General features: G+C 60.4%; 99 protein-coding genes and 2 tRNA genes (2 of these 101 only partly in view). 78 read left to right on the top strand and 23 right to left on the bottom strand.

Features of this window, described 5'->3' with window-relative positions; genetic code table 11:
* Nucleotides 1–1,075 carry the 3' portion of a dihydropyrimidinase gene (hydA, locus tag DW112_RS01230; RefSeq protein WP_118328177.1) on the top strand. The gene continues 293 nt to the left of window position 1, outside the view, so the window shows 1,075 of its 1,368 coding nt (coding positions 294–1,368); its start codon lies off the left edge, out of view; it ends in the stop codon at nucleotides 1,073–1,075.
* Nucleotides 1,076–1,120: 45 nt separating this feature from the next.
* Here the strand turns inward: hydA and yqeC are convergent, their stop codons facing one another.
* Nucleotides 1,121–1,858 carry a selenium cofactor biosynthesis protein YqeC gene (yqeC, locus tag DW112_RS01225; RefSeq protein ID WP_118328176.1) on the bottom strand — a complete coding sequence of 246 codons (738 nt, stop codon included), beginning with the start codon at nucleotides 1,856–1,858 and terminating at the stop codon, nucleotides 1,121–1,123.
* Between the two features lie 102 nt (nucleotides 1,859–1,960).
* Here yqeC and yqeB point away from each other — a divergent pair, with 102 nt between their 5' ends.
* The 23 genes from yqeB (at nucleotide 1,961) to DW112_RS01110 (ending at nucleotide 16,562) form a co-directional block, all read left to right on the top strand.
* A complete protein-coding gene (yqeB, locus tag DW112_RS01220; protein WP_118328175.1) occupies nucleotides 1,961–2,755 on the top strand; it encodes a selenium-dependent molybdenum cofactor biosynthesis protein YqeB in 795 nt (264 codons plus the stop codon).
* Between the two features lie 9 nt (nucleotides 2,756–2,764).
* On the top strand, nucleotides 2,765–3,808 hold the full coding sequence (locus tag DW112_RS01215) for an XdhC family protein (protein ID WP_118328174.1): 1,044 nt from the start codon (nucleotides 2,765–2,767) through the stop codon (nucleotides 3,806–3,808).
* Between the two features lie 325 nt (nucleotides 3,809–4,133).
* Nucleotides 4,134–4,691 (top strand): 50S ribosomal protein L5, encoded by a 558-nt coding sequence (gene rplE / locus DW112_RS01210; RefSeq protein WP_006235260.1) that lies wholly within the window; start codon nucleotides 4,134–4,136, stop codon nucleotides 4,689–4,691.
* Between the two features lie 79 nt (nucleotides 4,692–4,770).
* Nucleotides 4,771–4,956 (top strand): type Z 30S ribosomal protein S14, encoded by a 186-nt coding sequence (locus tag DW112_RS01205; protein WP_022094280.1) that lies wholly within the window; start codon nucleotides 4,771–4,773, stop codon nucleotides 4,954–4,956.
* A gap of 119 nt (nucleotides 4,957–5,075) precedes the next feature.
* A complete protein-coding gene (gene rpsH, locus DW112_RS01200) occupies nucleotides 5,076–5,474 on the top strand; it encodes a 30S ribosomal protein S8 (protein ID WP_006235262.1) in 399 nt (132 codons plus the stop codon).
* Nucleotides 5,475–5,507: 33 nt separating this feature from the next.
* The gene (gene rplF / locus DW112_RS01195; protein ID WP_006235263.1) at nucleotides 5,508–6,044 is read left to right on the top strand and encodes a 50S ribosomal protein L6; all 537 of its coding nucleotides are present in this window, start codon (nucleotides 5,508–5,510) and stop codon (nucleotides 6,042–6,044) included.
* Between the two features lie 75 nt (nucleotides 6,045–6,119).
* Nucleotides 6,120–6,488 (top strand): 50S ribosomal protein L18, encoded by a 369-nt coding sequence (rplR, locus tag DW112_RS01190; protein ID WP_006235264.1) that lies wholly within the window; start codon nucleotides 6,120–6,122, stop codon nucleotides 6,486–6,488.
* Between the two features lie 14 nt (nucleotides 6,489–6,502).
* Nucleotides 6,503–7,027 carry a 30S ribosomal protein S5 gene (rpsE, locus tag DW112_RS01185; protein WP_055252236.1) on the top strand — a complete coding sequence of 175 codons (525 nt, stop codon included), beginning with the start codon at nucleotides 6,503–6,505 and terminating at the stop codon, nucleotides 7,025–7,027.
* Between the two features lie 2 nt (nucleotides 7,028–7,029).
* Complete coding sequence (gene rpmD / locus DW112_RS01180) at nucleotides 7,030–7,212, top strand: 50S ribosomal protein L30 (RefSeq protein ID WP_006235266.1); 183 nt, start codon at nucleotides 7,030–7,032, stop codon at nucleotides 7,210–7,212.
* A 3-nt stretch (nucleotides 7,213–7,215) separates the two neighbouring features.
* Nucleotides 7,216–7,665, top strand: a complete 450-nt coding sequence (gene rplO / locus DW112_RS01175) for a 50S ribosomal protein L15 (RefSeq protein ID WP_006235267.1) — start codon at nucleotides 7,216–7,218, stop codon at nucleotides 7,663–7,665.
* Complete coding sequence (secY, locus tag DW112_RS01170; RefSeq protein ID WP_035137447.1) at nucleotides 7,659–8,945, top strand: preprotein translocase subunit SecY; 1,287 nt, start codon at nucleotides 7,659–7,661, stop codon at nucleotides 8,943–8,945. The genes rplO and secY overlap by 7 nt, the downstream gene beginning before the upstream one ends.
* Before the next feature lie 18 nt (nucleotides 8,946–8,963).
* The gene (locus DW112_RS01165; RefSeq protein WP_006235269.1) at nucleotides 8,964–9,590 is read left to right on the top strand and encodes an adenylate kinase; all 627 of its coding nucleotides are present in this window, start codon (nucleotides 8,964–8,966) and stop codon (nucleotides 9,588–9,590) included.
* Nucleotides 9,587–10,375 carry a type I methionyl aminopeptidase gene (gene map / locus DW112_RS01160; protein ID WP_006235270.1) on the top strand — a complete coding sequence of 263 codons (789 nt, stop codon included), beginning with the start codon at nucleotides 9,587–9,589 and terminating at the stop codon, nucleotides 10,373–10,375. The genes DW112_RS01165 and map overlap by 4 nt, the downstream gene beginning before the upstream one ends.
* 104 nt (nucleotides 10,376–10,479) lie before the next feature.
* A complete protein-coding gene (gene infA / locus DW112_RS01155; RefSeq protein ID WP_035137443.1) occupies nucleotides 10,480–10,698 on the top strand; it encodes a translation initiation factor IF-1 in 219 nt (72 codons plus the stop codon).
* Nucleotides 10,699–10,848: 150 nt separating this feature from the next.
* Nucleotides 10,849–10,962: a 50S ribosomal protein L36 gene (gene rpmJ / locus DW112_RS01150; RefSeq protein WP_006363204.1), complete on the top strand. Its 114-nt coding sequence runs from the start codon at nucleotides 10,849–10,851 to the stop codon at nucleotides 10,960–10,962.
* Between the two features lie 14 nt (nucleotides 10,963–10,976).
* The gene (gene rpsM / locus DW112_RS01145) at nucleotides 10,977–11,351 is read left to right on the top strand and encodes a 30S ribosomal protein S13 (RefSeq protein ID WP_022094275.1); all 375 of its coding nucleotides are present in this window, start codon (nucleotides 10,977–10,979) and stop codon (nucleotides 11,349–11,351) included.
* Between the two features lie 14 nt (nucleotides 11,352–11,365).
* A complete protein-coding gene (rpsK, locus tag DW112_RS01140) occupies nucleotides 11,366–11,770 on the top strand; it encodes a 30S ribosomal protein S11 (protein WP_006235274.1) in 405 nt (134 codons plus the stop codon).
* A gap of 19 nt (nucleotides 11,771–11,789) precedes the next feature.
* The gene (gene rpsD, locus DW112_RS01135; RefSeq protein WP_006235275.1) at nucleotides 11,790–12,386 is read left to right on the top strand and encodes a 30S ribosomal protein S4; all 597 of its coding nucleotides are present in this window, start codon (nucleotides 11,790–11,792) and stop codon (nucleotides 12,384–12,386) included.
* 32 nt (nucleotides 12,387–12,418) lie between these two features.
* Entirely contained in the window at nucleotides 12,419–13,360 is a 942-nt protein-coding gene (locus DW112_RS01130; RefSeq protein WP_006235276.1) for a DNA-directed RNA polymerase subunit alpha, read from the top strand.
* A 30-nt stretch (nucleotides 13,361–13,390) separates the two neighbouring features.
* Nucleotides 13,391–13,873 carry a 50S ribosomal protein L17 gene (rplQ, locus tag DW112_RS01125; protein ID WP_089573564.1) on the top strand — a complete coding sequence of 161 codons (483 nt, stop codon included), beginning with the start codon at nucleotides 13,391–13,393 and terminating at the stop codon, nucleotides 13,871–13,873.
* Nucleotides 13,874–13,965: 92 nt separating this feature from the next.
* Complete coding sequence (gene truA, locus DW112_RS01120; RefSeq protein WP_118328173.1) at nucleotides 13,966–14,790, top strand: tRNA pseudouridine(38-40) synthase TruA; 825 nt, start codon at nucleotides 13,966–13,968, stop codon at nucleotides 14,788–14,790.
* A gap of 161 nt (nucleotides 14,791–14,951) precedes the next feature.
* On the top strand, nucleotides 14,952–15,992 hold the full coding sequence (locus DW112_RS01115) for a glycosyltransferase (protein ID WP_158571715.1): 1,041 nt from the start codon (nucleotides 14,952–14,954) through the stop codon (nucleotides 15,990–15,992).
* A 132-nt stretch (nucleotides 15,993–16,124) separates the two neighbouring features.
* Nucleotides 16,125–16,562, top strand: a complete 438-nt coding sequence (locus DW112_RS01110; RefSeq protein WP_006235280.1) for an arginine repressor — start codon at nucleotides 16,125–16,127, stop codon at nucleotides 16,560–16,562.
* A gap of 184 nt (nucleotides 16,563–16,746) precedes the next feature.
* On the opposite strand, the gene DW112_RS01105 is transcribed toward DW112_RS01110, so the two are convergent.
* A complete protein-coding gene (locus tag DW112_RS01105) occupies nucleotides 16,747–18,951 on the bottom strand; it encodes a transglycosylase domain-containing protein (RefSeq protein ID WP_118328171.1) in 2,205 nt (734 codons plus the stop codon).
* A 162-nt stretch (nucleotides 18,952–19,113) separates the two neighbouring features.
* Here DW112_RS01105 and DW112_RS01100 point away from each other — a divergent pair, with 162 nt between their 5' ends.
* The 4 genes from DW112_RS01100 to DW112_RS01080 all read left to right on the top strand — a co-directional run bounded on the left by DW112_RS01100 (nucleotide 19,114) and on the right by DW112_RS01080 (nucleotide 25,540).
* Complete coding sequence (locus DW112_RS01100) at nucleotides 19,114–21,090, top strand: U32 family peptidase (RefSeq protein ID WP_158571714.1); 1,977 nt, start codon at nucleotides 19,114–19,116, stop codon at nucleotides 21,088–21,090.
* A gap of 97 nt (nucleotides 21,091–21,187) precedes the next feature.
* On the top strand, nucleotides 21,188–22,399 hold the full coding sequence (gene tyrS / locus DW112_RS01095) for a tyrosine--tRNA ligase (RefSeq protein ID WP_117806271.1): 1,212 nt from the start codon (nucleotides 21,188–21,190) through the stop codon (nucleotides 22,397–22,399).
* A 354-nt stretch (nucleotides 22,400–22,753) separates the two neighbouring features.
* The gene (locus DW112_RS01085; protein WP_117775824.1) at nucleotides 22,754–24,574 is read left to right on the top strand and encodes an adenine deaminase; all 1,821 of its coding nucleotides are present in this window, start codon (nucleotides 22,754–22,756) and stop codon (nucleotides 24,572–24,574) included.
* 171 nt (nucleotides 24,575–24,745) lie between these two features.
* Entirely contained in the window at nucleotides 24,746–25,540 is a 795-nt protein-coding gene (locus DW112_RS01080; RefSeq protein WP_117638124.1) for a Cof-type HAD-IIB family hydrolase, read from the top strand.
* Nucleotides 25,541–25,658: 118 nt separating this feature from the next.
* Here the strand turns inward: DW112_RS01080 and DW112_RS01075 are convergent, their stop codons facing one another.
* From DW112_RS01075 to DW112_RS01050, 6 genes are all read right to left on the bottom strand, one after another.
* Nucleotides 25,659–26,501, bottom strand: a complete 843-nt coding sequence (locus DW112_RS01075; protein ID WP_118328169.1) for a Cof-type HAD-IIB family hydrolase — start codon at nucleotides 26,499–26,501, stop codon at nucleotides 25,659–25,661.
* 86 nt (nucleotides 26,502–26,587) lie between these two features.
* A complete protein-coding gene (locus DW112_RS01070; protein WP_117757069.1) occupies nucleotides 26,588–28,006 on the bottom strand; it encodes a citrate synthase in 1,419 nt (472 codons plus the stop codon).
* A 78-nt stretch (nucleotides 28,007–28,084) separates the two neighbouring features.
* Nucleotides 28,085–28,372, bottom strand: coding sequence for an ACT domain-containing protein (locus DW112_RS01065; protein WP_006235289.1), 288 nt, complete (start codon nucleotides 28,370–28,372; stop codon nucleotides 28,085–28,087).
* A gap of 397 nt (nucleotides 28,373–28,769) precedes the next feature.
* Nucleotides 28,770–29,477: a site-specific integrase gene (locus DW112_RS01060; protein WP_255360342.1), complete on the bottom strand. Its 708-nt coding sequence runs from the start codon at nucleotides 29,475–29,477 to the stop codon at nucleotides 28,770–28,772.
* 18 nt (nucleotides 29,478–29,495) lie between these two features.
* Nucleotides 29,496–29,747 carry a helix-turn-helix transcriptional regulator gene (locus tag DW112_RS01055; RefSeq protein WP_006235292.1) on the bottom strand — a complete coding sequence of 84 codons (252 nt, stop codon included), beginning with the start codon at nucleotides 29,745–29,747 and terminating at the stop codon, nucleotides 29,496–29,498.
* A gap of 9 nt (nucleotides 29,748–29,756) precedes the next feature.
* Nucleotides 29,757–30,269, bottom strand: coding sequence for a DUF2975 domain-containing protein (locus tag DW112_RS01050; protein WP_006235293.1), 513 nt, complete (start codon nucleotides 30,267–30,269; stop codon nucleotides 29,757–29,759).
* Nucleotides 30,270–30,821: 552 nt separating this feature from the next.
* Between DW112_RS01050 and DW112_RS01040 the strand changes: the two genes are divergently transcribed.
* From DW112_RS01040 to DW112_RS00965, 16 genes are all read left to right on the top strand, one after another.
* Entirely contained in the window at nucleotides 30,822–33,044 is a 2,223-nt protein-coding gene (locus DW112_RS01040) for a hypothetical protein (RefSeq protein WP_118328168.1), read from the top strand.
* 5 nt (nucleotides 33,045–33,049) lie between these two features.
* Complete coding sequence (locus DW112_RS01035) at nucleotides 33,050–33,790, top strand: ATP-binding cassette domain-containing protein (protein ID WP_117769450.1); 741 nt, start codon at nucleotides 33,050–33,052, stop codon at nucleotides 33,788–33,790.
* A 276-nt stretch (nucleotides 33,791–34,066) separates the two neighbouring features.
* Complete coding sequence (locus DW112_RS01030) at nucleotides 34,067–35,755, top strand: ABC transporter ATP-binding protein (protein ID WP_158571713.1); 1,689 nt, start codon at nucleotides 34,067–34,069, stop codon at nucleotides 35,753–35,755.
* A 1-nt stretch (nucleotide 35,756) separates the two neighbouring features.
* On the top strand, nucleotides 35,757–36,101 hold the full coding sequence (locus DW112_RS01025; RefSeq protein WP_118266514.1) for a hypothetical protein: 345 nt from the start codon (nucleotides 35,757–35,759) through the stop codon (nucleotides 36,099–36,101).
* A gap of 366 nt (nucleotides 36,102–36,467) precedes the next feature.
* Complete coding sequence (gene rpmE / locus DW112_RS01020) at nucleotides 36,468–36,893, top strand: 50S ribosomal protein L31 (RefSeq protein WP_006235303.1); 426 nt, start codon at nucleotides 36,468–36,470, stop codon at nucleotides 36,891–36,893.
* Between the two features lie 307 nt (nucleotides 36,894–37,200).
* Nucleotides 37,201–40,008, top strand: a complete 2,808-nt coding sequence (secA, locus tag DW112_RS01015) for a preprotein translocase subunit SecA (RefSeq protein WP_118328166.1) — start codon at nucleotides 37,201–37,203, stop codon at nucleotides 40,006–40,008.
* Nucleotides 40,008–41,156 (top strand): peptide chain release factor 2, encoded by a 1,149-nt coding sequence (gene prfB / locus DW112_RS01010; protein ID WP_117583026.1) that lies wholly within the window; start codon nucleotides 40,008–40,010, stop codon nucleotides 41,154–41,156. Before secA ends, prfB begins: the two co-directional genes overlap by 1 nt.
* A 130-nt stretch (nucleotides 41,157–41,286) precedes the next feature.
* The gene (locus tag DW112_RS01005; RefSeq protein WP_117583025.1) at nucleotides 41,287–42,177 is read left to right on the top strand and encodes a YitT family protein; all 891 of its coding nucleotides are present in this window, start codon (nucleotides 41,287–41,289) and stop codon (nucleotides 42,175–42,177) included.
* Between the two features lie 208 nt (nucleotides 42,178–42,385).
* Nucleotides 42,386–43,216: a transketolase gene (locus DW112_RS01000; protein WP_099432020.1), complete on the top strand. Its 831-nt coding sequence runs from the start codon at nucleotides 42,386–42,388 to the stop codon at nucleotides 43,214–43,216.
* A gap of 1 nt (nucleotide 43,217) precedes the next feature.
* Complete coding sequence (locus DW112_RS00995; protein WP_006235309.1) at nucleotides 43,218–44,159, top strand: transketolase family protein; 942 nt, start codon at nucleotides 43,218–43,220, stop codon at nucleotides 44,157–44,159.
* A gap of 450 nt (nucleotides 44,160–44,609) precedes the next feature.
* Nucleotides 44,610–45,830: a cell division ATP-binding protein FtsE gene (gene ftsE / locus DW112_RS00990; RefSeq protein WP_118328165.1), complete on the top strand. Its 1,221-nt coding sequence runs from the start codon at nucleotides 44,610–44,612 to the stop codon at nucleotides 45,828–45,830.
* Nucleotides 45,817–46,737 (top strand): permease-like cell division protein FtsX, encoded by a 921-nt coding sequence (gene ftsX, locus DW112_RS00985; protein WP_089572231.1) that lies wholly within the window; start codon nucleotides 45,817–45,819, stop codon nucleotides 46,735–46,737. The genes ftsE and ftsX overlap by 14 nt, the downstream gene beginning before the upstream one ends.
* A gap of 135 nt (nucleotides 46,738–46,872) precedes the next feature.
* Nucleotides 46,873–49,008 (top strand): ribonuclease R family protein, encoded by a 2,136-nt coding sequence (locus tag DW112_RS00980; protein WP_118328164.1) that lies wholly within the window; start codon nucleotides 46,873–46,875, stop codon nucleotides 49,006–49,008.
* 177 nt (nucleotides 49,009–49,185) lie between these two features.
* Nucleotides 49,186–49,791 carry a recombinase family protein gene (locus DW112_RS00975; RefSeq protein ID WP_118328163.1) on the top strand — a complete coding sequence of 202 codons (606 nt, stop codon included), beginning with the start codon at nucleotides 49,186–49,188 and terminating at the stop codon, nucleotides 49,789–49,791.
* Nucleotides 49,792–49,895: 104 nt separating this feature from the next.
* Nucleotides 49,896–50,477, top strand: coding sequence for a VanZ family protein (locus DW112_RS00970; protein WP_158571712.1), 582 nt, complete (start codon nucleotides 49,896–49,898; stop codon nucleotides 50,475–50,477).
* 122 nt (nucleotides 50,478–50,599) lie between these two features.
* Entirely contained in the window at nucleotides 50,600–50,959 is a 360-nt protein-coding gene (locus DW112_RS00965) for an arsenate reductase family protein (protein WP_117583016.1), read from the top strand.
* 72 nt (nucleotides 50,960–51,031) lie between these two features.
* On the opposite strand, the gene DW112_RS00960 is transcribed toward DW112_RS00965, so the two are convergent.
* Nucleotides 51,032–51,442 (bottom strand): hypothetical protein, encoded by a 411-nt coding sequence (locus tag DW112_RS00960; protein WP_118328161.1) that lies wholly within the window; start codon nucleotides 51,440–51,442, stop codon nucleotides 51,032–51,034.
* Between the two features lie 265 nt (nucleotides 51,443–51,707).
* Here DW112_RS00960 and DW112_RS00955 point away from each other — a divergent pair.
* From DW112_RS00955 to DW112_RS00930, 6 genes are all read left to right on the top strand, one after another.
* Nucleotides 51,708–51,781: transfer RNA gene (locus tag DW112_RS00955), tRNA-Gln, on the top strand.
* 17 nt (nucleotides 51,782–51,798) lie between these two features.
* Nucleotides 51,799–51,875 (top strand) — tRNA-Glu (locus tag DW112_RS00950).
* A gap of 97 nt (nucleotides 51,876–51,972) precedes the next feature.
* The gene (locus tag DW112_RS00945) at nucleotides 51,973–52,890 is read left to right on the top strand and encodes a hypothetical protein (protein ID WP_117564212.1); all 918 of its coding nucleotides are present in this window, start codon (nucleotides 51,973–51,975) and stop codon (nucleotides 52,888–52,890) included.
* The gene (smpB, locus tag DW112_RS00940) at nucleotides 52,880–53,350 is read left to right on the top strand and encodes an SsrA-binding protein SmpB (RefSeq protein WP_006235325.1); all 471 of its coding nucleotides are present in this window, start codon (nucleotides 52,880–52,882) and stop codon (nucleotides 53,348–53,350) included. Before DW112_RS00945 ends, smpB begins: the two co-directional genes overlap by 11 nt.
* A gap of 153 nt (nucleotides 53,351–53,503) precedes the next feature.
* A complete protein-coding gene (locus DW112_RS00935; protein ID WP_118270210.1) occupies nucleotides 53,504–54,007 on the top strand; it encodes a flavin reductase family protein in 504 nt (167 codons plus the stop codon).
* Between the two features lie 89 nt (nucleotides 54,008–54,096).
* Nucleotides 54,097–54,240: a rubredoxin-like domain-containing protein gene (locus DW112_RS00930; protein ID WP_117638060.1), complete on the top strand. Its 144-nt coding sequence runs from the start codon at nucleotides 54,097–54,099 to the stop codon at nucleotides 54,238–54,240.
* A gap of 309 nt (nucleotides 54,241–54,549) precedes the next feature.
* Here DW112_RS00930 and DW112_RS00925 read toward each other — a convergent pair whose 3' ends face one another.
* Together DW112_RS00925 and gpmA are read right to left on the bottom strand one after the other, a co-directional pair.
* Nucleotides 54,550–55,806: an Nramp family divalent metal transporter gene (locus tag DW112_RS00925; RefSeq protein ID WP_118328160.1), complete on the bottom strand. Its 1,257-nt coding sequence runs from the start codon at nucleotides 55,804–55,806 to the stop codon at nucleotides 54,550–54,552.
* A gap of 75 nt (nucleotides 55,807–55,881) precedes the next feature.
* Complete coding sequence (gene gpmA / locus DW112_RS00920) at nucleotides 55,882–56,628, bottom strand: 2,3-diphosphoglycerate-dependent phosphoglycerate mutase (protein WP_199585301.1); 747 nt, start codon at nucleotides 56,626–56,628, stop codon at nucleotides 55,882–55,884.
* Nucleotides 56,629–57,194: 566 nt separating this feature from the next.
* Between gpmA and gltB the strand changes: the two genes are divergently transcribed.
* From gltB to DW112_RS00895, 5 genes are all read left to right on the top strand, one after another.
* Nucleotides 57,195–61,892 (top strand): glutamate synthase large subunit, encoded by a 4,698-nt coding sequence (gene gltB / locus DW112_RS00915; RefSeq protein ID WP_118328158.1) that lies wholly within the window; start codon nucleotides 57,195–57,197, stop codon nucleotides 61,890–61,892.
* A 5-nt stretch (nucleotides 61,893–61,897) separates the two neighbouring features.
* Entirely contained in the window at nucleotides 61,898–63,379 is a 1,482-nt protein-coding gene (locus DW112_RS00910) for a glutamate synthase subunit beta (RefSeq protein ID WP_118328157.1), read from the top strand.
* 424 nt (nucleotides 63,380–63,803) lie between these two features.
* Nucleotides 63,804–64,511 (top strand): hypothetical protein, encoded by a 708-nt coding sequence (locus DW112_RS00905; protein WP_117797457.1) that lies wholly within the window; start codon nucleotides 63,804–63,806, stop codon nucleotides 64,509–64,511.
* A 198-nt stretch (nucleotides 64,512–64,709) separates the two neighbouring features.
* Nucleotides 64,710–65,786 (top strand): hypothetical protein, encoded by a 1,077-nt coding sequence (locus DW112_RS00900; protein ID WP_147351822.1) that lies wholly within the window; start codon nucleotides 64,710–64,712, stop codon nucleotides 65,784–65,786.
* Nucleotides 65,787–66,082: 296 nt separating this feature from the next.
* Nucleotides 66,083–67,453 (top strand): amidohydrolase family protein, encoded by a 1,371-nt coding sequence (locus DW112_RS00895; RefSeq protein ID WP_233545832.1) that lies wholly within the window; start codon nucleotides 66,083–66,085, stop codon nucleotides 67,451–67,453.
* Between the two features lie 132 nt (nucleotides 67,454–67,585).
* Here DW112_RS00895 and DW112_RS00890 read toward each other — a convergent pair whose 3' ends face one another.
* The 4 genes from DW112_RS00890 to DW112_RS00875 form a co-directional block, all read right to left on the bottom strand.
* Nucleotides 67,586–68,059: a hypothetical protein gene (locus DW112_RS00890; protein ID WP_117817218.1), complete on the bottom strand. Its 474-nt coding sequence runs from the start codon at nucleotides 68,057–68,059 to the stop codon at nucleotides 67,586–67,588.
* A gap of 146 nt (nucleotides 68,060–68,205) precedes the next feature.
* Nucleotides 68,206–68,478: a metal-sensing transcriptional repressor gene (locus DW112_RS00885; protein ID WP_006235337.1), complete on the bottom strand. Its 273-nt coding sequence runs from the start codon at nucleotides 68,476–68,478 to the stop codon at nucleotides 68,206–68,208.
* A gap of 38 nt (nucleotides 68,479–68,516) precedes the next feature.
* Nucleotides 68,517–68,738 carry a heavy-metal-associated domain-containing protein gene (locus DW112_RS00880; protein ID WP_006235338.1) on the bottom strand — a complete coding sequence of 74 codons (222 nt, stop codon included), beginning with the start codon at nucleotides 68,736–68,738 and terminating at the stop codon, nucleotides 68,517–68,519.
* 152 nt (nucleotides 68,739–68,890) lie between these two features.
* Nucleotides 68,891–71,233, bottom strand: a complete 2,343-nt coding sequence (locus DW112_RS00875; RefSeq protein ID WP_118328154.1) for a cation-translocating P-type ATPase — start codon at nucleotides 71,231–71,233, stop codon at nucleotides 68,891–68,893.
* A gap of 551 nt (nucleotides 71,234–71,784) precedes the next feature.
* Here DW112_RS00875 and DW112_RS00870 point away from each other — a divergent pair.
* The 11 genes from DW112_RS00870 (at nucleotide 71,785) to DW112_RS00820 (ending at nucleotide 87,282) form a co-directional block, all read left to right on the top strand.
* A complete protein-coding gene (locus tag DW112_RS00870; protein WP_118328153.1) occupies nucleotides 71,785–74,049 on the top strand; it encodes a DEAD/DEAH box helicase in 2,265 nt (754 codons plus the stop codon).
* Nucleotides 74,050–75,050: 1,001 nt separating this feature from the next.
* Complete coding sequence (locus DW112_RS00865; RefSeq protein ID WP_158549076.1) at nucleotides 75,051–75,563, top strand: PTS glucose transporter subunit IIA; 513 nt, start codon at nucleotides 75,051–75,053, stop codon at nucleotides 75,561–75,563.
* Between the two features lie 18 nt (nucleotides 75,564–75,581).
* On the top strand, nucleotides 75,582–76,436 hold the full coding sequence (locus DW112_RS00860; RefSeq protein WP_117862088.1) for a PRD domain-containing protein: 855 nt from the start codon (nucleotides 75,582–75,584) through the stop codon (nucleotides 76,434–76,436).
* A 99-nt stretch (nucleotides 76,437–76,535) separates the two neighbouring features.
* Entirely contained in the window at nucleotides 76,536–78,152 is a 1,617-nt protein-coding gene (locus DW112_RS00855) for a PTS transporter subunit EIIC (RefSeq protein WP_118328152.1), read from the top strand.
* Between the two features lie 3 nt (nucleotides 78,153–78,155).
* Complete coding sequence (locus tag DW112_RS00850; protein WP_118328151.1) at nucleotides 78,156–79,538, top strand: 6-phospho-alpha-glucosidase; 1,383 nt, start codon at nucleotides 78,156–78,158, stop codon at nucleotides 79,536–79,538.
* A 256-nt stretch (nucleotides 79,539–79,794) separates the two neighbouring features.
* A complete protein-coding gene (locus tag DW112_RS00845) occupies nucleotides 79,795–81,627 on the top strand; it encodes an NAD(P)-binding protein (protein WP_118328150.1) in 1,833 nt (610 codons plus the stop codon).
* Nucleotides 81,628–81,677: 50 nt separating this feature from the next.
* Entirely contained in the window at nucleotides 81,678–83,432 is a 1,755-nt protein-coding gene (locus tag DW112_RS00840; protein WP_118328297.1) for a [FeFe] hydrogenase, group A, read from the top strand.
* Between the two features lie 2 nt (nucleotides 83,433–83,434).
* Nucleotides 83,435–84,490 (top strand): ABC transporter substrate-binding protein, encoded by a 1,056-nt coding sequence (locus DW112_RS00835; RefSeq protein ID WP_118328149.1) that lies wholly within the window; start codon nucleotides 83,435–83,437, stop codon nucleotides 84,488–84,490.
* Nucleotides 84,491–84,493: 3 nt separating this feature from the next.
* Nucleotides 84,494–85,870 carry an ATP-binding cassette domain-containing protein gene (locus DW112_RS00830; RefSeq protein WP_147351821.1) on the top strand — a complete coding sequence of 459 codons (1,377 nt, stop codon included), beginning with the start codon at nucleotides 84,494–84,496 and terminating at the stop codon, nucleotides 85,868–85,870.
* Nucleotides 85,871–86,086: 216 nt separating this feature from the next.
* The gene (locus DW112_RS00825; protein WP_118328147.1) at nucleotides 86,087–86,287 is read left to right on the top strand and encodes a hypothetical protein; all 201 of its coding nucleotides are present in this window, start codon (nucleotides 86,087–86,089) and stop codon (nucleotides 86,285–86,287) included.
* 83 nt (nucleotides 86,288–86,370) lie between these two features.
* Nucleotides 86,371–87,282 carry a CPBP family intramembrane glutamic endopeptidase gene (locus DW112_RS00820; RefSeq protein ID WP_158571711.1) on the top strand — a complete coding sequence of 304 codons (912 nt, stop codon included), beginning with the start codon at nucleotides 86,371–86,373 and terminating at the stop codon, nucleotides 87,280–87,282.
* Here DW112_RS00820 and DW112_RS00815 read toward each other — a convergent pair.
* Nucleotides 87,279–89,414: a YgiQ family radical SAM protein gene (locus tag DW112_RS00815; protein WP_233545830.1), complete on the bottom strand. Its 2,136-nt coding sequence runs from the start codon at nucleotides 89,412–89,414 to the stop codon at nucleotides 87,279–87,281. The two genes, DW112_RS00820 and DW112_RS00815, sit on opposite strands and share 4 nt — an antisense overlap.
* A gap of 253 nt (nucleotides 89,415–89,667) precedes the next feature.
* Between DW112_RS00815 and DW112_RS00810 the strand changes: the two genes are divergently transcribed.
* Nucleotides 89,668–90,387, top strand: coding sequence for a YoaK family protein (locus DW112_RS00810; RefSeq protein WP_118328144.1), 720 nt, complete (start codon nucleotides 89,668–89,670; stop codon nucleotides 90,385–90,387).
* Between the two features lie 110 nt (nucleotides 90,388–90,497).
* The gene (locus DW112_RS00805; protein WP_118328143.1) at nucleotides 90,498–92,102 is read left to right on the top strand and encodes an ATP-binding cassette domain-containing protein; all 1,605 of its coding nucleotides are present in this window, start codon (nucleotides 90,498–90,500) and stop codon (nucleotides 92,100–92,102) included.
* A 34-nt stretch (nucleotides 92,103–92,136) separates the two neighbouring features.
* On the opposite strand, the gene DW112_RS00800 is transcribed toward DW112_RS00805, so the two are convergent.
* The 3 genes from DW112_RS00800 to DW112_RS00785 form a co-directional block, all read right to left on the bottom strand.
* On the bottom strand, nucleotides 92,137–92,673 hold the full coding sequence (locus tag DW112_RS00800; protein WP_147327468.1) for a hypothetical protein: 537 nt from the start codon (nucleotides 92,671–92,673) through the stop codon (nucleotides 92,137–92,139).
* 451 nt (nucleotides 92,674–93,124) lie between these two features.
* A complete protein-coding gene (locus tag DW112_RS00790; RefSeq protein ID WP_118328141.1) occupies nucleotides 93,125–94,138 on the bottom strand; it encodes a hypothetical protein in 1,014 nt (337 codons plus the stop codon).
* A 5-nt stretch (nucleotides 94,139–94,143) separates the two neighbouring features.
* Nucleotides 94,144–95,571: a radical SAM protein gene (locus DW112_RS00785; protein ID WP_158571710.1), complete on the bottom strand. Its 1,428-nt coding sequence runs from the start codon at nucleotides 95,569–95,571 to the stop codon at nucleotides 94,144–94,146.
* Nucleotides 95,572–95,891: 320 nt separating this feature from the next.
* Here DW112_RS00785 and fucO point away from each other — a divergent pair, with 320 nt between their 5' ends.
* Nucleotides 95,892–97,058 (top strand): lactaldehyde reductase, encoded by a 1,167-nt coding sequence (gene fucO, locus DW112_RS00780; RefSeq protein ID WP_117634860.1) that lies wholly within the window; start codon nucleotides 95,892–95,894, stop codon nucleotides 97,056–97,058.
* A 106-nt stretch (nucleotides 97,059–97,164) separates the two neighbouring features.
* Here the strand turns inward: fucO and DW112_RS00775 are convergent, their stop codons facing one another.
* Nucleotides 97,165–98,454 carry an IS110 family transposase gene (locus DW112_RS00775; protein WP_158571709.1) on the bottom strand — a complete coding sequence of 430 codons (1,290 nt, stop codon included), beginning with the start codon at nucleotides 98,452–98,454 and terminating at the stop codon, nucleotides 97,165–97,167.
* Between the two features lie 517 nt (nucleotides 98,455–98,971).
* Here DW112_RS00775 and DW112_RS00770 point away from each other — a divergent pair.
* Both DW112_RS00770 and DW112_RS00765 read left to right on the top strand, forming a co-directional pair.
* Entirely contained in the window at nucleotides 98,972–99,991 is a 1,020-nt protein-coding gene (locus DW112_RS00770) for a M42 family metallopeptidase (protein WP_117797877.1), read from the top strand.
* Between the two features lie 138 nt (nucleotides 99,992–100,129).
* Complete coding sequence (locus DW112_RS00765) at nucleotides 100,130–101,503, top strand: DNA-binding protein (protein WP_147351820.1); 1,374 nt, start codon at nucleotides 100,130–100,132, stop codon at nucleotides 101,501–101,503.
* 8 nt (nucleotides 101,504–101,511) lie between these two features.
* Here DW112_RS00765 and mnmA read toward each other — a convergent pair whose 3' ends face one another.
* Nucleotides 101,512–102,612, bottom strand: a complete 1,101-nt coding sequence (mnmA, locus tag DW112_RS00760; protein WP_199585291.1) for a tRNA 2-thiouridine(34) synthase MnmA — start codon at nucleotides 102,610–102,612, stop codon at nucleotides 101,512–101,514.
* A gap of 181 nt (nucleotides 102,613–102,793) precedes the next feature.
* Nucleotides 102,794–103,732, bottom strand: coding sequence for a cysteine synthase A (gene cysK / locus DW112_RS00755; RefSeq protein WP_118328137.1), 939 nt, complete (start codon nucleotides 103,730–103,732; stop codon nucleotides 102,794–102,796).
* Nucleotides 103,733–103,984: 252 nt separating this feature from the next.
* Between cysK and DW112_RS00750 the strand changes: the two genes are divergently transcribed.
* Nucleotides 103,985–104,413, top strand: a complete 429-nt coding sequence (locus tag DW112_RS00750) for an Rrf2 family transcriptional regulator (RefSeq protein ID WP_117637349.1) — start codon at nucleotides 103,985–103,987, stop codon at nucleotides 104,411–104,413.
* A 137-nt stretch (nucleotides 104,414–104,550) separates the two neighbouring features.
* Here the strand turns inward: DW112_RS00750 and DW112_RS00745 are convergent, their stop codons facing one another.
* Nucleotides 104,551–104,916, bottom strand: coding sequence for a phage holin family protein (locus DW112_RS00745; RefSeq protein ID WP_117583967.1), 366 nt, complete (start codon nucleotides 104,914–104,916; stop codon nucleotides 104,551–104,553).
* Between the two features lie 323 nt (nucleotides 104,917–105,239).
* On the opposite strand from DW112_RS00745, the gene DW112_RS00740 reads away from it, so the two are divergent.
* From DW112_RS00740 to DW112_RS00715, 6 genes are all read left to right on the top strand, one after another.
* Nucleotides 105,240–105,539 (top strand): YerC/YecD family TrpR-related protein, encoded by a 300-nt coding sequence (locus DW112_RS00740; RefSeq protein ID WP_022094855.1) that lies wholly within the window; start codon nucleotides 105,240–105,242, stop codon nucleotides 105,537–105,539.
* Nucleotides 105,540–105,724: 185 nt separating this feature from the next.
* The gene (locus DW112_RS00735) at nucleotides 105,725–108,841 is read left to right on the top strand and encodes a PD-(D/E)XK nuclease family protein (protein ID WP_118328136.1); all 3,117 of its coding nucleotides are present in this window, start codon (nucleotides 105,725–105,727) and stop codon (nucleotides 108,839–108,841) included.
* 3 nt (nucleotides 108,842–108,844) lie between these two features.
* Entirely contained in the window at nucleotides 108,845–112,468 is a 3,624-nt protein-coding gene (locus tag DW112_RS00730; RefSeq protein ID WP_118328135.1) for a UvrD-helicase domain-containing protein, read from the top strand.
* A 194-nt stretch (nucleotides 112,469–112,662) separates the two neighbouring features.
* The gene (locus tag DW112_RS00725; protein ID WP_117764931.1) at nucleotides 112,663–112,821 is read left to right on the top strand and encodes a DUF3284 domain-containing protein; all 159 of its coding nucleotides are present in this window, start codon (nucleotides 112,663–112,665) and stop codon (nucleotides 112,819–112,821) included.
* 86 nt (nucleotides 112,822–112,907) lie between these two features.
* Nucleotides 112,908–114,122 carry an MFS transporter gene (locus tag DW112_RS00720; RefSeq protein ID WP_117775793.1) on the top strand — a complete coding sequence of 405 codons (1,215 nt, stop codon included), beginning with the start codon at nucleotides 112,908–112,910 and terminating at the stop codon, nucleotides 114,120–114,122.
* A 483-nt stretch (nucleotides 114,123–114,605) separates the two neighbouring features.
* Nucleotides 114,606–115,343, top strand: partial view of a PRD domain-containing protein gene (locus tag DW112_RS00715; protein ID WP_117564499.1) — the 5' portion only. The gene runs 117 nt beyond the window's last position; only the first 738 of its 855 coding nucleotides appear in the window; the start codon lies at nucleotides 114,606–114,608; its stop codon lies beyond the right edge, outside the window.

Here is a 115,343-nt window from a genome sequence, read left to right as displayed (position 1 = left end):
CGTGACCATGCCCGATGCCTTGGCCGAGTGGCATCGCCGTGCCGACGGAACCTGCACGGCCAACTACGCTTTTCATATGGCACTCGCCGAGTGGAACGAGCGCAATCGCGCCGATCTTTCGGCCATGCGCGAGGCGGGCGTATCGTCATTCAAGACCTACTTTGCCTACGATCATCTGCGCCTGGACGATGCCGAGACGCTCGAGGTGCTCGAGGAGCTCAAGCGCCTGGGCGGTATCCTGTGCGTGCATTGCGAGAACGGTACGCTGGTGAATGAACTGCAGAAGCGCGTGTTTAAGCAGGGTATCCACGGGCCCGAGGGCCATGCGCTCAGCCGTCCGGATGTGTGCGAGGCCGAGGCAGTGAGCCGGCTGCTGTATCTGGCTCACTTGGCCGGGGATGCTCCGGTCAACGTGGTGCACCTTTCGACCAGGCTGGGGCTCGAGGCCATTCGCGCTGCCAAGGCGCGCGGGCAGAAGAATATTTATGTCGAGACCTGTCCTCAGTATCTGATGCTCGACGATACTTGCTACTTGGAGCAGGGCGAGGACGGCTTTGCGGGTGCCAAGTATGTGATGAGCCCGCCGCTGCGCCATGCCGGCGACCGTGCGGCCCTGCGCGAGGCGATTGTGGCCGGCGAGATCGATACCATCGCCACTGACCACTGCAGCTTTAATCTGCACGGGCAAAAGGACCGCGGGCGTGACGACTTCCGCGCGATTCCCAACGGCGGGCCCGGTGTGGAGCATCGCCCCGTTGCGATCGCTACGAGCTTTGAGGGACAGCTGGGTCCTGAGGATCTGTGCCGCTTGATGAGCGAGAACCCGGCGCGCGTCTTTGGCATGTATCCGCGCAAGGGCTGTCTTGCCGAGGGCTCCGATGCCGACGTGTGCGTGTGGGATCCCAAGGCGCGTTGGACAATTAGTGCCGCGACGCAGCATCAGGCTGTGGACTACACGCCGCTCGAGGGCTTTGAGGCACACGGCCGCGCCAAGGCCGTGTTTGTGAACGGCGTGCTGGCCGCGCGCGACGGCGAGCCCACCGGGGCCCAGCCCGGTCGCTACGTGCCCCGCTAACAGGAAGGCCGCCGGGGTAGCTAAAAGAGCCCCGTCCCAAATTAGCTACCCCTGGAGGCTGGTGGCGACGATGGGGCGGTCGAGAGCTGCCTCGAAGCGGTCGGCCATCGTGGGGTCGCTGAGCGTGTCGACTTGGTTGAGCATGATGCGCGCGGCGTCGAGCCCCAGCCCCTGCAGCTCGGCATTGAGCACCTGGGCGACGCGCTCGGGCGTGGCGATGTCGGTGAGCTCGCAGCCGCAACGTTCGCAAAAGAGCTCGGGGCGGTGGACGGCTTCGTTGATGGGCTTGCCGAGCCCCGAGGCGCCGACGACCCAGACAACGTTTGCCGTGGCGGCGGGAATTACCGGCTCCCAGGCGGCGTGGGCCTTGAGCGGGAGCCGCTTGCTGCCGTCCGCTTCAGCCAAGACGTAGCTAAAGCGCTGCGCCAGCTCGCCGAGCGGCTCGGCGGGGGCGGAGAGCTTGCCTGTCTCCGGGTCCAAGACGCCTGCCTGGCAGATGCTTCCGCGCGCAAGGCCCGCGCGGGCCTCGCAGGTGCAGCCTGGGGTGTGTAAGGCGCCCGGCTTCCAAGGCGCGGCGTCCAGGCGACGGCTCGACCCGTCCCATGGCACGCCGGCGACGGGAAACATATGCGTGGTGGTGCAGAGGAGCACGCGGCCGCCAGCGCGCATGAGCTCGAGACCCATCGTCTTGAGCAAGGTCGACTTGCCTCCGCTGCCGATAATCGCGGTAATGCCCGGCTCGATCCTGAGCGCCGAGGCAAGATTGCCGCTAACCGTTTCCATCTGTTCACCGCCGTATAATACTGTGATAATAAATAATCATCAGAGTAGCGGTCGAACCGCTTTTGCTCTGATCAAACCGTAGCACAGGGAGGTGCCCCGGGAATGCTCGTTTATGTTCGCGGCGCTGGCGATATCGCCACGGGCGTCGCCGCTCGCTTGGTGCGCTCCGGCGTGTCGGTCGTTATGGCCGATATCGCGGTCCCCACGTGCATCCGCCGCACAATCAGTTTTTGCGAGGCCATTCGCCTGGGCGAGGTCGAGGTCGAAGGCATTCACGCTCGCTTGGCACAGACGCCGGCTGAGGCGCTCGAGATTACCCAAGCGGGAGACGTCGCCGTTGTGGTGGACCCCCAGGCCAAGATGCTCGGCGAGCTGAAACCCTCTGCCGTGGTCGACGCGATTCTGGCCAAGCGCAACCTAGGTACCACGTGCGACATGGCGCCTGCCGTCATCGCCGTGGGGCCGGGCTTTACCGCGCCGGTTGACTGCGACGCCGTGGTCGAGACCATGCGCGGGCATTTCCTGGGCCGTGTCATTACCCAAGGTTCGCCCCAGCCCAACACGGGCGTGCCGGGCGTCATCGCCGGCTATGGCAAGGAGCGAGTCATCCACAGCCCCGCCGCCGGCGTGTTTCGGTCCGACCGCGCAATCGGCGACATCGTGAGCGCCGGAGACGTGATTGGCTACGCGGGCGATACGCCCATGTGCACGCAGATCGATGGCTGTCTGCGCGGGCTTTTGGCGAACGGCGTGCAGGTGACTGAGGGCTTTAAATGCGCCGATGTCGATCCGCGCGGCGATGCCAGCTATATCAACTACATTTCGGACAAAGCGACGTCGGTCGGCGGCGGCGTGCTCGAGGCACTCGCTATGCTCACCGATGTCTTTAGAGGATAGAAGGCGGCAATGGAAAAGCTCGATGTTGTGAATGCGGCGCTTGCCGCCCTGCGTGCTGGCGAGACGTGCGAGCTGGTGGTAGTGGCCGGTACGGCGGGGTCGTCCCCGCGCGGTGTGGGCGCATGGATGACTGTCTTTGCCGATGGCAGCCAAGCGGGCACTATCGGCGGCGGCAAGATTGAGCTCTTTGCGCTGGACGAGGCGCGCGAGCTGCTGGCCGGGGGTAAATCGCGTCTGGTCCGCTACACCATGGGCGGCGAGAACTCCGATACCGGCATGATTTGCGGCGGAGCCATCTGCCTGTGCTACCTGCATCTGGATGCGACCCAGGCACCGTTGTTCCAGTCGGTTGCCGACGTCTTGGCCTATCGGCGCATCGGCGACTTCGTCATCGACTTTGAACCGTTTATCGCAAGTGCGCATGAAGGCGACGTTGCCGAATACCATGGCGAGGAGTCGCGCCGCACCATAATGGGCTGCCCCGAGCTTTCGCTGGTGGAGGAGGGGAGTAAGGTCACCTACACCAACGCGGCCTCCGAGATTCCCGCGGCGCACATCGAGACGCTCTGCCCCGAGGGCCTGACCTATATCTTTGGCTGCGGCCACGTGGGTGCTGCGACGGCGCGGGTGCTCACGGCGGCGGGCTTTGCCGTCGTGGCTTGCGACGACCGCCCCGGCACACTGACCCCCGAATGGGTGCCCGGTGTCTACGACCGTCGTCTGGTCGACTACAAGAACCTGAGCAAGCAGTGCCCCATCGGCCCGCGTGACCTAGTGGTCGTCGCCACGGCGGGTCACAAGTCCGATATTGACGTGGTGATTCAGGCCATGCACGCCAAGCCCGCCTATCTGGGCTGTCTGGGTTCGCGCCGCAAGACGGCCTTTGTGCGCGCCCGCCTGGAGCAGGAGGGCTTTACGCAGGACCAGATCGACGAGCTGCACCTGCCGATCGGTGTCGCCATCGAGGCCGAGGACCCCGAGGAGATCGCCATCTCCATCGCTGCCGAGATGATCCACCTGCGCCGCACCAAGCTCGTCCCCCGCAAGCGCTAATCGCATCCCCATATATGAGTTGCGGTGAAATACGGACTGTTAAAGCCTGTTAAGCCGTCAAACGGTCCCTATTTCACCGCAACTGCCATTTTCCTCCGTCCCCTAGGGATCAATATGTGCGGGGGAGTTGTGGAGTTGTGCAGGCAGACGAGGTTTTTCTGGAAATACGCTCCCGATGCGCGTATAGTACCGATTGTTTTGTCGGCTCCTGCTGCGTCGAGTCCAAACCGCGAAATGCCATGAGCGGCGCGGATGCAGCCAGGAGGCACGAGGACAACCCATCGTGGCCACGCCCCGTGCTTAAAACCCCAAGAAGGAGTGAACAATGGCAGAAGAGAAGTATGTGCCGCGTCTGAAGACCAAGTACAACAACGAGGTCAAGCAGCAGCTTCAGGACAAGTTCCAGTACGAGAACGTCATGATGATCCCCAAGTTTGAGAAGATCGTCGTGAACATGGGTGTCGGCGAGGCCGCTACCGATTCCAAGGCCATCGACGGTGCCGTGCGCGACCTGCGCGCCATCACCGGCCAGCAGCCGATGATCACCCGTGCCCGCAAGTCCATCGCTACCTTCCGCCTGCGCGCTGGTATGCCGATCGGCTGCAAGGTTACCCTGCGTGGCGACCGTATGTGGGAGTTCTTCGATCGTCTGACCTCCGTCGCGATCCCCCGTATCCGCGACTTCCGCGGCATCTCCGCCAAGAGCTTCGACGGTCGTGGTAACTTCTCCATGGGCGTCACCGAGCAGCTCATCTTCCCCGAGATCGACTTCGACTCCGTCGATCACCAGCGTGGTATGGACATCACTTTCGTGACCACCGCCAACACCGATGAGGAGGCCAAGGCCCTTCTGGACGCCTTCGGTTTCCCGTTCAAGAAATAGGTTCACCTGCCCTATGAGCGCCGTTCCCAGAAGGGGGCGGCGCTTGGGGCGAACAATACTCTATGTGAGGAGGATATAAGTGGCTAAGACATCGATGATCGTCAAGTGCAATCGCAAGCAGAAGTTCTCTACTCGTGAGTACACGCGCTGCCAGCGCTGCGGCCGTCCGCACTCTGTGTACCGCAAGTTCGGCCTGTGCCGTGTCTGCTTCCGCGAGCTTGCACTCAAGGGCGAGCTTCCCGGCGTTAAGAAGGCCAGCTGGTAAGTCACTACCAGCGTTTCAAGCATCAGTTTGGAACAGGGAAAACGCGCTAAAAAGGCTTTGCCGTTAAGGGCGGCGAAGAACCAAGAGCACGTGTTCATCAAGAACGAAGGAGAATCTGTATGAACCTTACAGACCCGATCGCAGATATGCTTACGCGCATCCGTAACGCTAACTCTGTGAACAAGGCCACGGTCTCCATGCCGAGCAGCAAGAAACTCGTCGAGATCGCTCGTGTTCTGCACGAGGAGGGCTACATCGAGGGCTACGATGTCGAGGACACCGTTCCCCAGAAGACTCTGCACATCACGCTTAAGTATGGTCCCAAGAAGGCTAAGGTCATCAACGGCATCCGCCGCATTTCCAAGCCGGGCCTGCGTAAGTACACCGGCGTTGCCGACATGCCCCGCGTCCGCGGTGGCCTTGGTACCGCCATTATTTCCACCAGCCATGGCGTTATGACCGACCGCGATGCTCGCAAGCACAACGTCGGCGGCGAGATCATCGCTTACGTCTGGTAATTCGCTCGGTAGGTAGAAGGAAAGGAGATCACCGTGTCTCGTATCGGTAATAAGCCTGTCCAGATTCCCGCCGGAGTCGAAGTGGCAGTCAACGGCAACAACGTTGTCGTCAAGGGCCCCAAGGGCCAGCTCGAGCTCGATGTCTTTGAGAAGCTCGCTATCAACGTCGAGGACAACGTCCTCACCGTTTCCCGTCCCGACGACGAGCGTGAGACCCGTGCCCGTCACGGCCTCACCCGCGCCCTCATCCACAACATGGTTGTTGGCGTTTCCGAGGGCTTCGAGAAGAAGCTCGAGCTCGCCGGCGTCGGTTACCGCGTGCAGCAGAAGGGCAAGAACCTCGAGTTCTCCCTGGGCTTCTCGCACCCCGTGATCGTCGAGGCTCCCGAGGGCATCACCTTCGAGGTTCCCGACAACACCCACGTGAACGTCAAGGGTATCAACAAGCAGCAGGTCGGTCAGATCGCCGCTGAGATCCGCGGCCATCGTCCTCCCGAGCCTTACAAGGGCAAGGGTATCCACTACGTTGGCGAGCACATCCGCCGCAAGCTGGGTAAGGCCGCCAAGTAGTCGTAACCGACTCACTCGCATAAGACCAGCACCCCGTCAGGTGCTGGCAAGATCAACCTTTTTAGGAGTTTACGTATGAACAAGCATAAGGCGAAGCTGGAAGGCCTCAAGCGTCGTCAGCGTCGTGTTCGCGGCAAGGTCTCGGGTACCTCCGAGCGTCCGCGTCTTCGCGTGACCCGTACCAACGCCAACATCTATGCCCAGATCATCGACGACAGCAAGGGCTCCAGCCTGACGCTCGTCTCTGCCTCGACCCTCGAGGCCGAGTTCAAGGGCACCCACACCTCGAACAAGGAGGCTGCGGAGAAGGTCGGTCAGCTCGTTGGCAAGCGCGCCATCGAGGCCGGCATCACCAAGGTCGCCTTCGATCGCGGTGGCCGTATCTACCATGGCCGCGTCAAGGCCCTCGCCGACGGTGCTCGTGCCGCCGGTCTCGAGTTCTAGGAGGTATGTAGCACATGGCTCGTAATCAGAAGCAGCAGCGCGAGGCCTCCGAGTTCGAGGAGCGCGTCGTTTACATCAACCGCGTGTCGAAGACCGTCAAGGGTGGTCGTCGCATGAGCCTCGTCGCTCTCGTCGTCGTTGGCGACGGCAAGGGTAACGTCGGCGTTGGCATGGGCAAGTCCGCTGAGGTGCCCCTGGCCATCTCCAAGGCGTCTCTCGATGCCAAGAAGAACATGTTCCACGTGCCGGTGACCGAGCAGGGCACCATCCCGCACGAGGTTCTCGGCCACTTTGGTGCCGGCCGCATCATCATCAAGCCCGCTGTCGAGGGTACCGGCGTTATCGCCGGCGGCGCTGTGCGTCCCCTCTTTGAGCTTGCTGGCATCAAGAACGTCCTGTCCAAGTCCCTCGGTACCGACAACGGCCTCAACATCATCAAGGCTGCCGTCGAGGGCCTCAAGGAGCTCTCCAGCCCTGAGGACGTCGCGGCTCGCCGTGGCCTGACGGTCTCCGAGATGTTCGTCGGTAAGGAGAACTAAGCATGGCTGACACCATCAAGATCAAGCAGGTCCGCAGCACCAACGGTTGCAAGCAGGACCAGGTCCGTACTGTCCGTGCCCTCGGTCTCCACAGGATCCGCGAGGTTCGCGAGATTGCTGACAACGAGTCCGTCCGCGGCATGATCTTCAAGGTCAAGCACCTTGTCGAGATTGTAGAGGAGTAGCAAATGCAGCTTCACGATCTTACTCCCGCGCCCGGTTCCACCAAGAACCGTAAGCGCGTCGGCCGTGGCAATTCTTCGGGTCACGGCACCACTTCTGGCCGCGGCCAGAAGGGCCAGGGTTCCCGCTCTGGTGGCACCAAGGGTGCCGGCTTCGAGGGTGGCCAGACTCCGCTGGCTATGCGCCTGCCCAAGCTTCCGGGCTTCCGCAACCCCCGTCGTATCGAGTACACCGCTGTTAACGTTGAGCGTCTCGAGCGTAAGTTCGAGGACGGCGCTGTAATCGACGGTGCCGCTCTTAAGGCCGCTCGCATCACCAAGAGCGAGTTCGAGCCCGTCAAGGTGCTCGGCAATGGTGAGCTCACCAAGAAGTTCACGGTCAAGGTCGACAAGGTCAGCGCTTCTGCGCAGGCCAAGATCGAGGCCGCTGGCGGAAAGGTCGAGCTGCCGTGCTAAATGGTCTTAAGAATGCTTTCCGCATCAAAGAATTGCGCGAAAAGATTCTTTTTACCATAGCTATGCTCGTCGTGTACCGCATTGGTGCGCACGTTCCTGTGCCCGGCATTCCCTTCCAGGGGATGCTGGGCCTTTTCTCGACCGATAACAATTCGGTCGCCGCAGGTGCTATGGCCCTCCTGAATCTTTTCTCTGGCGGCGCGTTGAGCTATGTGTCGGTGTTTTCGCTGGGCATCATGCCTTACATCACCAGCTCGATCATCCTCCAGATGCTCCAGGCCGTCGTGCCTTCCCTGCATGAGCTTGCCCGCGAGGGCGAGGTCGGTCAGACCAAGATTACGCAGTATTCGCGTTACCTCACCCTGGCTCTGGCAATCCTCAACTCCGTGGGTTACCTCTTCCTCTTTAAGAGCTTCGGCATCAGCTTCAATGGCGCCGGCGCTCCCGAGATCATCTTCGACCTCATGATCGTCGGTACGCTCACCGCAGGCGCTATGCTGATCATGTGGATTGGTGAGCTCATCACCCAGCGCGGTATCGGCAATGGCATGTCGCTGATCATCTTTGCGAACATCATGGCCGGTCTGCCGCAGGCGATCTTCTCCAGCACCGAGGGCAATGCCGGTGGCATCATCACCATGGTGATCATCTGCGCCATCATCCTGCTGGTTATCCCGCTGATTGTTTTCCTTGAGCGCGGCCAGCGCCGCATCCCGGTCTCTTACGCCAAACGCGTCGTGGGCCGTCGCATGATGGGTGGCCAGACCACCTACCTGCCCATCAAGGTCAACACCGCGGGTGTCGTGCCGATCATCTTCGCTTCGGCGCTGCTGTACTTCCCGGCTCAGATTGCCGTGTTCTTCCCCGGCATCGGCTGGATTCAGGCAGTTGCCTCCGCGCTTTCGACCGGTTGGCTCAACTGGGTGCTTAACGTTGTCCTCATCGTGTTCTTCGCATACTTCTACACCTCCATGGTGTTCAACCCCGATGACACGGCCGATAACCTTAAGAAGCAGGGCGGCTTTATTCCGGGCGTGCGTCCGGGTAGGGCTACCGCGGCCTACATCAAGAACGCGCTCAACAAGATCACGCTTCCCAGCGCTGTCTTTTTGGCGCTCATCGCCATCGTGCCTTCGATCATCTTCTCCTTCACGGGTAACCATCTGATCCAGGCTTTTGGCGGAACGTCCATCCTCATCATGGTCGGCGTCGTGCTCGACACGGTCGATAAGCTCGAAGGCCAGATCAAGATGTATGATTACGATGGATTCTTTAAATAGGCTAGAGGAGGATTGCTCATGAACCTCGTATTGCTCGGAGCTCCGGGTGCCGGTAAGGGTACCGTCGCACAGGAGCTCGTCGCCGAGTTTGGCGTCGCCCACATTTCCACGGGCGACCTGCTGCGTGCTGCCGTCAAGGGCGGCACCGAGCTTGGTATTCAGGCTAAGAAGTACATGGACGCTGGCGAGCTCGTTCCCGACCAGCTCGTGATCGACCTTGTCAAGGAGCGCCTTGCCGCCGATGACGCCCAGCAGGGCTTCATTCTCGACGGCTTCCCGCGCAACACCGCCCAGGCTGTGACGCTCGATTCCGAGCTCTCCGCCATGGGTCGCGAGATCGATTGCGCCCTTCTGGTCGATGTGGCCCCTGAGGTCATTATCGATCGTCTGTCTTCGCGTCGCACCTGCCGCGCCTGCGGTTACACCGGCACTGCTGCCGATGCCACCTGCCCCAAGTGCGGTGGCGAGATGTATCAGCGCGACGACGACAAGCCCGAGACCATCAAGAACCGTCTCGACGTCTACGAGAAGTCCACGAGCCCGCTCGTCGACTACTATCGTGGCCAGGGTCTGCTCAAGTCGGTCAACGGTGACCAGGCTCGCGAGACCGTGTACGGGGATGTCAAAGAGGCTCTCGGTCTATGATCAAGATTAAGTCTGCAACGCAAATCGAGCAGATGAAGAAGGCAGGAGCGCTATCTAAGATGGCGCTCCGCCACGTTGGAGCCATGGTGCGCCCCGGCGTTTCGACTTTTGAGCTCGATCAGCTCGCGGAGCAGATTATCCGCATGCATGGCGGCACCCCTGCCTTTAAGGGTTACGGCGGGTTCCCGGGGACCATTTGCGCATCGATCAACGATGCCGTGGTCCACGGTATTCCCAACCCCGACATGATTCTGCGCGATGGCGATATCATCTCCATCGATACGGGAGCCGTTGTCGACGGTTGGGTCGGCGATAACGCATGGACGTTTTTCGTCGGCACCCCCACGCCCGAAGCCAAGGCTTTGTGCGAGGTCACGCGCGATTGCCTTAAGGCTGCCATCGAGCAGGCTGTTCCCGGTAACCATATCGGGGACGTCGGTTATGCCGTTCAGTCCCTTGCCGAGTCTCACGGTTACGGCGTGCTTCGTGATTATGTGGGTCATGGCATTGGCCGCGTGATGCACGAGGACCCCAACGTTCCTAACTATGGAAAGAAGGGGAGGGGCGTTCGCCTCCAGGCCGGCATGGTCATTGCCATCGAGCCGATGGTTACGATGGGTTCCAACCATGTGAGCACGGGCTCCGACGGTTGGATTGTTACGACCAACGACCACCTGCCCGCCGCGCACTACGAGAACACCGTCGCCATTACCAATGACGGTCCGGTGATTCTCACCACGGATGCCCAGGGTGCTTGGTGTTCGCTCCAAGGCGGAGAAATGTAACAAGTTCCACTTAGTTGTGGAGCCATTACGAAGTTATTACGATGCGTGCATACGTGTTGTAGAATACTCAATCGCTGTCGTTTTCTAGAGAAAGATGATTGCTTGTGAAGAAGGAAGACGCAATTGAGCTCGAGGGTACGGTAAAGGAACCGTTGCCCAATGCCATGTTTAAGGTTGAGCTCGAGAACGGTCATTCGGTTCTGTGCAACATTTCTGGCAAGATCCGAATGAATTACATCCGTATTCTCCCCGGTGACAGGGTTGTCGTGGAGCTTTCCCCGTACGACCTGACCCGCGGCCGCATCACCTATCGCTACAAATAGCGGCACGCATACACGCACTCCATTTCCGACTGCAGGCTTAGCTCAACCTACGGTCGGATTGTGTGTGAAGACCAGCCATAGTTTTAAACGCCTGCGGCTGGGCGAGTAGATAGTAGGGAAGTAGTTTGAGCGCTACCGAAAGGAAGAACGATGAAGGTACGTCCTTCGGTCAAGAAGATGTGCGATAAGTGCAAAATCATTAGGCGCCATGGCAAGGTCCTCGTCATTTGCGAGAACCCCCGTCATAAGCAGCGTCAGGGTTAAGAGAGGAGACTACGTTGGCCCGTATTAATGGTGTCGACCTCCCGCGTGAGAAGCGCGTTGAGATCGGTCTGACCTACATTTACGGCATCGGCCGCACCACTGCGACGAAGATCTGCGTCGAGTGCAACGTTAACGTGGATACGCGCGTTAAGGACCTCACCGAGGATGAGGTTAACGCCATCCGCGATTATATCGATAAGAACCAGATCATGGTTGAGGGCGACCTCCGCCGTGAGCGCAACCAGAACGTCAAGCGCCTTATGGACATCGGCTGCAACCGCGGCCTTCGTCACCGCAAGGGCCTCCCGGTCCGCGGCCAGCGCACCCACACTAACGCTCGTACCCGCAAGGGCCCGAAGCGTCAGATCGGTGCTAAGAAGAAGAAATAAGGAGCGCTAGATAGATGGCTACTGCTAAGAAGAACGTTCGCGCTGCCCGTCTGAAGCGCGCGGACCGTAAGAACATTTCCGTGGGCCAGGCTCACATTCGTTCTACGTTCAACAACACGATCGTTTCGATCACCGATCCCCAGGGCAACGTCATTTCCTGGAAGTCGGCTGGCCAGGTGGGCTTCAAGGGCTCCCGTAAGTCCACGCCGTTCGCTGCCCAGATGGCTGCCGAGGCTGCTGCCAAGCAGGCCATGGAGCACGGTATGAAGAAGGTTTCCGTCTTCGTCAAGGGCCCCGGCTCCGGTCGTGAGACCGCCATCCGCTCCCTCCAGGCTGCTGGCCTCGAGGTCTCGAGCATCCAGGACAAGACCCCCATTCCGCACAACGGCTGCCGCCCCAAGAAGCGTCGCCGCGTGTAACTGAAAGGATCGTATCAATATGGCAATCGACAGGACTCCTGTTCTTAAGCGCTGCCGTCAGCTCGGGATCGATCCCGCTGAGCTCGGTTACAGCAGCAAGAAGGAATCTATCCGTCAGCCCAAGCGCCGTCGCAAGGAATCTGAGTACGGCATGCAGCTGCGCGAGAAGCAGAAGGTCAAGTTCATCTATGGCGTTCTGGAGAAGCAGTTCCACGGCTACTTCAACAAGGCCCGCAAGATGAACGGCGTCACCGGTGAGAACCTCATGATCATCCTTGAGTCTCGCCTTGACAACGTCGTCTTCCGTCTTGGCTTTGCCCGCACCCGCAAAGAGGCTCGTCAGTCCGTCCGTCACGGTCACTTCACCGTGAACGGCAAGCGCGTGGACATCCCGTCCTACCGCGTCAAGGCCGGCGACGTCGTCGCTGTCGGCGAGAAGTTCCGTGACCTCCTCCCCATCAAGGAGGCCCTGATTTCCTCCGAGCGCTTTGAGGTCCCTGGCTGGCTCGAGGTCGATATCGAGAAGCTGTCTGGTAACGTGCTCGCTCTGCCGACGCGTGAGCAGATCAGCGGTGATATCAACGAGCAGCTCATCGTCGAGCTCTACTCTAAGTAGTCCATCCGGGCTGCTGAGGCTGGAGGTAATACATGTCAGAATTCATTAGGCCTCAGGTTCAGGTCGAAGAGATCAACGAGACGTCTGCTCGTGTCTCCGTCGAGCCGCTCGAGCGTGGCTACGGCGATACGCTGGGTAACTCCCTTCGCCGCGTACTTCTGTCCTCGCTCGAGGGTGCCGCCGTCGAGGCTATTCAGATCGATGGTGCACAGCACGAGTTCATGACCATCCCTAACATGGTCGAGGATGTCACCGACATCGTCCTGAATGTCAAGGGTCTTGTCTTCAGGGCTCTCGGCACGACCGACGAGGCGACCGCCACCATTTCTGTTGACGGCCCCTGCGAGGTCACCGGTGCGGACTTCTTTATTCCGTCCGAGTTTGAGCTGGTCAACCCCGAGCAGCACATCGCTACGCTTACCGAGGGTGGCCATCTCACCATGAGCATGCGCATCGGCTATGGCCGCGGCTATGTCTCTGGCGAGGCTAACAAGCGCGACAACGATCCCATCGGTGTGATCCACGTCGACTCGCTGTACTCGCCGGTGTCCCGTTGCGCCAAGCTCGTTGAGGCTTGCCGTGTCGGTCAGCACACCGACTACGACCGCCTTGTCCTCGAGATCGAGACCAACGGCTCCATCGCTCCGCGCGACGCCGTGGTCCAGGCTGCCAATATCATCAACCAGCATATGGCTGCCTTTATGAACCTTGCCGAGACCCCCGAGGTCGAGGAGGAGGCTTCGATCTTCGCTCCCGAGGTCACCAACGACAACGCCGAGCTGGACAAGCAGATCGAGGATCTGGACCTTTCCGTCCGTTCCTACAACTGCCTTAAGCGCGCCAGCATTCACTCGGTCCGTCAACTCGTTGAGTTCTCGGAGAACGATCTGCTCAACATCCGTAACTTCGGTGTTAAGTCGATCGAGGAAGTGAAGGACAAGCTTGAGTCCATGGGCCTGAGCCTGAAGGCTTAATGCTTCGCATATTTGAGGAGAAACTAGACCATGCGTCACAACGTTAAGAAGGGCCTGAAGCTCGGCACCGATGCGAGCCACACCAAGGCCATGAAGAAGAGCCTTGCTAAGGCCCTCTTCGAGAACGACCGCATCAAGACCACCGAGACCCGCGCTAAGGCGCTGCGTTCGGTCGTCGATCCGATCATCACTTGGGCCAAGAAGGGCGACCTGCACTCTCGTCGTCTGGCTATCGCCAAGCTCGGCGATAAGCAGCTCGTTGCCGAGATCTTCGACAAGGCTGCTCAGGGCATGTGGCAGGACCGCAACGGCGGTTACACCCGCATCATGAAGCTCGGTAACCGCAAGGGCGACAACGCTCCCATCGTTATCATGGAGCTCGTCACCGAGCCTTGCACGCCTAAGGCCAAGAAGGCTGCTCCGGCCCCCAAGAAGGCCGCTGCTCCCAAGAAGGTCGAGGCTGTCGAGGAGACCGCTGCCGAGGAGGCTCCTGCTGAGGAGACCGCTGAGTAGACATTCCGTCTGCATAGGCTATATTCGAGGGGTACGTTCGCGTACCCCTCTTTTTTTGTCGCGATACCGTTGCTTGTTTGTTGGGAGCGCCCATGACTGCGCCGTCTGATTTCAATTCGATTTCCGAGCTTGACGCCACGCTCGTATTTCGCGTGGCCTATGATGGCTCATCGTATAGCGGATTTGCCGAGCAGCCGGGACAGACGACGGTTGCGGGTGAGCTACGTCGAGCCATCGAGACGCTGCTTCGCCGCCCGATCGATCTGACGTGCGCGGGGCGTACCGATGCCGGCGTGCATGCCGTGGCTCAGTACATCAGCGTGCCCGTAACGGACGCTGAGCTCGCTTGTACGCGCCGTAGGTGGCTGCGGGCTATGGATGCCCTGCTGCCCAAAGATATCGCCATTAACGAGGTCTACAAGGCCCGTAAAGGCTTTTCTGCGCGTTTTGACGCGCGTTCCCGTACGTATACATACCGCATTGCCGATCGAGATGCGCGCCCTGTGCTGTCCCGCGGTGCCGTGTGGTGGCATCGCTATCCCTTGGATGTTGAGGCTATGTCTGCTGCCTGCCCCGCACTGCTGGGCGAGCAGGACTTTAAAAGCTTTTGCAAGGTCGCTTCGGCCGTTGGCAAGCCCACGCATCGCTGCGTGATGCGTGCCGAATTTGGCCATGAGGTTGCGTTTGGCGAGGACATCCTGACGTTCACCATCGAGGGCAATGCGTTTCTGCATTCGATGGTCCGTTCGATCGTGGGCACGCTTGTCGAGATTGGCATGCATCGCCGTGAACCCGAGTGGATGCGCGAGGTTATCGATGCTTGCGACCGCACCGCTGCGGGCCCCACAGCTCCTGCCTGCGGCCTTACGTTTATGGGCGTGGATTACGATCCCGTCGAGCTTGTCGTGCTCGACTAGGGTAGGGCTCGACGTGTCGTGCGTCGACACCTGTCATCTGTGGGCTGCGCGTGTGCAACATCTGTTCTTGGCGTGCAATGCAACCGGTGTCTCATTGCTTTTATTGCCGGGGTGTACCATGAACCACGGTTTGATTCATTGCTGTCGAGAGGACGGATAATTTGGTTCGACGTGGCTCGCATCCGCGACTTTCGGTGATCCTTGTGGTAGAAGGTTCGCCCAGCTATGCGATGCGTGCGCTCGAGAGTATCCAGAACCAAGACCTCTACGATTTGCAGATTGTCGTTGTTTGCCGCGATGCTGCGCCCGGTGTGCGCCATTCGCTTCAAGTTGCTGCCGACAGGGACATCCATATTGATTTGATTGACGTCGAGGACGCGAAGCGTGGCGCTTGTCTTCGCGCCGGTTTTGATGCCTCGCGCGGCTCTCAAATCATCGCCATGAACGCCGATGAGTGGTTTGCTCCGCAGGCCCTTTCCAAGATGGTCGATATCGCGTGCGATACTGCGGCAGACATTGTGCTCCCCTCGGTGTCGCTCGATCGATACGATGCGCACCGCGAGCGTCATTCGCGCGTCTTGGATGCTGCCTCTATTGCCATAGAAGACGAGTCTTCTATGGTGACTGGGCTGCCCCAGTTGATTTTAGGCGGCCTAGTCGCTCAGACCTCTGGCGTGATGTATAGCCGTCCGCTGTTTGAGGCATGCCTGTCGCGCGGCAAGGCGTACCGTACGGTTGAGTTTATGGCTTATGCGCTCTCGCAGGCACGATTCGTGTCCGGCTGCGGCGACGCTTGTTTCCACGCGGTGGCACCTAAGCTTACAGATGCCTTTGATCCCACCATGTATGCCAGGATATCCGATGACACTCGAGCGCTCGACGAGCTTGCGGACTCACTCTCGGAAGCAGATAGCGGTGGTCGGCTCAAGCTGGCAAGCCAAAAGTTCTACTTTGCCGGACTGGTCGCCTGCATCGAGAATTTGTGTCTGAGCCCGCATGGAGTGTCGTCAATCGAGCGTTCCGCCCGCATGCGTGATATGCTCGAGGCGCCTCGAACCCGTCAGATGGTCGCCGCGCTCAAGGACAACCATCGGGGACTCGGTCTGTTGTTTGGGCCGATCGCCAGCGCCAAGCCTGCGCGCTGCGTGATGTGTACGCATCTGGCAGCTTTTCTTAACCGGACGGGCGCAAAAACCGCCTAAACGGCTCATTTCGAAACAAATTTGCATAGAATTGTTTCGAAATGCGTTCTTATACACAAAAGCCTTCAAATAGCGTTAAACTATTCAATCACTGATTGATTGTCTCCGCCATCTTTTGGAGAGAGGGTTTGTATGGCTAAAAAACGCAATGGGCGCCAGGATGCCATTAGAGATATTGTGCGCAATAAGGACGTCCGCACGCAGCGCGTGCTGGTCGATGAGCTCCGCGCTATGGGCTTTGATTGCACGCAGGCGACTGTCTCTCGCGATATTGCCGATATGGGGCTGCGTAAGCTCCCTGAGGGCATCTATGTTCTGGCAGAGGACCTGCACCTGCAGCGTATGGTTTCCGAGCTCGTAACGGGCGTTCTGCGCACCGATAATCTGGTTATGATCAAGGCTCAGCCTGGCACGGCTTCCGGCATCGCCGCCGCTGTTGATGCGGCAGAGCTGCCCGATGTGCTTGGCTCGCTTGCCGGCAACGATACGATTTTGGTTATTGCCCAGACGGCCGAGGACGGCGAGCGTCTTGAGGCGCTGATCAATAAGTTGAGCAATTCTCGCAAGTAGGTGTGCGGGTCGTGCGCTCGGCATTGTGTGCGCTGACATAGTGGCTTGTAAGGGGCATCGACGTTGGTCGGTACCCCTTTTTGTTTGCCGGTATAAAGACCGCCCACCAGGTCGCTTCAAACTAAAAGGCCCCGAGCAGTTCAATAAGCTGCTCGGGGCCTTGTTGGCTTTAGTCGCGTACTTCTTAGCCGACCGTATCGTCAGGCGTGGGCGAGGGGTCGGGAGTGGGCGTAGGCGTAGGCGTAGGCGTAGGCGTGCCGCCATCGCCGCCGGTCGAACCACCAGTGGAGCCACCCGTCGAGCCACCGGTCGTACCGGTGCCGCCGGTGGTGTCGCCGCCCGTGGTCTCGGTGGTCGTGGTCGTCGTGGTAGTCGTTGTGGTGGTTTCCTCTTCCTCTTCGTCCTTGTCCTTGTCGTCGTTCTCCGACTTCTTGGTGTTGTTGGTGCCGTAGAACTTCCAGACGCTGTTGTTCTTGTAGGTGGGCGCCGTTCCGGTCGCAAACTCCTCGCGCTCGGTACCGGTCAGAACGGTGTTCATAAACCGCTTAAAGACAGGCAGGTTGGTGCTGTCGCCCAGCAGGTCCGTGCCGTACTTTTGGATGGGGATCTCGCCCGCGGAATAGCCGGTCCACAGGGCGCACGCCAGCTGCGGGGTATAGCCGCAGAACCACAGGTTGGTGGTGTTGTCGGTGGTGCCCGTCTTGCCGGCATAGGGCTGGTTGACACTCAGAGCGCCGGCAGCACCCGTACCGCTGCCCTTCATGACGCCGGACAGAACATCGGTGACCGCGGCGGCCTCGCCCTCGGTAAGCACCTGTGAGGGATTGTCGGTGTGCTGGTACAGCACCGAACCGGTACGAGAGTCAATCTCGGTGATGGCGATCGGCTGGCGATAGTAGCCGCCGTTGGCAAACGTCGCGTAGGCGGCGGCCATCTCGAGCGGCGAGATCGAGCCGGTGCCGAGGGTCATGACGGGAACGTCCTCGATGTTGTCCTTGGCGGGGTCGATGCCGAGCTTTTTGACGAGCGAGATGATCTTGCTGTTACCGACGGCTTCCGCCACCTGGATGTAGCCGGTGTTGGAGGAGTATGCCGTCGCCTGCTTAAGCGTGATGTTGCCATAGCTCTGGTTGGCGTAATTTTGGACCTCGGTCGTGGTGCCCTTGGCCTTGAGCGGCGAGTTGCAGTTGAGGGTGACGTTGGGGTTCATGCCGTTTTGGATGGCAGTTGCCAGCGTAAAGGCCTTAAAGGTGGAGCCGACGGGACGCTTGGCCGTGGCATGGTTTACGTGGTTCTCGTCGGCGTTGTAGTCGTAGCCGCCCACCATGCACTTGATGTAGCCGGTCTTGGGGTCGACGACGACCATGCCCATGTCCAGGCCGTCAAGCGAGAGCGTGTCGAGCTGCTCGCGGACGGCATTCTCTGCCACCTGCTGCATCGTGGGGTCGATGGTGGTCTTGACGGTCAGGCCGCCCTTAAAGAGCACGTCGGTCGAGAACTCCTGCTCCAGCAGCTGCTTGACGTAGGAGACAAAGTAGGGCTGCGAGTATACGTCGACGCCGCTGCCCGAGATTTCGGTCACATTGAGGGTGATGGGTTCGGCCTGTGCGGCATCGTGCTCCTCCTGGGTGATGTGGCCCAGGCGCAACATGTTGTCGAGGACCTTGTTGCGACGGGACAGCGCCAGGTCGGGGTTGACCGTGGGGTCGTACTGCGAGGGCGAGTTGGGAAGGCCGATCAACAGCGCGGCCTCGCTCAGGGTGAGGTCGGCGGCGCTCTTGGACAGATAGGTCTCGGCTGCGGCCTCGATGCCGTAGGCGCCATGGCCGTAATAGATGGTGTTGAGGTACATCATGAGGATCTCGTCTTTGGAGTACATGTCCTCCATCTTGATGGCGATGTAGGCCTCGCGCACCTTACGCTCAATGGTCGAGTCGAATTGCTCCTCCTGCAGGATGGTGTTGCGCACAAGCTGCTGGGTGATCGTCGAGGCGCCTTCGTGCCCGCCGCCGAGGGTTGCCACCGCAGCACGCGCGATACCCCACAGGTCGATACCGCCGTGCTCGTAGAAGCGCTCGTCCTCGACGTCAACGGTGCCCTGCAGCACGTAGGGGGAGACCTCGTCCTTGGTGATGGACTTGCGGTTTTGCGTGTAGAAGCTCGCGATCTTGTTGCCGTTGCAGTCGACGATCTCGGTGGGCTCGCTCACCAGATACGCGTTGGCGTCGGTGTAGTCGGGCAGATCGGACAGCCAGCGGTTGACGTTACCGACCATGCCGATGCCAAACGCCACGCCCGCAATCAGCAGAAAGCCCAAAAACGAGAGCAGGATTATGGGCAGGGCGTGCGTCTTTGAACGGCTGTGTCCCTGTCGTTGGCGAGGACCCATATATTGACCTCCAGGTATGTCGTGCCAGACGGTGGATGTGCCGTCGGGGCAGGATGGACATAAGTTATTACACGATAAACCAAACGGGGCGCGCGAGGCCTCGTGTATGCTGGAAGACGGCATTTTTCAGAGTGAATGCATACCTTGGTAAGGAGTTTGTCGATGGCGATTCGGACGATGGGGCCGAGCGGACAATACGAGACTGGATTGGATGCTGCCGGTGCGGCGCTGCCCGAGCTGCTGGCGCCGGCGGGCGGGCTCGACCAGATGCTTGCGGCCATCGCCGCGGGCGCCGATGCCATCTATGCGGGGTTGGGCGGCTTTAACGCCCGTGTGAGCGCCCATGGCTTTACGGATAACGAGTTTGCGCGCGGCTGCGCCGTGGCGCATGCCCATGGCGTGCGTGTGTACGTAACGCTCAACGTGTTCGTGTTTGACGATGAGTTGTCCGACGCGGTGGCGTTGGGAGCTCATGCACTGGAGCTGGGCGCCGATGCTCTGATTGTCGCCGATGCCGGGTTGGCCTGCGCGCTGCGCGCGGCGATTCCCGGGGTCGAGATTCACCTGTCCACGCAGGCGGGCGCTCATAGCGAGGGTGCCGTGCGGCTTGCCGCCGATGAGCTGGGGGTCGAGCGCGTGACGACGGCACGCGAGCTGACGGTCGACGAGATTGCGGCGCTATGTGCCACGGGCGTGCCCATCGAGGTATTCTGCCACGGTGCGATTTGCATCGGCTATTCGGGGGCGTGCGAGTTCTCGGCCCTGCGGCGTGGACGATCGGCGATGCGCGGCGACTGCACGCAGCCGTGCCGTCTGGCGTACGACCTAGTGGACGAGGCGGGGCAGAGTGTTGTTGCCGTCGAGGGAGACCGCCTGCTTTGTCCGCGTGACTATCTGGGTATCGCGCACCTGCCCGAGCTTGTTGCCGCCGGCGTGGCATCGCTCAAGATCGAGGGACGCATGAAGAATCCCGATTACGTATTCAACGTGGTGAGGGTGTGGCGTCGGGCACTCGATATGCTGTGCGACGGCGCGTGGGACTCCGGTGCCGTGGAAGAGCTTGAACGCGAGCTGGGAAGGTCGTTTAACCGTGGGTTTACCGATGCTTACCTGCGGGGTCGTTCGGGTGCCGAGCTCATGAGCTTTGAGCGCGCGATCAACCAGGGCGTGCGCGTGGGGCGCTTGGTCGCTGTGGGCCACGAAGAGGTGACCGTTGAGCTCGATGCCGCCGTGGCGGCGGGTGACACGCTCGAGATTCGGTTCTATCCGGGTGTCGACGCGCGTCCCGATGTGCCCAAGCGCTGGCCGCAGGTGCCCTGCCCGGTGGATGCCGCAGCGGGGAAGCGCGTCGTCGTGCATTGCAAGCGTAAGGTGGACGCGGGCTGCGAGGTCTATCTGATTCGCAGCGCCGGCGTGTTGGATCAGACGACGGCGGTGTTGGAGCGCATGCGGGCCGAGGCGGATGCGATTGCGCCCGTTGCGCGTGCCGTTGAGGTGCTGCCCTTTGAGGACGCTGCGGTGGATGGCGGCGCGTCGACGGAGTTGGCGGGGTCGGCGGGGCCGGTAAAGCGCGAGGATTTTGCTCGTATGGTCTTTGCCTGGGAGCTGATGGATGTGGGTCCGCGCGATGAGCGAGATCTGTCCGATACAACGGTGGTGCTCGACGAAGTGTGCCGCGCGGGCGACGCCGAGCGGACTCGGGCGCTTATGCAGCGTGCCGGGCGCGTCGTCTGCCGCAATCTGGGACAAGTGGCGATGGCCCGCGAGCTGGGCACAACGTTTGACGTGGCGGCGCCGGTGTTCTGTGCCAATCGGACCACGCTTACCTGGCTGCGCGGACTCGGTGCGGGGCGGGTGTGCTTGTCGGCCGAGTTGCTCGGCAATGATGCGGAGCGTGTTGCCGAGCTTGCCGCTTGCCCCGGTGTCTTGGGGCCTGTCGATGCCGACCGTCCCGAGATCATGGTGTGCGAGCACTGCTTGCTGACTGCCGAGGGCGCCTGCGCCACGGATGCAACGGGGCAGGTCCGTTGCCGTGACTGCTCGCGCCGTCAGCAGGCGCGCTTTTTGGTCGAACGTGACGGCACGCGTTTGCCGGTCGTTATCGACGCGTGCGGCAGGACGAGGATTTTCCTGTCGTAGGTGTTCGGCCGCGCTGTTTTGGTTATTATTAGTGGGTTTATGAACTTCCAGCACCGCCGTATCCGGTGAGGGTGCTATAGCAAAAGGAGGATACCCAATGCTGTCTGTTGACGAGCAAATGCGTATCATCACCTCGGGTGCAGCGCAGATCGTCCCCGAGGCCGACCTTCGCAAGAAGCTTGAGAAGGGCGAGCCCCTCAACATCAAGCTCGGCGTCGATCCCACCAGCCCCGACCTGCACCTGGGCCATGCCGTGCCCCTGCGCAAGATGCGTCAGTTCCAGGACCTGGGCCACAACGTCACCCTTATCATCGGCAACGGCACTGCGCTGATCGGCGACCCCTCGGGCAAGAACTCCACCCGCCCGCAGCTTTCGCAGGAGCAGATCGAGGCCAACGCCGAGACCTACGTGAGCCAGGCCATGAAGATCCTGGACCCCGAGAAGACCACCATCGTGCACAACGGCGACTGGATCCTTTCGATGGACCTGGCCGGCCTGCTGCAGGTGTGCTCCAAGTTCACCGTCGCCCGCATCCTCGAGCGCGACGACTTTACCAAGCGCTACCAGTCCCAGACGCCGATTGCCCTGCACGAGTTCCTGTACCCTGTGATGCAGGCCTTCGACTCCGTGCAGATCAAGGCCGACGTCGAGATGGGCGGCACCGACCAGCTCTTTAACCTGCTCGCCGGCCGCGAGCTCATGGAGAAGATGGGCATGGAACCGCAGATCGCGCTCACCATGCCGCTGCTCGAGGGCACCGACGGCGTCCGTAAGATGTCCAAGTCCTACGGTAACTACATCGGCCTGACCGATGCTCCCAAGGATATGTTCGGCAAGACCATGTCCATCCCCGACGAGATGATCGGCAAGTACTATCGTCTGGCCAGCTCGCTCGCCCCGGCCGAGGTCGACAAGATCGACGCCGCCTTGGCCGATGGTTCTGCCGACCCCTACGAGCTCAAGCGCGCATTGGGCCGCGACCTGTGCGACACCTACCACGGCGCCGGCGCCGGCGACGAGGCACAGGCCGAGTTCGACCGTGTGTTCAAGGAGGGCCAGCTTGCCGACTTCCCCGAGAAGCACGTTGAACTGACCGTCAACGACGAGGGCCAGATTTACCTCGCCGGCCTGCTCAAGGACCTGGGCCTTTCGGCCAGCGCCGGTCAGGCCCGCCGCGACATCGACGGCGGCGGCGTCAAGGTCAACGGCAAGGCTGTGGCTCCCAAGAGCTACAACATCGATCCGAGCGCCCTCAAACTGGGCGACACCCTCTCCGTGGGCAAGCGCAAGGGCTTCAAGCTGGTTTAGTTACGCGGTTTTACCAAACCGCGTAACCGGTTGACGCTGCAAACCCGCCAGAGCGGCAATCTGTCTTTCAACTTCGGCGGCATGACCAGAAGGTCAATGCCGCCTCGTTTCAAGGCACCTTGCTCGCTCTGGCGGGTTTTCGCTGTCGTTGCCAGAACATCGGGGTACTCATTGGGGACAGACATAAATGAGTAGTCGTAGGGGGACACTCCTTCTCATTGCGCGGGGTGGCGTGTGCCGTTAAGCGGAGGGGGGTGTATTCCCGACCCATCGTTTGGGCATACAATGGCTATTGGCTTGCTGCGGTGAAGGCCCGTCCGCCCCGCAGTTATTTCTACGGTTAAAGGAGTATGTATGTCCGTTGAGGTCATGAGGTCTGTGATCGACGCTGCCGAGGGCCGCGTGCCCGTCGACACGCTGTTTGCCAATGCGCAGATTGTCGACGTGTACGGTCAGCGCGTGGCGCCCGGTAGCGTTGCCGTCAAGGACGGCGTAATCGTCGGCGTGCTCTACAACGGGCGCGACGATGCCGCCGGTACCTATGAGGCTGCCGAGGTTATCGACTGCCAGGGTCGCTATCTCGCCCCCGGTTTTATCGACGGACATCTGCACATTGAGTCCTCGAACATCCGCCCCGCCGAGTATGCGCGCATGGCGGCGACGCGCGGTACCACCACCGCCATTGCCGACAGCCACGAGATTGCCAACGTGGCGGGCCTGGACGGTCTGCGCTTTATGATCGAGGACGGCCGCCGTACACCCATCTCCATCAAGTACATGATGCCTTCGTGCGTGCCCGCGCTGCCCGATGAGCAAGCGGGCGCTGTGATTACCGCCGCTGACATGCAGGCGTTTTTTGCCGAGCATCCGGGCGACGTTTTTGGCCTGGGCGAGATGATGAACCTGCCGGGTGTCTTTATGGCCGATCCTGAGACCTGTGCTCGCATCGATGCTGCCAACCAGACGCCGTCCAAGCAGGTCGACGGCCATGCGCCGCTCGTTGCCGGCAAGGACCTCAATGCCTATGCCGCGGCGGGCATTATCGCCGACCATGAGTCGACGATTCCCGAGGAGGCGCTCGACAAGCTGTCTCGTGGCATGTACGTGATGCTGCGCGAGGGCACCTGCAGCCATGACCTGGCCAACCTGTCGCCGATGCTGCTGGAGAATCCCGCGCGCGCCCGCCGCTGTTGCTTTGCGACTGACGACCGCGCCCCTTCCGATGCGCTTGCGACCGGCATGATCGACAATGCCTGTCGCGTGGCTATCGAGGCCGGTATCGACCCCGTGGTTGCCATCTCTATGGCGTCCCTCTCCACGGCCGAGGCGTTTGGCCTGGACCACGGTTGCCGCGACCCGCACGAGCTGCGTGGCGCCATCGCCCCGGGCAAGCGTGCCGACCTGCTGGTACTCAACGACCTGACGTTTGCCACGGCTCCGCATCGCGTATATGCCGCCGGTGCTCTGGTGGCGCAGGACGGCACCTTTGTGGGCGAGATCGCACCCGAGATGGCCGAGGTTGCGGCCCTTGCCGATGAGCTGCGTGCTTCCGTTAAGCTGCCGAAGCTATCGCTTGACGTGTTCGACTATGCCTTTAAGCCGGGCGAGGCCGTGATCGACGTGGTGCCGGGCAAGGCCATCACGGGCATGGCTCGTCCCGAGAATGCCGAGGGCCTGCGCCGCATTATGCTGATCGAGCGCCACGGCCGCGGCTTGTCACTGCAGGCCGAGGGGGCCGACGGTGATGGCCCTGCGGGCCTGGGTCTTGTTGGCAAGCACATTGGTCGCGGCTGGGTGCGTGGCTTTACCATTACGGGCGGTGCCATCGCCTCGACGATCGGCCACGACTCGCACAACGTGTGCGTGGTGGGCGACAACGCGGCCGATATGATGGCTGCCGTTGAGGCCGTGGGCCAGGGCGGCCACGTGCTGGTGCGTAACGGCGAGGTCGTGGCGCGCATTCCGCTGCCGCTCGGTGGCCTTATGAGCGAAGGCACGGCCGAGGACGTTGCCGCGCAGCACGACGACTTTATGGTCAAGGCACGCGCCATGGGTATTGAGCCGCCGCTCGACCCCATCATGGGCATCATCTTCCTGCCCCTGCCGGTTATCCCGACGCTCCGCATCCGCCCCGAGGGCATGTTCGACGTTACAACCTTCACCTACGCCGACTAGTCATCGGGGTGGCGTGTCGCCTGACGCCGCGACCGTGAGACCTCTGGCATGTGTGAGCTATTTGCCAGGTCCTTGTAACGTTTACGCCCGCGGAGTCTTATTTGAGCTCCCTTTGGGTACGTTGGAATCGGATACACGTTCGATTCCAACAAGCCCGAAGGGAGCTTTTCTATGTTTAAACTGATTGCATCCGATATGGACGGCACGCTGCTTGACGAAAACGGCCAGGTGCCTCCCGAGACCTACGAACTGATTCTGGCGCTACACGAGCATGGCGTGCATTTCGCCGCATCGTCAGGTCGTCGCTACGATCGCCTGTGCGAGTTCTTTGCGCCCGTTCGCGACAAGATGGACTTTGTCGCCGCTAACGGCGCCCAAGTCTACGCCGACGGTAAGATGGTAGACCGTGAGGTGTATTCGCACCTGGCGATTCGAAGGCTCGCCCAGGCCGTCGCGACGTTTCCCAATCTGCATCTTGCGCTCTTTGACCGTACCAAGTCCTTCCTGCTCGATGACGAGAGCAAGTTCGTGCGCGAGGTCGATAAGGACCTTCCCAATGCCGAGCGCATTTGGGAGCTGCCCGATCCCAGCGTAAATATCATCAAGGCGAGTATCTTTTGCGACGACAGTGCGGTTATGGACAGTGCGTACGTGCTACAGCGCGAACTTGGTCAGCTCTTTACTTTTGCGCCTTCGGGCAACGCGTGGATCGATGCCATGCAGCCTGGTGTGTCGAAGGCCTCGGGTATCGCGCAGCTCGCGGAGCATTACGGCATTGGTCGCGACGAGGTCATGGCGTTTGGCGACTCGATGAACGACTACGAGATCATTCGCTTTGTCGGCACGGGCTGCGCGATGGAAAACGCGCGCCCCGCGCTTAAGGCGGTGGCCGATCGCGTGGTGGGTTGCAACCGCGACCACGCCGTCCAGCAGGAGCTCCGTCGCGTGCTGGAGAGTCTCTCCTAATTCGGCAGATGGGGACGTTCCTTTTCTGCCGACAGTGGGGGACAGTCCTTGCAGCTTTTTGCGAAGAGTGTCCCCAGTGACTAGTCGTTTAAGAACGTCCCCAATGACTGACCAATGACTAGGCGAGGGCGGCCATGATGGTGCGGGCGACGCCGTCGTGGTCGTTGTCGTATTCGGTGATGGCGTCGGCGGCCTCGCGATCTTCGGGCTCGGCGTTGATCATGGCCATGCCATGGCCCGCTGCCTGCAGCATGGGGATGTCGTTGATGTTGTCGCCGAACGCCCAGGCGTCGGCGAGACGCTCGCCCAGATGCTCACACAGCCACGTGAGGGCCGTTCCCTTGGTGGCGCCTTCGCCCATAACCTCGATATTCATGGCGTACGAACGCGTGACCTCAATGCCTCCGAGCGTGTCGAGCGCCGCCGCGATGGCGTCGCGATCGGCGGGGTCGTGCCAGTACATAGCGATGCGTTCGAGCGTCTCGACCTCGTCGATTTTGCTGTCGATATTCATGTCGATCGGCGTTCGTGTGCGCTTGAGCGAAGCCGCGATGTGGGGGTCGCCGCCACAGAACTCATCCAGACGCCCGTATAGCGAGCGGGGGAGGAAGCACTGCCCATCCGCGAAGATATCGAAGGTCACATCGTGGCCGGCGGCAATGCGATGGATGCGGTGGGCAATGCCACGGTCGAGCGGACGGCTCAAGATGCACGTGGCGCGCGAGGCGTCGGTGGGCGTATCCTCGTCGAGCTGCCAGACGCTGGCGCCGTTGGCACAGACCGCGTAGTGCACGGCGGGATGGGCGAGAATGGGCTTAAAGATGCCCGACAGTGGACGTCCCGTGCAGGGAACAAACTCGATGCCACGACGTGCGAGCTCGTCGAGCATCGCCCAGGTGGCATCGCTCATTTGCTTATCGCTCGTCAGCAGCGTCCCATCCATATCGGAAAACACAATCATTTGATGCAACCCTTTCTACTGGCATAAAAAGCGTGGCCGAGGGCTTGGGTCCCTGGCCACGCTCGAGTTCTATAACGGTCCGCGTCCTAGCGGTCGGCGAGCGGCTTGTACTCCAGCGGCTCGATCACCGGACGATAGGCGGGGCGGATGATACGGTGCGCGCAGAAGAGCTCTTCCATACGGTGTGCCGACCAGCCGGCCATGCGGGCGACGGCGAATAGCGGCGTAAAGAGCGTTTCGGGCACGCCGAGCATCTTGTAGATAAAGCCCGTGTACAGGTCGATGTTGGCGCAGATGGGCTTGGTCATGCCGTGGTCGCGCATGACCTGGGGTGCCAGGCGCTCGATGCGCTCGATGAGCGCGAACTCATCGCCCAGGTTCTTCTTGGCGGCAAGTGTGCGCGCGTAACGACGGCAGACCTCGGCGCGCGGGTCGCTGAGCGTATAGACGGCGTGGCCCATGCCGTAGATGAGGCCCGTGCCGTCGAAGGCCTGCTTGTCGAGGATCTTGCCCAGGTAGGCCGCGACCTCGTCCTCGTCCTCCCAGTTGGAGACATGCGCGCGGATGTCCTCGTGCATAGACACGACCTTGGCATTGGCACCACCGTGGCGCGGGCCCTTGAGCGAGCCGATAGCCGCGGCGTAGGCGGAATACGGGTCGGTGGCCGAAGACGACAGCACGCGGCAAGCGAAGGTGGAGTTGTTGCCGCCGCCGTGCTCGGCATGCAGCATGAGCATAACGTCGAGCAGCATCGCCTCATCGCGGGTGAACGCCATGCCGCCGCGCAGGACCTGTAGGATGGTCTCGGCGGTGGAGAGACCGGGCGTGGGGTGCGGCACGTGAACCTCGGAGCCGCGAAGCTTGGCGACCGAGGCCATGTGTGCGAAGGCGGCGATGCGCGGGAGACGTGCGAGCATGGAAATGGCGACGTCGATTTCGTGCTCGGGCGTGATCACGTCTGGTTCGGCATCGAAGGCGTAGAGCAGCAGTACGGCGCGCTGGAGCACGTTCATGATGCTCGACGATACCGTGGTCATAGGGAACTCTTTAACGTACTCGTCGCTCAGATGTCTAAAGGCGCCCAGGCGCTCGCAAAAGCCGTCGAGCTCTTCCTTGTTGGGCAGCGAACCCGTGATAAGCAGATAGGCGACTTCCTCGTAGCCGTAGCGATTCTCGGCCTGGGCATTGTTGACCAGATCCTCGATGCTGTAGCCGCGAAGCGTGAGCTTGCCCTGATCGGGCACGACCTTTCCGTCGACCTTGTTGTAGCCGTGCACATCCGAGATACGAGTGAGGCCCGCGACCACGCCCGAGCCGTCGGCATTGCGCAGGCCGCGCTTGACATTGTGCTCTTCGAACAAGCCCTCGTCATAAGGGTCGGTCGGCAGGCCGTGGTAGAGGCTTTCGCTCTCAGACGAAATCTGGCGGCTTGCTTCGTAATCCAGAACCAGTCGGCTCAAGTGGTCATCGAAGCGGTAATAGATTTTCTTGGCGTCGTAGGCCATGTGCGCTCCTCTCCGGGCCGTGTGGGGGCGGCGTGCTTGAGTGCAGATGCGCCGGCCTGTTCCTGCACGGCCTGTTCGCTACAGGCGGTACATAAAGTTAAAGACGTCCTCGCGCTGGATGGACACGTTGACGCCCGAAAGCTCGCCGGCCTCGGCCAGGGCCTTCTGCAGCTCAGCGAAGTCGAGCTTGGACTCGGCGGTATCGGCCAGCATGGTCATGGTGAAGATGTCCTCGATAATGGACTGCGTGATGTCGCGGATGTCGACGTTGGCCTCGCCCAGGACACGGGTGACGCCGGCGACGATGCCGGGGCGGTTCTTGCCAAGGACGGTGATGACGATACGGGAGGACGAGATCTCGGCCATGGGAAACCCTTTCGCGTGGTTGCGGCGCGCGCGGGGCGCTCCGCTACGGTACAGTGCTCATCATTGTACCTGTCTGGCGCCAAAAGAGGTGCGCTTACAGCGGCGTTACACGTCTGCAACATGAGCGTAAGGGGGAAGGCCGTACGGGGAAGAGCCGTCTGGCGCGTGTCCGGCTCGTGTTGGGTTGATTTCCGATCTCAGCCGAACACATTGAGCGGACAGGCCGTTCCCGCAGTCAGCCGAACGCCTCCGACGGCTGATTCCGAACTGGAAGCGGAGGGCATCCCCGCCCTTCGGTAGGGGATACCGCTCCGCGGCGCATGCCGCGGGCGGCGCCCCTATCGGACCACCGTGACCTCAGTTGGGATGGGCCCAGCACTGCCGCGTACTCGGTGAGCTAGAGCCAACTGTTCGTCTTCACGTCGCGTATGGCGATATTTCGGTCGTCCGGCTCGGTGATGCCGTAGCCGAACGCCTGGAGCGTCTCGATGGACTCCTGGATCCTCTGTTGGAACATGGGACCCGGATCGACCCTCGGCCCGAGGTGCCCGCGCCAAAGGCACGGCGTGGCGCGCAGCATGTTATGGATTTTGGAGATGGGCTCGATGTCGGCGTAGACGTTGAGCGTCGCCATGGCGTCCTTGTGGCCGAGGATCGATTGGAGCGCCTTGATATCGCCGCCTTGGCGGATCCACTGCGTTGCGAACGTGTGGCGAAGGCCGTGGAACGTGATCAGCTCGTCGTTGGTGCCCATGAGGCCGTTGGTCTCCGAGAACGTCTTGAACGCCCTGCGGATATAGCTTGTCGTCGCGAAGGTCGCGCCCGGCTCCGACAGGATGTAGCAGTCCCCGATCTCGACCGCCCCGGTAAGGCCGCGCAAGCGCAGCTTTCCGCAGTCGATCTCGTGGGTCTCCTTCAGGAAGGGGAGTAGGCCGACCGGGTCGATGGGGATACCCCTGGCGTCATGGGTCTTGGTGTCCTTGATGAACGAACCCATTCCCTTCGCGTACGCCACCGAGTGTCTGATCGAGATCAGGCCCGTCTCGAAATCCACATCGCACCACCGAAGGCCGCAGACCTCGCCGATTCGCATTCCCGTGTGCAGGGCGAGTACGACCGCCCTCTAATCCTCGGCGGACCAATCGAGTCCGAACTCCTTTCGGGCATCCTCTTCGCTCATGACTTCGAGAAGGTCTCCGGGTTGGCAACGAAGGGCGAGGCATAGCTGCTCGAGTGTGTTGAAGCGAATGCCGCGAATATGCCCTTTTTTAATACGGGACAGGTTCACGGGCGTGGTTCCAATCCTTTCGGCAAGTTCGTTCGAGGAAATCTTTCGCTCGGCCATGATCTTGTCGAGGCGAACAATTACGGGCATGGCGTTTCCTTACGCAATCTCGTCGGAGTCGAGGTACAGCTCTCGGGCGTACAAGAAGAGCTGGGAAAGCATGAACAGGACGATGCCGAGAACCAGAGAGGTCCAATCGAATGATGAAGCGATCTCTTGGGCGCCGACGGCCCCCTCGCCGCCAAACATCGAAACGGAGGTTTTGAGTGAGCCGGCGTAGAGGCTGGTGGCAGCTTGAACAACGAAGAGAATGCCGAGCACCTTCAAGCATGTCGCAGACCCTTTCTTGAAGGGGTCTCCGCTCTTGATCGTCCACACGAGAACGGCGCTGAGGATGGTCGTAGCGATACCGATGACGGCAGGGACCAATGTCGAGATCGCAAGGGCTGGATACGCGGGGGAGTCTGCAATTACAGGGTTGTCGAGCACTTCGATTGCTGGCTTTAAGGAGAACGCCACTTGTGCGATGGCGGTGGCGCAAAGGGTCGCAGAGGCTATCGCACATGCGATGCGGAAGGAATGAAGCCGGGGAGTGCGATTGTCGGAACTCATAATAACCTCCGAAGAATTTAAAAAACTCAGGTTACTTTTTAACAGTTTATGTTAAATTGACTTTGCCGGCAAGTAATCACAGCATACTGCAACCGAAACCCCTCTAGATTGGAGAGGATTATGTTCGGTACTGTTAAGTCGTGTAAGCTCTTGGTTTTCCTCGGCCTCGCTCTTTGTTTGTTGCTGCCGGGAGCCCCCGCTTTTGCGGATACCCCGATGCCTCCTTCCCAGGAGAGCAGCCAGTGTGCCCTCGTTGAGCCCCTCGGGTATACGGACGACGTCGTCGATACCTACTGGAGCTACAGCTGTCCTCGCGGCGTAAGCGGGCACAGCATCTCGATGTTCAACATCTCTTACAAGACGATCTCCTACCGAAATGGCTATCGCCGATCCGCGCATCATAGGGAATCCCGCCTCGCTGCAATGTGCTCCTGTGGTGTTCTTGGCACAACTGATAAATGGCAATTTGTCTATAGCACCTACTAGATGCGAGGAAGGGCCGAGCATTTTGTTCGGCCCCTCTGTTCCGACTGGATGAGGTTAAGGTTGGCGATGAATATGCTCAAAATCTCGAAGGCGATCTTTAGGTCGCTTCTCTCCTCCAGGTCGCTCTGTGTTGTCGTTGTTGCGTTGATGGTTCTTTGTGCTCTGCCCGTCTTCAGGAGCGCGGCTGGCATCGACGGACGGGTCGAATACCTCGAGTCGGGAATAACCCGTGTTGAGCAGGAATTGTCAGCATCCTATGCGGATGCGCTTGTGAATGCGGGGGAGGACGGTGTCTATACCTCTTCATCAAGCATGCCCGCGCTTCTGTACCCTCTTGCCGCGGGACGTCTTATCTTGGCACCGCTCTCTCCCCTACTTCCGTTTCTGCAGATATCGGATGGAGAGTACACCTATTATGACGGATCGAAGGAGTACTTGCTATGGGTCGCAACGGCCGTTGCCGTCTCGTTCCTTGCCGCGCGTCTTAACAAACGTGAAACGCTCATCATCCAGGCACCGATGGGCGAGCTGGGTAGACTTGTTGCATCGAGCGTATGGGCGAGTGTTTTTGCAATGCTTGCCGTCCTCGCCATCAATCTTCCAGGGATAATCGCCGCGCTTGTGAAGAATGGCCCGGGCTCGCCGTTCTATCCGATAGGCTACATTCAATATGCGACTCCGGTTATCAAACCGGCTTGGCTGGTGTTCGCGCAGACGGCCATCTTGCAATTCTTGGTGGCAGCGTTCATCTCGCTTGTCGTTCACCTTGCCGTGAAGATTGCCAATAACCCTACGCTTGGAATCGTGTTCGTATGTGCCCTGATGGGGGTGACGATGGTTCCCGGGTATTACGGAAGATCCATCGCTTTACGTGAGTTCGCCCTGTTGAATCCCCTTACGTATGCGAACACTGAGTTGACCGTCGGCGCCTATAGCCCGTACCCGACAACGCAGATAGTGAATCTGCCTGGACTTTGCTTCGAGCGTGGCGCGATTGCCCTCGTATGCGCAATCGGGATCGAGGTGCTGGCAATTAGCCTGCTTTGCGTTGCTGGAAAGAGCGGCTGCGCGTGCCCGATATCCCCGATTTGTCTTGAGAGAGGTTCCTTCACTGCATCGAGAACGGCAACTCGTTCGAGCGCTTGTGCCTCCGCCGTTGCATACGTAAGAACGATGGGGAAACTGCTCCTGCGTTCTCCTACCCTCGCCGTATGCGCGATTGCAATGTCGACGACGATGCTGGCCCCGGCTCTGGTCGAGATGTTTCCTGACGCTGATAACGTTTCCGCTGTTCGGTATAGGGATGGGGAGCTCCGTTCAATAGATCGGTATCTAGAGCAGAACGCTGCGAATATGGACGTCGAGGGCAAAGCGGCCCTGGAAGACATGCGGGATGCTCTTTCGGGTTTCGTGTACGCGCCTATGCCTGCGGAGGGGTTTCGAAGCCTTGCGACGTACGAGCGCGCTCGAGGTGAGCTGGGCGCGGCAGATGCGACTCTCCTGCAATCGATCGGAATCGAGCCGGAGACTCCTTCTCGTGCGGAGGCGCGCGCCCTTCTGCTTGAGTCGATCGCGAGCTTGCCGGACCCCAAGGTTTACGAGTTAAGTACGAAGATGCCCCCATTAATCCTCCTTTCGTATCTCCAGGCAGCGCTTCCCTCCTTATTTTTGCTGTTGCCCGTGGTTGTCACATCGCTCGCGTGCACCCACCTGCAGTGTCGTTCCCTTCTGGTTCTCCAGATCCCCGCAACAGCGCATGTGCGTTTTCTGACGGCTGTTGCGCTGGCTCTCCTGCTTGGCTTGGTGCTGCTTTTGGTGTCGATGGTTCCCGCTGTCGTTGTGTCCGTGATTAAGAACGGTGCGGGTGGATCGGAGTATCCCGTCGCTCTCATTCGGGCGGGAGCTTCGACAACGTCCATGGTGGGGGAGGCGGTGTTGTGCAGTATTCCGTTGCTGGTCATGGCATACGGCGTGATTTCCGTCGTCGCTGCGTTGACAGCAGCGATTAGCCGCAACCCCGTTGTCACTGGAATGGTTTGCGCGGTTCTCTTGGTGTTGGGTTCGTTGAGCGCTCATGTTGAAAGCGTGGGCATGGGCGTCGCGCTGCTGGCTCCATTCGCCTCGTTTGATCCCGCTTCCCAGGTGGGGACGATTGGGTTCCTTGGGCGAGGGACGAACGCGATGCCTTTTGGAGAGGTCGTCGGCGCATCGGGCGCTCTGCTGGTGGTCTTGGGCGCCGTATCTCCGTTGATGGTGCGCCTGAGTGTTCCAAAGATCGAAAGGGGATGATCTCGATGATTGACCTTCAAACGCTGACGATCTCTTATGGAAAGAAGGTGCTCGTAGATTCGGTGAACGCTGAGTTTGCCCCGGGTACGGTCTACGGTCTCGTCGCTCCGAACGGGCATGGAAAGACGACGTTGCTGCGTGCGATGGCAGGTTTGCCGGGTCCTCGCGTGGACGGGAGCATCGTTCTGGATGAGGTGCAGGGTACGGGTGCGAGAGAGGTCCGTTCTATGATCTTCTATGCACCTGGTGAGGGGACGCTGCTGTATCCCGGATTGCGTGCGGAAGATCACCTCAAGATGGTTTGCGATATGTGGCCGCATGCTCGCGATATCGAAGAGATAGTGGAACAAACGCAGATAGGCGAGTTCGCGAAGATGAGGATCCGCACTCTGAGCCAGGGCATGAAGCAGCAGCTTACCCTGGCGATTGCGTATGCGACGGGCGCGCGGTACCTTCTATTAGATGAGCCCATGAACGCGCTCGACCCCAGCAGGGTGGACTTGCATTCCGAGATTCTCAGGAAGCTGGCCGATTCTGGTACGTGCATCATCATGTCATCCCACATCTTGGATTCGGTCGATAGGCTGTGCGATGAGATTCTGTTTTTGAAGGATGGGAGGCTCATTAGAAGCATTCCGCAAGATGATGCTGCGCCGAAGTCTCCTGGATCCCATTTCGCAAAGCCTGCCGGACGCGCCGAGGGTGCGCTAAGCACGTATCGGCGACTCTACGAAAAGGGCGGGTAGAAATGCAAGTTAATAATCTATGTGGTCGATATGCCGTTAAACCCGCATATCGATACCGCTCAGCCATTCGCCTCGCCCCCGTCGCACGTATCTTCATCCGGTCTGTTACTTTTAATCTAACGATTCTTTGAGGAACGTAGGTGCTTCTGAATGTACTGTCGACTTCTTCTCAAACTGATCCTAAGAGACAGGGCCGCATGGATTTGTACGCTCGTTCTCGCTGCAGCCTTTTCCGTCCCCATTGCGTTCAATTCACCCATCTACGGGCCCTTCTTTATGAAGCAGGGCATGCAGGGCTTTGTCGACGCATTCAATACGCGCGCGCCCCAGGCCAGCGGCACAGACCTATCGCCAGAGCAGCAAGCTGACGCGGAGCTTGCAAGATACGCGAACGCCGCCCTTGCCGCTCAAACCGACGCCGCCTTTCTCGATTCTGCCGAGAGCTACTACGCGCTCATGGGCGAAGGCTTCCAATCCGGGTCCATCGTGGGAGACCGAGAGACCAATGACGCAGCGCTCGCATATTGCCGTGCCCTGAGCAGCTCCGGCATCACGGATATCCCGGCCTCCGCAAACGACCTGCCATTCCTTTCCTTCCTGCCTTACGCCATTGCCACGGCGCCGTCTTTCCTTCCCTTCATCCCCTTCCTTCTCTCGTCGATACTCGTGCTCGGCGCCACAAGGCCCGGGGCCCTGGCGGCAAAGGCGCCCGTGCCCAAATTCCGGCGCCTTATCCAGACCGTGTTCTCGATAATCGTCGCGGGGACCGCGATGCTCCTCGCCGGCCTCGCACCCGGGGGCATTTACGCCTTGGTCCTAAACGGCTTCGGGCAAATTGGGTACCCGATCGCCTTCTTCCATGACGGCGCGCTTACCACCACGACCGCGGGAAACGTCTTCACGACCCTGCTTCTCGCGCTGCTTGCGGGCGGAACCTTGATATCCGTTTGCTCCGCCGTCCTATCGACCGCAACGAGGCGCGTCTTCGCAGGCCCCCTTACCTCCGCGCTGCTTGTCGCGGCCCCGGCATTCCCGTTGCTGTCCGATTCGGCGCTGGAGCATAACGCCGCGCTCAATCTCCTGCCGCTGGCCGTGTTCTCGCCTATCGAGGCAACGGGTTACGTAGGATGCTTCCCGACAGAATTCATTGGCTCCGGTTCAGGCAGCGCATCGATGCTTGCCGTGGCCCTGATATACGTCGCGGTCTTTTTTGCGGTCGGCGCCGTTGCGGCACGTTCGCCCAAACAGGCTGGACCAGCTAAAAAGCACCATGGGCTCGAGCTTCTGGACGCGAGCGTGGGATACGGGAGCACGACGATACTTTCAATCGGATCGCTTTTCCTGAGCCCGGGAACGGCGGCGGGCCTCGTTGCTCCCAACGGCTCGGGGAAAACCACCCTTCTAGAAGCGCTGTCGGGCCAATTTCCCACCCGCATCCACTCGGGAAGCCTGGCGGCAGACGGAATCAGCCAACGTCGATCAGCCGAATTTGCAGAACTCGTCTACCTGAGCTCTTCGGGCAGCGCGGATCTCTACCCCACGCTATCGGCCATCGAGCACCTTGCTTTCGTTAGGGAGGCGTGGAAATCGGCCGCCGACATCGACTCGCTCTGCAGCTCCCTCGGAATCTCCCCATATCTCGACAAGCCGACCCGTAAACTCTCGACAGGAATGAAGCAGCAGGTAAAGCTTGCCATGGCGATAGCGACCGATTGCCCGTACCTCATCCTCGATGAACCGCTGAACGGCCTCGATCCGGGAAAGCGGAAAACCTCCTGCGACGCGATGCGCAGCGAGGTGGCGCGGGGACGCAGCGTGCTCATTTCAAGCCATCTACTCGACGACCTGGCAGACCTTACCAACTCGTTCTACTTCATCGAGGCCGGCACGCTCGTGGAAAAGATCAAGTCGTCCTCGCAGACGCTCAAGCAGGAATACCTCGATACATACGAGGGAGGTGAATGACATGAAACTGTTTGAACAGCTGAAGTCCAATGCGTCGCGCATGGCTGTCTACGCCATCCTCGTGGCAACGGCTTTATGCGGAATCGCGGCACCCGTCTATGCGCTCAACGGGGAGAAAGGCGATGTCGAACCCGCGTACATGGCTTCGACGGTTAAAGACCGGTACAAAGCCTTCTCTGGAGACACGTTTTACGTAGCAGAGTACGACACGACCTACCGTCAGCTTCGCTACAACAAGAGATACGAATATCTAGGCCCAGAAGTAATCAGCTATACGTCGGGTTGGTACCGCTCCAGCTATGGACACATAACCCAGTTCAAGTGTAACTACCGCGTGTACAACTAAAGCAACCGGCTGGGACGAGGGGCGACGCAAAAGCGTCGCCCCCGTTTTTAACCATGCCAGCTGAACCTGGTTCAGTTTGGTTGATTTCCGATCTCAGCCGAACACATTGAGCGGAAAGGCCGTTCCCGCAGTCAGTCGAACGTCCCCGGGGCCCTTCTCAGGCCCCGGGGACGGCATTTTCCCAGTTGAAGGAACGGTGGAGATGTGTTTCGATGGGTCAGATTCGTGTCGTTCCGAAAAGACCGTGAACCTTTTGTGGGACGCGCGGCGCCGTGGTACCATAGCCGAGTTTGTTGTCTTGGTCGGAAACCAAGACGCCTTATGCGCTGATCGGTAACCAGCGCCTGACCAATAAGGAGTCCTACCATGAAGCAGGGTATCCATCCCCAGTATGTCGAGTGCACGGTGACGTGCTCCTGCGGCAACACCTTCAAGACGCACGCTACCGTGTCCGAGATGAAGGTCGAGCTTTGCAACGAGTGCCACCCGTTCTACACCGGCCAGCAGAAGTTCGTCGACACCGGTGGACGCGTCCAGCGCTTCGCCGACAAGTTCGGTGGCGCCGCTGCCGCCCAGCTCAAGAAGGCTGAGGAGGCCAAGGCTGCCAAGGCCGCCAAGGCTGCTGAGGCCGAGGCTGCTCGCAAGGCCGCCGCTGAGGCTAAGGCTGCCGAGAAGGCTAAGCGTGCCGCTAAGTTTGCCGAGGAGGCTGCCAAGCAGGCCGCCGAGGCTCCCGCAGAGGCTCCCGTCGAGGAGGCCGCTGCCGAGGCCGAGACCACCGAGGCTGCTGAGTAAATAGCTCGCCGCGGAATCACTCGCATTCATGGCATGAGGGCCGTGCATCCATTTGGGTGCGCGGCCCTTTTCTTTTTATTGGCGCAAGCTAACCTGTCCCCGTGGCACCAAATGGCAGAGAGACGGCGTTTGCTCAGATAAAACTTGCCAAAATAAACCTGTCCCATTGTGGCAGGTTGGTCATAGTTATTACGTGGCGGTCGAGGTCGACCGTATAGGCCGCGCCTTGTTTGGCTAAAGTACAATCATCTGTGTTTAACTCGCCCGCAGCTGCACGGCGTGGGCGATGGCCAAAAAGGAAAACCACATGGGATTCATGTCAAAGCTGCTGTCCTTTGGATCCGATAAGGACCTTAAGCGCTACTACAAGATCGTCGACCAGATCAACGGTCTTGAGCCCCAGTTTGAGAAGATGACCGAGGAGGAACTCCGCGGCCAGACCGATAAGTTCCGCGAGCGTTACGCCAACGGCGAGTCGCTTGACGACATGCTCCCCGAGGCCTTTGCCACCGTGCGTGAGGCTTCCAAGCGCACCATGGGTATGCGCCACTTTGACGTGCAGCTCATTGGCGCCATGGCACTGCACGAGGGCCACATCGCCGAGATGAAGACCGGCGAAGGTAAGACCCTCGTCTCCACGTTGGCTGGCTATCTCAACGCTATTGCCGGCAAGGGCGTGCACGTCGTTACTGTCAATGATTACCTTGCCAAGCGCGACTCCGAGTGGATGGGCCGCATCTATAAGTACCTGGGCATGACCGTCGGTCTGCTCCAGAACAACATGCCGCTCGAGCTCAAGCGCCCGGCCTACCAGGCCGACGTCACCTACGGCACCAACTCCGAGTTCGGCTTTGATTACCTGCGCGACAACATGGTTACCCGTCCCGAGCAGCGCGTGCAGCGCGGCCACAACTACGCCATCGTCGACGAGGTTGACTCCATCCTGATCGATGAGGCTCGCACCCCGCTGATCATCTCGGGCGCTGGCACCAAGTCCGCCAGTACCTACAAGGACTTCGCGCGTGCCGTGCGTGGCCTTGAGCGCGGCGAGGACGTGTCGCACGACATGCTCACCGCCACCGAGGACGTGGAGCCCACGGGCGACTATGTCATGGACGAGGCCAAGCACACCATTGCCGCCACCGAGCGTGGCCTTAAGAAAATCGAGCGCCGCCTGGGCATCGATGATATCTATGCCGATCTCTCCGGCCAGCTGGTCAATCACCTGCAGCAGGCACTGAAGGCCCAGTACATGTTCCACCGCGACAAGCAGTACGTGGTCACCAACGGCGAGGTCAAGATTGTCGATGAGTTCACCGGCCGTATCATGGAAGGCCGCCGCTATTCGGAGGGCCTGCACCAGGCCATCGAGGCCAAAGAGGGCGTGCTCGTGCGCGAGGAGAACCAGACGCTGGCGACCATCACCCTGCAGAACTACTTCCGCCTGTATGACAAGCTCTCCGGCATGACCGGTACGGCACTCACCGAGGACGCCGAGTTCCGCGAGATCTACAAGCTGCCCGTCGAGGTCATCCCCTCCAACAAGCCCGTGCAGCGCGTGGACCACGAGGACCTGGTCTACCGCACCATTCAGGCTAAGTACAACGCCGTTGCCGACGACGTTGAGCGTCGTCACGCTAAGGGCCAGCCGGTCCTGGTGGGCACCGTCTCCATCGAGAGCTCCGAGAAGCTGTCGGCCGCCCTTACCAAGCGCGGCATCGCGCACGAGGTCCTCAACGCCAAGCACCATGAGCGCGAGGCTCATATCGTTGCCCAGGCCGGACGCTACGGCGCCGTGACCATCGCTACCAACATGGCCGGTCGTGGTACCGACATCCTGTTGGGCGGCAACCCCGACGAGCTGGTGCGCGAGCGCCTTGAGTACGAGGGCCTGACCATGGAGGACGTGACGCCCGAGCAGCTTGAGCAGTTTAACGCCGAGGCCAAGGAGACCTGCAAGGCCGAGCGCGAGCGCGTGCTTGCCGCCGGCGGCCTGACCGTTATCGGCACCGAGCGCCACGAGTCCCGTCGTATCGACAACCAGCTGCGCGGCCGCTCCGGCCGTCAGGGCGATCCGGGCGAGACTCAGTTCTACCTGTCGCTCGAGGACGACCTCATGCGCCTGTTCGGCGGCGACAAGATGGACCGCGTCTCCAAGATGATGGTCACGGCCGACATGGGCGACGACATGCCCATCCAGCACAAGATCATCTCCAAGGCCGTCGAGAGCGCCCAGCACAAGGTCGAGAGCATCAACTTCTCCATGCGCAAGAGCGTCCTTGAGTACGACGACGTCATGAACAAGCAGCGTCAGGTCATCTACGCCGAGCGCAATAAGATTCTGGACGGCAAGGATCTGACCGACCACATCACCGAGGTCATGCACGATACCGTGTACCGCTGCGTGCAGGAGTTCTGCACCAAGGACAGTCACGATGGCGAGCGCGACCTGGAGGGCCTGCGCAAGTGGGTTGTGGAGCTCACCGGCCACATCGATACGCCGAAGTTCCCCGACGAGGATTATGAGGCCCTAGCTGCCGATGTCCTGGCTTACGTAGAGAAGTGCTACAACATGAAAGCCGAGCGCTTGGGCGAGGACCTGATGCGCGAGCTCAACACCCAGGTCATGCTGCGCGTCATCGATACCCGCTGGATGAACTACCTGCAGGAGATGGACTACCTCAAGACCGGCATCGGCCTGCGCGGCTTTGGCCAGCGCGACCCGCTGGTCGAGTACAAGACCGAGGCCTACGGCGCGTTCCAGATGCTCGTTGACACCATGTACGAGGATTACCTGCGCACCGTTCTGCGCATCGAGATCAAGGCCGCCCCGCAGGCCGTGGAGCACAAGGAGGACCCCGCGCTCGAGGGTGCGCGCTTCTCCGGCCCCGCCGACGTCGATGGCGACAACGGCAGCTCGGTGCTGCGCAAGCAGGCACAGGTTCAGGCTCGTACGGCCGTCCAGGGAGGCCCGGCTGCTGTCAACAACGGCGGCAAGGTGACCACCTACCGCAAGTCCGAGAGCGATGACCCTTATGTCAACGTGGGCCGCAACGACCTTTGCCCCTGCGGCAGCGGCAAGAAGTTCAAGTACTGCCACGGCAGGAATCGTTAATGGCCGAGGCTTTAGAGGTAACGCCCGCCGAGCTGGACGCGTTTGCGGACCGGCTCGGCGAGGTCGAGTCGTATCTTCATTTGGACGAGAAGCGCACGCGCGTGACCGAGCTCGAGGCAAAAAGCGTGGCCCCCGGCTTTTGGGATGACGCCGACGCCGCTCGCGCCACCATGGAGGAGATCGCTCGCGCCAAGGAAGATATCGCTGCCGTGGATACCGCGCGCGGCGAGCTATCTGACGCCCGCGCGGCGCTGGAGCTTGCCGAGGAGATGGGCGACGACCCCGATGCCGCCGCATTGCGCGAGGAGGCTGCCGCTACGGCAGAACGCCTGGCCCGCGCTATCGACGAGCTCGAGCTTTCGAGCTGGTTTACCGGTGAGTTCGATCACGGCGACGCGATTGTGACCATCAAGCCCGGACAGGGTGGCCTGGAGGCACAGGACTGGACCTTCATGCTCTTTAAGATGTACATGAAGTACTGCCAGCGTCGCGGCTGGAAGGTCACCATTAACGACTGCCCCGCGGCTGAGGTCATCGGCATCGACCGTGCGACCTTTACCGTCGAGGGCAAGGACGCGTTTGGCATGCTGCGCGCCGAGGCCGGCGTTCACCGCCTGGTACGCATCAGCCCCACCGATGATAAGAAGCGCCGCCAGACCACGTTTGCCGGCGTCGAGGTCATTCCCGTGTTGCCTGACGATATCGACATCGAGATCAGTCCCGACGATATCCGCGTGGACGTGTATCACGCGAGCGGTCCGGGCGGCCAGGGCGTCAACACCACCGACTCTGCCGTACGCGTGACGCATTTTCCCAGCGGCATCGTTGTCACTTGCCAAAACGAGCGCAGCCAGATTCAAAACAAGGCCGCGTGCATGCAGATTCTCAAGGCCCGTCTGTACGAGATCGAGCTCGAGAAGCGCGCCGAGGCCCTGGATGAGATTCGCGGGCCCAAGACCACGATCGGTTTTGGCAACCAGATTCGCAGCTACGTGCTCTACCCGTATCAGATGGTCAAGGACCTGCGCACGGGCGTGGAGACCAGCAACGTCGAGGCCGTTCTCGACGATGGCGATCTGGATCCGTTTGTGATCGGCTACCATCGTTGGGCAACCGGCAACGCCGATGCGGAAGCATCGTCTGCCTAGGCACATGATTGGCTCCGGGTCGATGCAAACACTGCGCAGGGGTGGTATTTGCCCGGTGAATCGGTAGAATCGAATACAGCAAGAAGTTCAAAGCGCACTCGTTTGGGTGCGCTTTTTTGAGGGAGGCAGCATGGCATATCGTCTGGACATCAAGCGCATTCTTTCGATGAACTTCTTTCATGACTTGCCCAAGATTATGTTTGGCTGCGCCCTGGCAGCTATCGCGACAGACTTGTTTTTGATCCCCAACGGCCTTGCCGCCGGCGGCGTCACAGGCCTTGCCACCATTATTCAGGCGGTCGGCGCCTCGCATGGCATATCGCTTCCCGTCGGTATCCAGACCATCGTGATGAATGCCTTGCTGCTGCTGGTTGTTATGCGCGAGGGTGGCATGTTCTACGTGGTGCAGACGGCGACCGGTTTTGTGCTGCTGGGTTTTTTCACCGACCTGTTCGCTCCGTTTGTGGCGCCGCTGGCACATGCCGACCTGATGCTGCCCGCTATGTGGGGCGGCATTATCACGGGCATCGGGTATGGCATGGTGTTGCGCGCCGGTGCCAACACTGGCGGCTCTGACACGATCGGCCAGATCATCTCGCGCAACACATCGCTGCCGGTTGGCTCGACCGTCATGGCGATCGATGTTGCCGTGTGCGCGCTGTCGGCCCCGGTCTTTTCGGTCGAAAACGCGCTGTATGCGGGCCTTTCGATGGTCATTAGCGGCTACGTGATCGATGCCGTGGTCGACGGTGGCAACAGGCGCCGTATGGTGCTCATCATCTCGGACAAGTTTCCCGATATCGCGGCCGACATCATGTATGGCCTGGGCCGCGGCTGCACCAAGTTTAGGGCGACCGGCATGTACTCGGGTGCCGAGAAGCCGGTGATCATGGTCATTGTGAGCCGCCGCGAGCTCAACACCCTCAAAACGATCGTGCGCGAGCGCGATCCTCACGCCATTGTGACGGTCGCCGACGTTACGGAAACCTTCGGTGAGGGATTCAAGGACATTAACGCGTAGGGCCGACTGCGTTCCATCCAAAAGACGTTCACATTGATAAACCGTTTCATCAGCGGTTCTGCCTGCTCAATTGTTCAAATAATGATAAATACTCTGGTAAAGCTTCCAGTTTCCAGCATAATGAATGACGTACGTGCATCGCGGCTGTGTTGGGACTACCTTTCCGTGCCGTGCGCATCTTGTCTTAAGAGGATGAAAGGAAGGCACAATGAGCGACGAAGAGCTCAAAAAGGTTGCCAACGAGGTAAGGAAGGGCATCGTCACCGGCGTGCACGCTGCCAAGTCCGGCCATCCGGGCGGTTCGCTCGGCGCTGCCGACATCATGACCTATCTGTACTTTGAGGAAATGAACGTCGACCCGGCCGACCCCCGCAAGGCCGACCGCGATCGCTTCGTGCTTTCCAAGGGTCATTGCGCGCCTGGTCTGTACGCTGTGCTCGCCGAGCGCGGATTCTTCCCCAAGGAGGATCTCGAGACGCTGCGCCACATCGGCAGCCACCTGCAGGGTCACCCCAACATGAACGACACCCCGGGCGTCGATATGTCCACCGGTTCGCTCGGCCAGGGCATCTCCGCCGCCGTGGGCATGGCCGTTGCCGCCAAGCACTGGGGCGACGACTATCGCACCTACGCCCTGCTGGGCGACGGCGAGAGCGAGGAGGGCCAGGTTTGGGAGGCCGCCATGTTTGCCGGCAACCAGCAGCTTGACAACCTCTGCGTGATCGTCGACCACAACGGCCTGCAGATCGACGGCCCCGTCGAGGAGGTCAACGACCCCATGCCGCTCGCCGACAAGTTCCGCGCCTTCAAGTTCCACGTGGTGGAGCTCGCCGACGGCAACGATTTCGATCAGATCCGCGCCGCCTTTGCCGAGGCCCGCGCCACCAAGGGTCAGCCGACCGCCATCATCGCCGAGACCACCAAGGGCAAGGGCGTGTCCTTTATGGAGAACCAGGTTGGTTGGCACGGCAAGGCCCCCAACGATGAACAGTTTGAGCAGGCCATGGCAGAGCTCACGGCCGCCGGAGAGGAGCTCTAGGATGGCAGACGTCAAGAAAATCGCCACGCGTGTAAGCTACGGCGAGGCCCTCGTCGAGCTCGCCAACGAGCACGATGACTTTGTGGTCCTCGACGCCGACCTGGCCGCCGCCACGCAGACCGGTAAGTTTAAGGCCGCTTGCCCCGACCGCTTCTTCGACGTGGGTATCGCCGAGAGCAACCTGATGGGCGTCGCCGCCGGTATCGCGACCACTGGTCGTGTTGCCTTCGCGAGTACCTTTGCCATGTTCGCTGCCGGTCGCGCCTTTGAGCAGGTCCGCAACTCCATCGGCTACCCGCACCTCAACGTTAAGATCGGTGCCACGCACGCCGGCATCTCGGTGGGCGAGGACGGCGCCACGCACCAGTGCTGCGAGGATATCGCCCTCATGCGCGTCATCCCCGGCATGACCGTAATTGTTCCCGCCGACGACGTGGAGGCCCGCGCCGTGACGCGCGCCGCCTACGAGTGCGACGGTCCGGTGTACATGCGCTTCGCCCGTTTGGCCTCGCCGGTTATCAACGACCCCGAGACCTACAAGTTCGAGTTGGGTAAGGGCATTGTCATGCGCGAGGGCGCCGATGTGACCATCATCGCCTGCGGCCTGATGGTCGGCGAGGCTCTCGAGGCCGCCGAGCAGCTCGCTGCCGAGGGCATCGACGCCGAGGTCATCAACATGCACACCATCAAGCCCATCGATGCCGATCTGATCGTCAAGAGCGCCACCAAGACCGGCCACGTCGTGACCGTCGAGGAGCACTCCGTGATCGGTGGCCTGGGCAGCGCCGTTGCCGACGTCCTGTGCGAGCAGTGCCCGACGCCGCTCAAGAAGATCGGCGTCAACGACACCTTCGGCGAGTCTGGCCCGGGTGCCGAGCTCCTGCACAAGTACGGCCTGGACGCCGCCAACATCGTGGCGACCACCAAGGAGTTCTTGGCATAAGGCAAGACGAGGCAAAGTATCGCGTCGACAACCGCAAACAAGCCAGAACAGGGGCGTCCTCAAAGAGGGCGCCCCTGTTTATGCTGAATTTAAATTAGAGTCCTGCCAAGCAAAGTTCCCATGGGGAAACGAGCCCATCCCAGCAAAGTGCAATTCAGACCCTTCCAATTTTGTATGCGCAGCATCTCAAGTTGGTGCGTCGGCCCCATAGTAGCCGCAGGCCGGGCGCAGGGTTACCTCCCAAATCTTTCCGCAGCGCAGGCCGGCGTTTGTCCGCAGCTCCGCAGGAGCAGGACAAATGCCGGCCATGCGCGAGGACGATTTGGGAGGTAACCCTGCGCCCGGCCGGTGAGACCCAAACCCCGCCATGCTTCTTATGTGCAGCAAAGCTAATGCTGCTAAAATACAAAGCGCTCATGTAGTTTAAACGCACGACGATAAGGAGCACCAGTGGGTAACCACTTCCGTACCTCCGGTGCGGGCGATGATGCCCCCAAGACGCAGACAGGCGTCCAGGGCAGTCGTTTCGCCACTCCGGATTCAGAGGGCCAGCTTGTTGCTCAGGCCCCCGCTCAGCCGGCAGATCAGGCACAGCCGGCATCCGATCCCTTTGCCTACAATCCCACCAGCGATGTCGCGCTTTCCGGCACGGCGGGTTTTGAGCCCGTTCAGGCTGTGACCGCTCGCGTGGAGCAGCCTCAGGCTGGCGCCGCCGCGCCGCAGCCTAGCATGGCCGGCATTCCCGACCCCATGGCTCCTGCGACACCGGCTCCTCAGCCTGCGCAGTCCGGCCTCTTTGCCGCTATTCCCGATCCCACGCAGCCTGCTGCCCCGGTGGTCGAGAGCGATCAGGCAGCCGAGGTCGCAAGCCTCGATAACGCGCTCAACAACCCCGATTTTACGTCGGTGTTTGCGCCCATCGATCCGCAGGCCAGCCGCAAGAAGATGGCCAAGCAGGCCGGTGTCGAGCCCGTCATCCTTATGGAGCATGTCACCAAGATCTATCCGGCACAGCCCAACAAGCCTGCACTCGACGACATCAACATCGAGATCTATCCGGGCGAGTTCGTCTTCCTGGTCGGTCATTCCGGCTCGGGTAAGACCACGCTGCTGTCGACGCTCAACCGCGACGTCAAGCCGACGAGCGGCCGCATCTTGGTTGCCGGTCAGGACCTCATGAAGATCAAGAACCGCAAGGTTCCGTTCCTGCGCCGCCAGATTGGCGCCGTGTTCCAGGACTTTAAGCTTCTGCCGCAAAAGACCGCCTACGAAAACGTGGCGTTTGCCCTGCAGTGCATCGGCAAGCCCAAGGGCGTCATTCGCAGCCAGGTGCCCGAGGTGCTGCGTCTGGTCGGTCTGGCCGATCAGATGGACTCGCTGCCCGACCAGCTTTCCGGTGGCGAGCAGCAGCGCGTCGCCGTCGCCCGCGCTATGGTCAACCGTCCGCCGCTGCTGATCTGCGACGAGCCCACGGGTAACCTCGACCCGGCGATCTCGCTGGGCATCATGAAGCTGCTCGAGCGTATTAACCGCACCGGCACCACCGTGATCGTCGCCACGCACGACCGCGAGATGGTCGATAGCATGCACCGTCGCGTGATCGCCCTCGAGGGCGGCCACGTTATCCGCGACCAGGAGAGGGGAGGTTACGGCAACTATGGCACCAACTAACGTGGGCTACTCCTTCAAAGAGGCAATCAGTCACTTCTTCCGTAACTGGACTACCTCGCTCGGCGCCGTCATCACGATCTTCCTTTCGCTGTTTATCATCGGCCTGTTCATCATGGGCTCCGCGATGCTGAACTCCGTGATCGGCACCGTCGAGGATCAGGTTGTCATCAACGCGTTCATTAGCGATGACGCCGATCAGGCCGATGTCCAGGCTTTTGAGGCCGAGCTTAAGACGTGGAATAACGTCAAGTCCGTGACCTATAAGGACAAGGACGACGCGCTGGCCGAGTATACGAGCAAGATGTCGGGCAACGCCGACGCCACCATGAGCGCGCTCGATGGCCAGAACCCGCTGCCGGCTTCGTTTGCAATTGAGATGGACGATCCGTCCAAGGTCGAAAGCACGGCCCAGAAGCTCAAGAAGAACGCCGACTTCCAGAAGATCGCGGATGACGGCGACGTCAACGCGAGCGTGCTGTACGGCCAGGAGGAAGTGAGCCGCCTGTTCCAGGTGACCAACTACATCCGCATCGCCGCCGTGGTGCTCGTTGGCCTTCTGACCTTTATCGCATTCATCTTCATCAACAACACGATTCGCCTGTCCATCACGGCGCGTCGTCGTGAGATTGCGATTATGCGTCTGGTCGGCGCCAGCAACGGCTTCATTCGCGGCCCGTTTATCACCGAGGGCGTACTGCAGGCCATTTTGGGCTCGCTGCTTTCCATCGGCGTTCTGGAGCTGCTGCGCAATCTGATGATTCCGCGTTTGCAGGAGAGCATCGGCTGGATGTCGTTTGCCCTGCCGATGCAGTACTACCTGGTGACCTATGCTGCGCTGATTCTGGTCGGTGTGATTATCGGTCTCTTTGGTTCTGCCATAGCCATGCGCCGCTACCTGCGCGTGTAGGCATGCCTGGAATTCATCCCTTCCAACGGGTCGTCTCTTATGGGGCGGCCCGTTTTTTGATCTCTAGGGGACGGCAGGAAAGCGAATCATTTGGGTAGACTCTTTGGAGTTCGTCATCGATAGCAAGGAGGCGCCATGGGGCGCAATAACAAGCATAAGCGCGGTGCTCGCAATAAGCGTGGGCCGGTGCGCAGCGAACGCCGTCCGAGCCTGACCGGGCGCGTGCAGCTCCATGAGCATGGCGCCTATGTCATAACCGAGAGCGGCGACTACAAGGTTATGGGCCGCGGTAAGCGCGAGATCATGGATGGCGATACCGTTGCCGTGAGCATTAAGAACAGCCCGCACGGTGAGCGGCGCGCCGTGATCGAAGGCGTGGTTGAGCGCGCAGCCATAAGCGTGGTGGGTACGTACCAGACCGCTGGTCCGCTCGGTGTGATCGAGCCGCTCGATTCGCGCCTGAAGGCCGACTTCTTCATTCTGCCCGAGGATACCTCGGCGGATCGTCTGGGCGTCCACCCGGGTGATGCCGTTGTCGCGCGCATTTTGACCTACCCGACGCGCCTGGAATCGGGCACCGTGACGATCGAACGCCGCATTGGCGGAGATGACGCGCCCGATTTGGGCGTTCAATACGTGATGGCGCGTTACGGCTATACCGATAGCTATCCCGAGGCCGCGCTGGACGAGGCCGAGGGGCTTTCGCTCGATGTGTCCGCGGCGCTTAAGGACCCGCTCCGCCGCGATCTGCGCGACCGCTTTGTCATCACGATCGACCCGGTCGACGCGCGCGACTTTGACGATGCCATTTCGCTTGAGCGCACGCCCGAGGGTGGCTACAAGCTGGGTGTGCATATCGCTGACGTTTCTCACTATGTGGCTTGGGACGGGCATATCGATCTTGAGGCTCGCCATCGTACGACATCGGTGTATCTGGCCGATCGCGTGCTTCCCATGCTGCCCGAACGCCTGTCCTGTGACCTATGCTCGCTTCGCCCTGACGAGGACCGTCTTGCGTTTACCGTTGACATTGAGCTCGATGCGCGGGGTCGCGTGCGGCATTACGATCCTTACCCCAGCGTGATTCGCTCGCGTGTGCGTATGGACTATGACGGCGCCGAGGCGCTGCTGGTGCGTGCCGGCGCGGTTGAGTATTCGGTGCTGGAAGGCGCCGCTGAGGATGTTGCGGCTGCTGAGGCCTCGCGCGAGGAGGCGCTTGAGCGCGGTCTTGCGTGCGAGGAAACTGCTCGCGGCTATAACGTCGACCTCGGCGATTTCCTTGTCGCCGCCAACGAACTCGCCGAACTTCGCCGTCGTATTCGTCGTGCCCGCGGCTCAGTCGATTTTGACACGGCCGAGATTCGCGCTCTATTGGATGAGGACGGAGTACCCGTGCAGATTGTGGCGCGCGAGCGTTCGTGTGCCACGTCGCTTATCGAGGAAGCCATGCTACTCGCCAACGAGTGCGTTGCAGAGTGGCTGGCAGACCGTGATATCGAGGCCTGCTATCGCGTGCATGAGGATCCGAGCCCCGATAGCCTGCACGGTGCCGCCGTTGCGCTGGCGCAGCTAGGCATCATCGACGATCGCCGTGCTGCCGGTATCGCCCTGGGGAGTCCCGATGAGCTACAGGCTGCAGTTGATGCTGCCGCCGGTACGGCCAACGCACCGCTCGTCAACACGCTGCTTCTGCGCAGCATGCAGCGCGCACTGTACAAGCCGCGCAACGAGGGCCACTTTGCGCTCGCCGCGCCGTGCTACTGTCACTTTACGAGTCCCATCCGTCGCTACCCCGATCTGGTGGTGCACCGCGTGCTCAAACTGCAGTTGGCCTATGAGCAGCTCGGCGGCAAGGACGCCCTGGTCCGTACGCCGCGGCTGATCGGCAAGGGGCGCGAGTCGCTGCCGCGCATTCTGCCGCAGATCTGCCGCGCATGCAGCGATGCCGAGCGCGCGGCAGATGCCGCTAGCCATGCGACGCAAAAGATCAAGATTGCCCAGTACTATGAGGATCGCCTGGGCGAGCGCTATGCCGGAACGGTCTCATGGGTCAGCAGCATGGGCCTCTTTGTGCGCTTGGACCTAACGCAGGTCGAAGGCTTGGTTTCGATCAAGAGCCTGGGCAACGAGTGGTTCGAGTTCGACGAGGGTGCGCTTACGCTGACGGGCGCTGACACGGGGACTCGTTACGAGCCGGGGCAGCGCGTGATCATCGAGGTCTCGCGCGTCAATACCACGCGTGGGCACTTGGACTTTAAGCTTATCCATTAGTCAAATCCCGACTCATAGTGGGGGAGCGGAGGGCGGCCTTTCGGGACCGCCCTTCGCATTTGAATCGTGGCTACCTTGCCGTCTGCTCGGCCGCCCGCTTACCTGCTATTTGAGAGGTAAAACCTACCAAAATAAACCTGTCCCTTTTTGGCAGGTTTACAAGAAAGCGGGGATGAGATGGCGACGGTGTATGGTTATGCGCGGGTGAGTTCGCGCGATCAGAATCTTAATCGGCAGCTGGATGCGCTGGGCGCCTATGGCGTGGGCTCGGCGAATATTTATGCCGACCATGCGAGCGGCAAGGACTTCGATCGCCCGAGGTATCGCGAGCTGCTGCACGTCCTGGGAGACGGGGACGTGCTGGTGGTGCTTTCTATCGACCGACTTGGCCGTAATTACTCTGAGATTCTTGAGGAATGGCGACGCATTACCAAGGAGCTCGGGGTTGCCATTGTGGTGTTGGACATGCCATTGCTTGACACGCGCGTCAGGGCCAGCGGCGCGCCGGATGTGACCAACACCCTGATTGCCGATATTGTGCTGCAACTGCTGAGCTACGTGGCGCAGATGGAGCGCGAGAATATCCATCGGCGCCAAGCGGAGGGAATTGCAGCGGCGCGGGCGCGAGGGGTCCGTTTCGGTCGACCTCGCAAGCCGTGCCCTCCTCAGTTTGATCTGGTACGGGATAGCTATGAGGCGGGCGATATTACCCGCAGCCAGGCAGCAAAGTGCCTGGGCGTGTGCGTGGGGACGTTTGATCGCTGGATGCGCGAGGCGGGGTAGGGGTTTGCGTCGCTTTGTCGCTTCCTGTTGCGATTCAAATTTTGATACGGTGACGATGTCATTTGGGGCTACACTCGCTGATATTCAAAAAAGGAGGTAGGCCCTTGGCGCGCGTAAAACAAATAATCGGATGGACCGCGATCATTCTGTTCGCTGCAACGCTGGCGGGCATCTGGGTGCTGACGGAGCAAAATGCGGTGGAGACGTCGTTGCTGAGCGAGTCCACCGCGCGCGTGGTGGAGGGTCAGGCTACGGGCGTTCAGGCTGCCGATGCCACGGGTGAAGCTCAGACCGAGAACGGGATGACCGGGGGCATCGATTCGGCTGCCTCGAATGTCCGGTCTGGCCGACTTGCTTCCATTCGCATGTGGGTGGGCACGAACGTCCGTCGCGTTGCCCATACCGTAGAGTTTTTCTTCGTCGGATTGTTCGCCTCGGTGGCCGTGGTTTGCTTTTCCAGGCGTCCGTGGAGCGTTTGCTCCCGTTGCGTGCCCGTGTTGCTCTTTTGCGCCGTCTGCTCCGTTGGCGATCAGGTACATAAGATCTTTGTTCCCGGCAGGCATTTCGACGTTATCGATTTAGGATTCGATGCTGCGGGCTATGTCACCGCGATGCTGTTGGTATTGCTGGCGGCGGCGTTGGTGCGCCATGCGAGTCGACCAATCGGCGCCCATGCGAGGCGCTAGCCTTAAGACGAGACATCGCGACTGCCTACGCTTCGACATTGACTACAATAACGGCTGCAATCGCGAGTGGTCGTCGATGTGCAGTTTTCCAGACACCTGTTTTCTCTAAGAAAGGAAATCCCATGACCGTACTGTTTGTTGAATATCCCAAGTGCTCGACCTGCAAGAAGGCCAAGGCATGGCTGGACGAACACGGGGTAGAGTATATCGACCGCGATATCGTTTTGGACAATCCCACGGCTGATGAGCTTGCGACCTGGATTGCTCGTTCGGGACTGCCGGTGCGGCGCTTCTTTAATTCGTCGGGCATGAAATATCGAGAGCTGGGCCTGAAGGCGCGTCTAGATGCGGGCATGACGGATCGGGAGTGCTACGAGCTGCTGGCGACCGACGGCATGCTGGTCAAGCGTCCGCTGTTGGTGGGCGACGACTTTGCGATTCCCGGCTTTAGGGAAGCAGCTTGGACCGAGGCGCTGCTGTAGCGGCTGCGGAAAGTGCGACCCGTTTTGAGCGCTCGGGGTGGGACGTGTTTTCCATCGGAGGGCTCGCTCGGCTCAATCCTTGAGCTGTGCCCATTCGTGCGGACCGTAGACCTTTACGTGCTTGTTGGGCTTGCCGCTCCAGTACTCCTCGTCCATAAAGGGCAGATATGCCTGAACACCGGGGCAGATAAAGGGAATCCGCTGCTGTTGCAGTCGCTCGCGTTGGCGCTGCTCCAGGTGCGCCTCGGATATGACAGTCGGCATACCGGACAGCTCGACGAGGCTTGCCTGGATTCGCTTAAGGTCGAGGAGTCCCGCGTGCCATGACATCCGCATGATCAAAAAGGATGCACGGCGGTATTTTGCCTGCATCACCGTGATGGCGGGGCGCAGGGTGGGATGGATTTTGTCCCGTTCGGGCCAAAGGTCAGCAGTGATCTCGAGGCCCAGGGTCTCCCATAGGTAATCAAGCTCTTCGTCCATGGCGCCTCGATATCCGTGCAATGATGACGGTTCGATTGTGCCATCAGCCGTGAGTGCTGCATTGTTGTAATCTACCAGCGGTAGATGCGGGATGTTTTACGGGCTTTGGCGCCGTACGTGTCGCTGGCGCTTCACAGGTCCTTCACGTGTCGGCCGTATTTGACTGAATTTCAAAAAAGTCAAAATTGGGGCTTGCGTCACGGCCGGACTTCCCGTATATTTCTTTCTTGCGCAAAGGCACAGCCGAGCGCAGCGATGCAGTCATTGGGATGTCGTCTAATGGCAGGACAGCGGATTCTGGTTCCGTCAATGGGGGTTCGACTCCCTCCATCCCAGCCATTGCATTTGCTACATATGGCCCGTTCGTCTAGCGGTTTAGGACGCCGCCCTCTCAAGGCGGAGATCACCAGTTCGAATCTGGTACGGGCTACCAAAATTGAACGCCCGGGCCTCGTAAGAGACCCGGGTTTTGTGTATTGACCGATATTTAAGGCGCGCGTTGAGTCTGCCGCCCGGACCGAGGAGTTGTCATGGACCTGCCTATCAGCTTGGAAGACATCACGTATGCCGAGAACTATCTGGCGCAGGGCGACCTGGCTACGGCGACGCCGCTGCTTGAGCGTCTGGTGGAGCTCGCCGAGGAGTATATCGACGCTGAGTGCAAGACGGAGGAGAAGCGCCAGTACTTTAGCTTCGACAGCAAGTTTGAGCGCCTGGCCTATCGCCGCGTGGAGAAGGATCCGCGCGAGCTGGTGCAGGTCGAGGTTCCCTTTGACCGCCTGTACTCCGACATGGCGTTTGCCTACATTCGCCAGCAGGATTATGTGAGTGCTCGGAATGCCCTGATGCAGGCCGTGCGTTGGGATCCCATGAACTGCAACTATCGCTTGGACTTGGCCGAGCTGTTCCGCGCGCTCGAGGACAAGCAGGAGTGGGCATCGCTCTCGTTCTCGGTGCTGGAGCGCGCGAGCGACGGTAAGTGCGCCGCACGTGCCTACACCAACTTGGGTCAGTACTTCTTGGAGCCCGAGACCGAGAACATTTCGGCAGCCGTGGGCTGCGCGCGTCTGGCGCTGCGCCTGGCGCCCAATGATGCGCATACGACGCGCCTGCTCAACAAGATCCATACCACCTATCCGGATGCCGCGGACGAGAGTGACGACCATGTGATGGGTGAGCTCGCCCTGCAGGGCGTGCCGACCTCGCCTTCGGCCGAGATCGCCATCTGCCTGATCATGTGCGCGACCGATGCTGCAAGCGACGGCGACAAGCAGGAGGCTACGCGTCTGACGGTCCGTGCCCGCGACCTGGTGGGCGAGGAGGCATGCGCGGCGATTATCAAGCTGGTGCGCGAGAGCGATGCCGAGCTTAATGCCGAGCGCAGGGCAAAGCGCGAGGCTGCGGGTTCAAACGCCGATGGCGCCAAGGAGGCCGGCGATGCCCAGTAAGCGCGAGCGCAAGCTCATTTCCAAGAATCGCTCGGCACATCACGAGTACTTTATCGATGAGACGTTTGAGTGCGGTATTGAGCTGAGCGGTACCGAGGTCAAGTCGATTCGCGAGCGCGCGTGCCAGATTACCGATACCTTCGCACTGATTCGTGGTGGGGAGTGCTGGCTCGTCGGCCTGCATATCCACCCTTATAGCCATGGTGGCGTGTGGAATCGCGATCCCGACCGTCGGCGCCGTCTGCTGCTGCACCGCAAGGAGATCGACTTTCTTGACGGCAAACTTCGCAACCGCGGCTATGCGCTGGTGCCGCTGGAGCTCTACTTTAATACCGACGGCCGCGTAAAGCTGCTGCTGGGCCTAGGCCGCGGCAAGAAGCTTTACGACAAGCGCGAGGATATGGCCAAGCGCGATGTCCAGCGCGAGATCGACCGCGCTCTTAAAGAACGCAACCGCTAGGAGCGAGTTCACGGGAAGGTGCCCTACCGCGCCCGCCCCGTCTTCCTTGCTGTTTTGCCATATATTTCCAAAAAACGGCGTCCGTTATGGGCGCCGCTTTTTATGGGTACATACAGCCTTAAGGTTCAATCCCGGGTTAGGGGAGTACTTGTTATGGACAAAACTGCATTCTTTACCATGCCGAGCGGTCTGTATGTGGTGAGCGCCGCGGCAGACGGGCTGCGCGCCGGCTGCGTCATCAACACGGCGGTGCAGGTGACGGCAGCACCACCTCGCATCTCGGTTTCCGTAAACAAGGAAAATGTGACCGCTGGCGTGATCGAGACTGCCAAGGCCTTTGCGCTGACCGTGATCGACCAGACGGCGGATATGCTCTACATTGGCAACTTTGGATTTCGCACCAGCAGCGATTATGACAAGTTTGCCAAATACGAGACCCGCGAGACGGCTCTGGGCATGCCCTATGTGCCCGAGCACGCGACGGCCCTGTTTAGCTGCCGTTTGATCGACACTGTGGATGTGGGCACGCATCTACTGTTTATCGGCGAGGTCGAGGATGCCGAGCGCCTGAGCGACGAGACGCCGCTCACCTACGATTACTACCATAAGGTCCTGAAGGGCAAGACGCCTCCGAAGGCGTCCTCGTATCAAGGCTAGAAATGTTTTAAAAATACTTGCATCATATTATTGAGAATCTATACTAATAGATGAAGTACATCACCAGTCGCGTTCGAGAGGAGAACATCATGGCTGAGGAGAAGAAGACGTATAAGTTCGTGTGCATCGTTTGTGGCTACGAGGTTGAGGTCGACACGCCCGAGCTGCCCGAGGACTACGTGTGCCCGGTCTGCGGCGTCGGTCCCGATCAGTTTGAGCTCGTCGAGGAGTAGCTCGTCGGCACGCGGCTCACGGCAACACATAGCTCTGTCCAAGGGTCCCGGTCGGATATCCCGGCCGGGACCCTTTTCCTCCGCCCCCAAGGGATCACGGTTGCTGTTGGCCGATCCTGTCTGTTGTGAGTCCGGCCGACCTTTTGTCTCAATCTGTAACATCTAACGGTGGAAATTGGGTCCACTTGTTACAGATTGAGACAAACGGAGCTGTCCCTCGGAATGATCTCGATCTGTAACATCTAACGGCTCGAAACGGGTCTTCCTGTTACAGATCGAGACGTTTGCCTGGGTAGGTGCCCCGTCCCATTACATCCCTGTCAACAACACGACATCGAGAATCGTCACGATGGCACCGATCCCTACGAGCAGCGCGTTGAGCGGGCGCGAATTGGCATATTTGCCCATGACGCGGCGTGAGCTGGTGAGCCGTATGAGCACAAAGACCGTAATCGGCAGCTGAAGCGACAGCAGCGCCTGACTCCAGATGAGACCTTCAAAAGGATTTGGGACGACCAGGCACGCCGTCACTGCGCCGACGAAACAGGCCGCCACCCCGATCGAGGAATGTCGGTCGTGGATGTCGTATTCCTCGTCGAACATGCCCGCGGTGATGGTGCCCGCCGCCATGCCCGCCGTCACACTACTCGATATGCCCGCAAACAGCAGTGCTACCGCAAAGATGGTCGAGCTCGCCGGGCCCAGAATGGGGGAGAGTGTGTCCGCTGCGACGGCGAGGTCGTCTACGACAATGCCGTGCGCAAAGAAGGTCGTTGCGGCCAGGATGACCATGGCCGAGTTGATTGCCCAGCCCACGCCCATCGAAAAGAGCGTGTCGAAGAGCTCATAGCGCAGACGTTCCTCGATAACCTGCTCGCCTTGGCCTTCGAAGTGCATGGATTGGATGACCTCGGAGTGCAGAAAAAGGTTGTGGGGCATAACGACCGCACCCAGGACACTCACGATAATCGCGGCAGAGCCAGTGGGCATACTGGGCGTGATCCAGCTTGTGGCGGCTTGCGGCCAGTCGACCTTGACTAGTGCAAGCTCGGCCAAAAACGAGAGTCCTACCACGCCTACGAAGGCGATGATCCAGCGTTCGGCATGCTTGTAGGAGTTCGTCATGAGCATCGCCATCGATACTGCCGCCACGATGACGCAGCCCGCGCGCACGGGCAGCCCAAAGAGCATTTGAAGGGCAATCGCGCCGCCCAGGACTTCGGCCATGGCGGTGGCGATGGTCGCGAGATAGGCGCTGGCGAGCACCGTACGCCCGACGAAGCGGGGGAGGTAACGTGTCGTGGCCTCGGCAAGGCAGGCGCCCGTGGCGATGCCCAAGTGCGCCGCGTTGTGCTGCAGCACGATGAGCATAATCGTGGACAGCGTGACGATCCACAGCAGCGCGTAGCCAAACTGCGAGCCCGCGGCCATATTGGAGGCCCAGTTGCCCGGGTCGATAAAGCCGACGGTCACGAGCAGCCCGGGGCCGATATGCCGCGCAATGTCTAGGCCTCCGTGACCGCCGGTGCGCCGGGAACCAAAGTGTTGTTTGAGATGGTTGAGCATGGTGCGCTCCTGTGTATGGGCGGCGTGACGTCACATCTGGGCCGTGCGGCGCCACGCGTCGGTTTTGGGTTGGGGCTACTTGTGTGCTTTGCCCTGATTGGCCACGGCGTCGATCTTGGCGGCGATGGTCGCCGGGTCGCCGATGTAGCGCTTGTCGAGGACATTGAAATCGGTATCGAAGGTGTAGACGAGCGGCACGCCGGTGGGGATGTTGACCTTGAGGATCTCCTCGGGCGTGAGGTGTTCGAGCTTCATGACGAGTGAGCGCAGGGAGTTGCCGTGTGCGGCGATGAGTACGCGCTTGCCGGCGAGCATCTGGGGGCGAATCTCGTCTTCGAAATAGGGCCAGGCGCGGGCGATCGTGTCCTTGAGGCATTCGGTATAGGGCAGCTGATCAGGCGCGACATCACGGTATTGCTCCTGGGTGTGGGGATCGCGCGCGTCGTTCGGCTCGAGTGCCGGCGGGCAGATATCGAAGGAGCGGCGCCAGATGAGCACCTGCTCGTCGCCGTGCTCCGCCGCGGCATCGGCCTTGTTGAGACCCTGCAACGCTCCGTAGTGGCGCTCGTTGAGCTTCCAGGATTTGATGACGGGCAGCCACTCGCGATCCATTTGGCCGAGCACGATGTTGAGGGTGTGGATTGCGCGCTTGAGGCGCGAAGTGCAGCAGACGTCAAAGTCGAAACCGGCTTCTTTGAGGGCTCGACCGCCTGCTGCGGCTTCTTCGCGGCCCGTGTCGGTGAGCTCAACATCGGTCCAGCCGGTGAACAGGTTGAGCTTGTTCCACTCGGACTCTCCGTGACGGATAAGGACGAGTTGCATCGTCTGCTGGTCTGCTTGGTGCGCCATAGGGGCCTCCTTGATCTGGCACGGTGTGCGTGCCGTTTGCTTGACGCCGCAAAGGATACCCGTTTTAACCTTAAAAGTTAACCAAGACTAACAAAATTGTTGTATTTGAATGGGATGGTGAAAGGGGGCTGCCGAAATGTCTCGATCTGTAACAACTAGGGATGGAAATTGGGCCTAGGTGTTACAGATCGAGACAGGAAGAAATGGTCCTATGGAAAATCTCGATCTGTAACAGTTAGCTGCAAAAACCGGCCCTTCATGTTACAGATTGAGACATTTGGAACCGTCTCTCGAAAACATCTCAATCTGTAACAGTTAGTCGTCGAAATTGGGTCTTACTGTTACAGATTGAGATGTATGAAGAGGTGAGTTTGCAGGTCGAACTTGGGGCCTATGTTTTCGCCCTTGAGGTCGGCGGTGCCCACTCGTAAGGTGTGCGTTACGCGATTGTTTCGAAACGGGCGGGAAACACAACGACGCCCCGATGCCCCTACTATGCCTATTCAACTGACTGTCTAAATATCTAGGGGAGGATCGCGATGCAGGCAGATTCCGCTCAGCAGCAGGGCCTTTATCGCCCCGAATTCGACCACGATGCATGTGGCATCGGCGCGCTTGCCGATATCAACGGTGAGCGCCATCACCAGATTCTGGACGATGCACTGTCCATTCTGGTCAACTTGGAGCACCGCGGCGGTACGGGACTCGAGAAGAACACCGGCGACGGTGCCGGTATCCTGTTCCAGGTTCCGCATCACTTTTTCCGCAAAGAGGCTCAAAAGTGCGGCCAGATTCTGCCGGCAGAGGGCGACTATGGCGTGGCCATGCTGTTCTTCCCGCAGGACGACAAGGGCGTAGAGGATGCCCGTCGCGTGTTTGAGGAGGGCTGCGCCGAGGCCGGCGTGCCGCTGCTCTTTTGGCGCGAGGTGCCCGTCGACCCGCACGACTTGGGCGAGACGGCACGCGCCTGCATGCCCACCATTCTGCAAGCCTTTCTGGGCCGCCCCGACGACACGCCCGCCGGCGATGCCTTCGAGCGTCGCCTGTACGTGTGCCGTCGCACTATCGAGAAGAAGGCCGATGCCGAGTTTGCCCTGCGCGACAAGATCTTCTACGTCTGCTCCATGAGCTCGCGCACTATCGTGTACAAGGGCATGCTCGTCGCCACGCAGATGCGCCGCTTCTTCATCGACCTCAACGACGCCGCCGTCAAGACGGCCGTGGCGCTCGTCCACTCGCGCTACTCCACCAACACCACGCCCAGCTGGGAGCGCGCGCACCCCAACCGCTTTATCATCCATAACGGCGAGATCAACACCCTCAAGGGCAACGTCAACTGGATTCGCGCCCGCGAGCCCAACCTGTACAGCCCCGTGCTGCAGCACGATCTTGAGCGCGTGATGCCTATCATCAACCGCGAGGGATCCGATTCCGCGATTCTGGATAACGTGCTTGAGTTCCTGGTCATGAACGGTCGTCCGCTCACGCGTGCCGCGTCCATGTTGCTGCCCGAGCCGTGGGACCACAACGACAGCCTGAGTGAGGAGCGCCGCGCCTACGACGCTTACCAGTCCATGCTCATGGAGCCGTGGGATGGCCCGGCAGCCATCGCCTTTACCGACGGTCGCACGCTGGGCGCCGCCCTCGACCGTAACGGCCTGCGCCCCGCCCGCTACTATGTGACGCGCGACGGTCGCTTTATGCTGGCAAGCGAGGTGGGCACCATCGAGGTGAGCCCCGAGAACATCCTGACGAGCGGCTGTCTGGGGCCGGGCCAGATGCTCGAGGTCGATTTTGCCCGCGGCCGCGTGATCTACAACGACGAGCTGCGCGCCCGTTACGCCAAGGAAAAGCCCTACCGTGATTGGATTGCCGAGGAGACGCTGACCGTCGACGCGCTCGATAGGCCTGCCACGGCAACGCCCGCCGAGGACGCCGAGGTGCCCGCCGCCGTGCGCATGGCTAAGCTCGGGTATCACTGGGATGATGTTGACGAGGTTGTGCGTCCCATGGCCCAGCAGGGCAAGGCGCCGCTCGCCTCGATGGGCATCGATGCGCCGCTGGCCTGCCTGTCCAAGAAGACGCGCTCCTTCTACGACTATTTCTATCAGCTGTTCGCTCAGGTCACGAACCCGCCCATCGACGCCCTTCGCGAGCATATGGTCACCTCGACCACGCTCTACCTGGGCAACCACGGCAACCTGCTCGAGGACTCTCGTACGGCCTGCCAGCTGGTGCGCTTGGAGCGCCCACTGCTGAACGAGGAGGAGTTCGAGCGTATCTGTGCCATCGACCGCGTGGGCTTTAAGACCCGCCGTTTCCGTGCCGTGTACCGCCGCGATGCCGGCGAGGGCGCGCTGCAGGCTGCGCTCAAGCAGCTTGCAGAGGACGTTGAGGCTGCGGTCCGCGACGGCGTGAACATCGTGGTGTTGAGCGATCGTGCCGGAGCGGGCGAGGTACCCGTGCCGTCGCTGCTTGCCGTGGGCTGCGTGCACAACCACCTGATCCGCGCCGGCGTGCGTACCTTTGCCGACATCGTGGTGGAGTGCGGCGATGCCGTGTCCCCGCACGACTTTGCGGCACTGGTGGGTTACTCCGCGAGCGGCATCTATCCGTATAACGCGCATGCGTGCATCCGCGATCTGGCGGCGCGCGGCGATCTGGACGTGACGGCCGAGCAGGGCATCGCCAATTACAACAGGGCTGCGACCGCTGGCATCGTCTCCATTATGTCCAAGATGGGCATCTCCACGGTGCAGAGCTACCATTCGGCGCAAATCTTCGAGGCCGTGGGCTTTACCCCGGAGTTTGTTAACGCGTACTTTGCCGGCACGGTGAGCCGTGTGGGCGGTATGGGTGTCGAGGACGTCGAGCGCGAGCAGAATGAGCGCTACGACGCCGCACTCGCCATCCTTAAGAGCCCGGCTCCCGATCAGCTGCCCACACTGGGCCTGACCAAGTGGCGCCCGCTCGGCGGCGAGGATCACCTGATCGACCCTCAGACTGTCTACCTGCTGCAGACCGCCTGCCGCGAGGACAGCTACGACACCTTTAAGGAGTACAGCGCCCGCCTGCACCGCACCGGCCGTGCCGTGCGCCTGCGCGACTTGCTCGACTTTAATGCCAACGGTCGCACGCCGGTGGCACTCGACGAGGTCGAGCCCGCGCTCAACATCGTCCGCCGCTTTAACACCGGCGCCATGTCGTATGGCTCCATCAGCAAAGAGGCACACGAGTGCATGGCCATCGCCATGAACCGCCTACACGGCCGTTCCAACTCGGGCGAGGGCGGTGAGGATCCGCGTCGCGAGACCCCGCTGGCCAACGGCGACTCCAAGAACTCCGCGATCAAGCAGGTGGCAAGTGCGCGCTTTGGCGTGACGAGCCGCTACCTGTGCAGCGCCTTCGAGATTCAGATCAAGATGGCCCAGGGCGCCAAGCCCGGCGAGGGTGGCCACCTGCCCGGCAAGAAGGTCTACCCCTGGATTGCCGAGGTCCGTCAGTCCACGCCCGGTATCGGCCTGATCTCGCCTCCGCCGCACCACGACATCTACTCCATCGAGGACCTGGCAGAGCTGATCTTTGACCTTAAGAACGCCAACCCCGGCGCGCGCGTGTCGGTCAAGCTGGTCAGCGAGGCCGGCGTCGGCACCATCGCCACTGGTGTTGCCAAGGGCGCTGCCGACAAGATCTTGATCAGCGGCCACAACGGCGGCTCGGGTGCCGCTGCTCGCGATTCGATCTGGCACGCGGGTCTGCCGCTGGAGCTCGGTCTTGCCGAGGCCCAGCAGACGCTGCTGCAAAACGGCCTGCGCTCGCGCGTAGTGCTCGAGGCCGACGGCAAGCTCATGGACGGCACCGATGTCGCCGTCGCCTGCCTGCTGGGTGCCGAGGAGTTTGGCTTTGCGACCATGCCGCTCATCTCTATGGGCTGCCTCATGCAGCGCGACTGCCAGCAGGATACCTGCCCCGCCGGCATCGCTACGCAAAACTGCCGCCTGCGTCGCGGCTTCCGCGGCAAGCCAGAGCACGTCGAGCACTTTATGCTCTTTGTTGCCGAGCAACTGCGCGAGGTCATGGCGAGCCTGGGCTTCCGCACCGTCGACGAGATGGTCGGCCATCCCGAGTGCTTACGCCAGATCGAGGTCCCGGGCAACCGCAAAGCAAACCTGCTCGATCTGTCGCCCGTGCTGGCGAGCGCGACCTGCGAGTTCGGTGCCCATATTCCGGGCGCCGACGGTCGCCACTTCCTGCCGCAGATGGCTGCGGACAGCGAGCTCGATAAGACGCTCGACTCCACGTTGTTTGTGCCCTATACGGCCGATGCCCGTGCGCACCTGCGTCCGATTCGTTTCCGCGCCGATATCGCCAACGTCAACCGCTGCGTGGGCACCATCCTGGGCAACGCGGTGACCAAGGCTCATCCCGAGGGCCTGCCCGCCGGCTCCATCACCATCGATTGCGATGGTTCGGCCGGTCAGAGCTTTGGCGCCTTCCTGCCGCGCGGCATTACGCTCAACGTGTGCGGTGACGCCAACGACTACTTTGGCAAGGGCCTTTCGGGCGGCGAGGTGTCTGTGCGCCCCAACCCGCATGCGACCTACAAGTTCGACGAGAACATCATTGTGGGCAACGTTGCGTTCTTTGGCGCTACGAGCGGCCGCGGCTTCATTAACGGTCTGGCGGGCCAGCGCTTTGGCGTACGCAACTCCGGTGCCACCGTGGTGGTCGAGGGTTGCGGCAACCACGGTTGCGAGTACATGACGGGTGGCCTGGCGCTCATCCTGGGCGAGGTCGGGCAGAACTTCGCTGCCGGCATGACGGGTGGCGTGGCTTATGTCTTTGACCAGTACGGCACGCTCGATGCCCGCGTGAACCACGAGAGCGTTGAGCTCAAGGCCCCGACTGCCGGCGAGCTGGCGCAGATTCGCGAGCTCATCCAGGAGCACGTGGACGCGACGCAGAGCCCGCGCGGCATCAAGCTGCTCTACAGCTTTGAGACGATGAGCAAGCACTTTGTGAAGGTCATTCCGACCGAGTACGAGCGTGTGCTGGCGATTGTCGCTGCGAGCGAGGCTGCCGGCAAGACACATGCGCAGGCAGAGGAGCTGGCGTTTGACATTGTGACCGGTCGCGCGAGCGCCGCGGATGTCGCTCGCTTCGATATTGCGGGCGGTGCTGCGGGTGCTGCGTCCGTGGCCGCCAGCTCTGTTGCTTCGACCAAGAAGGAGGCGTAAGTGCTATGGGTAAGCCCGGTGCTTTTCTTGATATCGATCGCGTGACCCACGAGCTTCGCCCCGTGGAGGAGCGCAGCCGCGATTTCGATCCGCTGTACGTGGAGCTTGACGACGATGCACGCCGTGCCCAGGCGAGCCGCTGCATGATGTGCGGCGTGGCGTTTTGCCAGATGGGCGCGAGCTTTGGCAAGGCACGCCCGAGCGGCTGCCCGCTGCACAACCTGATTCCCGAGTGGAATGAGTTGGTGTACCGCGGCCGCTGGGACGAGGCGGCCGAGCGCCTGTCGCTCACCTCGCCCATGCCCGAGTTTACGAGTCGCGTGTGCCCGGCGCTGTGCGAGGCCGCGTGCAACCTGGGTTCGGTCGATGGCCAGCCCACGACGATCCATGACAACGAACGTGCGATCAGCGACCATGAGTGGGCCAGCGGCGGTCCGCGCCGCTTTGAGCCGGCGGGGGAGGATGCGCCCACGGTCGCCGTGGTTGGTTCTGGACCGGCTGGCCTGGTGGCCGCATGGGAGCTTGCACGTCGCGGTGCCCGCGTGACGGTGTTTGAGCGCGACGACCGACCGGGCGGCCTGCTCATGTACGGCATTCCCAACATGAAGCTCGAGAAGTCTGTGGTCGAGCGTCGTGTGGCGCTCATGCGCGAGCTGGGTATTGTGTTCGAGCTGGGCGCCGACGTGAGCGATCCCAAGGTTACCGCCAGGCTCGACGACTTTGACGCCGCCGTGGTGGCTGCCGGCGCCCGTGCTCCGCGTGGACTTTCGGCTGCGAACATTGATGCCCCGGGCGTGGTGTATGCCGTGGACTACCTGACGGCTTCGACCGTCTCGGTGCTCGATGGCGGCAAGCCCGCGGTGAACGCGCGCGGCCTGGACGTCGTGGTCATTGGCGGTGGCGATACTGGAAACGACTGCGTGGGTACCGCCGTGCGTCAGGGCGCGCGCAGCGTGCGCCAGTTTGAGTTCTTGCCGGCTGCGCCCGATAAGCGCGCGGCAGGCAACCCCTGGCCGCAGTGGCCCAACGTGAAGAAGACCGACTACGGCCAGCAGGAGGCTATCGCTGCCATGGGCGGCGAGATGCGCGCTTGGGGCGTGGACACGCTCGAGGTGCTGCTGGACAAGAAGGGCGCGGCTGCGGGTCTGCGCGTGGTCGATCTGGATTGGTCGGCCGGCAAGCCCGAACGCATTGCGGGCTCCGAGCACGAGGTGCCGGCGCAGCTGGTGCTCATCGCCTGTGGCTTTACGGGTCCGGAACACAGCGTGTTCGAAGCTGTCGGCGTGCCCGTTGCCACGGCGGGCCGCCCGCTGCCCGTGATGGCTTCCGAGGGCTCGCACCTTGCGGCCCGCGTGGATGGTGTTGCTGCGGATGCCGTGCCGGTGTATGTGGCGGGTGATGCCCGCAACGGCAGCTCGCTCGTGGTGAACGCCATGGCCGATGCCCTGGCCTGCGCAGCCGAAGTCGCCGACGCGCTGGAACTGTAAAGTAGTCACGGAGATACTCAACAATCGAATCGGAAAGGGCTGTCCCTAACTGCCGGCACAAAAGGAACGTCCCTAAGTGCCGGCAGTTAGGGACGTTCCTTTTCTGTCGGCACTCGGGGACACTCCTTGCGGATTTGCGAGCAGTTTGCTCGTTTGTCGACGTACGGATGTTCATTTGTCGACTTCTCGGGCTGTGGTCACCTGTTGTTTCTGTGGTGGCTGCGGGCATCTGGCTCAAAAGGGCGGGTTGGCCGTCTATGTCTACCTGCGGTTTTGTTGCGGTGCGCATTTTCGATCAAGCTTTTCGTCAAGTGTTTGGTCAGTATCTGGTTTGCAGTCGGAGGCCTATTTTGCCCGCGCTGGTCGTGGCTGCCCACCTTCCTCGTAAGCTCAAATTGAGGTCCATCAGTTTGAGGAGGATGCCATGACTGACCACGCTTTTGACCGAGCAGAGCTAGCCGAAGCCGTCGGCAACGATATTGCCGACATGGCTCACTTTTGGATGCTGCGGAAGTTTCAATTCCTGGAGCCGGCGCGCGAACAGTTCGAGATCATTGTCGACCCGTGGCTCAGCTATTGCACTGAGCCTTCGCAAAACGAAATCATGGCCTACAACATGGCGTTTACCGATTGGCTGCTGTTTGAGCGCCCCTATCGCCATGGCAAAACGCTGCTCGAGCTGTATGTTGACGAGCCGCCGGCATCGCTTTCGCCTGCCTCGCTCAAGCGGCTCGAGCAGGTACGCGACACGCAGTATTTCTCGCGCTTTGGCATTTTGGACAAGAATCCTGCGTCCGGCATGGTCGTGCTGAAGGACACGCGCACCGATCATCGCTTTGATGTCTACGATCCGCATATCGTGCAGAAGGAGCACTGGAGTGACGGCGCGATTGCGGTGCGCCTCGCCTGCGTCGACGATGTCTGGCTTACGGCGGGACAGCTCTACCTGTATGACATCGCGCGGCTGAGCGATACGGCGGTCGATGGGCCGGGTGCGGTGCATCCGGAGGACCTGCAGGACGGCTTTGACACCTCGTGCATCAGCTTCTTCTTGCGTCTGGTCCGCGACATCATGGGCGCCCAGGGGCGGTACGTAAAGTCGCTCAACATCTACGAGCAGGAGTGGGGGTAGAGGATGGGCGGTTGTCGCCTGCCTTGCCCTCTGTCTTTATGTCTAAATCTGTAACGTTTAGGGGCCTGGAGAACGTCTAACTGTTACAGATCGAGACGTTTGGCACCTGGCTGGGGGGAATGTCTCAATCTGTAACATCTACAGTCCAAAAATCGGTCTTCCTGTTACAGATCAAGACATTTGTCGGCGGAGGCAACGGTGACGATGGTCCATTTGTCCGATGTGGTGGTGATGGAAGTGTCTAATACCGTTTTCAAGCACAAGCATACGACTCGCAACACGTTGGCGCGGAATAGGATGCTCGCGCGACTCACGGAGGCGACCGAGCAAGGTGCGCTGCTCGCAACGCATGACAATGCCGAGCTCATGTGGCTGCGGCGTCATGTTGGAACCGACGATATCGCGGAGCCCGAGCCGTATTTGTTCTGTTTTCAACATGATTGGGATGCGCTGACGCCGGCGGAGCGAACGCTGCGTACCATCAAAGGGCTTGCAGAGTTTCATCCCGATTGGGCGTTTTGGGGCTATGACGCGGCGCTTTTGTGGGGTCTGGAGGTGCCGAATGATCTGCTTGGGTCGCGTTTTCTTGTTAAGACGGGTTGTTCGGTGACGTTGAGCGGCGGGTGCAGGTTGTTGCGTCCGCAGATGGCGGGCGCACTCGAGCATGTTGATGGCGTGCGGGTGACGTCGTTTTGGCGCACGGTGGAGGATTGCCTACTGCGTGCGCCGTTCTCCTACGGGTTGGCGATTGCCGATTCTGCACTGCGGGCGAAAGGCGTATCACGTGGGGATTTGTGCGAGCGCCTCCGCGCCGATTGCGAGGGCAGGCGAGGGTATCGCAGGGCACAGGTGATTGCGTCGTATGCGGACGGGCTGTCTGAAAACGGCGGCGAGTCTCGGTTCCGAGCATTCTTTATTGCGTACGGCTTTCCGGTTCCGGAGCTGCAGGTGGAGTTTCGCGACCCGCTCGATCCGAGCCAGGTGTTTCGCGTCGACTATTTTTGGCGGCTCGAGGACGGGACGTGTGTCATCGGCGAGCTCGACGGAAAGGGGAAGTACACCTTGCAGAGCGGCGAGGGTCGGGAGTCGGTTGACCCATTCGTGGCAGAGCGTCAGCGGGAATCTCATCTGACAATGCTCGGGCATAAGGTGCTTCGGTTTACGTTTAGCGAACTCAAAGACCCGGGGAAGCTGGTCGAGAAAATGAGGCTGGCGGGTATTCCTCGGCAGGTTGAATTGGCTGAGGAGTGGAGATGCCAGTGGTATGGGCGCTGAGAGGTTTTGTCTCGATCTGTAACGTTTAGAGGTTGTTTGAGCTCGTAATTGTTACAGATCGAGACAAGCCGGTGAAACGTCGACCGAATGTCTCGATCTGTAACATCAAGGGGCCCAATAACCCTGTACCTGTTACAGATCGAGACATTTCCCTGGTGTCGCTGGGGTGGGACTGCAACGTGTTCCGTCTCCCCACATCCCCTCTTCCTTCCGTTAACCGATGCGTCTGCAGCAATCCAGCGGGACTAGGTGATAATGGACAAATGTTCAAGTTAATCGTGAGGGAGGAGCTCGATATGGCATCTGCCGATCGTTCCACGTTGTTTATCAATGCGACCATTCTGGATGGTTCGGAGCATATGGAGCCGCAACCCGATATGGCCGTGACTGTTGAGCGTGGCATCATCACCTGGATGGGACCGAGCGCTGTGGCCCAAGCTCCAGCAGGGGCCGAGGTCATCGACCTGGCAGGGGCGTATCTCATGCCGGGCCTCATCAATATGCACGTGCATCTGTGCGGTTCGGGCAAGCCGGTCTCGGCGGGTGATGCGGGCGCGCTGATGAAGAAGCTCGACAATCCCGTGGGCCGCGCCATCGTTCGCCACATCCTCAAAGGCAGTGCCCAGCAGCAGCTGGCAAGCGGCGTGACCACAGTGCGCGGCGCGGGCGACCCGCTGTTTGCCGACATTGCCGTGCGCGACGCTATCGACGCCGGCAAGTATCAGGGTCCGCGCCTGGTAGCGCCGGGAACGGGCGTCACGGTGCCGGGCGGCCATGGCGCGGGCTTGTTCGCCCAGGTGGCCAACAGCCCCGTCGAGGTAGCCGAGCAGGTGCGAGACCTGTATGCGCGCGGCGCCGACGTCATTAAGCTGTTCGTAACGGGCGGTGTGTTCGATGCGACCGAGGTGGGCGAGCCGGGCGTGCTGCGTATGCCGGTGGAGGTTGCCGCGGCGGCGTGCAAGGCGGCGCACGAGGTGGGTCTGCCGGTTATGGCTCATGTCGAGAGCACCGAGGGCGTGAAGGCCGCGCTTGAGGCCGGGGTCGACACGATCGAGCACGGTGCCCCGATGACGCCCGAGATCCTGGAGCTGTATCGCGGCGCCGCGGGCACACAGCTCGAGGGACGCGCGCCGAGCGTGACCTGCACGATCAGCCCGGCGCTGCCGTTTGTATTGCTCGACCCGGAAAAGACCCATTCGACCGATACACAAAAGAAGAACGGCGACATCGTGTGCTCGGGCATCATCGAGAGCGCCCGTGCCGCACTGGAAGCTGGCATTAAGGTGGGCCTGGGCACGGACTCAAGCTGCCCGTTCGTGACGCAGTACGACATGTGGCGTGAGGTTGCCTATTTTGCCAAGTATGTCGGTGTGAGCAACGCCTTCGCGCTGCATACGGCTACGCAAGTCAACGCCGAGCTGCTGGGGCTGGGCGGCGAGACCGGTACGATCGAGTGCGGCAAGGCCGCCGATATCCTGGTGACGCGCAAGAATCCGCTCGATGACCTGTGCGCTCTGCGTGAGCCGACGCATGTGATGTGTCGCGGTGATCTGGTACGCAAGCTCATGGTGAAGCGTATTCCCGAGGTGGACGCCGAGCTCGACGCGATTATGGACATGCCTGCCGAAGCGCTGGCTGAGGAGCTGGCCCGCGACGGTGTGGCGTAGATGTGACAAAGGGGCAGCTCCGTTGCCGCATGCAAAAGCCGAGGTCTCAACACGAGGCCTCGGCTTTTTTATCGAACAAATACTTAAGATTTGGGACAAACAAACCTGATTAATTTGTCCCGCGTGCGGGCGCTAGGAGCGGGTTTCCATCTTGGCGTGGCACTTGGGACAGGTGACGCGGATCTTGCCCTTGCCCTTGGGGACGGAGAGCATCTGGCCGCAGTTGGGGCACTTGAGGTATGCCGTGGTCTTGCGACCCTTCCACATCTTCTTGGCCGTGCGCTTGGCACGCTCAAAGTCTTCCTTACTGGTGCCGGCTGCGCGTGAGGTGCTGGCCGCTGCAGTTCCACCGCCCAAGCTGGCGACGAACTTGCCCAAGCCGGGGACGTTCGCGGTCGCGGCGACAAAGGCCTCGTTCTCCTTGCGACGTGCGTCGATGTTTTTGGACAGGCCGCGCAGCACGCCGATCACGATGACGGCGATGGCGATCCAGCTGAGCCACTGGATGCGGGCTATCGATCCGATCATCGCGATGACAATGCCGGCAAAACCCATCACGATGGTGAGTTCATCGGCACCATTGCGACCCTTCATAAAGTCATTCATGCAAATTGCCTTTCATTCGATATGCCGCACGCCTTTATACCCGATTTAGAGCAAGGGGGACAGGTTATTCTGCACCAATGTGGTGTAAACGTGCCTGTCCCCGATACACCAAGATGGTGCAAAGCAGTCCGTCCCCAATGCCCCAATCACTTGGAGAGCTTGTCGACGACGCGTTCGATCTCGGCGAGCTTGGCGGCCTTGAGGTCTTCGTCGCCCGATTCGATTGCCGAGGTCACGCAACCCTCGATATGCGCCTTGAGCACGTCGGCGTTGATGCGCGCAATGAGCGCCTGCGTTGCCATGAGCTGCGTGGAAATATCGACGCAGTAGCGGTCCTCCTCGACCATCCGCAGGATGCCGTCGATCTGACCGCGTGCCGTCTTGAGCATGCGGGTCACCGATTTATGGTCTGCCATCATGGCGGGTCTTCGTTTCTGGTCGGGGTGCGCGTGGGTCGTTACGCGGCGGTTACGGACAGGGCGTGGAACTTCTCGCCGGCGCCCTCGACGGCGGCGGCGAGCTGCTCGGCGGTCACGGTGTCGGCGCACTCCACCTGGACGGTCTGGGTTTCGTGATCGGCGTCGGCGTCGGTCACGCCGGCCACGTTGAGCAACGCCGTCTCGACGGTGGCGTCGCAGTGGCCGCACATGAGGCCGGAAGTCTTGATTGTGTATCGCATGGGTGTACTCCTTATCGATTGAGATTACCTGACAGTTTAGTCGTGAACAGCGTCATCTTAAAGGTGCGCTGAGGTGCCCGAGATTGCCCCGAAAGAGGAGCGAAGCGTACTTGGGTACGCGAGCGACGGTTTGAGGGGCAAGGTCGGGTGCATCAGTGCGCCGTCTTGGGCTTAAAGGTTCGTAGGCGCAGAGCATTGCTTACGACGCAGACGCTCGACAGGCTCATGGCCGCGGCGCCAAACATCGGCGAGAGCTGCCATCCGGCGAGCGGGAAGAACACGCCCGCCGCCAGCGGAATGCCGATGCCGTTGTAGAACAGCGCCCAGAACAGGTCCTGCTTGATGTTGCGGATCGTGGCGCGCGAAAGCTCGATGGCGCGGGCGACGTCCATGAGGTCGCTGCGCATGAGTACTACGTCGGCTCCCTCCTTGGCGATGTCGGCGCCGGTGCCGATAGCAAGGCCCACGTCGGCGCGCGCCAGGGCGGGGGAGTCGTTGATGCCGTCGCCCACCATGGCGACCTTGCTGCCCGCATCCTGCAGCTCGCGCACGTGGCGCTCCTTGTCGGCGGGCAGGACGTCGGCGATAACCTGTTCGCTGCTCAGTCCCACGCGGCGGGCGATGGCCTCGGCCGTCACGCGGTTGTCGCCAGTGAGCATGCGCACATCGACGCCGAGCTTGCGGAGCGCGGCGATTGCCTCGGCACTCGTTTCTTTGACCTCGTCAGCCACGGCGATGGTGCCGACAAGCTCGTCGTTCTTGGCAAAGAACAGCGGCGTTTTGCCCTCGGCGGCAAATCGCTCCGCAAGTCCTGCGGGCACGGTGATACCCAGCTCGCTCATCAGACGAACGTTGCCGGCAGCGATGACGTTTTGTCCCTCGCGCGCCGTAACGCCTCGTCCAGGTACGGCGGCAAAGTCCTCGACCATGCGCGCGACGATTCCGCGCGACTCGCACTCGGTCATAATCGCCTCGGCCAGCGGGTGCTCGCTTGAGCGCTCCAACGTGGCGGCAAGCTTGAGCAGCGCCTTTTCGCTCATGGCGGGCGAGCCGTCAGCGCGCGTGGTTACCACGATATCGGTCACGGCAGGCTTGCCGCGGGTGACCGTGCCCGTCTTATCGAGCACCACGGTGCCCACGCTGCGCAGGTTCTCCAGCGCCTCGGCGCTCTTAAACAGAATGCCCATCTCGGCGCCCTTGCCGGTGCCCACCATAATGGCGACGGGCGTGGCCAGGCCCAGTGCGCACGGACAGCTGATCACCAGCACGGCCACGGCGGAGGTGAGCGCCTCGTTGATGCTGCCGGTCAGTGCCATCCACGCCGCAAAGGTCACGGCCGAAATCACGAACACCACGGGCACAAACACGCCGGCGACCTTATCGGCCATGCGGGCGATGGGCGCCTTGGTGGCGTTGGCGTCCTCGACGAGTTGGATGATCTTGGCAAGCGACGTGTCGGCGCCCACGCGTGTGGCGCGGAAGGTAAACGAGCCGGTGCGATTGACCGTGGCGGCGTTGACGGTGTCGCCGGCGACCTTTTCCACGGGGATGGACTCGCCGGTGAGCGCGCTCTCGTCCACGGCCGACGCTCCCTTGAGTACCACGCCGTCGACAGGGATAGACTCGCCGGGGCGCACGCGCAGGACCTGGCCGGGAAGGATGGCGTCGACGTCGACGGTGGTCTCGCTGCCGTCCTCTGCCACGACGGTCGCGGTCTTGGGTGCCAAGTCGATGAGCGCCTCGATGGCGCCGCCGGTCTTGGACTTGCTGCGCGTCTCGAGGTATTTGCCCACGGTGACGAGCGACAGAATCGTACCGGCACTCTCAAAGTACAGGTTGCTCATGCCCGTCATCATGGCCTCGTGCACCTGACCTGTGGCCAGCTGGTCGGCCATGATGAACATGGCATAGAGCGACCAGGCGACGGAAGCGGTGGCGCCCACGGCAATAAGGGCGTCCATGGTAGGAGCGCCGTGCGCGAGCGACTTGAAACCGTTGATAAAGTACGCATCGTTGACATAGACGATGGGGATGAGCAGGACGAGCTCGGTGAGGGCGAGCGTCATGCTGTGGATGTGGTCCGTGAAGATGCCGGGCAGCGGCCAGCCGAGCATGTGTCCCATGCCTATGTAGAACAGCGGAATGAGGAAGGCAATCGAGACGATGAGGCGGGTGCGCATGGCAGAGGCGGCGGCCTCCAGCTTTTTGGTCGGCGACTCCATATGGGCGGCGCCGGACCTGGCTTGCACGCTGCCGTTTGAGCCAGCGGCGCCGGTGCCCGCATCGACGGGTGAGGCCGAGTAGCCCGCACGGTCGACGGCGGTGCAGATATCGTCGGAGGTGACCTGCGCGGGGTCATAGTCGACCATCATGGAACCAGCGAGTAGGTTGACCGCGACGCTTTGGACGCCGTCGAGCTTGCTCACGGCGCGGTCCACATGCGCCTGGCAGGCGGCGCATGTCATGCCGCCCACGTCGAACTTATCTTGAGCCATGGCTTCTCCTTTCTGCGGCGTAGTGTTTGAATTGTTAACCTGCTGATACTATACACCCATACCCCCTGGGGGTGTCCAGTATAGAAAGAAATGTATGACATTTCGTTACAGATGAGGGTGGCTGCTCAATCGTTGGCAGCTCATGTCAAACATCTCGATCTGTAACATCTAGCGGGGAAAATGACCTCTAACTGTTACAGATCGAGATTATGTTTTGCGATGTTTGAGTTCGTCTCAATCTGTAACGTGTAGACCCGGTTTTGTCTCGTAACTGTTACAGATTGAGACAATCGGCCCAGACCCGCCTCGTCATCTGTGGTTTACGTGGGGGCATGCGAAGCGCGGGTATACTAACCGGCGGCGAATCTGCTCCATCGCTTAGGGCCGCTGCGTCTGGACGGCGCGTGATAGGGCTGCCAAAGCGATCGCCAGCGTGCTGAGCAACGTCCTCTCTGTGCGCACCTGTTTTGTATGTATTAGCGCACTACCAAGCACGCCCCGCGCGGCTGCATGCCGTGCCCATAACGCGTGCAGATAAGGAACAACAACATATGCGTAATTCTGTATCTGACGTCACGGACGCCGAGATTCTGGACGAGACCCGCGAGGCCATGACCCAGGCTGCCTTCGATGCTGCCGACGAGGCCAATGCTGCCCAGGCCGTCGAGTCCGCGACCGAGAACCTGCCCGCCTTTGACGAGCTGGGACTTTCGGACGAGATGCTTCGTGCCATCGAGAACCTGGGCTACACGGCGCCCACGCCCGTGCAGGCCGGCTCGATCCCCGTGGTGCTCGAGGGCCGCGACCTGCTTGCCGCCGCTCAGACCGGCACCGGCAAGACGGCCGCCTTCTTGCTGCCGACCATGAACAATCTGGAGCACATTGCTCCGCCCAAGCCCGTGCGCGAGCGCGGCGGCCGCAACCGCCGTCGCGGCGCCAAGAAGCCCGAGGGCAACGGTCGCGGCCCCGTGATGCTCGTCATTACCCCCACGCGCGAGCTCGCACAGCAGATCGACGAGGTCGCCAGCAAGATTGCCGACGTCACCGGCCATGTTGCCGTGACCGTCGTGGGCGGCGTGAGCTACAAGCCCCAGACCGCGGCGCTCAAGTACGGCTGCGACATCCTGGTCGCCACGCCGGGCCGTCTGGTCGATCTGATTGAGCAGGGCGCTTGCCACCTGAACGAGGTCAAGGTGCTGGTACTCGACGAGGCCGACCGCATGCTCGACATGGGCTTTTTGCCTGCCGTCCGTCGCATTGTGCGCGAGACGCCGGCCGAGCGCCAGACGCTGCTGTTCTCGGCGACCCTCGACGAGGAGGCCGTGGGCGAGATCACCGACCTGGTGAGCGATCCGGCCCGCGTGGAGATCGCGCCTGCCACGTCGACCGCCGACACCGTCGACCAGTTTGTGTTCCCGGTGTCCATTGAGGCCAAGAACAACCTGCTGCCCGAGTTCCTAAAAAAGGAGGGTCCGGAGCGCACGATCGTCTTTATGCGCACCAAGCACCGCGCCGACAGCTGCTGCCGTCGTCTGGAGCGCAAGGGCATCAAGGCCGCCGCGATCCACGGCAACCGCAGCCAGGCCCAGCGCGAGCGCGCGCTCTCGGCCTTCCGCGACGGCACCGTTGACGTGCTGGTGGCAACCGATGTGCTTGCCCGCGGCATCGACATTAGCGACGTGCGCTACGTCGTGAACTTTGACGTGCCGGCCGAGCCGACCGACTACATTCACCGCATCGGCCGCACGGGCCGCGCCGGCGAGCTGGGCTGGGCCATTACGTTTGTGACCGAGCAGGACGTCGATGAGTTCTACGAGATCGAGAAGCTCATGGACAAGACCGCCGACATCTACGAGGCCGGCGACCTGCATGTGGGCCCCAACCCGCCCGCGGTTGACCCCGAGCGCGACCCTGCCGCCTTTAAGGTGAAGAAGAAGACCAAGCGCGGCAAGTCCAAGAGCAAGAAGAAACTTGAGCAGGCGCGTCGCGACGGCAAGCGCAACGGCGACGATTACGGCGATGTTGCCGGTCGTTCCAACCGCGGTCGCGATGAGCGTCGCGGCGACGGCGAGCGTCCGAGCCGTCCCAAGCGCGGCGGCAAGACCCGCGTGCGCGAGGGCGTTCAGGCTCGCGTGGACGAGGCTGTGGAGAGCGTGGCCCGCGAGGTGGCCGCCGAGGAGCGCGGGGGTGCTGCTGAGCAGGGCCCGCGCGGCAACCGTGCCGAGCGTCGTGCCAAGCAGTTCCAGGGCGAGGCGCACCGCCGTCGTCGTGAAGACGAGGACCGTGGCGGTCGTCGTCGTGTTGAGCGCGAGGACGAGGATCGTGGCTCGCGCGGTGGCAAGCGCGGCTCGGGTGACCGTTGTCGCTCCGGTCGCGATGGCGAGCGCGGCGGGCGCGATGAGCGCCGTGGCGGCGAAGGCCGTGGTTCGCGTGACGAGCGTGGTACCCGCGGCGGCGAGTCCCGCGGCGGCAAGCGCTTTGACGAGCGCGGAGGTCGCGAGGGCGGCCGTGGCGGCGAGCGTCGCGAGGGCACTCGTGGCAACGGTGGCCGCAGCGGCTCCGGTCGTTCGAATGAGTCGCGTGATCGTCGCGACCCGCGTGCCAGCCGCGATCGTCGCGATGATTGGCGCAACTACGATGACACCCGCGAGGAGCGCCGTGGCGGCTATCGCGGCGGGCGCGGCGGCAACCAGGCCGGCTCCCGCGGCGGTCGTGCCGGCGGTCGCGATAACCGTGGCAGCTATGGTAACAATCGTGGCGGCAAGCGCGGCGGCAGCTCCCGTCGTCCCGGCGACGGCGGCGGCAAGCGCAAGTAACACACGTGTCGCGCGGTAAGGCGAGATGAATTTGGGCCCCGAGCAGACTATGCTCGGGGTCCTTTTTAGTGGGCGCAGTTTGAGGTGGGCCGGCTCCCTAACGAAAATGCACGGAGACGGTCGCGGCAAGAGATGTGGGCTATCGGCTTAGTTGGAGATTCGCGTATGCGGGGTTCTGGCATCGACGGAGAACGTGAAACTCCCCACTGACACGCGGCGGCTGCGGTGCCCGGGCGGATACGCCAGGGATTCCGCTCGCCGTCTGGCACCCCTGCTGCCATTTGGCTTTCACGCTCGCATTCTTTTGGATGTGAGTGTGTTTTTTCACGGCATGCACGGGTCCCCTCGGGTGCACCGTGCATTTTTGGGAGTATTCAGCAGGCCGGGGCGGCTGCATACGCACCGGAAGCGTCTTTTTGGGCCAGCGAGATCCTTCGACAGACTATTTGGGTTGGCGGACGGGGTCCGGCGCGGCGATATCACACGTTTCGCGTCGCGCCGGGCCCCAAAATGACGCCGATTGCGCGGCTTCCCCGATTCGCGGCGTCGCCGACGGGGACCGCGATGCTGAATACTCCGGTTTTTGCACGGTCCAAGCAGGGGTACGTTGGGACGGGAAGGGGTGCCCCCGTCTTTTTATGCATGACGTAAGCGAAATTATGCAAGACAATAGGGCACCATGCACCGGATACCCAGATTGGGGGCGACATGCGCCGCGATACGGGGTCGGGTGCCCCACCGGGAATAGCCACGAGGGTTACAAAACTATAGAGACATCCAAATATCGCCTAAAAACCGTTTATCGGAGAATAAATACCGTTCACCGGTCATAATGATTGTTCTGGCTTTGGGCTTGTCTACAATAACTCCCGTAAAAAGAAATGCGGAAGGTTACCGAGTCCCTCGGACGTGGGCCTAACCAAAGTCTTTGAACGGGTGTGTCTCTATGGATGCATTCGCTTGATTTTGGTTGGGCTATATTTATGAAGGGACATGCCACCATGGGTTTCTTTTCTCGCCTGATGGGCGGTTCGGATGAGCAGAAGACTGCAGCTTCCGAGTTCGAAATCCTCGCTCCCGTTTCCGGCGAGCTTGTTCATCTAGAAAATACCAATGACCCCGCTTTTAGCAGCCGTGCCGTGGGCGATGGCGTTGCCGTGGTTCCCCAAGAGGGAACGGTGTGCGCTCCTGTTTCCGGCACCGTCGCGGCGTTGTTTCCGACTGAGCACGCGCTGGGCATCATGTCCGACGACAGCTCTGCTCAGGTGATGCTGCATATCGGAATCGACACTGTTAAACTTGAGGGCAAGGGCTTCCATGCACTTGTTGCTCAGGGTGACCATGTCGACGCGGGCCAGCCCCTCGTCGAGGTCGATTTCGACGCGGTTCGCGCCGCTGGCTTCGACCCCACGGTCTTCGTTATCGTGTGCGAGCGCTCGGAGAACTCGACTCTTCGTGAGCATGCTTCCGGCCCTGTTGCTGTTAAAGAGCCTGTCGTCTGGCTTTCCGAGTAAATTCTTGTGGTGGGTACCGTGGTTATCAAGCGAGTTTTCAACAATAACGTCGCAATGGTCACTTCGGACGATGGCTCCGAGCTCATCGTCATCGGCCGAGGCCTCTGCTTTGGCCGCCATGCCGGCGACGCTATCGACGAGGCATCGGTCGAAAAGACCTATGCGCTGCAGGAGGGCACTTCTCAGGATTCGCGCACGATTGACCGCTTGGCACATCTTTTGGAGTCCATTCCCACCGTCAACCTCGTGATTTCCGAGGACATTGTTCAGATGCTCCGTCGAGAGCTCAATGTTGATATCAACGACAAGATTCTCATTGCTCTCGCAGACCATATCAGTCTTGCTTTGGAGCGCGAGCGTAAGGGCGTCCCCTGCGAGAATCCGTTGCTGCTCGAGATCCAGCAGTTCTATCGCAAGGAGTATGCGCTTGCGGGCCGTGCGCTGCAGATTATCAAGGAGTATATGGGCATCCAGATGAGCGAAGAAGAGCAGGGTTTTATTACGCTGCATATCGTCAACGCCACCATGCCGCAGCGCTCTGACCGTCTGATTGTTTCGGTCCAGCTTGTTCGCGACGTGCTCGCGATTGTTTCCGAGCACTATGCCACGACCCTTGACGTCACCTCGTTGCCGTACGAGCGTTTCGTTCGCCATCTGCAGTTTTTTGCGCAGCGGGCGCTCGATCCCGCGGCGGGGCAGGTCAATGGCGACGCGCTGTTCCGTATCGATGAAACGGCGTATCCGAGGGCGTTCTCGTGTGCGGAGTCAATTGCCGACCACTTAGCGTCTACCTATAACGTTGTCGTTACCGATGCCGAGAAGAGTTATCTCGCATATCACATTGTTAACCTGCTTGGAGAACCTGGTCTCTAGGCATAACGTGCCCACACATCGATTGATATAAGGCAAGGCTCACGGTCTTGTCCAGGGCACATCTGTCTTAATTTGCGGAAAAGGAAGGGGAGTACCGCTATGACCGCAAAAAAGAAGTTCAATTTCAAAGCGCCGTTGGAGGTGTTCGCGAAGTCAATCGTTCAGCCGATGATGTATCTCTCGGTTGCCGGCATTCTGCTCATCGTGGGCATTATTCTGACCAACAAGACCATCTGCGCCGTGATCCCCGTGCTGGGTTCCGGTCCGTTCCAGCTTGTGGGCGCCGTTGTCTATCAGTCGCTGATGTTTATCATCAACAACCTCTCGATTCTGTTCTGCGTGGGCATCGCCGGCGCCATGGCAAAGAAGAACAAGGGCCATGCTTCGCTGATTGCCCTGATGTCGTTCTTCCTGTTCCTGCAGGCTAACAACATCGTGCTCAACGCCACCGGCTCTCTTGCCGAAGCGAGCGGCATGCTCGGTCTTACCGGAACCGGCCAGAGCACCGTTATGGGCATTCAGGTGCTCGATACCGGCGTGTTTGGCGGCATCATTCTTGGTTGCATCACCGGTGCCGTGTTCAACAAGTACTCGAACAAGCAGTTCCCCATTGCCCTTTCGATGTTCTCGGGCGTTCGCTTCCCGTTCCTGATCATGATCATCATCTCCTGGATCATGGGCGCTGGCTTCTGCATCGTTTGGCCTCCGGTTCAGGGTGCCATCTCCTCCGTTGCCGGCATCATTAAGGAGTCGGGCAACATCGGTCTGTTCATCTACGGCATGCTCAACAAGCTGCTCGTTCCCACCGGTCTGCACCACCTCATCTACACCCCGTTCCAGTTCTCCGATGTGGGCGGCACCCTTACGCTGGGTGATCAGGTTATCGCCGGCGCCTATCCCATCCGTGTCGCCGAGATGGCAATGACGGGCCAGCCCTTCTCCGATAGCACCTACTTCAACAGCTACACCTTCAACAACCTGTGGCCCTACATCGGTATCGGTCTCGCCTTTATCTTCACCGCCTACAAGCAGAACAAGGACAAGACCAAGGCTGTCATCATACCGCTGATCATCACCGCCGTGCTTTCCTGCGTGACCGAGCCCATGGACTTCCTCTTTGTCTTTGCCGCTCCCGTGCTCTTTGTCGTTCACTCGGTTCTTTCCGGCATCTTCCTGGTCCTGCTCAAGGTCCTCTCCGTGCCCGCTTCGACTGCAGGCGGCATCATCAACATCGTGGTTTCCAACCTGGTCCTCGGTGTCGATAAGACCAACTGGCCGGTCATGCTGGTGCTCGGAGTCGTCAACGCCGCTCTGTACTTCTTCCTCTTCACCTTCCTTATCAAGAAGCTCAACCTCCACACGCCTGGTCGCGAGGAAGAGTCCGAGCTTGCTGAGTCCGTTGCCGAGGGCGAGGCCGCCGCGTCTGTCGCGGTGAAGCAGGGCGCTGTTGCCGCGGCCCCCGCAGAGGGCGTCGATGCAGGTATTGCCGACCTGGTCGCAGGTCTTGGTGGCAAGGACAACATCGAGGAGCTCGAGAACTGCTTTACGCGTCTCCGCGTGAACGTTAAGAACCCGGACCTCATCAATGAGGACCTCATCAACCACGTGCCCAACAGCGGCATCAACCGCAACGGCAATAATATCCAGATCATCTTTGGCATGAAGGTCGCCGAGATGCGCGACAAGGTCGAAAACGCAATTGAGAAGGAGCAGTAAACAATGATCATTACTCTGTGTGGTGGCGGATCCACCTTTACCCCCGGCATCGTCAAGTCCATCGCTCTGCGCAAGGACGAGCTCGACGTTGACGAGATTCGTCTGTACGACATCAACGAGGAGCGCCAGTGCAAGATCGGCGTGCTCGTGGACTGGATTTTGCACGAGGACCTTGGCCTGGACATCAAGCTCACGGTGACCACTGACAAGGAGACTGCCTTTACGGACGCGAGCTTCGTGTTTGCCCAGATGCGCGTGGGCGGCTATGCCATGCGCGAGCAGGACGAGAAGATTCCGCTGCGTCACGGCTGCGTGGGCCAGGAGACCTGCGGTTGCGGCGGCCTTGCCTACGGCATGCGCACCATCTTCCCCATGGTCGAGCTGATCGATGACGTTGAGAAGTACGCTAAGAAGGACTACTGGATTCTCAACTACTCCAACCCTGCTGCCATCGTGTCCGAGGGCTGCCGCGTGCTGCGTCCCAACGCTCGCATCATCAACATCTGCGACATGCCGATCGCGATCATCGACGTGGTTTGCGCCGCACTCGATATCGACAAGAAGGATGTCGAGTACGATTACTTTGGCCTCAACCACTTTGGTTGGTTCACCTCGATCCGCCACAAGGGCGAGGAGGTGCTCCCGCAGCTGCGCGAGTACATCAAGGAGCATGAGATTCTGCTGCCCGACTCCTACCTCAAGGGCATGGGCTCGCTCATGGCAAAGAAGCCCGAGGAGGCCACTGACGAGCACCCCGAGCAGAACCGCCACACCAAGGGCAGCTGGTACTACGTCTGGAAGGGCGAGTACGAGATCATGGAGTGCTTCCCGGAGTACCTGCCCAACACGTATCTGAACTACTACCTGCAGCAGAAGGAGTTCGTCGAGCATTCCAACCCCGAGCGCACCCGTGCTAACGAGGTTGAGGAGACGCGTGAGAAGAACCTCTTCGACGGCATCGACCACTACGAGAAGACGGGCGAGATCGACGAGAGCACGTTCTATGCGGGCAGCCACGGCGACTGGATTGCCGACCTGGCTATCGCTCTGAAGAACGATACCAAGCAGCGCTTCCTGGTCATTTGCGAGAACAAGGGCGCTATCCCCAACATGCCCTACGACGCTATGGTCGAGCTGCCTGCCTACATTGGCAAGAACGGCCCCGAGGTCATCAGCCGCGACAACATTCCGCTGTTCCAGCAGGGCCTCATGATGCAGCAGCTGAACTCCGAGAAGCTCGTGGTCGAGGCTACGATCGAGGGTTCTTACGAGAAGGCGCTCAAGGCCTTCACGCTCAACAAGACCGTACCGTCGATGAAAGTCGCCAAGGAAGTTCTCGACGACATGATCGAGGCCAACAAGGGTTACTGGCCCGAGCTTAAGTAAAAGCAACAGGGTCGCTGGCCGCATACCTAGAGCAATGCCCCGTCCACGTGATTGCGTGGACGGGGCATTGTCATTTGGTAACGCGTTTTATCAAATATGGCATTTATCTGCGGAAATGTTCGTTTTCACCGCTAAGGACGACGTTTCATACCGCCTGCCGAAGCGTGTCGCTGCCAAACAATTTTATAGGTCAGTGTTGTGCGTGTAGCAACTTCGCCCGGTCTCGCCTCCGGGCTGCCATGTGAGAGGGGATCTTATGGCTCGACTGCACGTAATGGAACGCAGCCACGCTCAGGCCGTCATGGACGATCTGCACGATGCGCTCGGACGCCGTCTGGCGGTGAGTTCGCTCGCCCCGTGTCCCGTTGAGTTTACGGCAGCGCTCGTTAACCTGTGCTCCACCCAGAGCTGCGGCAAGTGCACACCCTGCCGTGTGGGCCTGAGCGCGCTGAGCGACCTGCTCGCCGATGTGCTCGAAGGGCGCGCCGATGAGTCCACGCTCAACCTGATTGAGCGCACGGCCCGCACCATCTACCTTTCGAGCGACTGCGCCATCGGCTACGAAGCTGGCGCCATGGCACTCACGGCCATTCGCGGCTTCCGCGACGATTTTGAGCATCACATCCGCGAGCACTCCTGCGGCTTTGACCGCGAGGCCCGCGTCCCGTGCGTTTCGGGCTGCCCGGCGCACGTCGACATTCCCGGGTACATTTCGCTGGTCGAGGCCGGCCGGTATGCCGACGCCGTCAAGGTCATCCGCAAGAACAACCCACTGCCGCTCGTCTGCGGCTTGGTGTGCGAGCATCCCTGCGAGATGCATTGCCGCCGTGGCATGGTCGACGACCCCATGAACATTCTCGCCCTCAAGCGTTTTGCCGTTGAGCACAGCGACCTCAACGACCACAAGCCGCATGTAGTGGACGACACCGGTAAGCGCGTCGCCGTGATCGGCGGCGGCCCGGCCGGCCTTTCCTGTGCCTACTACCTGGCCGTGATGGGTCATAAGGTGACCATCTTTGAGCAGCGCCACCACCTGGGCGGCATGCTGCGCTATGGCATCCCCAGCTATCGTCTGCCGCGCGAGCGCCTGCAGGCCGAGATCGACTGGATCTTGAGCGCCGGCATCGACGTGGAGCTCGACCACTCCGTCAACGGCGAGGAGCTTGCCCGCCTGCGCGACGAGTTCGATGCCGTCTACCTGGCCATTGGCGCCCACAGCGATAAGAAGCTCGGCCTTCCGGGCGAAGAAGCTCCCGGCGTGGAGTCGGCCGTCAAGATGCTGCGCGCCATCGGCGATGACGAGCTGCCCGACCTGAGCGGCCAGCGCGTGTGCGTCATCGGCGGCGGTAACGTGGCCATGGACGTGGCGCGCTCCGCCGTGCGCTGCGGTGCCGAAAAGGTGAGCATCGTCTACCGCCGGCGCATCTGCGATATGACAGCCCAGGACGCCGAGATCGCCGGTGCCCAGGCCGAGGGCTGCGAGGTGCTGGAGCTGACGGCTCCGCTCGCCATCGAGACGGGCGAAGACGGTCGCGTGAGCGGCCTGCGCGTGCAGCCGCAGATTATCGGCGAGCCCCGTCGTGGGCGTCCGGCCCCGCGTGCCGCCGCCACGCCCGAGCGCGTCATTCCCTGCGAGCGCGTTTTTGTGGCCATTGGCCAGGACATCGATTCCAAGCCGTTTGGGGAGATAGGCATTGCCTGCAAGTGGGGCTGCGTGGTCACCGATTCGGATGGCGCCGTGCCCAACTTCGACGGCCTCTTTAGCGGCGGCGACTGCCAGACCGGCCCCGCCACCGTTATCCGCGCCATCAACGCCGGCCGCGTGGCTTCGGCAAATATCGACCGCTACCTGGGCTTCGACCACAAGATCAAGCTCGAGGTCGAGCTGCCGACCGTCCAGTTTAAGGGCAAGCACGAGTGCGGCCGCTGCGAGCTGGGCGAGCGCGAGGCCGGCGAACGTATTCACGATTGGAATCTGGTCGAACAGGGCCTTACTGAGGAGGAGGCACGCCAAGAGGCGAGTCGTTGCCTGCGTTGCGACCACTTTGGCTTTGGCGCGTTCCGCGGAGGGAGGAACCTGGAATGGTAGAGCTCAACAAAACCACCGTCGGCGACAACAGCGAAAACGGAGCGCACAACATGGTCAAGATCATTATCGATAACTGCGAGGTCGTGGTGCCCGAGCACACCACGATCCTAGATGCGGCCAAGTCCGCCGGCATTCAGATTCCCACCCTGTGCTACCTGCGCGATTTAAACGAAATCGGCGGCTGCCGCGTGTGCTTAGTCGAGGTCGAGGGCTGCGACCAGCTGGTTGCCGCCTGCAACAACTACGTGCTCGACGGCATGATGGTCCACACCAACAGCCCCAAGGCCCGCGAGGCCCGTCGCACCAACGTGCAGCTGCTGCTGTCCCAGCACGATTCGCAGTGCACGAGCTGCGTGCGCAGCGGCAACTGCAACCTACAGACCATCGCCAACGACCTGGGCATTTTCTATCTGCCGTATCAAAGACATTTGGCGGGCGAGGGCTGGGATTTCGATTTCCCCATCATCCGCGAAAACGACAAGTGCATTAAATGCATGCGCTGCATCAAGGTGTGCGAGAGCGTGCAGGGCCTGGGGATTTGGGACCTGACCAACCGCGCCACGCATACCGCCGTGGGTACCCGTGGGCGCGCGCCGATCGGCAAGACCGATTGCGTCGCGTGCGGCCAGTGCATTACGCATTGCCCGACGGGCGCACTGCGCGAGCGCGACGATACCGAGACCGTGTTTGACGCGCTCGCCGATCCCGACAAGATCGTGGTGGTGCAGATCGCGCCGGCCGTGCGTAGCGCTTGGGGCGAGGAACTCGGCATTCCGCGCGAGGAGGCTACCGTCGAGCGCCTGGCGTGCGTGCTGCGTCGCGTGGGCTTTGAATACGTGTTCGATACCGATTTCTCGGCCGACCTCACCATTATGGAGGAGGGCTCCGAGCTGCTCGGGCGCCTGGGCGCCGCCGCCAAGGGCGAAGGTGACAGCCGCGGCTGGCCCATGTTTACGAGCTGCTGCCCGGGTTGGGTTCGCTTTGTGAAGGCGCGTTATCCGGAGTTTGTCGACAGCCTGTCCACGTCCAAGTCGCCGCAGCAGATGTTCGGCGCCATCGCCAAGACCTACTACGCCAAGGTGCTGGGCGTGGAGCCCGAGCGTCTGTTCGTGGTGTCCGTTATGCCGTGCACGGCCAAGAAGGCCGAGTGCGCGCTGCCGAGCATGATGGGCGAGGGCGGCGCGCCCGATGTGGACGTTGCGCTGACGGTGCGCGAGATGGTGCGCATGATCCGCGCGAGCCACGTGAGCGTGGACACGCTGGTTGAGGAGCCGCTCGATACGCCGCTGGGCTTTGGCACGGGCGCGGGTGTGATCTTTGGCGCCACGGGCGGCGTGATGGAGGCCGCCGTGCGCTCGGCCTATTACCTGGTGACGGGCAAGAACCCCGACGCCGACTTCTTTACCGACGTGCGCGGCCTGGACGGCTGGAAGGAAGCCGTGGCCGATATCGATGGCACCAAGGTGCGCGTCGCCGTGGCGCACGGGCTGGGCAACGCCGCCCGTCTGCTCGACGCGATTCGCGACGGTCGCGTGAGCTATGACTTCGTTGAGGTCATGGCGTGCCCGGGCGGCTGCGTCGGTGGCGGCGGTCAGCCCATCCACGACGGCTGCGAGCTGGCAGCTGAGCGCGGCCAGGTGCTGTGGGGCCTGGATGCGAAGGCGGACATTCGCTTCTCGCACGAGAACCCCGATGTCCAGGCATGCTACCGCGAGTTTTTGGGCGAGCCGCTCTCGCCGCTGGCCGAGGAGCTGCTGCATACCGACCATCACGCATGGACGATGCCTAACGAAGGGACGTGCTAACGATGCGCGCGTTTACTGTTGAGATGACGCGCCGGGGGTTTGCCTCGGCGCTTGCCGCCGGCGCGCTGTCGCTTGCACTGGTTGGATGTGGCGGCGGGGCCGCGGAGGCTGGGTCTGCTGCGGGCTCGGCTGCCACGGACGGCGCCGGTGCTGCTGCAGGGCCGGTCGAGGTGCGCGTCGCCTCGCTCAAGGGGCCGACCTCGATTGGCCTGGTGCAGTTTATGGACCAGGCGGCGAGTGGCGAGACGGATAACGAGTTCGATTTTGCGATCAGCGCCGCGGCCGACGAGATCGTGCCCAAGGTCATTCAGGGCGATGTCGATATCGCCCTGGTGCCCGCCAACGCGGCGAGCGTTCTCTACAACAAGACCGAGGGCGCGGTGCAGGTCATCGACATCAACACGCTCGGCGTGCTAAGCGTGGTGACGGGCGACGCGAGTGTGACCTCGTTTGGCGATCTGGCGGGCCATGCCGTCTATATGACGGGCAAGGGCACCACGCCGGAGTACGTCATGAACTACCTGCTGGAGCGCGCGGGCCTGACCGGCCAGGTGGCGCTCGAGTTTAAGAGCGAGCCCACCGAGGTGCTGTCGGCCCTGCTTGCCGATCCGTCTGCCGTGGGTGTGCTGCCCGAGCCGTTTAAGACGGCGGCCGTCGCCAAGAGCGAGGGCAAGCTGTCGGCACCGGTGAGCCTGACCGATGCGTGGGACGAGCTGGCAGGAGACACGGGCTCGCGCTTGCTGACGGGTGTGACCGTGGTGCGCCGCGCGTTTGCCGAGGAACATCCCGAGGTCGTGGCGGAATTCCTGAGCTGCCACGCGGCGAGCGTTGAGGCCGTGAACGCGTCGCCGGTGGACTGGGCCCAGGCCGTGGTCGATGCGGGCATCGTGGATAACGCCGCGATTGCCGAAAAGGCGATTCCCGGGTGCATGCTCGTGTGCCAGACGGGGAAGGATATGAAGGCGGCGCTCGGTGGGTATCTGCAGGTGTTGGCCGATGCGGACGCGAGTGCCGTGGGCGGCAAGCTCCCGGCTGACGATTTCTGCTACATGGAGTAGCCCGTGCGTGTGTTTGCTCGACAAATGACAGAGCGCATGAAGGCGGTGGCGGCAGCAGGTGCCGTTGCCGCCTTTTGGCTTGCCGTGTGGGTGCTGGTGGCGGGTCTTGTGGCACAGCCGCTGATTTTGCCGGGGCCGGGCGCTGTCGTGGTATCGCTGTTGCGCCTGGCGTGCGATGGCGGTACCTGGGCGATTTTGGTGGGCTCGGGCGCGCGGATACTGGGCGGGCTGGCGCTTGCCGCGGTGTGCGGCGGCGTGCTGGCGGGAGCCTCGGTGCGGTCGCGGACGTTTGCCCGCCTGGTGGCACCGGCGCTGTCGTTTGTAAAGGCGACGCCGGTCGCCTGCGTGGTGGTCCTGTTGCTTATCTGGCTGGGATCGGCGCGCGTGAGCATCGCGGCGGTTTTTTTGATGGCGCTGCCGGGCGTATATTTCTCACTGGTCGAGGGCTTGGCGCAGGTTGATAAGCCGCTGGAGCAGATGCTCCGCCTGCATGGCGTGCGGGGCTGGCGACTGTTTTGCGCCCACACCTGGCGTGAGGTGCTGCCGTTTGTGCTTTCGTGCGCGAAGGCGGTCATCGGCATGAGCTGGAAGGCCGGTGTAGCGGCGGAGCTCATCGGCATGGCGACGGGCACCGTGGGTGAGCGCATCTATCAGGCAAAGCTTTTGATTGAGACGGCAGATCTGCTGGCGTGGACCGTGTTGGTCGTGGCGGCATCGTGGGCATGTGAGCGCGTGCTAGTGTGGCTGCTGCGGGTTTCGGGGCCCGTGGCGTGGCGCGCGGCCGTGCGGGCGCATGGGCATGGATTGCGTGGGCGTGCGGGGGCTGCGAGCGATGGCACTTCAGCGGAGCTTGCGCTTGCCGTGGGCGATCGCGCGCCCTGGGCGCCGGCGCTGGATGGTCTGGTGCTCAACTTGCCCGCGGGTGGGCGTATCTGTGTGATGGGCGCTTCGGGCATGGGCAAGTCGACGCTGCTTTCGTTGGCAGCGGGGGAGTGCGCGCCGTGCTCGATGGTGTTTCAGGATGCACGCTTGGTCGAGTCCGCCGCGGCGCTGGATAACGTGCTAGTGTGCGCCGATGCACGCGTGGACGCCTCGAGTGCTGCGGCCCTGTTGCGCCTGCTGGTGCCGGGGGTCGATGTACATGCTCGCGTGGCCGAGCTTTCGGGCGGGCAGCGCCGTCGCGTCGAGATCGCTCGAGCCCTGCTGTGCCCGGGCGGCGCGGTGATTCTTGACGAGCCCTTTACCGGTTTAGATACCGCTGCGCGCGACGCATGCGCCGAGGTCGTGCTCGACTTGCTCGACGGTCGCATGCTGTTGCTTGCCACGCACGATGCCGCTGACGCTAAGGCCCTCAATATCTCGGATATCATCACGCTCTAAATACTTACTCAGCAACAAAATGATCCGTTTTTTCTCCGTCCCCATGGGGTCGGGTATGGTATTCTATCTGCGGGGTAATACTTAGGAATACCAAGTAATACCAACGCCGCAGAAACAAACTCCGGATGCGGGCCAATCGGGTTGCCTTCACAGCCCGTCGCCCAGCCGCGTGGCCCGCATCTATCCGCACTACCGTCGTTTCAAAAAGGAAGCGCCATGGCAGAACACATGACCCCCGTAGTCGCGAAGGTCTTGCCCGAGGAGAAGGCAGCCTTCGCGGCGGCAACCCAGCTCGTGGGCACCACGCCGTCCAACGCCATCCGCATGTTTATCGCCGCGTTCAATCGCTGCGGCACCTTCCCGTTCGACATCTCGCCCAACGGGGCTTTTGGCATTTCGCCCGATTCTCATCAATAAGTGATCCGTTTTCCTCCGTCCCCATGGGATCAGCTCTCTGCCAAGTTGTGGTAGAACTAGGGAACGGTTTTGAGGAGGTTGGCATGCTCAATGCGATGATTTGGGCGCTTGCCTGTTTTGGCGTCGTCGCTGCCGATATTGCCCTGAGCGTCGTTTTGTTCTCCGCTCTTGGCGTCGCATCGGTGTTCATGGGTTTTTCGATCGATGATCTCGACATTCAATTGCTTCAGGCCGTCGTGCAGACGGCATCGTTTTTAATGGCGCTGCTGTGGTGGCGTTATCTGTGGCCGCGTTCGTTTATGGCACGCCGGCAAAGCGCGCATCCGCTCGGCGGGGGAGCGCGTGGGGCGTGGAAGCGCATCGCCTGCGTTATCGTGATTGGCCTGGCCCTGCAAGTGGTCGTTGGCTACGTGACCGACGCCGTGCTGTCGCTGTTGCCCGACGCCGCGGCCGACTACAGCGAGCTTGTCGAGGAAACAGGTATGGGCGACACCAGCTATCTCGCCGTCCTGACTACGGTGCTCGGCGCCCCATTTTGTGAAGAGCTGCTGGTGCGCGGCATTATTATTGAGTTTTCGCTCCGAGCGTTTAATCCGCAGTGCCGCCTACTTTGGAAGCGCCCGCGTCGTGCGAGCGCGCAGAACGGCGCCATGGTGCCCTGGGCGGCCCCAAGTACGTGGGGTATCGCCGCGGCGATTGTGCTGCAGGCGGCAATCTTCGGTTTTATGCACATGAATTGGGTGCAGGGTTGCTACGCGGGTGCCGCCGGCCTCATCTTTGGCTGGGTGCTCGTGACGACCGGAAAGCTCCGCTACACGATCCTGCTGCACTTTGCCTTTAATGCCGGGTCGTATCTCATGACGTTGCTTTGGTTTGTGAACACGCCGTTCGATGTGGCAATTACGGTCGCTATCGCTGGCGTCATCCTCGTTGAAGCAATGCGCTCACTGCGCCACGCGTGTGGGATGGACGCAGCGAGCGCGCCGCTGCCCTAGTTGCGACGCCCGCCTCCGTTGGCACCCTGACGCCCCTGAGCTGCACGGTTGCGCCCGGCAGTGTTTTGCGCGCGCGACATGCCGCTGTGCCCCTTGCTGCCCTTGGGCCCCTTGCCGCCAGCGCCACCGTGGGCCTTGCCGCCCTTCTTGCCAGTGCCGTGTCCGCCGCTGGCCGATGCCTCGCCCGGGCGTGGCGGCACGGGGCGAATCAGACAATGCTTGGTGTAGCCAATCAGGTCGCGGCGGCCTGCCTTCTCCAATGCCTCGCGCACGAGCTTGTAGTTCTCGGGTTTGCGGTACTGAATCAGCGCGCGCTGCATGGCCTTTTCGTGTGGGTCGCGGGCCACGTAGATCGGCTCCATGGTGCGCGGGTCCACGCCGGTGTAGTACATGCAAGTGCTCATCGTGGACGGGGTGGGGTAGAAGTCCTGCACCTGCTCGGGCATGTAGCCCATGTCGCGTACGGCCTCGGCAAGGTCCACGGCTTCCTTCATCGTCGATCCGGGGTGGCTCGAGATCAGATACGGCACCACGTACTGCTTGAGTCCGTATTCGCGGTTCAAGCGCTCAAATTTGCGACAGAACGCATCGTAGACGGCGCGGCTCGGCTTGCCCATCACGGAGAGCACCGCGTCGCTCACATGCTCGGGCGCCACGCGTAGCTGGCCCGAGACATGGTGCTCCAGCAGCTCGCGCAAAAACTCGTCCGAGGCATCGGCCATGGTGTAGTCAAAACGGATGCCGCTGCGGACGAAGACCTTCTTGACGCCCGGCAGCTGGCGCAGGTCGCGCAGCAGCTGCGTGTAGCCGCTCTCGTCGACCACCATGTTCTTGCACACGCTCGGCCATAGGCAGCGCTTGTTCTTGCACACGCCATGTTTGAGCTGCTTGTCGCAGGCCGGGCGGCTAAAGTTGGCCGTCGGTCCGCCCACATCGTTGATGTAGCCCTTAAACTCGGGATCGCGCGTGAGCAGCTCGGCCTCGCGCATGATCGAGTCGTGGCTGCGCATCTGCAGCACGCGGCCCTGGTGGAAGGTCAGCGCGCAAAACGAGCACTCACCAAAGCACCCGCGGTTGGAGCTGATTGAAAACTTGATCTCGGCAAAAGCCGGCACGCCGCCCGCTGCGTCGTAATCGGGATGCCAATCGCGTGCGTAGGGGAGTTCGGCCACCTCGTCCATCTCGTCGGTGGTAAGCGTCGCGGACGGCGGGTTCTGCACCACATAGACGCTGTTGGGGTAGGGTTCTACCAGGCGATGCCCGGTGATGGGGTCCATGTTCTGCTGCTGCACGTTAAAGCTGCGCGCGTAGTTGAGCTTGTCGGCGGCAAGGTCGTCCCAGCTGGGCAGCAGGTCGTAGTCGTAGACCTCGTCGAGCGAGCTGGTGCGGTAGACGGTGCCGTTGATATAGGTGATCTGATCGATGGGCAGGCCCGCGTCGAGCGCATCGGCGATCTCGACGATCGCGTGCTCGCCCATGCCGTAGATGAGGATGTCGGCGCCCGAATCGAGCAGCACCGAGCGCTTGAGCTTATCCTGCCAGTAGTCGTAGTGGGCCAGGCGGCGCAGACTCGCCTCGATGCCGCCGATGATGATGGGGGCGTCCTTGAACGTCTGGCGGATGAGGTTGCCGTAGACCGTGACGGCACGATTGGGGCGGTGCCCCTCCTTGCCACCGGGGGTATAGGCGTCGGTGTGGCGGCGGTGCTTGGTCACCGAATAGTGGTTGACCATGGAGTCCATGTTGCCGGCACTGACCAAAAAGCCCAGGCGCGGCTCGCCGAGCACCGTGATGCTGGCGGGGTCGGTCCAGTCGGGCTGGCAGATGATGCCCACTTTGTAGCCGTGCGCGTCGAGTACGCGGCTGACGATGGCCATACCAAAGCTAGGGTGGTCCACGTAGGCGTCGCCGCAAATGTAGACAAAGTCGCACTGGCCCCAGCCGCGCGCATCCATGTCGGCGCGGCTGACGGGGAGGAACTTATCGCGGCCCGGGCGCCAGGGACGGGCGGGCGCTGCCGGGGTATGAGTGGTGTGCCCACCCTGCGCCTTACCGCCGCGCTTTTGCTGCTGGCCCTGTTTGCCCTGCTGACTGCGCTGGTTATTCTGAGCGTGCTGAGGCTTTTTTGCCACGATCCCTCCCGGTGTTTGTATGCTGCACGTAATTGTAACCAGTCTTTTTGGGACGGGGCTAAAAAGACTGGTGGAGTACATGGGCTGGCGAATCGGCGTGTCGATGCGGGTGCCGTTTGTTTCCAGACTGTGTATCCCCGTGTCGAAGGGGTCGTCTCGCGCGCACGCCATGTTGTCAATGGGTTACAGTATGAACGGCGGCTATGTTTCCGCCAACGCACGAGAGAGTCGTCAACAAGGAGGATGCACGACGATGCAGCGTGCCAAACAGATATCGGAGTCCATTGAGCTGGGCATCATCTTGGCGCTCGCCGGTGGCTTTATGGATGTGTATTCGTACATTGGGCGCGATCATGTTTTCGCCAACGCGCAGACGGGCAATATCCTGCTGGTGGGCGTGAGCATCTCGGAGGGCAATTGGGCACTTGCGGGGCGCTATTTCTTCCCCGTGGTGTCGTTTGCCGTGGGCATTATGCTTGCCGACCTGGTACATGAGCGTTTTGGCAGCGTGATCCACTGGCGTCAGGTGACGGTGTTCTTTGAAGCCGTCATCTTGCTGGGCGTGAGCTTTATCCCCGGTGGCGGTTACAACCTGCTCGCCAACTGCCTCACCTCGTTTGCCTGTGGCATGCAGGTCGAGAGCTTCCGCAAGATACATGGTCACGGCATCGCCACGACCATGTGCATCGGTAACCTGCGCAATGCGCTGCAAAACGTGGACGACTACATCATCACCCACAAGCGCGGCTTTTTGGAAAACGGCGTGCTGTACTTTGGCGTGATCTTTACCTTTGTGTTTGGCGCCGTGCTGGGCAACTGGTGTATCGAGCGCATGGGCCTGCACGCCATTGCGGTGGCGAGCGTGCTGCTGTTTATCGCGTTTACCATCATGTTTATCGATCGCGAACGCGACCTGCACAGGAAATGGGCCCGCATCATAGCTGACTGGCAGACCACGAGTCTTAAGCGCTAAGGTGCATGTTTGTAATGACAAGATTTGACGTCAGCAAAGCGTGCTGCTTGAGGCTATAGAATAAAAATGCCATCTTTCTAGCTATAATTATTAGTTGAGGGGATGGACATATGCCAGAGCTTTTTATTCAAAATAAGACGACAGTAATCAAGTTGATGGTGCTCTGCATTTTATCTGCCCTGGTGGAGCTGTCTGTTGTTAAAGCTGAATCGTTGATTATAGACTATGGCCTGCTTCGCTCTAATTATCGTAACGTTTTATACATTGGGTTAGGCCTGCTAGTATTGCTCTCAGTTGAGCTGGTGACAAACCTGTTCAGATCAAAATATGCGGAGCAATTGGCTTCCGATGGCGCTAACTGCTTCTATAGATTGCTTGCCCGCCGTGCTTTAGAGCGGCCCTTAGTTTTAGCAAAAGACAGTGACTACCTGTTATCGCGCATTGAAGAGGCTGGGAACCTACAGCCGATGATTGGAATATTTACAACTGCGTTTCTTCCGTGCCTAGTGACGGGTTTGGCATCGTTTGTGGCGCTATCTAATATCTCTTTGTTGCTTTTGATCCCTGTTTGTGTTTCGGCATTGTTTATTTCGCTTCTATATCCGTTCGCTCTTAGTAAGCTATCGACTAAGAGCGAAAAGGCATTGGAGGCCCAGGCGAGGGGTTCTGCTTATTTAGCCCAACTAATAAATTGTCGACTTTACATTCGAATTTCTCGTTCAATTAACTTGGAATTACTTCGCTATAAAAAGATGCTTAAAGCCTGCAGGAACTCTCGAGTTGAGGAGAGTGTCTTTGCGAGATTGGCAACTGAAATAGTTAACGCTGGCAACATCATTACTGGCTTGCTTTCAGTTCTGCTGCTTATTTTCCTTGTGTTAAAGCGCGGGCTGACGGTCGGGATTGCGGTGCAGAGTTATCAACTTGTGCTTCTATGCTATTCTCCTTTTCCTCTTGTTCTGAATTGTTGGGCTCAGCTTCAGCCGTCGTTTAGGTCGTTGCGCCGTGTCTTGGAATTACGTCGTCTTTTGGAAGCTGGAAAACCTAATTTGATATGCTTCGATCACGCTGATCGAATTAGTTGGAAAGGAATCAGTCTCTCGTTTTCGTCGAGCGAAACTAATGAGAGGATAACAATTCCAGATTGCACGATACAGGCACCTTGCCTGGTTTTAGTAAGCGGCCCTAATGCATGTGGCAAATCTTCATTTCTGGAAGTATTGAATGGATTATTGTCGCCAGTTGCCGGCAGACTGTGTGTTAATGAGTCTACTGTCATTTTCGATGGCTTGACTTTAATCCAGCTACCCTGCGCAACTATGCCGCAAAGACATTTGATAATGGGGGGAACTTTCAGGAAGGCTCTTTACTATGGTCTTGTAGATATTGACTCTGAAAAACTCATCTATCTTTTGAAGGGTTTTGGCCTCGATAAATTATTTGAAGCCAATCCCATCATTGGAACTAGGGGACACAATTTGTCTGGCGGAGAACTGGCTTCTCTATTACTTTGTAGGGCCTTTCTGAGCAGCTATTCTATTATTATTTTGGATGAGCCTTGCAACAATTTAGATAATGCTTCAATATCCTTTTTGAAGGCGGTGGTTGCACAGGAGATGAAAGAGCGTATCGTCATCATTGCGGATCATGGACATGGTTTTGAACAATTTGCAGACTATGTAATACAGTTTCAGGAGCCAGAAAAAACTATCTAGCTCCTGAACGTTGCTACCAACTGCTATTTGCGAGTTATTCGAGATGCTCTTCAATGCGAGCTCTAAGAAGGGCAATGGCTGTGGGTATGCCAATTGCGGCAGCTAATTCGGCTTTATCCAAAACCTGTATGCTAAAGCACGATTGTTTATCACATTGAAGAACGGTAACTGAAGATACCCTCACTTCCCGTTGGCTGAATATATCGTAATCTCCAAAAAGGAAGTTACCTTTTATTGAGTAATTCGGTATGTTCGTTATGCACTTCATCTCAAGTCTGTTTAGGCCATAATCGAACACCGCAACTTCCTTATGTTCGATGACGAGCGCAACCCTGGGCATGTTACTAAAGCCACCGTCGACGACAGTAAAGAGCTTTTCATTTGTATCGTCATAAACGGTGTATTTAAGACTCAATAGCTGTCCTAGTGGACCCGTGAACCCATGTCTTTTGATGTTGAGGTTGTCTCCCACTGGGTTGGTGAGAGCTAGAGCATGCGGATAAGGGTTACCTTCAATTGAGATTCGATATTCGTTTGTAGCTGTCTTGCTCGATTTAGGACCAGTAGCCACCACGCGTCATCGCCTCAATCGCATTGGAACCGACTTCTGCTTCGTGCGGAGAATTACGCAGTACGTTGCAGTACATGCAGCTGCAATAACCGCATGGGCAATTTCTAATAAAATGAATGACGCTATTTACTGCATGCATGTTAAATGGTCGAATACTTCTCATGATTTGCCTCCCATTGTTCGATTGTTTCTGACTGTTCTATTACCTTCTTCACCTCCTCAACACTGTTGAACCCTATGTTTTCAATCGACGAGTACTCAACGTAAACAGAAAACCTGCTTTCAAGAAAAATTAGCAGTCGAACTAGATCCGATGAGGACAAGCTGAATGGGGAATTGGTCAATCGTTGATTTCTTAAATCTTGATCAAATTGAGTCAAATCCAAATCTCTAATATTGCTTATTGCTTTTTCGATTTCTGCGTAGATGGTTTCATCTTTACAATATGCTGTCATTTCAGTACCCCAAGATCGAAATCAAACAACTCGTCCTCGATTGTCTTGCAGCATAGTAATGATTCTTCTGGATCTAAGCTGGCTGAGAAACTGGGTATTCCTCTTAGTCGAAGTTCTCTTGCTGCTTGAATAGCTTTATCGCTAGATGAATAGCTTATTTGAAATTCATGCGTCTCCAACCCCTCTGTGGCGTCAAGTACTTCGTTTGTAATTTCAAATTGAACTTTCTCTGCTTGCGTAAGCGTTTCAATTACGGGCATGAGCCCTAGCATTATGTCGTAGTCGGCTATCGTGTATGGGATATTGATAATGGCTAAGTCAGGGCAGAAAGCTCGACATGCAGCAATCGACCCCAATCCGTAATCTCCGAAAATGTGGTCGTTGTATTTCATAAGCACATTGGGCGTCTCTAATAGAGCTAGGTCGGATTTATCATTCTCAATGATGAGGTTGATCTGCTCATTCATTTTGATGACGGCAGATTGGCCACCATCAAAACTAAGGGAGTTGCAGCCCCAGATTTCATTTAAAGGATTGAAGCTCAACGCGCATAGATTGGGATGGTGCTTTCTCATCTCACTAACGATGCTACTGAACGTTATTGTTGAATTGGCGGGTGTATATAGATTCCCGACAACAATTTTTGGTATCAGGGCTAATTCCTGCATGTCGCTTTTGCTAGACTCGATTTGTTCAGCGGCGAGTTGGCTGACAACCGTCTTATTTACAGAATGAGCGTAGGTTTCAGCGTGTTTACTAAATTCTACGAGTCCTGCGGCGCTTTCTTTCGTCGATAAAACGACAACCAGGTCTGATTCATCGATTGTCGTTACATAGTTAATTCGATTTCTTATGCCAATTTCTTTGCAATTAACAAGGTTGGCGACATCTAGGCCGTCCGGTAGAATGCCGCATGGCGTTGATACCCGGATATTGTAGCCATTTCCTAGCAATCCAATCAGAAGAGGATAGTCAGCTCTTGTGAAAGATATAAGTCCGATTGTCTTCATGATTTTTATCGCTTGTTCCTTTTTAGAGCTGTTGCAATGGACACTTCATGTCTATGAAGCTCAAAGCGAAGTATTTTCTGATTAAGTCGGTCAAAGGCAATTCGTTTTGAATTGTCGCATGCTGTTCGCTTGTAATCAGGGCTTATTACTCCTTCGCAATCTGCGCTTTTTATGCATTGGGTGCACAGCTGAAATGCCCAACATTTTTTACATGAATCGCTGGTCAGCTTTGAAACATTGATTATCTTTTCAATTTGACCTAAATCAAATCCTGAATCCAATGTGCCGATATACATTTCCTTCGTTGTTTCGCTGACCCTTTCGCAAGGAAGAAGCGCTCCTGCTGTTGTCACAAATAGACGCGTAACCCCTGGTTCGCATGGGCCACCGGGTATAGCTTTTGCTGGGATGTTCGAAGGTGCAAATCGCTTTATGTTTTGGTTGATGTTTGCAAGCGTATATGAAGCGAGCCTATCGTTGCGGTTTCCTTTTTCGATTTCGCGCTCATCCATAATTCTTGCTTTAAATAAGGCGTAATTTAGCTGACTTGAGAACTCGTCATTGTAGGGGGCGATACGTCCGTTGCGTTCCAGGTAGTTGAATTGAACATCGCAATCTTCGATATCTTTATCATTTATAAAGGAAGAGACTGTTTTATAGATGTTGTTCGTGTCGACTACGGCATTAAAATGAACATATTTGTTGCGTTCAGGATGGCTGTCTAAAACCATATGAACATTGTCTATAACTGTTTGGTATGAGGACTTGCCATTAGCGTAATGCCTAGACTTATCATGGATTTGCTGCGGCCCGTCAAGACTGATTAACAAATAGAATTCATGCCCAGAATCGAAGAAGAATTTAACCATTTCTTCAGATAAAAGAGAGCAATTAGTTGTAATTCGAAATGAGATGTGTTTTCCTTCAAATACCTGCTCTGCATATTGAGTAATTAGCTTAATTTCATTAAATCGAAGGAGAGGTTCTCCTCCATAAAATGCTACGACCGGGTTTGAGTTGTCGATCGAGTGCATCTTAAAGAATTCGATTGCATGTTTTGCCGTCGAAATGGACATGGAGTTATGACTGTGGGCTCTGTTGTATGAGGAGTTTCCGGAATAGATACAGTAATCACATCGGAAGTTACAAGATTGAGTCAGCTGAAGGGTTAGCATCCGTATATTTCTTTCCAGCTTAACTTTCAAAAGGTCAATTGATGGATAAGCGATATCCTGCAATGGCGAATCGCAGCAGTAGCCACATGATTGTAGTAACTGGAATTCTTGGTCTGATTTATAGGAAGCGTGGCAAACTTTTCCTGCTTGGACTTCTGAGATGTAATTGAATAGATCTTCGCTTACTGCAAGTATCTCGTTTCGATTGGCATCATAAATGTAGTGGCCCAAGAGGGTCTTTATGGGTAGAACTAACATCTCTACCGCCTCTTTCATTTCACTAATGTTATTTAGTGAACTAAGATGTTTACTATAAAGTATCCTTTTATAAACGTATTGTCAAACATATATTGCTAAAACAGAAACAATTTATAGGCTGAGTTGGTCGTATTCTTTGGGCGATTGCTCCTATAATCTAGCCTTCGCTGCTGTCGGGAGGGAAGGACTGGGGTTCCGTTATTATGTTGAAACGCTTTAACACTTTTGACGTTCTCATGCATTTTTTGTTTCAAAAGCGTTAGGATGGGACACATAGCGTGGGGCGTAATGGGCGCCCCGCACACGATGGGAGGCTATCAATGGCTAATCGTTTCGTTCTCAACACCATTTCTTATCATGGTTCTGGCGCCATCAAGGAGATCCCCGGCGAGCTCCAGCGTCGTGGCTACAAGAAGATCTTCGTCTGCTCCGACCCCGACCTGGTCAAGTTTGGCGTTACCGCCAAGGTAACCGACGAGCTCGACGCCGCCGGTATTGCTTGGAGCCTCTACTCCGAGATTAAGCCCAACCCCACCATCCAGAACGTCAAGGACGGCGTCGAGGCCTTTAAGGCCGCCGAGGCTGACGCTATCGTGACCATCGGTGGTGGCTCCTCCATGGACACCGCCAAGGCTATCGGCATCATCATCAACAACCCCGAGTTTGCCGATGTCCGCAGCCTCGAGGGCGTTGCTCCCACTAAGAACCACGCCGTGTTTACCATCGCTGTGCCGACGACCGCCGGCACCGCTGCCGAGGTGACCATCAACTACGTCATCACCGACCCCGAGAAGGTCCGCAAGTTCGTGTGCGTCGACACCAACGACGCCCCCGAGGTCGCCGTCGTCGACCCCGACATGATGGCTTCCATGCCCGCCGGCCTGACCGCCTCCACCGGCATGGACGCTCTAACCCACGCCATCGAGGGCTACACCACCAAGGGCGCTTGGGAGCTCTCCGACATGTTCCACTTTGAGGCTATTAAGCTGATCAGCGAGAACCTGCGCGACTCCGTCGCCGAGGCCAAGTCCGGCCAGCCCGGCTCCGGCCGCGAGGGCATGGCTCTTGGCCAGTATGTCGCCGGCATGGGCTTCTCCAATGTCGGCCTGGGCATCGACCACGCCATGGCTCACACCCTGTCCGCTCACTACGACACCCCGCACGGCGTCGCTTGCGCCATGCTGCTGCCGATCGCCATGGAGTTCAACAAGCCGGTTTGCGCCGAGCGTCTGGCCAAGGTTGCCGTCGCCATGGGCGTTGACACCACGGGCATGAGCACCGACGAGGCCGCCGACGCCGCCATCGCCGCCGTCAAGCAGCTCTCTGCCGACGTGAACATCCCGCACGTCTGCGAGGCCATGAAGGCTGACGAGATCGAGGTCCTGGCCAAGGACGCCATGGCTGACGCCTGCTTCCCGGGTAACCCGCGCGAGGCGACGCTCGACGACGTCATCGAGCTCTTCAAGAAGATTTGCCCGGCTGAGTAAATTACTCCCGTCGGCGGTCCCGGGCTTCCCTCCGGGCGCGTCCTCGGACATGTAAAAGGCCCCGCTGCGCGCGTTGCGCGGCGGGGCCTTTTACGTCCTGACGCTCCTATTTGGCAAGGTGTTTTTTAAAATCCATTTTGCGCTCGGCCTCGAAGGCCCGCCTGTCCCAATCGAGCGGAAGTCCGGCCTCGACCCATGCCTCGTAGGCCCTCCTTATGGGCTTGAGCTCCCTTTGGCCCCTCTCCAGCATCGAGATGTACTTCTCGCTGGTTCCCAATATGGACGCCGCCCTCACCTGGCTGACCTTCGCCGCGCGCCTGGCCGCCACGAGCTCCGAGGCGTCCTCGGGCCTCCTGATCTCGTGCGGGTGCATCAGCGCCCGGTACGCCTCCCTGGCCACGTAGCGCTTGAGGCACCTCATGACCTCCCTGTCGCTCTTCCCCCGCCCTCTGGCCCTCTCGGCGTACTCGGCGGTCTCGGGGTCGCGCATGACCCTCTGCCTCGCGATCTCGTGCAGCGCGCTGTTCGCCTGCCGGTCGCCGCCCCTGTTGAGCCTGTGCCTCACGGTCTTGCCGCTCGAGGCGGGGATGGGACAGGCCCCACATATCGCCGCGAACGACGCCTCGGAGCGCAGCCTGCCCGGGTTGTCCCCGGCCGCGACCGCGAGCTTGGCCGCGCTCACGGGCCCGCACCCGTACATCGCCAGCAGCGCGGGGCAGTTCTCCTCCAGGGACGCCTCGATCGCGCGCTCCATGTCGAGCGCCGTGTCGCGCGCCGCCGCCCACAGGTCCGCCAGCGCGCCGAGCGCGGCGCCCAGCGCGCCCTCGGCGCGCACGGAGGGGAGCTCCTCCATCAGCCTAGGCCCTCCCATGCCGCGGAACCTCGACCTGAGCCCCTCCGGCGCGGTGGTGAGCAGCGACCTCGCGGTGTTTATCGCCGAGGTCCGCGCCTTCACCGCCCCGGAGCGCGCCGCGAGCATGCAGCGCACCCCGTCGACCCACCCGTCCTGGCTCTTGGGGGTCCCGAGTTTCGAGCCGGACATCGCCGCGCGGGCGGCCCTCTCCGCGTCCGCCTCGTCGCACTTTCCCTGCCCCGGGCGCCTCCTCTGCATCCTCGCCGGGGAGAGCGCCTCGCGCACGGGCATCCCCAGCGACGCGAGGTGCCTGGTGAGGCCCGCCCCGTAGGACGACGTCCCCTCCATCGCGACGCAGGCCGGCTCCCCGGCCGCCGCGATCGCCCCGGCGAGCGCCTCGTAGCCCGCCGCGTCGGCGGGGAACTGGCGGGACAGGACCTTGCGGCCCCTCCAGTCGAGGACGCACAGCCAGTGCGAGTCGGCGTGGGTGTCGACCCCGCAGAAGACCGGCCCGCGGGCGCCGGGTGTCGATTCGGTTCTCATGTCTCGCTCCGTTCTTTCCGTGCTCGCCTGGACCGGGCAGACGGCACACTGACGGGGCGCGATAGAATGCGGTTGTTCGGGTCCGCGGTATCGCTCCATGCTCCTATTAGGTCATGCGGCGGTCTCGGCTCGCCGCGGCCCGCGCGGGACATGTCAGGAAACGAGGGCAGCCCTGTGGGCGCCAGCGGAATGTGGGGTCACCGCGCGGTCCGCATCTGATGGTGTCGACGTCAATGGTATACGGGTGCATCATCGACGTCTTCAATACAGAAAATATCAGTGCGGAATGCGCCCGGAGGGAAGCCCGGGATCGCCTGCGTTCTTTTCTCAGATGCCGGGGTGCCGGAAAGGCGGGATGTGAGGGGCGCATTGTTGGATGGCGCCTTGTATCTGCTTATCGTGGCGGGCGCAGTTCTGAAGAGCTCGATGGGCCATCTCGCTAGGTAAAAAGATGGTTCGCGGTGGTATCGTTGCTGTGGGTTTAATTCGATATGAAAGGGTGACTTTGGTGTCCAAGATGGATTCTACGCTCTCCTATATTACTGACCAGTTGAAGGCGCTTACCTCGATTGCTTCGCCTACGGGCTATACCCGTGCGGCGACTGATTATCTGATGGAGACCCTGCGCGATATGGGCTTTGGCCCCGAGCGCTCCAATAAGGGCAATGTGCTTGTTGAGCTTGGTGGCGAGGGCGAGCCGCTCGTATTGGCGAGCCATGTCGATACCCTGGGCGCCATGGTGCGCTCCATCAAGGACAATGGTCGCTTGCGTCCCACGACGCTCGGCGGGCATCAGTGGTCTACGGCCGATGGCGAGAACTGCACCGTTTACACGCGCGATGGCAATGTCTACACGGGTGTGGTTCTCAACACCGAGCCTTCGGCGCATGTGGCCGATGAGCCGGTCAAGACCATCGAGAAGAACATGGAAATCCTGCTCGACGAGAACGTTGACAGCAAGGACGATGTGCTCGAGCTGGGTATTCAGACCGGCGACATCATCGCTATGGATCCGCGTACCACGGTGACGGAGAGCGGCTACATCAAGAGCCGCTTCCTGGATGACAAGCTGTCGGCGTCGATTCTGCTGGGCCTGGCCCGCGCCGTTGCTGGCGGCGAGGTGACGCTTTCGCGCAAGGTATCGCTGCTCTTTACGGTGTACGAGGAGGTCGGCCACGGCGGTGCCTTTGTGCCGGACGACACGCGCGAGATGATCAGCGTGGACATGGGCTGCGTGGGCGACGACCTGGGTTGCACCGAGCGCATGGTTTCGATTTGCGCCAAGGATTCGGGCGGTCCGTACAACTACGACCTGGTGACCACGCTGTCCAACATCGCGCGCGAGCTGGAGCTCGATTACGCCATCGACGTGTATCCGCACTACGGCTCCGACGTCGAGGCCACGCTCTCGGCCGGCTACGACATTCGCCATGGCCTGATCGGCCCCGGCGTGTACGCGAGCCACAACTACGAGCGCAGCCACATCGACGGTGTGCGCAACACCTACGAGCTCGTCCGCGCCTACGTCCAGCGCTAGGGAAGTAGTTTGCGACTCGGCTGACCAATCGCTAAGGCCCGATTTCTCGGGCCTTTTTTCGCCTTAGGTCGTTTAGTATTATGATGTATGTAATATGTTAACTAAACGCGTAAATTACTTAACGAGGTGATGCAGCATATGAATACATCTGAGTACTTATCTATGGGTGATGCCGCCCGCCTGTTGGGCGTTACGAAAGCCCGCATATCGCAACTTGCCGCATCGGGGACGCTTGTGTGCGATATTGTGGGCGGCCGGAAGATGGTCGAGTACAATTCTGCGATTGCCTACCAAAAGGTCCGCAAGCGAGGACGCCGTCCTGCGGCCGATGTTGGACGCAAGTTTACGCTGATGTCGGCCGACCATGAGGTCGCTCATGTCTCATTTGATCCGACGCGCGAGTTTCCCTTCGAAATCGCCGAGGTCCTCGATGCGCAACGAATGCCGTTTGGCACATGCTCGAGCTCTTCTCCTGCGGTGAATAAGCGGGAGCTCAACGCGTGGTGGGGGCATCGGTCGGTGCCCGATGTTCGCCCCGGGCTTATCTCGCGCTACCGCGAGCTGGGAATTGTCAACGGCGTTGAGGCGCCGGTTCAGTGCCTGGGCCTATCGCTTTCGGATTGCTATTGGCTGCGGCCGGCAGAATGCGACGGGCTCGAATGGCGAAACCTCAATTACTTCGAGAATGATTTTGAGCGATCGGCGCCCGAGGGGCGTTCGGGTTGGCTGGAGGGCATCGGTCTTAAAAATCCGGATAACACGTCCGAGGGCGAGCTCCCTAAATCGTGGATGATCCGAAACGGCATTCGCGTTTTGGCTAAAGGGTGCGGGATGGACGATCAGCGTCCCATTAACGAGGCGGTTGCAACGGCTCTACATCGTCGTTTGCTTCCCAAGGGCGAGTTTGTTCCTTATACGGTTGAGCGGATGTTCGATGGCCCTGTGTGTCTGTGCGACGACTTTCTTGACGGCCGCGAGGAATACGTTCCGGCTGTTTACGTTAAGGGCGCATTTGGTAGCCAGCGGGGAAACTCGACATACGATCGATACTGTCGCTGCCTTGGCAAGCATGGTGCCGATGAGGCCGCTGTGAGAAGGTCTATGTCGCAGATGATTGTCTGCGATGCCCTTTTGGCCAACAGCGACCGCCATTGGCGAAACTTCGGCATCATCCGTAATGTCGACACCCTGGAGATAAAACCTGCTCCGCTGTTCGATAGCGGCAACTGTCTGTGGTACAACGTACCAACTGCCGTGCTCGCAGCTGGGGAGTTTGGGTTTTCCGCTAAGCCGTTTGGGCCCGACCCTTCCGTCCAGCTGGCGCTTGCGGATTCGCTCGATTGGTTCGATTCATCGCGGCTCAACGGATTTGTTGATGAGGCGATCGAGATTCTTTCGCAGAGCGAATGGGCCACGGCGGAGGGTCGACTCGAGGCCATCCGCCGCGGCCTGAAGCGTCGCGTTATCGAGGTGAATGCTGCTGTTGAAGTGCTTCGACACGTGCGGCGATAATCCCGTGGCTACCTGATGGCTGCCGTAACGGTGCCGCCGCCCAGGACGATGTCGCCGCGGTAGACTACGACTGCCTGGCCGGGGGCGATGGCTCGCTGCGGCTCGTCAAAGGTCAGCAGCATTTGCCCGTCTTCGCCGTGCGTAAGGGTCGCTGCCTGGTCTTTCTGACGGTAGCGGTACTTGGCGCCTACGCGAATGCCGCCGGCGTCGAGCTCCGCCTCCATGCGGGAGTCCGGCGCACTCCAGATCCACTCATCGGCCGTGAGGGCAGCGGCGGTCAGGTCCTCGGCCTCGCCCAGATGCACGGTGTTGTTGGCGGCGTCGACACCAGTCACATACACGGGATGCGCCATCGCGACGCCCAAGCCCTTGCGCTGACCGATGGTATAGCGCAGCGCGCCGTTGTGGCGTCCGACCACGCTGCCGTCGCGCCACACGATATCGCCCGGTGCAGCGGGATGTCCGCACAGACGCTCGATATAGCCCGCGTAGTCGCCGTCAGGAATAAAGCAGATATCCTCGCTTTCGGCCTTCTTGGCGTTGGTAAAGCCCTGCTCGGCGGCTATGCGGCGCACGTCGCGCTCTTTGTCTAGGCCTGCCAGCGGAAAGATCGTGTGTGCCAGGCGCTCCTGCGTAAGCGAATACAAAAAGTAGCTCTGGTCCTTTTTGGGGTCCTCGCCGCGATGCAGCTGCCAGGTGCCGTCTGCCGCCTGGCTTGTTTTGGCGTAATGTCCCGTTGCGATGTAGTCGCAGCCCATGTCCAGCGCCGTATCGAGCAGCGCGCCAAACTTAATGTGGCGGTTGCAGATAATGCACGGATTGGGCGTCAGCCCCTCCTGGTAGGCGTTCACAAAGCGCTCGATAACGCTGTGGTCGAACGTCTGCTGCAGGTCGAGCACGTGATGGGGGATCCCCAGGCGCTCGGCGACGGCCTTTGCATCGGCGATGTCGCGGTCGACCTTACTCATGCCCGTGGTGGGGTCGGGTGCGGGGCAGGTGAGGCGCATGGTAGCGCCGACACATTCGTAGCCCTGACTTTTTAGCAGATAGGCAGTCACGCTGGAATCGACGCCGCCGCTCATGGCGACGAGCACGCGCTTGTTGTGCATGGGGAGGTTCTCCTTGGTGGCATATGGCCAAAAAAGAAAAGCGGCGCGGGAGGCTGGTTCCGCGCCGCAGACATTGTAGCAAGTTCGGACGTCTCGTGGGACATCCTAACGAGATGGGCTCAGGCTGCCAGAAGAGAGGGGAGACCGGCGTGCCTTGGACTCGTTCTAAGAACGAGAAGCTCTAGTCCTGGAAGAGCGCCGTAGACAGGTAGCGCTCGCCGGTGTCGGCGAGCAGCGCCACGATGGTCTTGCCCTCGTTCTCGGGGCGCTTGGCCAGCTGCAGTGCGGCCCACACGGCGGCGCCGGACGAAATGCCCACGAGCACGCCCTCCTTGTGGCCCACGGCGCGGCCGGTGGCAAAGGCGTCGTCGTTCTCGACGGGGATGATCTCGTCATAGACCTGGGTGTCGAGGACGTCGGGCACAAAGCCGGCACCGATGCCTTGGATCTTGTGCGGGCCGGCCTGGCCCTTGGAGAGCACCGGGGAAGTGGCGGGCTCGACGGCGACGACCTTAATCTCGGGGTTCTGCTCCTTGAGGAACTCGCCCACGCCGGTCACGGTGCCGCCGGTGCCGATGCCGGCGACGAAGATGTCAACCTTGCCGTCGGTGTCGTCCCAGATCTCGGGGCCGGTCGTGGCCTTGTGGATGGCGGGGTTGGCGGGATTCACAAACTGGCCGGCGATGATGCTGTTGGGGGTCTCCTTCTGCAGCTCCTCGGCCTTGGCGATGGCACCCTTCATGCCCTTGGAGCCATCGGTGAGCACGAGCTTTGCGCCATATGCCTGCATAAGCTTGCGGCGCTCGACGGACATGGTCTCGGGCATGGTGATGATCACCTTGTAGCCACGAGCCGCCGCCACCGAGGCGATACCGACGCCGGTGTTGCCGCTCGTGGGCTCGATGATGGTGTAGTCGCCGCCGCGCACGAGCTTGCCTGCCTTCTCGGCCTCGTCAATCATGTTCTTGGCGACGCGGTCTTTGACGGATCCGGCGGGGTTGAAGTATTCCAGTTTGACGAGCACGCGAGCCTTGAGGTCCTCGTCGGCCTCAAAGTGAGTGAGCTCCAGAAGCGGGGTGTGGCCGATAAGCTGATCGATGGACGTGTAAACCTTGCTCATGGTGAACCTCCAAAGTGTTCAAGTTGCTGGTTGCCGTGTGGCTTCACGGCGCGTGTGGCAGCTAAACCCATAAACCTTATAGGTTGTTCGTTTAGCTGTTGGGAAGCATACTAGACACTAAAGCCTAGTAATGCAATAGGAAATAGAAGATTATTGCGAGTCGATTAACCATCTTGACCGGAACGGGTATTTTCAAAACTATTTTTCGGCTAGAATTTCTACGGACTAAATGACCGAAAGGCAGCACTATACATGTTGGTTTCTACTAAGGGCAGATATGCCCTGCGCGTTATGGTCGATCTGGCCGAGCACCAGGCGGCCGGTCGCATCCCGCTCAAAGAGATCGCGGCGCGACAGGGGATTTCCGAGAAATATCTCGAGAACATCTTGGCTACGCTCGTGCGCGCCAATATGCTCTCGGGCATGCGCGGCAAGGGCGGTGGCTATGTGCTCACGCGCCCGCCCGAGCAGTACACGGTGGGCGAGATCCTGCGCCTGACCGAGGGTAGTCTGGCGCCGGTTGCCTGCCTGGATGGCGACTGCAAGGGCTGCTCGCGATCTGATGAGTGCCCCACGCTCGACGTGTGGAAGAACCTGGACAAGCTCATCAACGATTACCTCGACGGCGTGACGCTCGATACGCTCGTCGCCCCCAGCGAGGGCTACGACTACGTCATCTAGCCCCACCTGCTATTGGGGGACGGGGTAGAAATGGTAGATTTTCCTGCCCTCTGAGGCTCGACAAATGGCAAGGCCGCCCATCGTTGCGATGGACGGCCTTCGTTTTGGCGTGTTGTGGCGGTCCGTATCCGGTCGCTTTAGTTCCGGGCGATGCTGTCGAGAATGCTGCGCATGATGGATACCAGGATGCTGCCCATAAACGCCGATCCAAAGCTGGCGATGGAGATACCCGCGCCCAGCAGATTGACCGACAGGTAGCTGGCCAGCTCGAGCATAAAGCTGTTGACCACAAGCTGAAAAATACCAAGCGTGATAATAGTGAGTGGCAGCGAGATGACCGTCAGGAACGGCTTAACGAGCGAGTCGACGATGTTGAGGAACAGTCCCACGAAGGCAAAGCAGACCCAGGCGTCGGCCATGCCGAAGGGCTGAATGCCGGGGACGAGAAACGTTGCGATCGCGATGGCGATTGAGGTCAAAAGCCAGTTGAGCATAAAGCGCATGGTGTGAATCCTTTCTTGCGCATGGCGTGGTGAGGGAGCGTGAGAGGCACATGCCTTTGCAACTCGGACAGATGCTCGGGCACGGCTCTGTTTGGGCGCCCATTGTCTCAGATATTCGTGGAGCTTGCGTGCGCATTCGGTTTCAAAACGGCGTTCGTCCTAGAAAACGCGCCGCTGGCAGAGAGTTTTGTCGCTTTAGTTTGGTGGTGTGCTAAACTGCTACGGGCAAAAGCCACAGGCGTTGCCCTATTGCATAGAACGGGCGAACGATGCCCGATGTCAGTATCAACTTCGATGCCTTATGGCGGGTTTGGCGGTGATCGATGAATATCGAGAACATGTTTGACAAGCCTGATGTCAAGCAGCTGGTCCACGCATTTAGTCTTTTGGATGACGAGAAGGATATCCAAGCGTTTTTGACCGATATCTGCACGCCGCGCGAGATCTGCGATCTTTCGCAACGTCTGCAGGTTGCGCGCTATCTGGATGAGGGCGAGCCTTATGTTGAGGTTCAGGCCCGCACCGGCGCTTCGTCCACTACGGTGAGCCGCGTTTCAAAGGCGCTGAACGGCGAGTACGGCGGCTATCGCAAGATCCTCATCAAGCTGGAGGATGGCGAGTAGGCCAGCGACAACAAACGAATTGTGCAGAACCGTCCCTTCGGGGGCGGTTTTTATATGCCCGCAATCGGCTGGTGCGTTGGGGTCAGGTTGCTTTGCACCAAAACATGGAGCTGAGGTAGCAATCTGTCCGCGTGGGCGGGTAGGATGGAAGCATTGAATATTGCGAACGGTTTGAGTGGAGGACCATGCCTGTTCGAATCTATACCACCAACGCCGGCGCGGATTTGAGCGATGCCGAGGCGGCGCTGCTTGCCGACCTTATTGCCCGCCACGGGCGTGCCGTGCTGCTGGCGCCAACGTTTGCCGAGCTCGACCTGTGCCGTCATGATGCGGCGGAAGCCGGCGTTTCGCTGGGTATTGACTACAAGACGCCTACATCGTGGCTTCGCTCGCTTTGGGAGCTTTTGGGCGACGGGCGCGGTTTCGTCGACAACCTGCAGCGCCAGATGCTGTTTTCGGACATGGTAGCGCGTCTCGACGACGCCGACCTGCAGCCGCTTTCGCGCAGCCAGGGCACGGTGCGTATGCTCGCGCGTATGGCTCGCGATGTGCTGCCGGGTGTGGCAGGGACAGGTGCCGAGCGTTGCTGCGACAACGTTTGCAAGCCCAAGCCCAGAAGCGACGCCGAGGCTCGCGTGTTTGAACTTTTGTGCGCCTATGCGCGCGGTTTGGACCGTCGAGATATGGTCGAGCCCTGCGAGGCGGCTGACATTATGGCCGGCGCTTTGGCCGACAACCTGCCGGGGTGCGCCCGCGCCGTTTGCGTGCGCGGCGTCACGTCATTTACGTATAGCCTGCTCGAGCTGCTGTCCGCCGTGGCAAACAACGGGGGAGAGGTTGTCGTGCTGCTTGCCCGCGAGCAAGCGGCGATGCGCGAGGAGCTTGCCGCGGCATTTGATGTCCGCGGTGTGCTGTTTGAGATCGCGCCGCTGGACGAGGATGCCGGCGCTCCCGCGATTGCTCCAAAGTCCGTCGTACGTCCTGCCTTTGTGGAAGTCGCCGGGCCCCATGCCCGTGCCCGTGTCTATGCGGACGTCATCGATAAGATGGTGAAAGCGCGCAAGGAGTCCAAGGTCAACGATGCCGCCTCCGCACCCGTCGATCCCGTGCGCGTACTCGTGGTGTCCGCCCGGGCACCCCAGCTGTTCGGCGAGCTTGCCGCTCGTTTGGCGGCGCGCCACGTTGCTGCCGAGACGGCCGAGTTCACGGCGTTTTCCCAATCCATTGCGGGCAGGCAGTTCACGGCGCTCGCCAACCTGATCGAGCGCATGAAGGCCGCCGACGAAGGGGCAGCTTCTAAGACTGAGTGGTGGCCCGCTCCGGAGCTTACCGACTGGATTTACAGCCCGCTTTCGGGTGCCGACGCCGCCAGCGCGCGCACGTTCGACAAGAATATGCGACTGTCGCGCAGCAAGACCACTGCGGGCGTCAAGAGCCTGCTGCAGAGCGTGCAGGGCCAGGTGAGGGGCGCGCGTAAAGCGGCGAGCGACGAGAACTGGTTTAAGAGCGTGCCGTGCGTGATCTCGGACGTGTTCCAGGCGCTGTGGCGCGACAAACCCGTGACGGCGCTCAAGGCCATGCTTGCCGTTGCCGAGGCACTGCCCGATCGCGCACTAGGCGGCCTTGACGGTCAGGCCCGTCGCCAGGCAGAGACGGCTCTGCTGCGCCATGCCATCGACATCCTTATGAACGATGCTCGTACGCTCGACGTGTCGCAGGCTGCGACCGTGCCCGTGCTCGATGGCATTCGCACCAAGGTGGACAAGCGTAGCGCCGCCTACGATTACGAGACCTACGAGGTTGACCGTGCGCCACGCGCCCAGGTTCGCTTTGCTTCGCTTGCCGATGCGGCGGCTCTGCGCCCCGGCAGCTACGATGCCGTGCTGTTTGCCGATGTCGATCTGGACAGCTATCCGCTCTCACACGAAGAGGGGCCGCTGACCACGCTGACGGCGAGCCTCGGTCGCGAGGACGTGACGCTTGAGCCTGCGGCCTTGCTGCGCGCACGCTTTGGCCGCGCGATACAAGCGTCGCGTGGTCCGGTTACGCTCGCCCGTGTGACCCACGATCGTCAGGCGCGCGAGTGCTATCCGGCGGCCGTGTGGACCGAGTTGCGGGCGCATGCCGAGGCCGCTGACGACGCTAAGGCCGTTGGCGCCGACAAGGCGAAGTGTGTGGGTGAGGGCGATATCGTAAGGGACTTCGATCCCGCGGCAGGCGAAGGTCTTAGGCGCGAGCGCGTGACCTGCGAAGCTCCTCAGCATCTGAGCGATGAAGCCATTCCGTATCTGGTCCTGCGTCGTCGCGATGGCGAGGGCGAGGATGCGCCGCTCGTGCCGCGCCTGACGTCTGCCTCGCAGATCGAGGCCTATTCGACCTGCCCGCTATGCTGGTTCGTCTCGTACCGCGTGAAGCCCCAGTCGATCGACGCTGGCTTTGGCAATATGGAGAAGGGCAACTTTGTCCACGACGTGCTGGAACACTTGCATGCCCGTCTGCCCCAGGAGGGCATGGAGCGCGTGACACCCATGAATCTGCCACGCGCGAAGGAGCTGCTGCGCGAGGTCTTTGACGAGACCTTGGCCGAGCATGCGGGCAAGCGCGGTACCGAGGGCCCGCTCGTGCCGCTCTCCCCGGTGGAGGAGCGCCAGGTGGCCGAGATTTTGCCGCAGCTGGAGGGCGTTCTTGCCTACGAGTCCGAGGCGCTCGCGCCCTTCGCGCCGCGCTACCTGGAGTTTGCGTTCAACGAGCTCCAGGTCGAGTATGCCGGCTGGCCGCTCGGCGGGCGCATCGACCGCGTGGATGTGGATGCCGAGAATCGCGCCGTGGTAATCGACTACAAGCATCGCACGGGCGTTGAGGAGTTTAAACTCGCCGACCCCACGGCGCGCGACGAGGAATCGGGCGAGGCCGCCATCGACGACCCGCGGTGGCTGCCGCCCCATACCCAGACGCTTATCTATGCGCAGGCCATGCGCCGGGCGCTGGATCTGGATGCCCGTGCGGCGCTCTATTTTTCGACCAAGGGCGGCAAACCGGCGCTGCGCGGCGCCGCGAGTGCCGAGCTGCTCGAGGAGGAGCGTGGTGACGGCCGCATCCCGGGGCTTAAGAAGGGCTTTCCCGGCGAGGGTGGCAGCATGGACTTCGACGCCCTGCTCGATCGCGTGGAGGCCGGCATCGCCGAGCGCCTGCACGAACTCGAGGCAGGCGACGTTGCCGCCGTCGACCCGACGTCGGCTCAGGCCGCGCATGCGCGCTGCTCGTATAACCACGAAGGAACGTTTGTAAGGAGGGACGTGTAGACCATGGATCTTTCGACTTTGATGCCGCAACAGCTGCAGATCGTCAAAACGCTCGACCGTCCGCTGTTTGTCTCGGCGGGTGCCGGTTCGGGCAAGACCTTTACCCTTACGCGCCGCATCGTCTACGCGCTCTCGCCCGAATCCGGTCCGTTTGTCGAGCATCTGGACCAGGTGCTCGCCATTACCTTTACCAAAGATGCCGCGGCCGAGATTCGCGACCGCGTGCGTCGCGCGCTTATCGAAGAGGGTATGGACGAGGAGGCCCTGACCGTCGACGACGCTTGGATCTCGACCATTCACGGTATGTGTTCGCGCATCCTGCGCGCGCATGCGTTGGAGCTGGGCATCGATCCCGAGTTCACGGTGCTTACCGATACCGATGAGCTTATGGATCAGGCTGTCGAGCATGTGCTGGGGCGCGCGACGGCGCCCGATGCCGCGCCTGAGCTCGCCGCCTCGCTTAAGGCCCTCTACGCTTGGTATCCCATGGCGGGCGAGGGCGGGCCGTTTGGCGCCGGTACCACCATCAAAGGTCTGGTGCGCGACCTGCTGGAGCTATCGAGCCAGCTGCCGGGCGGCATGGACGATGTGTGCGTGGCGCGCGGCCAGGCCGACACCTCTGCGCTTGCCGACGCCTATCGCGCGGCGTTGGGTGCGAGCAAGGCCGCGACCGAGAAAGCGCAGGTGGCACTCGATGCCATCGACGCGTTTGAGGCGAGCGGCAAAACCATGGAGGATGCGGCGCGACTCATGATGTCGTGCAGCATGCCTCGGGCGAGCAAGGCGTTTCCTAAGGAGCAGGTGGAGCTGCTCAAGGCCGAGGCCGCCGATGCATTTATCAATATCGTGCTTGCCTGCGGCGGTCCGGCGCTCGATGCGCTGGTGGGGCTTGCTCGTGCTGTGGAGGCGGAATACCGCGCGCTCAAGGCTGACCAGTCCGCGCTTGATAACAACGACCTGCTGCGCATGGCGTACGAGGCGCTGCGCGATTATCCCGCCATCCGAGCGGCCTATGAGGGTCGCTTTAAGATGGTCATGATCGATGAGTTCCAGGATACCGACCAGATGCAGGTCGATTTGATCCGTTACCTGACGGGTGTGGGGGAGCGCGCACTGTGCACCGTAGGCGATGCGCAGCAGTCGATCTACCGCTTCCGTGGTGCCGAGGTCGAGGTGTTCCGTCGCCAGGAGCTCAAGGTGGGCTCGACGACGGCGTCCGAGACGGTCGCCACGTCCGATGCCCCCGCCGGCGAGCTCGTCAAGCTTGTACGCAACTTCCGCAGCCACGATGAGGTGCTGCGCTATGTGGCGCGCGTCTTTGACGGCGACACCGGTGGTTTGATGCAGGGGTTCTTGGATCTTGAACCGAGCGACGAACGCGAGGACAAGCTCAAGGCGAAGGCATCGCGCCGCCAGGCGCTGCTCGTTGCCGGTGGCAGTACGCAGGAGCGAACGCAGGCGAAAGCTCGCGCGATTGCGGAGCGATTCCAAGCACTCGTTAAAGCGGGCCAGCCCCAGGGCAGCATGGTCCTGCTGCTGGGCCGCATGACCAACGCCGATGTCTATGCGCAGGCCTTCCGCGACCAGGGGCTCGACTGCGTGATCGCAGGCGGCTCGGTCTTTGCCCAGGCAGCCGAGGTGCAGACGGTGCGTGCCCTGGTCTGCGCACTCGCCAATCCGGCCGATACGGCGCAGGGCCTTATGCCACTGCTCGCCTCGCCGATGTTTGCGCTCGGCGCCCAGGAGTTCCTGGCGCTGGCGACCAAGCTCGATAGCGAGACGGGGGAGACCTCGCGCCGGAATATCGACGTGGGCATCATGAGTGATTTCGACGTGCCGGGTTTGCAAGACTTGCCGCTCGTGACGCGTGCCCGCGAGGTGCTGCGCTACGCGCTTCGTCGCGTGGGACGCGATTCGTTCGCCGCCATCGCGCGCGACGTGGTCAATGCCTCCGGCTGGTTCGTGCGTCTGGCGCAGCGTGGTCCCGAGGGCAAGGCCATCGCCGCCAACGTGCTCAAGGCGCTCGACGCCGTGGCCGAGGCAGAGGTCGAGCTCGGCAATTCTCCGCGCTCCATCGCGCTCGCCTTCGACCGCTTCTTGGCGGGCAAGGAGGCCCCGGGCGCGCTCAACGAGGAGGGCGACGGCGCGGTGCGCATCATGACCGTGCATGCGTCCAAGGGTCTGGAGTATCCGGTCGTAGCGGTTGCGGAGTGCTTTGGCGTGCGTAAGTCCTCGGGTGCGGCTCAGATGGGGCGTGTCGAGGGCGGAGCGCAGGTCGTGGCGCTGCCGGCGCGCTTCGACGGCGTTAAACTCGCGGACGGCACGTTCGTAAAGGGCGATGACGTCAAAAAGCAGTTTGAGCATGCGTTTAAGGGTAAGGGCACGTCGCTATGGTTGCCGCCGGAGCTCATGGAGGATGTCTGCGCGACGGGTTCTCCCGCCGAGGCATTCGTTCGCCTGCGCAACCACGACCTGCAGCTTTCGCTCGAGGAGCGGGCTCGCTTGCTCTATGTCGCCATGACGCGAGCGCGCGAGCTGGTCATTCTGGCGATGGATGTCGGCGTGAGCCGCGGCAAGGTGTGCGCGCCGACCTTCGATGTCGAGACGGATCTGACCTACGACGTGCTGCGCCGCATCCTGCCGACCGACAGCCTGGACATGCCGCAGCTCGATAGCGACCGTTTGGTGTTCGACAACTCCAAGCCGGGCGACTACGAGCTCATCTCGCTGGCGGACTTTACGTTTGGCGAGCAGGCGTTTGAGGCCAACGCTTCGCTGGATGTCGAGGGCAGGCTTGTCCGCGGCGATGCGGAGCCGGAGGGTGCCGGTGCGGATGCCCGCGCCGCTGTTCCCGGTCCTGCCGACCCCGAGCCCGATGCGTTTGAGCTCGTGTATCCCCAGGCGGTGGGCGTGCGCATGGGCACCTGTCCGTATCCGGCGCGCGATTCGTACAGCTACTCGTCAATTGCCGCGGCGCTGCATGCCGAGTCCGAGGACCGTGCCGCCGAGGCACACGTGCCCATGGACGAGGCCGGCGATGATGCGGAGTCGGATGGCTCGGAGATGGCCGATGCAGGCGCGGCCGCCGTTGAGCCCGCCGGCAACCCCATGGCGCTGGGCTCGGCGTTCCATGCCGCCTGCCAGTGGCTGATCGAGATGGGTGCCGATGAGCTGCCCGCCGCGCGTGCCGATGCGCTGGCGCGTCTGTGGCGCCTGACGCCGGAGCAGCGCGAGCGCTTCGACGTTGCCCTGGACCGCTGGCTCAAGTCGGCGGTCCGTGCCGAGCTGCTTGCCTGGCCGTGCGTTCGCGCCGAGGTGCCGTTCTTTTCGCTGGGCTGCGAGGACGAGGACATCGCTCGCTACGGTGCATATGCCGAGGGCGCCATCGACGCTTTGACGACGAACCCGGCGGATTCGTCACGCGCGCTGGTCATCGACTACAAGACGGGCGGCACACCGGACGAGACGCCGGAACAGCTGCAGGAGAAGCACGCCCTGCAGGCGCGCGTTTACGCTGATGTTCTGCACAAGGCGGGCTTTGAGGCCGTGACCGTCAAGTTCGTCCGCGTGGAGCAGGCCGATCCCGCCAACCCCTGCGAGCCCCAGGTGGTCACCTACAACCTCTAACCCTCAACAACCTGCGGTGGAATCCCTATCGATTCCACCGCAGTCTTTTTGGACGGGGCTCTTTTAGCTACTTTGGGCAAACCCACACGGCCGCCCCGGAATAAAGCCCTCAATCGTCCAAATAGCACCACAACGCATGGGAGAGTCTGGGACGGTACAATAGCCCGAACGGTTCAAACGAATAAGGAGCTATCATGCAGCTCACCAAAACGCTTGAGGTGACGCCGGAGGAGCTTTTTGACGCTCTGGCGGGGTCCATCATGCAGGATATCGAGAACGCCACGGGCAAGTGTCCCAGCCGCAACAAGCTCAACGGCTATAAGTACGAGAAGCGCCCATACCGCAAAAGGTAAGGTGACTCTTCATCGGAAACCGTGAACGCTTCGGGTTTTGAGTCAGTAGCGAACAGCCCGACAAAAAATGTTGTTGGAAGTGCCAAATGAATAAGAATGCCGCTACGCAACTGCACATCTATTCCGCCTTTTTCGTTCTCGCGGGATTTGTTTTAAATCGGGGAGTGTTTCTACTTTTCCTTGCGGATAAAGGAATGTCTGTCACGGAAATCGCGCTTTATCAAGCCCTGTACAACATTGCAACGGTCGTCCTCGAGCTGCCAACAGGGCTGGTAGGCGATTTCTTTGGAAAGAAGTTCTCGATTCAAGTGGGCGTTCTGCTTCTTTTCTTCCATACGGCTGGCATGCTGTTGCTCTCAGGCCCCTTTCTCGTCGCGCTTTCCCTTGTCGAGGCACTCGCCTACTCCCTTCAATCGGGATCCGAACAAGCACTTTTATATGAAATTGCCCGAAATGCCGGTCAAGGAGAGCGCTTCCTCACCATCAACGCTCGGCTGCTTGCCGCGCAATCAATCGCGACGGGAGTGGCAATCGTACTTGGATCATTCATTGCCCAAGTATCTTGGAGTGCCCTCTACGTATGCGTTTCCGTTTTCTATCTCCTGCAGCTTTTCCTTCTGTATCCCATTGAGAGGATGGAAACGACCCATTCCAAAAACTCTGGGGAGGAAAGGTTTGACGTAGCCAAGATCTTCAGACGCGAAACCTGGAGCATTGGAGAATCCGCTTTTGCGGTGTTGCTTCTTCTAATCGGCACAAGCATGCTCGATGGATTCTATGGGAGTTATTACAACTTGAATCAGTTGGTATTCGACGCATTTGATGCTCCCGTCTCCATAATAGGAATCTTTTTCGGTGCATCCTATGCAGTAAATGCGACGGCCTACATTGCAGCAGATTTCTTCTCATCGCGTTTCGGGAAAAGAAATACCATGCTCGGCTCGATGCTAATCGAGGCCGGTCTTTTCATGATTCTTCCGTGGTTCGCTTCAAATCCGCTGTGTTTGTTTGGCCTTAGCATGGTGCTTTGTTTTCTCCCAGAAGTGGTGTACATCACTTCGGAAAACTTAATCCAAGACGCGATAGCGGACGATCTCCGCGCGACGATCCTTTCCGTCGCGTCTCTGGTAAGGGCTCTCTTTTCTGCAATGTTTTTCTCCATATTTGGATATGTGTTGGGGTTATATCCCATTCAGATAGCGCTCGGTGTTATTGGCGCAATCGCGATAGCAATTACCGCCGTTGTTTCTTTAAATGCAGGCGCGCGTCTATTCGGATGTTCTGCACAAGGCGGGCTTTAAGACGGTGACGGTCAAGTTCGTCCGCGTGGAGCAGTCCGATCCCTCCAACCCCGCCGAGTCCCAGGTGGTCACCTACAACCTCTAGCTCACCAGGGCCGTCCGCACGCCCAGTCTCCCCATAACTTGCGGTGAAATAGTTCCTGTTTTACGGCCCAGCTGGCTCCAGCAGGAACTATTTCACCGCAACTCAGAATCAGTCGGGGGTGCGGATTACGCGGATGAAGTTGCCAATCAAGGGTGCGGATTACGCAAATTTACACTTGACGTTCATCTCGGGTGGGCCTATAAATACATGTGATGGGTTGTTATCCCTTTGGGGAGCATGGCCATCCGGATTCCGTTCGTTATTCAATTGCACATATATTCGGGTGTCACTTTAGGGCATGACCGTAGGCAAGTAGGGTGCTGCTTTCTGCCGAGGTCATGCCCTTTTTGTTCAGCTCCGAATGAGTGCCCTATCATCAAGAGAGGAGGTGCATCGATATGCTGGCGATCAGAAAGCTCAACAATAACGCCGTGATTTGTCGAGATAGTCGCGGTCGCGAGGTCGTGGCGCTCGGCAAGGGTGTCGGCTTCGGTGGTGACTTCCCCCGGGAGCTCGCGATGGACCATATCGAGCGCACGTTCTATAGCATCGATGCCGAGGGGCAGCGTATCATGCAGGATCTTCCTGCCGATGTGGTGCTGTTTACGGCAAAGATCATGGATATTGTAGAGAACGAGCTGCCTTACGAACTCAGTCCCAACGCCGTGCTCATCATGGCCGACCATATCGCCTTTGCGATTGCGCGGCAGAGGAAGGGCATTCGTTTTGATATGCCCCTTACCTATGATGTGCAGCAGCTTTATCCGCTGGAATACAAAATCGGCCGCTACATTACCGCGCGCGTGCGGCAGGAGTTGGGCGTCGAGCTGCCGCGCGAAGAGGTGGCAAGCATCGCCATGAATCTGGTCAATGCAAAGACTGGGGCAGAGGTTACTGTGGCAAGCGATCGCGCCCAATCGTTTGAGCGCCTGCTCAACGATGTCACTGATATCGTCGAGTACGATTTCCGTACCATCATCGATCGGGAGTCTTTTGAGTTCTCACGGTTTGCGACACACGTGCAGTATCTGTTCAAGCGTATCAAGGGTAACGATAGCCTCAGCAGCGCCAATTTGCCGCTTTATGCGAATTCGCGCGAGGAGTTTCCCGAGCTTGCGCAATGCATCGACCACATC

This window comes from Collinsella sp. AM09-41 (genome assembly GCF_003473245.1).
Taxonomy (GTDB): Bacteria; Actinomycetota; Coriobacteriia; order Coriobacteriales; family Coriobacteriaceae; genus Collinsella.
This window is presented reverse-complemented; position numbering and strand designations above follow the sequence as displayed.

What these genes read in the sequence shown, in the direction of transcription:
- yqeC (WP_118328176.1), bottom strand. Translation starts at nt 1,858, where the DNA reads ATGGAAACGGTTAGCGGCAATCTTGCCTCGGCGCTCAGGATCGAGCCG.
- yqeB (WP_118328175.1), top strand. Translation starts at nt 1,961, where the DNA reads ATGCTCGTTTATGTTCGCGGCGCTGGCGATATCGCCACGGGCGTCGCC.
- DW112_RS01215 (WP_118328174.1), top strand. Translation starts at nt 2,765, where the DNA reads ATGGAAAAGCTCGATGTTGTGAATGCGGCGCTTGCCGCCCTGCGTGCT.
- rplE (WP_006235260.1), top strand. Translation starts at nt 4,134, where the DNA reads ATGGCAGAAGAGAAGTATGTGCCGCGTCTGAAGACCAAGTACAACAAC.
- rpsH (WP_006235262.1), top strand. Translation starts at nt 5,076, where the DNA reads ATGAACCTTACAGACCCGATCGCAGATATGCTTACGCGCATCCGTAAC.
- rplR (WP_006235264.1), top strand. Translation starts at nt 6,120, where the DNA reads ATGAACAAGCATAAGGCGAAGCTGGAAGGCCTCAAGCGTCGTCAGCGT.
- rpsE (WP_055252236.1), top strand. Translation starts at nt 6,503, where the DNA reads ATGGCTCGTAATCAGAAGCAGCAGCGCGAGGCCTCCGAGTTCGAGGAG.
- rpmD (WP_006235266.1), top strand. Translation starts at nt 7,030, where the DNA reads ATGGCTGACACCATCAAGATCAAGCAGGTCCGCAGCACCAACGGTTGC.
- rplO (WP_006235267.1), top strand. Translation starts at nt 7,216, where the DNA reads ATGCAGCTTCACGATCTTACTCCCGCGCCCGGTTCCACCAAGAACCGT.
- DW112_RS01165 (WP_006235269.1), top strand. Translation starts at nt 8,964, where the DNA reads ATGAACCTCGTATTGCTCGGAGCTCCGGGTGCCGGTAAGGGTACCGTC.
- map (WP_006235270.1), top strand. Translation starts at nt 9,587, where the DNA reads ATGATCAAGATTAAGTCTGCAACGCAAATCGAGCAGATGAAGAAGGCA.
- rpmJ (WP_006363204.1), top strand. Translation starts at nt 10,849, where the DNA reads ATGAAGGTACGTCCTTCGGTCAAGAAGATGTGCGATAAGTGCAAAATC.
- rpsK (WP_006235274.1), top strand. Translation starts at nt 11,366, where the DNA reads ATGGCTACTGCTAAGAAGAACGTTCGCGCTGCCCGTCTGAAGCGCGCG.
- rpsD (WP_006235275.1), top strand. Translation starts at nt 11,790, where the DNA reads ATGGCAATCGACAGGACTCCTGTTCTTAAGCGCTGCCGTCAGCTCGGG.
- DW112_RS01130 (WP_006235276.1), top strand. Translation starts at nt 12,419, where the DNA reads ATGTCAGAATTCATTAGGCCTCAGGTTCAGGTCGAAGAGATCAACGAG.
- rplQ (WP_089573564.1), top strand. Translation starts at nt 13,391, where the DNA reads ATGCGTCACAACGTTAAGAAGGGCCTGAAGCTCGGCACCGATGCGAGC.
- truA (WP_118328173.1), top strand. Translation starts at nt 13,966, where the DNA reads ATGACTGCGCCGTCTGATTTCAATTCGATTTCCGAGCTTGACGCCACG.
- DW112_RS01110 (WP_006235280.1), top strand. Translation starts at nt 16,125, where the DNA reads ATGGCTAAAAAACGCAATGGGCGCCAGGATGCCATTAGAGATATTGTG.
- DW112_RS01105 (WP_118328171.1), bottom strand. Translation starts at nt 18,951, where the DNA reads ATGGGTCCTCGCCAACGACAGGGACACAGCCGTTCAAAGACGCACGCC.
- DW112_RS01100 (WP_158571714.1), top strand. Translation starts at nt 19,114, where the DNA reads ATGGCGATTCGGACGATGGGGCCGAGCGGACAATACGAGACTGGATTG.
- tyrS (WP_117806271.1), top strand. Translation starts at nt 21,188, where the DNA reads ATGCTGTCTGTTGACGAGCAAATGCGTATCATCACCTCGGGTGCAGCG.
- DW112_RS01085 (WP_117775824.1), top strand. Translation starts at nt 22,754, where the DNA reads ATGTCCGTTGAGGTCATGAGGTCTGTGATCGACGCTGCCGAGGGCCGC.
- DW112_RS01080 (WP_117638124.1), top strand. Translation starts at nt 24,746, where the DNA reads ATGTTTAAACTGATTGCATCCGATATGGACGGCACGCTGCTTGACGAA.
- DW112_RS01075 (WP_118328169.1), bottom strand. Translation starts at nt 26,501, where the DNA reads ATGATTGTGTTTTCCGATATGGATGGGACGCTGCTGACGAGCGATAAG.
- DW112_RS01070 (WP_117757069.1), bottom strand. Translation starts at nt 28,006, where the DNA reads ATGGCCTACGACGCCAAGAAAATCTATTACCGCTTCGATGACCACTTG.
- DW112_RS01065 (WP_006235289.1), bottom strand. Translation starts at nt 28,372, where the DNA reads ATGGCCGAGATCTCGTCCTCCCGTATCGTCATCACCGTCCTTGGCAAG.
- DW112_RS01055 (WP_006235292.1), bottom strand. Translation starts at nt 29,747, where the DNA reads ATGCCCGTAATTGTTCGCCTCGACAAGATCATGGCCGAGCGAAAGATT.
- DW112_RS01050 (WP_006235293.1), bottom strand. Translation starts at nt 30,269, where the DNA reads ATGAGTTCCGACAATCGCACTCCCCGGCTTCATTCCTTCCGCATCGCA.
- DW112_RS01040 (WP_118328168.1), top strand. Translation starts at nt 30,822, where the DNA reads ATGAATATGCTCAAAATCTCGAAGGCGATCTTTAGGTCGCTTCTCTCC.
- DW112_RS01035 (WP_117769450.1), top strand. Translation starts at nt 33,050, where the DNA reads ATGATTGACCTTCAAACGCTGACGATCTCTTATGGAAAGAAGGTGCTC.
- DW112_RS01030 (WP_158571713.1), top strand. Translation starts at nt 34,067, where the DNA reads ATGAAGCAGGGCATGCAGGGCTTTGTCGACGCATTCAATACGCGCGCG.
- DW112_RS01025 (WP_118266514.1), top strand. Translation starts at nt 35,757, where the DNA reads ATGAAACTGTTTGAACAGCTGAAGTCCAATGCGTCGCGCATGGCTGTC.
- rpmE (WP_006235303.1), top strand. Translation starts at nt 36,468, where the DNA reads ATGAAGCAGGGTATCCATCCCCAGTATGTCGAGTGCACGGTGACGTGC.
- secA (WP_118328166.1), top strand. Translation starts at nt 37,201, where the DNA reads ATGGGATTCATGTCAAAGCTGCTGTCCTTTGGATCCGATAAGGACCTT.
- prfB (WP_117583026.1), top strand. Translation starts at nt 40,008, where the DNA reads ATGGCCGAGGCTTTAGAGGTAACGCCCGCCGAGCTGGACGCGTTTGCG.
- DW112_RS01005 (WP_117583025.1), top strand. Translation starts at nt 41,287, where the DNA reads ATGGCATATCGTCTGGACATCAAGCGCATTCTTTCGATGAACTTCTTT.
- DW112_RS01000 (WP_099432020.1), top strand. Translation starts at nt 42,386, where the DNA reads ATGAGCGACGAAGAGCTCAAAAAGGTTGCCAACGAGGTAAGGAAGGGC.
- DW112_RS00995 (WP_006235309.1), top strand. Translation starts at nt 43,218, where the DNA reads ATGGCAGACGTCAAGAAAATCGCCACGCGTGTAAGCTACGGCGAGGCC.
- ftsX (WP_089572231.1), top strand. Translation starts at nt 45,817, where the DNA reads ATGGCACCAACTAACGTGGGCTACTCCTTCAAAGAGGCAATCAGTCAC.
- DW112_RS00980 (WP_118328164.1), top strand. Translation starts at nt 46,873, where the DNA reads ATGGGGCGCAATAACAAGCATAAGCGCGGTGCTCGCAATAAGCGTGGG.
- DW112_RS00975 (WP_118328163.1), top strand. Translation starts at nt 49,186, where the DNA reads ATGGCGACGGTGTATGGTTATGCGCGGGTGAGTTCGCGCGATCAGAAT.
- DW112_RS00965 (WP_117583016.1), top strand. Translation starts at nt 50,600, where the DNA reads ATGACCGTACTGTTTGTTGAATATCCCAAGTGCTCGACCTGCAAGAAG.
- DW112_RS00960 (WP_118328161.1), bottom strand. Translation starts at nt 51,442, where the DNA reads ATGGACGAAGAGCTTGATTACCTATGGGAGACCCTGGGCCTCGAGATC.
- DW112_RS00945 (WP_117564212.1), top strand. Translation starts at nt 51,973, where the DNA reads ATGGACCTGCCTATCAGCTTGGAAGACATCACGTATGCCGAGAACTAT.
- smpB (WP_006235325.1), top strand. Translation starts at nt 52,880, where the DNA reads ATGCCCAGTAAGCGCGAGCGCAAGCTCATTTCCAAGAATCGCTCGGCA.
- DW112_RS00935 (WP_118270210.1), top strand. Translation starts at nt 53,504, where the DNA reads ATGGACAAAACTGCATTCTTTACCATGCCGAGCGGTCTGTATGTGGTG.
- DW112_RS00930 (WP_117638060.1), top strand. Translation starts at nt 54,097, where the DNA reads ATGGCTGAGGAGAAGAAGACGTATAAGTTCGTGTGCATCGTTTGTGGC.
- DW112_RS00925 (WP_118328160.1), bottom strand. Translation starts at nt 55,806, where the DNA reads ATGCTCAACCATCTCAAACAACACTTTGGTTCCCGGCGCACCGGCGGT.
- gpmA (WP_199585301.1), bottom strand. Translation starts at nt 56,628, where the DNA reads ATGCAACTCGTCCTTATCCGTCACGGAGAGTCCGAGTGGAACAAGCTC.
- gltB (WP_118328158.1), top strand. Translation starts at nt 57,195, where the DNA reads ATGCAGGCAGATTCCGCTCAGCAGCAGGGCCTTTATCGCCCCGAATTC.
- DW112_RS00910 (WP_118328157.1), top strand. Translation starts at nt 61,898, where the DNA reads ATGGGTAAGCCCGGTGCTTTTCTTGATATCGATCGCGTGACCCACGAG.
- DW112_RS00905 (WP_117797457.1), top strand. Translation starts at nt 63,804, where the DNA reads ATGACTGACCACGCTTTTGACCGAGCAGAGCTAGCCGAAGCCGTCGGC.
- DW112_RS00895 (WP_233545832.1), top strand. Translation starts at nt 66,083, where the DNA reads ATGGCATCTGCCGATCGTTCCACGTTGTTTATCAATGCGACCATTCTG.
- DW112_RS00890 (WP_117817218.1), bottom strand. Translation starts at nt 68,059, where the DNA reads ATGAATGACTTTATGAAGGGTCGCAATGGTGCCGATGAACTCACCATC.
- DW112_RS00885 (WP_006235337.1), bottom strand. Translation starts at nt 68,478, where the DNA reads ATGATGGCAGACCATAAATCGGTGACCCGCATGCTCAAGACGGCACGC.
- DW112_RS00880 (WP_006235338.1), bottom strand. Translation starts at nt 68,738, where the DNA reads ATGCGATACACAATCAAGACTTCCGGCCTCATGTGCGGCCACTGCGAC.
- DW112_RS00875 (WP_118328154.1), bottom strand. Translation starts at nt 71,233, where the DNA reads ATGGCTCAAGATAAGTTCGACGTGGGCGGCATGACATGCGCCGCCTGC.
- DW112_RS00870 (WP_118328153.1), top strand. Translation starts at nt 71,785, where the DNA reads ATGCGTAATTCTGTATCTGACGTCACGGACGCCGAGATTCTGGACGAG.
- DW112_RS00865 (WP_158549076.1), top strand. Translation starts at nt 75,051, where the DNA reads ATGGGTTTCTTTTCTCGCCTGATGGGCGGTTCGGATGAGCAGAAGACT.
- DW112_RS00855 (WP_118328152.1), top strand. Translation starts at nt 76,536, where the DNA reads ATGACCGCAAAAAAGAAGTTCAATTTCAAAGCGCCGTTGGAGGTGTTC.
- DW112_RS00850 (WP_118328151.1), top strand. Translation starts at nt 78,156, where the DNA reads ATGATCATTACTCTGTGTGGTGGCGGATCCACCTTTACCCCCGGCATC.
- DW112_RS00845 (WP_118328150.1), top strand. Translation starts at nt 79,795, where the DNA reads ATGGCTCGACTGCACGTAATGGAACGCAGCCACGCTCAGGCCGTCATG.
- DW112_RS00840 (WP_118328297.1), top strand. Translation starts at nt 81,678, where the DNA reads ATGGTCAAGATCATTATCGATAACTGCGAGGTCGTGGTGCCCGAGCAC.
- DW112_RS00835 (WP_118328149.1), top strand. Translation starts at nt 83,435, where the DNA reads ATGCGCGCGTTTACTGTTGAGATGACGCGCCGGGGGTTTGCCTCGGCG.
- DW112_RS00825 (WP_118328147.1), top strand. Translation starts at nt 86,087, where the DNA reads ATGGCAGAACACATGACCCCCGTAGTCGCGAAGGTCTTGCCCGAGGAG.
- DW112_RS00820 (WP_158571711.1), top strand. Translation starts at nt 86,371, where the DNA reads ATGCTCAATGCGATGATTTGGGCGCTTGCCTGTTTTGGCGTCGTCGCT.
- DW112_RS00810 (WP_118328144.1), top strand. Translation starts at nt 89,668, where the DNA reads ATGCAGCGTGCCAAACAGATATCGGAGTCCATTGAGCTGGGCATCATC.
- DW112_RS00805 (WP_118328143.1), top strand. Translation starts at nt 90,498, where the DNA reads ATGCCAGAGCTTTTTATTCAAAATAAGACGACAGTAATCAAGTTGATG.
- DW112_RS00790 (WP_118328141.1), bottom strand. Translation starts at nt 94,138, where the DNA reads ATGAAGACAATCGGACTTATATCTTTCACAAGAGCTGACTATCCTCTT.
- DW112_RS00785 (WP_158571710.1), bottom strand. Translation starts at nt 95,571, where the DNA reads ATGTTAGTTCTACCCATAAAGACCCTCTTGGGCCACTACATTTATGAT.
- fucO (WP_117634860.1), top strand. Translation starts at nt 95,892, where the DNA reads ATGGCTAATCGTTTCGTTCTCAACACCATTTCTTATCATGGTTCTGGC.
- DW112_RS00775 (WP_158571709.1), bottom strand. Translation starts at nt 98,454, where the DNA reads ATGAGAACCGAATCGACACCCGGCGCCCGCGGGCCGGTCTTCTGCGGG.
- DW112_RS00770 (WP_117797877.1), top strand. Translation starts at nt 98,972, where the DNA reads ATGGATTCTACGCTCTCCTATATTACTGACCAGTTGAAGGCGCTTACC.
- DW112_RS00765 (WP_147351820.1), top strand. Translation starts at nt 100,130, where the DNA reads ATGAATACATCTGAGTACTTATCTATGGGTGATGCCGCCCGCCTGTTG.
- mnmA (WP_199585291.1), bottom strand. Translation starts at nt 102,612, where the DNA reads ATGCACAACAAGCGCGTGCTCGTCGCCATGAGCGGCGGCGTCGATTCC.
- cysK (WP_118328137.1), bottom strand. Translation starts at nt 103,732, where the DNA reads ATGAGCAAGGTTTACACGTCCATCGATCAGCTTATCGGCCACACCCCG.
- DW112_RS00750 (WP_117637349.1), top strand. Translation starts at nt 103,985, where the DNA reads ATGTTGGTTTCTACTAAGGGCAGATATGCCCTGCGCGTTATGGTCGAT.
- DW112_RS00745 (WP_117583967.1), bottom strand. Translation starts at nt 104,916, where the DNA reads ATGCGCTTTATGCTCAACTGGCTTTTGACCTCAATCGCCATCGCGATC.
- DW112_RS00740 (WP_022094855.1), top strand. Translation starts at nt 105,240, where the DNA reads ATGAATATCGAGAACATGTTTGACAAGCCTGATGTCAAGCAGCTGGTC.
- DW112_RS00735 (WP_118328136.1), top strand. Translation starts at nt 105,725, where the DNA reads ATGCCTGTTCGAATCTATACCACCAACGCCGGCGCGGATTTGAGCGAT.
- DW112_RS00730 (WP_118328135.1), top strand. Translation starts at nt 108,845, where the DNA reads ATGGATCTTTCGACTTTGATGCCGCAACAGCTGCAGATCGTCAAAACG.
- DW112_RS00725 (WP_117764931.1), top strand. Translation starts at nt 112,663, where the DNA reads ATGCAGCTCACCAAAACGCTTGAGGTGACGCCGGAGGAGCTTTTTGAC.
- DW112_RS00720 (WP_117775793.1), top strand. Translation starts at nt 112,908, where the DNA reads ATGAATAAGAATGCCGCTACGCAACTGCACATCTATTCCGCCTTTTTC.